99 protein-coding genes (2 of these 99 only partly in view) are annotated in these 115,343 nt (G+C 61.4%); 36 read left to right on the plus strand and 63 right to left on the minus strand.

Annotation, left to right across the window (positions count from 1 at the left end; genetic code table 11):
- From OOZ53_RS03855 to OOZ53_RS03885, 7 genes are all read left to right on the plus strand, one after another.
- Nucleotides 1-978, plus strand: partial view of a sarcosine oxidase subunit beta family protein gene (locus OOZ53_RS03855; protein WP_271087999.1) — the 3' portion only. 273 nt of this gene lie to the left of the window's left edge; the window shows 978 of its 1,251 coding nt (coding positions 274-1,251); the start codon falls outside the window, past its left edge; it ends in the stop codon at nucleotides 976-978.
- A 10-nt stretch (nucleotides 979-988) separates the two neighbouring features.
- Nucleotides 989-1,276, plus strand: coding sequence for a sarcosine oxidase subunit delta (locus tag OOZ53_RS03860; RefSeq protein WP_271088000.1), 288 nt, complete (start codon nucleotides 989-991; stop codon nucleotides 1,274-1,276).
- A complete protein-coding gene (locus OOZ53_RS03865) occupies nucleotides 1,273-4,221 on the plus strand; it encodes a sarcosine oxidase subunit alpha family protein (RefSeq protein WP_271088001.1) in 2,949 nt (982 codons plus the stop codon). Before OOZ53_RS03860 ends, OOZ53_RS03865 begins: the two co-directional genes overlap by 4 nt.
- On the plus strand, nucleotides 4,214-4,777 hold the full coding sequence (locus OOZ53_RS03870; RefSeq protein ID WP_271088002.1) for a sarcosine oxidase subunit gamma: 564 nt from the start codon (nucleotides 4,214-4,216) through the stop codon (nucleotides 4,775-4,777). The genes OOZ53_RS03865 and OOZ53_RS03870 overlap by 8 nt, the downstream gene beginning before the upstream one ends.
- A gap of 40 nt (nucleotides 4,778-4,817) precedes the next feature.
- Entirely contained in the window at nucleotides 4,818-6,494 is a 1,677-nt protein-coding gene (locus OOZ53_RS03875) for a formate--tetrahydrofolate ligase (protein WP_271088003.1), read from the plus strand.
- 121 nt (nucleotides 6,495-6,615) lie between these two features.
- Nucleotides 6,616-7,599, plus strand: a complete 984-nt coding sequence (locus tag OOZ53_RS03880; protein ID WP_271088004.1) for an ABC transporter ATP-binding protein — start codon at nucleotides 6,616-6,618, stop codon at nucleotides 7,597-7,599.
- Nucleotides 7,596-8,357 (plus strand): ABC transporter permease, encoded by a 762-nt coding sequence (locus tag OOZ53_RS03885; RefSeq protein WP_271088005.1) that lies wholly within the window; start codon nucleotides 7,596-7,598, stop codon nucleotides 8,355-8,357. Before OOZ53_RS03880 ends, OOZ53_RS03885 begins: the two co-directional genes overlap by 4 nt.
- Here the strand turns inward: OOZ53_RS03885 and OOZ53_RS03890 are convergent.
- The 6 genes from OOZ53_RS03890 to OOZ53_RS03915 all read right to left on the minus strand — a co-directional run bounded on the left by OOZ53_RS03890 (nucleotide 8,354) and on the right by OOZ53_RS03915 (nucleotide 14,917).
- A complete protein-coding gene (locus OOZ53_RS03890) occupies nucleotides 8,354-9,112 on the minus strand; it encodes an ATP-binding cassette domain-containing protein (RefSeq protein WP_271088006.1) in 759 nt (252 codons plus the stop codon). The genes OOZ53_RS03885 and OOZ53_RS03890 overlap by 4 nt on opposite strands.
- Entirely contained in the window at nucleotides 9,112-10,317 is a 1,206-nt protein-coding gene (locus tag OOZ53_RS03895) for an alanine racemase (RefSeq protein WP_271088007.1), read from the minus strand. The genes OOZ53_RS03890 and OOZ53_RS03895 overlap by 1 nt, the downstream gene beginning before the upstream one ends.
- Nucleotides 10,318-10,327: 10 nt before the next feature.
- Nucleotides 10,328-11,281: an ABC transporter permease gene (locus OOZ53_RS03900; RefSeq protein ID WP_271088008.1), complete on the minus strand. Its 954-nt coding sequence runs from the start codon at nucleotides 11,279-11,281 to the stop codon at nucleotides 10,328-10,330.
- Nucleotides 11,282-11,353: 72 nt separating this feature from the next.
- Entirely contained in the window at nucleotides 11,354-12,412 is a 1,059-nt protein-coding gene (locus OOZ53_RS03905; protein ID WP_271088009.1) for a substrate-binding domain-containing protein, read from the minus strand.
- A 34-nt stretch (nucleotides 12,413-12,446) separates the two neighbouring features.
- A complete protein-coding gene (locus tag OOZ53_RS03910) occupies nucleotides 12,447-13,706 on the minus strand; it encodes a M20 family metallopeptidase (protein ID WP_271088010.1) in 1,260 nt (419 codons plus the stop codon).
- A complete protein-coding gene (locus OOZ53_RS03915; RefSeq protein ID WP_271088011.1) occupies nucleotides 13,703-14,917 on the minus strand; it encodes an ROK family transcriptional regulator in 1,215 nt (404 codons plus the stop codon). Before OOZ53_RS03915 ends, OOZ53_RS03910 begins: the two co-directional genes overlap by 4 nt.
- Before the next feature lie 246 nt (nucleotides 14,918-15,163).
- Here OOZ53_RS03915 and OOZ53_RS03920 point away from each other — a divergent pair, with 246 nt between their 5' ends.
- On the plus strand, nucleotides 15,164-17,101 hold the full coding sequence (locus OOZ53_RS03920) for a calcineurin-like phosphoesterase family protein (RefSeq protein ID WP_271088012.1): 1,938 nt from the start codon (nucleotides 15,164-15,166) through the stop codon (nucleotides 17,099-17,101).
- A 40-nt stretch (nucleotides 17,102-17,141) separates the two neighbouring features.
- On the opposite strand, the gene OOZ53_RS03925 is transcribed toward OOZ53_RS03920, so the two are convergent.
- Entirely contained in the window at nucleotides 17,142-18,047 is a 906-nt protein-coding gene (locus OOZ53_RS03925) for a LysR family transcriptional regulator (protein WP_271088013.1), read from the minus strand.
- A gap of 153 nt (nucleotides 18,048-18,200) precedes the next feature.
- On the opposite strand from OOZ53_RS03925, the gene OOZ53_RS03930 reads away from it, so the two are divergent.
- The 10 genes from OOZ53_RS03930 to OOZ53_RS03975 all read left to right on the plus strand — a co-directional run bounded on the left by OOZ53_RS03930 (nucleotide 18,201) and on the right by OOZ53_RS03975 (nucleotide 27,508).
- Nucleotides 18,201-19,244, plus strand: a complete 1,044-nt coding sequence (locus tag OOZ53_RS03930) for an ABC transporter substrate-binding protein (RefSeq protein ID WP_425499102.1) — start codon at nucleotides 18,201-18,203, stop codon at nucleotides 19,242-19,244.
- A gap of 7 nt (nucleotides 19,245-19,251) precedes the next feature.
- The gene (locus OOZ53_RS03935; RefSeq protein WP_271088014.1) at nucleotides 19,252-20,055 is read left to right on the plus strand and encodes an ABC transporter ATP-binding protein; all 804 of its coding nucleotides are present in this window, start codon (nucleotides 19,252-19,254) and stop codon (nucleotides 20,053-20,055) included.
- The gene (locus OOZ53_RS03940) at nucleotides 20,055-20,891 is read left to right on the plus strand and encodes an ABC transporter permease (protein ID WP_271088015.1); all 837 of its coding nucleotides are present in this window, start codon (nucleotides 20,055-20,057) and stop codon (nucleotides 20,889-20,891) included. Before OOZ53_RS03935 ends, OOZ53_RS03940 begins: the two co-directional genes overlap by 1 nt.
- A gap of 111 nt (nucleotides 20,892-21,002) precedes the next feature.
- Nucleotides 21,003-22,367 (plus strand): FAD-dependent oxidoreductase, encoded by a 1,365-nt coding sequence (locus OOZ53_RS03945; RefSeq protein WP_271088016.1) that lies wholly within the window; start codon nucleotides 21,003-21,005, stop codon nucleotides 22,365-22,367.
- 9 nt (nucleotides 22,368-22,376) lie between these two features.
- Nucleotides 22,377-23,549, plus strand: a complete 1,173-nt coding sequence (locus OOZ53_RS03950) for a CaiB/BaiF CoA transferase family protein (RefSeq protein ID WP_271088017.1) — start codon at nucleotides 22,377-22,379, stop codon at nucleotides 23,547-23,549.
- A complete protein-coding gene (locus OOZ53_RS03955) occupies nucleotides 23,546-24,322 on the plus strand; it encodes an enoyl-CoA hydratase-related protein (RefSeq protein WP_271088018.1) in 777 nt (258 codons plus the stop codon). The genes OOZ53_RS03950 and OOZ53_RS03955 overlap by 4 nt, the downstream gene beginning before the upstream one ends.
- A gap of 6 nt (nucleotides 24,323-24,328) precedes the next feature.
- A complete protein-coding gene (locus OOZ53_RS03960) occupies nucleotides 24,329-24,691 on the plus strand; it encodes a ferredoxin family protein (RefSeq protein ID WP_271088019.1) in 363 nt (120 codons plus the stop codon).
- 3 nt (nucleotides 24,692-24,694) lie between these two features.
- Entirely contained in the window at nucleotides 24,695-25,573 is an 879-nt protein-coding gene (locus OOZ53_RS03965) for a dihydrodipicolinate synthase family protein (RefSeq protein WP_271088020.1), read from the plus strand.
- A gap of 35 nt (nucleotides 25,574-25,608) precedes the next feature.
- A complete protein-coding gene (locus OOZ53_RS03970; RefSeq protein WP_271088021.1) occupies nucleotides 25,609-27,045 on the plus strand; it encodes an aldehyde dehydrogenase family protein in 1,437 nt (478 codons plus the stop codon).
- Nucleotide 27,046: 1 nt separating this feature from the next.
- The gene (locus OOZ53_RS03975) at nucleotides 27,047-27,508 is read left to right on the plus strand and encodes a deoxycytidylate deaminase (protein WP_271088022.1); all 462 of its coding nucleotides are present in this window, start codon (nucleotides 27,047-27,049) and stop codon (nucleotides 27,506-27,508) included.
- A gap of 6 nt (nucleotides 27,509-27,514) precedes the next feature.
- On the opposite strand, the gene otnI is transcribed toward OOZ53_RS03975, so the two are convergent.
- From otnI to OOZ53_RS04015, 8 genes are all read right to left on the minus strand, one after another.
- Nucleotides 27,515-28,294, minus strand: a complete 780-nt coding sequence (gene otnI, locus OOZ53_RS03980; protein ID WP_271088024.1) for a 2-oxo-tetronate isomerase — start codon at nucleotides 28,292-28,294, stop codon at nucleotides 27,515-27,517.
- Between the two features lie 12 nt (nucleotides 28,295-28,306).
- Nucleotides 28,307-29,875, minus strand: a complete 1,569-nt coding sequence (locus tag OOZ53_RS03985) for a DUF427 domain-containing protein (protein ID WP_271088025.1) — start codon at nucleotides 29,873-29,875, stop codon at nucleotides 28,307-28,309.
- 123 nt (nucleotides 29,876-29,998) lie between these two features.
- Entirely contained in the window at nucleotides 29,999-32,161 is a 2,163-nt protein-coding gene (locus OOZ53_RS03990; protein ID WP_271088026.1) for a cation:dicarboxylate symporter family transporter, read from the minus strand.
- Between the two features lie 156 nt (nucleotides 32,162-32,317).
- Nucleotides 32,318-34,453, minus strand: coding sequence for a methylmalonyl-CoA mutase (scpA, locus tag OOZ53_RS03995; protein WP_271088027.1), 2,136 nt, complete (start codon nucleotides 34,451-34,453; stop codon nucleotides 32,318-32,320).
- Nucleotides 34,454-34,463: 10 nt separating this feature from the next.
- Nucleotides 34,464-35,372 (minus strand): aldo/keto reductase, encoded by a 909-nt coding sequence (locus OOZ53_RS04000; protein WP_271088028.1) that lies wholly within the window; start codon nucleotides 35,370-35,372, stop codon nucleotides 34,464-34,466.
- Nucleotides 35,369-37,378, minus strand: a complete 2,010-nt coding sequence (locus OOZ53_RS04005; protein ID WP_271088029.1) for an acetyl-CoA carboxylase biotin carboxylase subunit — start codon at nucleotides 37,376-37,378, stop codon at nucleotides 35,369-35,371. Before OOZ53_RS04005 ends, OOZ53_RS04000 begins: the two co-directional genes overlap by 4 nt.
- An 11-nt stretch (nucleotides 37,379-37,389) precedes the next feature.
- Complete coding sequence (locus OOZ53_RS04010) at nucleotides 37,390-38,922, minus strand: acyl-CoA carboxylase subunit beta (RefSeq protein WP_271088030.1); 1,533 nt, start codon at nucleotides 38,920-38,922, stop codon at nucleotides 37,390-37,392.
- The gene (locus OOZ53_RS04015) at nucleotides 38,922-39,500 is read right to left on the minus strand and encodes a biotin transporter BioY (protein ID WP_271088031.1); all 579 of its coding nucleotides are present in this window, start codon (nucleotides 39,498-39,500) and stop codon (nucleotides 38,922-38,924) included. The genes OOZ53_RS04010 and OOZ53_RS04015 overlap by 1 nt, the downstream gene beginning before the upstream one ends.
- A gap of 139 nt (nucleotides 39,501-39,639) precedes the next feature.
- Here OOZ53_RS04015 and OOZ53_RS04020 point away from each other — a divergent pair, with 139 nt between their 5' ends.
- Complete coding sequence (locus OOZ53_RS04020; RefSeq protein ID WP_271088032.1) at nucleotides 39,640-41,058, plus strand: helix-turn-helix domain-containing protein; 1,419 nt, start codon at nucleotides 39,640-39,642, stop codon at nucleotides 41,056-41,058.
- Between the two features lie 28 nt (nucleotides 41,059-41,086).
- Here the strand turns inward: OOZ53_RS04020 and OOZ53_RS04025 are convergent, their stop codons facing one another.
- From OOZ53_RS04025 to OOZ53_RS04035, 3 genes are all read right to left on the minus strand, one after another.
- Nucleotides 41,087-43,744: a TRAP transporter large permease gene (locus tag OOZ53_RS04025; RefSeq protein WP_271088033.1), complete on the minus strand. Its 2,658-nt coding sequence runs from the start codon at nucleotides 43,742-43,744 to the stop codon at nucleotides 41,087-41,089.
- Nucleotides 43,745-43,757: 13 nt separating this feature from the next.
- Nucleotides 43,758-44,750, minus strand: coding sequence for a TRAP transporter small permease subunit (locus OOZ53_RS04030; RefSeq protein WP_271088034.1), 993 nt, complete (start codon nucleotides 44,748-44,750; stop codon nucleotides 43,758-43,760).
- A 215-nt stretch (nucleotides 44,751-44,965) separates the two neighbouring features.
- Entirely contained in the window at nucleotides 44,966-46,048 is a 1,083-nt protein-coding gene (locus OOZ53_RS04035) for a TRAP transporter substrate-binding protein (protein ID WP_271088035.1), read from the minus strand.
- Nucleotides 46,049-46,263: 215 nt separating this feature from the next.
- Here OOZ53_RS04035 and OOZ53_RS04040 point away from each other — a divergent pair, with 215 nt between their 5' ends.
- The 4 genes from OOZ53_RS04040 (at nucleotide 46,264) to cysQ (ending at nucleotide 50,520) form a co-directional block, all read left to right on the plus strand.
- A complete protein-coding gene (locus OOZ53_RS04040) occupies nucleotides 46,264-47,625 on the plus strand; it encodes a cache domain-containing protein (RefSeq protein ID WP_271088036.1) in 1,362 nt (453 codons plus the stop codon).
- Nucleotides 47,626-47,654: 29 nt separating this feature from the next.
- Nucleotides 47,655-48,308, plus strand: coding sequence for a response regulator (locus OOZ53_RS04045; RefSeq protein WP_271088037.1), 654 nt, complete (start codon nucleotides 47,655-47,657; stop codon nucleotides 48,306-48,308).
- 143 nt (nucleotides 48,309-48,451) lie between these two features.
- Nucleotides 48,452-49,600, plus strand: a complete 1,149-nt coding sequence (locus tag OOZ53_RS04050; RefSeq protein ID WP_271088038.1) for an acyl-CoA dehydrogenase family protein — start codon at nucleotides 48,452-48,454, stop codon at nucleotides 49,598-49,600.
- Between the two features lie 140 nt (nucleotides 49,601-49,740).
- Nucleotides 49,741-50,520, plus strand: coding sequence for a 3'(2'),5'-bisphosphate nucleotidase CysQ (gene cysQ / locus OOZ53_RS04055; RefSeq protein WP_271088040.1), 780 nt, complete (start codon nucleotides 49,741-49,743; stop codon nucleotides 50,518-50,520).
- Here the strand turns inward: cysQ and OOZ53_RS04060 are convergent.
- Genes OOZ53_RS04060 through OOZ53_RS04070 form a run of 3 tightly spaced genes read right to left on the minus strand, consistent with a single transcriptional unit; the run spans nucleotide 50,517 to nucleotide 52,574 of the window.
- The gene (locus tag OOZ53_RS04060; protein WP_271088041.1) at nucleotides 50,517-50,933 is read right to left on the minus strand and encodes a Fur family transcriptional regulator; all 417 of its coding nucleotides are present in this window, start codon (nucleotides 50,931-50,933) and stop codon (nucleotides 50,517-50,519) included. The genes cysQ and OOZ53_RS04060 overlap by 4 nt on opposite strands.
- A complete protein-coding gene (locus OOZ53_RS04065) occupies nucleotides 50,930-51,772 on the minus strand; it encodes a metal ABC transporter permease (RefSeq protein WP_271088042.1) in 843 nt (280 codons plus the stop codon). The genes OOZ53_RS04060 and OOZ53_RS04065 overlap by 4 nt, the downstream gene beginning before the upstream one ends.
- Nucleotides 51,750-52,574, minus strand: coding sequence for an ATP-binding cassette domain-containing protein (locus OOZ53_RS04070; protein WP_425499104.1), 825 nt, complete (start codon nucleotides 52,572-52,574; stop codon nucleotides 51,750-51,752). The genes OOZ53_RS04065 and OOZ53_RS04070 overlap by 23 nt, the downstream gene beginning before the upstream one ends.
- Nucleotides 52,575-52,766: 192 nt before the next feature.
- On the opposite strand from OOZ53_RS04070, the gene OOZ53_RS04075 reads away from it, so the two are divergent.
- The gene (locus tag OOZ53_RS04075) at nucleotides 52,767-53,009 is read left to right on the plus strand and encodes a hypothetical protein (RefSeq protein WP_271088043.1); all 243 of its coding nucleotides are present in this window, start codon (nucleotides 52,767-52,769) and stop codon (nucleotides 53,007-53,009) included.
- Nucleotides 53,010-53,092: 83 nt separating this feature from the next.
- On the opposite strand, the gene OOZ53_RS04080 is transcribed toward OOZ53_RS04075, so the two are convergent.
- Entirely contained in the window at nucleotides 53,093-53,674 is a 582-nt protein-coding gene (locus OOZ53_RS04080) for a hypothetical protein (protein ID WP_271088044.1), read from the minus strand.
- A gap of 229 nt (nucleotides 53,675-53,903) precedes the next feature.
- Between OOZ53_RS04080 and OOZ53_RS04085 the strand changes: the two genes are divergently transcribed.
- Nucleotides 53,904-54,779 (plus strand): hypothetical protein, encoded by an 876-nt coding sequence (locus OOZ53_RS04085; protein ID WP_271088045.1) that lies wholly within the window; start codon nucleotides 53,904-53,906, stop codon nucleotides 54,777-54,779.
- A gap of 17 nt (nucleotides 54,780-54,796) precedes the next feature.
- On the opposite strand, the gene pcaF is transcribed toward OOZ53_RS04085, so the two are convergent.
- Genes pcaF through pcaC form a run of 6 tightly spaced genes read right to left on the minus strand, consistent with a single transcriptional unit; the run spans nucleotide 54,797 to nucleotide 59,422 of the window.
- Entirely contained in the window at nucleotides 54,797-55,999 is a 1,203-nt protein-coding gene (pcaF, locus tag OOZ53_RS04090; RefSeq protein ID WP_271088046.1) for a 3-oxoadipyl-CoA thiolase, read from the minus strand.
- Nucleotides 55,999-56,796 (minus strand): CoA-transferase subunit beta, encoded by a 798-nt coding sequence (locus OOZ53_RS04095; protein WP_271088047.1) that lies wholly within the window; start codon nucleotides 56,794-56,796, stop codon nucleotides 55,999-56,001. Before OOZ53_RS04095 ends, pcaF begins: the two co-directional genes overlap by 1 nt.
- A complete protein-coding gene (locus tag OOZ53_RS04100; RefSeq protein ID WP_271088048.1) occupies nucleotides 56,793-57,647 on the minus strand; it encodes a CoA transferase subunit A in 855 nt (284 codons plus the stop codon). The genes OOZ53_RS04095 and OOZ53_RS04100 overlap by 4 nt, the downstream gene beginning before the upstream one ends.
- 13 nt (nucleotides 57,648-57,660) lie before the next feature.
- Nucleotides 57,661-58,275, minus strand: a complete 615-nt coding sequence (gene pcaG / locus OOZ53_RS04105) for a protocatechuate 3,4-dioxygenase subunit alpha (protein ID WP_271088049.1) — start codon at nucleotides 58,273-58,275, stop codon at nucleotides 57,661-57,663.
- Entirely contained in the window at nucleotides 58,276-59,016 is a 741-nt protein-coding gene (pcaH, locus tag OOZ53_RS04110; RefSeq protein ID WP_271088050.1) for a protocatechuate 3,4-dioxygenase subunit beta, read from the minus strand.
- Nucleotides 59,009-59,422, minus strand: coding sequence for a 4-carboxymuconolactone decarboxylase (gene pcaC, locus OOZ53_RS04115; protein WP_271088051.1), 414 nt, complete (start codon nucleotides 59,420-59,422; stop codon nucleotides 59,009-59,011). The genes pcaH and pcaC overlap by 8 nt, the downstream gene beginning before the upstream one ends.
- Nucleotides 59,423-59,562: 140 nt before the next feature.
- Between pcaC and pcaQ the strand changes: the two genes are divergently transcribed.
- Nucleotides 59,563-60,483 carry a pca operon transcription factor PcaQ gene (gene pcaQ, locus OOZ53_RS04120; protein ID WP_271088052.1) on the plus strand — a complete coding sequence of 307 codons (921 nt, stop codon included), beginning with the start codon at nucleotides 59,563-59,565 and terminating at the stop codon, nucleotides 60,481-60,483.
- A 135-nt stretch (nucleotides 60,484-60,618) separates the two neighbouring features.
- A complete protein-coding gene (locus tag OOZ53_RS04125) occupies nucleotides 60,619-61,803 on the plus strand; it encodes an MFS transporter (RefSeq protein WP_271088053.1) in 1,185 nt (394 codons plus the stop codon).
- A 113-nt stretch (nucleotides 61,804-61,916) separates the two neighbouring features.
- Here OOZ53_RS04125 and OOZ53_RS04130 read toward each other — a convergent pair whose 3' ends face one another.
- The 9 genes from OOZ53_RS04130 to OOZ53_RS04170 all read right to left on the minus strand — a co-directional run bounded on the left by OOZ53_RS04130 (nucleotide 61,917) and on the right by OOZ53_RS04170 (nucleotide 74,140).
- On the minus strand, nucleotides 61,917-62,672 hold the full coding sequence (locus OOZ53_RS04130; RefSeq protein WP_271088054.1) for a nuclear transport factor 2 family protein: 756 nt from the start codon (nucleotides 62,670-62,672) through the stop codon (nucleotides 61,917-61,919).
- Between the two features lie 307 nt (nucleotides 62,673-62,979).
- A complete protein-coding gene (locus tag OOZ53_RS04135) occupies nucleotides 62,980-64,557 on the minus strand; it encodes an ABC transporter substrate-binding protein (protein WP_271088055.1) in 1,578 nt (525 codons plus the stop codon).
- A 38-nt stretch (nucleotides 64,558-64,595) separates the two neighbouring features.
- Complete coding sequence (locus tag OOZ53_RS04140) at nucleotides 64,596-65,684, minus strand: S-methyl thiohydantoin desulfurase family protein (protein WP_271088056.1); 1,089 nt, start codon at nucleotides 65,682-65,684, stop codon at nucleotides 64,596-64,598.
- Nucleotides 65,681-66,820 carry an S-methyl thiohydantoin desulfurase family protein gene (locus OOZ53_RS04145; protein ID WP_271088057.1) on the minus strand — a complete coding sequence of 380 codons (1,140 nt, stop codon included), beginning with the start codon at nucleotides 66,818-66,820 and terminating at the stop codon, nucleotides 65,681-65,683. The genes OOZ53_RS04140 and OOZ53_RS04145 overlap by 4 nt, the downstream gene beginning before the upstream one ends.
- A complete protein-coding gene (locus OOZ53_RS04150) occupies nucleotides 66,801-68,372 on the minus strand; it encodes a hydantoinase/oxoprolinase family protein (RefSeq protein WP_271088058.1) in 1,572 nt (523 codons plus the stop codon). The genes OOZ53_RS04145 and OOZ53_RS04150 overlap by 20 nt, the downstream gene beginning before the upstream one ends.
- 27 nt (nucleotides 68,373-68,399) lie before the next feature.
- Complete coding sequence (locus OOZ53_RS04155; RefSeq protein ID WP_271088059.1) at nucleotides 68,400-70,079, minus strand: dipeptide ABC transporter ATP-binding protein; 1,680 nt, start codon at nucleotides 70,077-70,079, stop codon at nucleotides 68,400-68,402.
- Nucleotides 70,080-70,081: 2 nt separating this feature from the next.
- On the minus strand, nucleotides 70,082-70,957 hold the full coding sequence (locus tag OOZ53_RS04160; RefSeq protein WP_271088060.1) for an ABC transporter permease: 876 nt from the start codon (nucleotides 70,955-70,957) through the stop codon (nucleotides 70,082-70,084).
- Nucleotides 70,957-71,985: an ABC transporter permease gene (locus OOZ53_RS04165; RefSeq protein WP_271088061.1), complete on the minus strand. Its 1,029-nt coding sequence runs from the start codon at nucleotides 71,983-71,985 to the stop codon at nucleotides 70,957-70,959. Before OOZ53_RS04165 ends, OOZ53_RS04160 begins: the two co-directional genes overlap by 1 nt.
- 250 nt (nucleotides 71,986-72,235) lie before the next feature.
- Nucleotides 72,236-74,140: a helix-turn-helix transcriptional regulator gene (locus OOZ53_RS04170; protein ID WP_271088062.1), complete on the minus strand. Its 1,905-nt coding sequence runs from the start codon at nucleotides 74,138-74,140 to the stop codon at nucleotides 72,236-72,238.
- Nucleotides 74,141-74,467: 327 nt separating this feature from the next.
- Here OOZ53_RS04170 and OOZ53_RS04175 point away from each other — a divergent pair, with 327 nt between their 5' ends.
- The gene (locus OOZ53_RS04175; protein ID WP_271088063.1) at nucleotides 74,468-75,472 is read left to right on the plus strand and encodes a LacI family DNA-binding transcriptional regulator; all 1,005 of its coding nucleotides are present in this window, start codon (nucleotides 74,468-74,470) and stop codon (nucleotides 75,470-75,472) included.
- Nucleotides 75,473-75,478: 6 nt separating this feature from the next.
- Here OOZ53_RS04175 and OOZ53_RS04180 read toward each other — a convergent pair whose 3' ends face one another.
- Genes OOZ53_RS04180 through OOZ53_RS04190 form a run of 3 tightly spaced genes read right to left on the minus strand, consistent with a single transcriptional unit; the run spans nucleotide 75,479 to nucleotide 78,684 of the window.
- A complete protein-coding gene (locus OOZ53_RS04180) occupies nucleotides 75,479-76,639 on the minus strand; it encodes a Gfo/Idh/MocA family protein (RefSeq protein ID WP_271088064.1) in 1,161 nt (386 codons plus the stop codon).
- Nucleotides 76,640-76,648: 9 nt separating this feature from the next.
- On the minus strand, nucleotides 76,649-77,542 hold the full coding sequence (locus OOZ53_RS04185; protein WP_271088065.1) for a TIM barrel protein: 894 nt from the start codon (nucleotides 77,540-77,542) through the stop codon (nucleotides 76,649-76,651).
- A 26-nt stretch (nucleotides 77,543-77,568) separates the two neighbouring features.
- The gene (locus OOZ53_RS04190; RefSeq protein WP_271088066.1) at nucleotides 77,569-78,684 is read right to left on the minus strand and encodes a Gfo/Idh/MocA family protein; all 1,116 of its coding nucleotides are present in this window, start codon (nucleotides 78,682-78,684) and stop codon (nucleotides 77,569-77,571) included.
- A gap of 231 nt (nucleotides 78,685-78,915) precedes the next feature.
- On the opposite strand from OOZ53_RS04190, the gene iolC reads away from it, so the two are divergent.
- The 3 genes from iolC to OOZ53_RS04205 are packed head-to-tail and all read left to right on the plus strand — an operon-like array spanning nucleotide 78,916 to nucleotide 81,567.
- Entirely contained in the window at nucleotides 78,916-79,920 is a 1,005-nt protein-coding gene (gene iolC, locus OOZ53_RS04195) for a 5-dehydro-2-deoxygluconokinase (protein WP_271088287.1), read from the plus strand.
- Nucleotides 79,901-80,743, plus strand: coding sequence for a 5-deoxy-glucuronate isomerase (locus tag OOZ53_RS04200; RefSeq protein WP_271088067.1), 843 nt, complete (start codon nucleotides 79,901-79,903; stop codon nucleotides 80,741-80,743). Before iolC ends, OOZ53_RS04200 begins: the two co-directional genes overlap by 20 nt.
- Nucleotides 80,740-81,567, plus strand: a complete 828-nt coding sequence (locus tag OOZ53_RS04205) for a class II fructose-bisphosphate aldolase (RefSeq protein WP_271088068.1) — start codon at nucleotides 80,740-80,742, stop codon at nucleotides 81,565-81,567. Before OOZ53_RS04200 ends, OOZ53_RS04205 begins: the two co-directional genes overlap by 4 nt.
- Nucleotides 81,568-81,600: 33 nt before the next feature.
- Here the strand turns inward: OOZ53_RS04205 and OOZ53_RS04210 are convergent, their stop codons facing one another.
- From OOZ53_RS04210 to amaB, 4 genes are read right to left on the minus strand one after another with little or no spacing between them, the layout of a single operon-like run.
- Nucleotides 81,601-82,446: a hypothetical protein gene (locus OOZ53_RS04210; RefSeq protein ID WP_271088069.1), complete on the minus strand. Its 846-nt coding sequence runs from the start codon at nucleotides 82,444-82,446 to the stop codon at nucleotides 81,601-81,603.
- A 52-nt stretch (nucleotides 82,447-82,498) separates the two neighbouring features.
- Entirely contained in the window at nucleotides 82,499-83,449 is a 951-nt protein-coding gene (locus OOZ53_RS04215; protein ID WP_271088070.1) for a LysR family transcriptional regulator, read from the minus strand.
- Nucleotides 83,449-84,507, minus strand: a complete 1,059-nt coding sequence (locus OOZ53_RS04220; RefSeq protein ID WP_271088071.1) for a saccharopine dehydrogenase family protein — start codon at nucleotides 84,505-84,507, stop codon at nucleotides 83,449-83,451. Before OOZ53_RS04220 ends, OOZ53_RS04215 begins: the two co-directional genes overlap by 1 nt.
- Nucleotides 84,508-84,544: 37 nt before the next feature.
- Entirely contained in the window at nucleotides 84,545-86,044 is a 1,500-nt protein-coding gene (amaB, locus tag OOZ53_RS04225) for an L-piperidine-6-carboxylate dehydrogenase (RefSeq protein ID WP_271088072.1), read from the minus strand.
- A gap of 144 nt (nucleotides 86,045-86,188) precedes the next feature.
- Between amaB and OOZ53_RS04230 the strand changes: the two genes are divergently transcribed.
- The gene (locus tag OOZ53_RS04230; RefSeq protein WP_271088073.1) at nucleotides 86,189-86,611 is read left to right on the plus strand and encodes an Lrp/AsnC family transcriptional regulator; all 423 of its coding nucleotides are present in this window, start codon (nucleotides 86,189-86,191) and stop codon (nucleotides 86,609-86,611) included.
- Here OOZ53_RS04230 and OOZ53_RS04235 read toward each other — a convergent pair.
- The 18 genes from OOZ53_RS04235 to xylF all read right to left on the minus strand — a co-directional run bounded on the left by OOZ53_RS04235 (nucleotide 86,601) and on the right by xylF (nucleotide 108,661).
- Nucleotides 86,601-87,638, minus strand: coding sequence for an ACP S-malonyltransferase (locus tag OOZ53_RS04235; protein ID WP_271088074.1), 1,038 nt, complete (start codon nucleotides 87,636-87,638; stop codon nucleotides 86,601-86,603). The genes OOZ53_RS04230 and OOZ53_RS04235 overlap by 11 nt on opposite strands.
- Nucleotides 87,635-89,851 carry a dehydrogenase E1 component subunit alpha/beta gene (locus OOZ53_RS04240; RefSeq protein ID WP_271088075.1) on the minus strand — a complete coding sequence of 739 codons (2,217 nt, stop codon included), beginning with the start codon at nucleotides 89,849-89,851 and terminating at the stop codon, nucleotides 87,635-87,637. The genes OOZ53_RS04235 and OOZ53_RS04240 overlap by 4 nt, the downstream gene beginning before the upstream one ends.
- A gap of 17 nt (nucleotides 89,852-89,868) precedes the next feature.
- Nucleotides 89,869-91,083 carry an acyl-CoA dehydrogenase gene (locus tag OOZ53_RS04245; protein ID WP_271088076.1) on the minus strand — a complete coding sequence of 405 codons (1,215 nt, stop codon included), beginning with the start codon at nucleotides 91,081-91,083 and terminating at the stop codon, nucleotides 89,869-89,871.
- Between the two features lie 183 nt (nucleotides 91,084-91,266).
- A complete protein-coding gene (locus OOZ53_RS04250; protein WP_271088077.1) occupies nucleotides 91,267-92,121 on the minus strand; it encodes a D-amino-acid transaminase in 855 nt (284 codons plus the stop codon).
- Nucleotides 92,122-92,123: 2 nt separating this feature from the next.
- Complete coding sequence (dgcA, locus tag OOZ53_RS04255) at nucleotides 92,124-93,113, minus strand: N-acetyl-D-Glu racemase DgcA (protein ID WP_271088078.1); 990 nt, start codon at nucleotides 93,111-93,113, stop codon at nucleotides 92,124-92,126.
- Nucleotides 93,114-94,109 (minus strand): N-acetyltransferase DgcN, encoded by a 996-nt coding sequence (gene dgcN, locus OOZ53_RS04260; RefSeq protein ID WP_271088079.1) that lies wholly within the window; start codon nucleotides 94,107-94,109, stop codon nucleotides 93,114-93,116.
- Between the two features lie 149 nt (nucleotides 94,110-94,258).
- Nucleotides 94,259-95,116, minus strand: a complete 858-nt coding sequence (locus OOZ53_RS04265; protein ID WP_271088080.1) for an NAD-dependent epimerase/dehydratase family protein — start codon at nucleotides 95,114-95,116, stop codon at nucleotides 94,259-94,261.
- A 24-nt stretch (nucleotides 95,117-95,140) separates the two neighbouring features.
- The gene (locus tag OOZ53_RS04270; protein WP_271088081.1) at nucleotides 95,141-96,142 is read right to left on the minus strand and encodes an ABC transporter ATP-binding protein; all 1,002 of its coding nucleotides are present in this window, start codon (nucleotides 96,140-96,142) and stop codon (nucleotides 95,141-95,143) included.
- A gap of 33 nt (nucleotides 96,143-96,175) precedes the next feature.
- Entirely contained in the window at nucleotides 96,176-97,807 is a 1,632-nt protein-coding gene (locus OOZ53_RS04275; protein ID WP_271088082.1) for a glycoside hydrolase family 43 protein, read from the minus strand.
- A 6-nt stretch (nucleotides 97,808-97,813) separates the two neighbouring features.
- Complete coding sequence (locus OOZ53_RS04280) at nucleotides 97,814-98,641, minus strand: carbohydrate ABC transporter permease (RefSeq protein ID WP_271088083.1); 828 nt, start codon at nucleotides 98,639-98,641, stop codon at nucleotides 97,814-97,816.
- Nucleotides 98,638-99,606, minus strand: coding sequence for a carbohydrate ABC transporter permease (locus tag OOZ53_RS04285; RefSeq protein ID WP_271088084.1), 969 nt, complete (start codon nucleotides 99,604-99,606; stop codon nucleotides 98,638-98,640). The genes OOZ53_RS04280 and OOZ53_RS04285 overlap by 4 nt, the downstream gene beginning before the upstream one ends.
- Nucleotides 99,607-99,672: 66 nt before the next feature.
- Nucleotides 99,673-100,926 (minus strand): ABC transporter substrate-binding protein, encoded by a 1,254-nt coding sequence (locus OOZ53_RS04290; protein ID WP_271088085.1) that lies wholly within the window; start codon nucleotides 100,924-100,926, stop codon nucleotides 99,673-99,675.
- A gap of 144 nt (nucleotides 100,927-101,070) precedes the next feature.
- On the minus strand, nucleotides 101,071-102,099 hold the full coding sequence (locus OOZ53_RS04295; RefSeq protein ID WP_271088086.1) for a LacI family DNA-binding transcriptional regulator: 1,029 nt from the start codon (nucleotides 102,097-102,099) through the stop codon (nucleotides 101,071-101,073).
- Between the two features lie 133 nt (nucleotides 102,100-102,232).
- The gene (gene xylA, locus OOZ53_RS04300; RefSeq protein ID WP_271088087.1) at nucleotides 102,233-103,543 is read right to left on the minus strand and encodes a xylose isomerase; all 1,311 of its coding nucleotides are present in this window, start codon (nucleotides 103,541-103,543) and stop codon (nucleotides 102,233-102,235) included.
- On the minus strand, nucleotides 103,543-104,988 hold the full coding sequence (gene xylB / locus OOZ53_RS04305; protein ID WP_271088088.1) for a xylulokinase: 1,446 nt from the start codon (nucleotides 104,986-104,988) through the stop codon (nucleotides 103,543-103,545). The genes xylA and xylB overlap by 1 nt, the downstream gene beginning before the upstream one ends.
- A 90-nt stretch (nucleotides 104,989-105,078) precedes the next feature.
- On the minus strand, nucleotides 105,079-105,861 hold the full coding sequence (locus OOZ53_RS04310) for an ATP-binding cassette domain-containing protein (protein ID WP_271088288.1): 783 nt from the start codon (nucleotides 105,859-105,861) through the stop codon (nucleotides 105,079-105,081).
- Between the two features lie 324 nt (nucleotides 105,862-106,185).
- Nucleotides 106,186-107,511, minus strand: coding sequence for a sugar ABC transporter permease (locus OOZ53_RS04315; RefSeq protein ID WP_271088089.1), 1,326 nt, complete (start codon nucleotides 107,509-107,511; stop codon nucleotides 106,186-106,188).
- A 109-nt stretch (nucleotides 107,512-107,620) separates the two neighbouring features.
- Nucleotides 107,621-108,661 (minus strand): D-xylose ABC transporter substrate-binding protein, encoded by a 1,041-nt coding sequence (gene xylF / locus OOZ53_RS04320; protein WP_271088090.1) that lies wholly within the window; start codon nucleotides 108,659-108,661, stop codon nucleotides 107,621-107,623.
- 215 nt (nucleotides 108,662-108,876) lie between these two features.
- Here xylF and OOZ53_RS04325 point away from each other — a divergent pair, with 215 nt between their 5' ends.
- The 4 genes from OOZ53_RS04325 (at nucleotide 108,877) to OOZ53_RS04340 (ending at nucleotide 115,176) form a co-directional block, all read left to right on the plus strand.
- The gene (locus OOZ53_RS04325; protein WP_271088091.1) at nucleotides 108,877-110,118 is read left to right on the plus strand and encodes an ROK family transcriptional regulator; all 1,242 of its coding nucleotides are present in this window, start codon (nucleotides 108,877-108,879) and stop codon (nucleotides 110,116-110,118) included.
- Entirely contained in the window at nucleotides 110,108-111,535 is a 1,428-nt protein-coding gene (locus OOZ53_RS04330) for a di-heme oxidoredictase family protein (RefSeq protein WP_271088092.1), read from the plus strand. The genes OOZ53_RS04325 and OOZ53_RS04330 overlap by 11 nt, the downstream gene beginning before the upstream one ends.
- The gene (locus tag OOZ53_RS04335) at nucleotides 111,532-113,157 is read left to right on the plus strand and encodes an FG-GAP repeat domain-containing protein (RefSeq protein ID WP_271088093.1); all 1,626 of its coding nucleotides are present in this window, start codon (nucleotides 111,532-111,534) and stop codon (nucleotides 113,155-113,157) included. Before OOZ53_RS04330 ends, OOZ53_RS04335 begins: the two co-directional genes overlap by 4 nt.
- Nucleotides 113,158-113,517: 360 nt before the next feature.
- On the plus strand, nucleotides 113,518-115,176 hold the full coding sequence (locus tag OOZ53_RS04340) for a right-handed parallel beta-helix repeat-containing protein (RefSeq protein ID WP_271088094.1): 1,659 nt from the start codon (nucleotides 113,518-113,520) through the stop codon (nucleotides 115,174-115,176).
- Here the strand turns inward: OOZ53_RS04340 and nagA are convergent.
- Nucleotides 115,173-115,343, minus strand: the 3' end of a protein-coding gene (gene nagA, locus OOZ53_RS04345; RefSeq protein WP_271088095.1) for an N-acetylglucosamine-6-phosphate deacetylase. 993 nt of this gene lie beyond the right edge of the window; only the last 171 of its 1,164 coding nucleotides appear in the window; the start codon falls outside the window, past its right edge — the gene reads right to left on this strand; its stop codon occupies nucleotides 115,173-115,175. The genes OOZ53_RS04340 and nagA overlap by 4 nt on opposite strands.

Raw genomic sequence — 115,343 nt, forward strand, 5'->3', positions numbered from 1 at the left:
TACGAGCTGTCCATGAAGCTCTGGGAAAACCTGGAGCAGGACTTCAACTACAATGCGATGGTCTCCCAGCGCGGCATCATCAATCTCTACCATTCGGATTCCCAGCGCGACGCCTTTGCGCGGCGCGGAAACGCCATGATCATGGCCGGCGCGGACGCCGTCCTGCTCGATCGTGCAGGCCTTGAGAAACAGTGTCCGTTTCTCGATTTCGACAATGCGCGCTTTCCGATCCAGGGCGGCCTGTGGCAGCCGCGCGCCGGAACCGCCCGCCACGATGCCGTGGCCTGGGGCTATGCGCGCGGTGCAGACATGCATGGCGTCGATCTGATCCAGAACTGCGAGGTCACCGGTTTCCTGATCGAGGATGGCGTATGCAAAGGCGTCGAGACCTCGCGCGGCGCGATCCTGGCAAGGAAGACGGCCGTGTGCGTCGCCGGATCTTCCGGCCGCGTCATGTCGAAGGCGGGTATGCGCCTGCCCATCGAAAGCCATGCACTCCAGGCATTTGTCTCGGAAGGCCTGAAGCCGGTCATTCCCGGCGTGATCACTTTCGGCGCGGGGCATTTCTACATCTCCCAGTCCGACAAGGGCGGTCTCGTCTTTGGCGGCGACATCGACGGCTACAACACCTATGCCCAGCGCGGCAATCTTCCGGTCGTGGAGGATGTCTGCGAGGGCGGCATGGCCATCATGCCCATGATCGGCCGCGCCCGGCTGCTGCGCATGTGGGGCGGCGTCATGGACATGTCCATGGATGGATCGCCCTTCATCGACCGCACCCATATTGACGGTCTCTATTTCAATGGCGGTTGGTGTTATGGCGGCTTCAAGGCAACGCCGGCATCGGGCTTCTGCTATGCGCATCTGCTGGCACGGGACGAGCCGCATCCGACCGCTGCCGAATACCGCCTCGACCGCTTCATCAGCGGCCGCATGATTGATGAGCGCGGCGCCGGCGCCCAGCCGAACCTTCATTGAGGACTGGCCAATGATCATCAATCATCCCCTGCTCGGCCCGCGTGATGCTTCAGAATTCGTCTATCTTGGCGATGCGTCACTGATCGACCGGCCCGACTGGCAGGCCAAGGACGCGCAGCAGCAGTTCCATGACTATCTCTATCTGCGCGACAACCCGGCGGGTGCGCACCGGGAACTGTGGTTCCATGAACAGGGCGACCGGTCCTGGCTCGTCGTCACCCGCGATACGATCACCCACGAGATAACGAACGTCGAACTGGCAAGGGACGTCGCTTTGCAGAGGGGGCGCGGACGATGAGCCAGACTCATCGCATCGACGGCGGCCTTCTCGACCGGTCCAGGGCGCTCCGGTTCACCTTCAACGGCACCAGCCTGGAAGGCTACGCGGGCGACACGCTCGCCTCCGCACTGATCGCCAATGGCGTGAAGCTTGTCGGCAGGTCATTCAAATACCACCGCCCGCGCGGCATCTTCACGGCGGGCTCCGAGGAGCCCAACGCGCTCGTCACACTGCGACGCGACGGCCATGGCGAGCCGAACACACGGGCCACGGTCACCGAGCTCTTCGACGGGCTTGTCGCAAGCAGCCAGAACCACCGCGGGCCATTGCGCTACGATCTCATGGCCGTCAACGACTATCTCGCGCCCTTCCTATCCGCCGGCTTCTACTACAAGACATTCATGTGGCCGAAGGCCTTCTGGGAAAAGCTCTACGAGCCTGTCATCCGTTCCTCCGCCGGCCTCGGACGGCTGTCGGGCAAGGCCGACCCGGACATCTACGACAAGGGCTTCCTGCACTGCGATATCCTGATTATCGGCGCCGGGCCAGCCGGGCTTTGCGCCGCATTGTCGGCGGCCCGCTCCGGCGCGCGCGTTATCCTCGCCGACGAGGATTTCCGCTTCGGCGGCCGGCTCAACACCGAGACCATGGCGGTCGCCGGCACCAGCGGCGCGGACTGGGCACAACAGGCGGTCGCGGAACTGGCCTCCATGGACAATGTGCGCCTGATGCCGCGCACGACAATCTATGGCGCCTACGATCATGGCATTTACGGCGCGCTGGAGCGCAGGACGGATCACCTCGCGGAAAGCGCCGGCAAACCGCGACAGGTTCTGTGGCGCATCTATTCGAAACGCGCGATCCTGTGCGCCGGAGCAACGGAGCGGTCGATCGCCTTCGGCAACAATGACCGCCCCGGCATCATGCTCGCAGGCAGCGTGCGCGCCTACGCCAACCGCTGGGCAGCCCTGCCCGGCAAGCGCATCGCGGTCTTCACCAACAATGACGATGGCTGGCGCACCGCCTCCGATCTTGCCGCGCATGGCGCCGATATTGCTGCTATTGTCGACACGCGCGACCGCGCGCCGCTTGAGGCGCCGGCCGGCGCGACGGTTGCGATGGGGGCATACGTAACGGACACGAAGGGCCGTCACGGCCTCAAGAGCATCACCCTTTCCAACGGCACGACAATCGAATGCGACTGCCTCGCCGTTTCCGGCGGCTGGAGCCCCAATGTGCACCTGACCTGCCACCAGCGCGACAAGCCGCAATGGCGGGATGACATCGCCGGTTTCGTGCCGGGCCCGGACCTGCCGGTCGGAATGCGCGTGGCCGGGGCCGCCAATGGCGCCCTGACACTCGCGGCTGCCCTGCGCGAAGGACATGAGCAGGCCCATGCAGCGGCCGAGGAGCTCGGCTTCAAACCGGCATCCATCGCCCTCCCCGCAGCGGAGGACGAAGCCGTCGAAACCAGTGCTTTCTTCCATGTAAAGGCGGATGGCCCGCGCGCCTGGATCGATCTGCAGAACGACGTGACGGCAAAGGACGTCAAGCTTTCCCATCAGGAAGGCTTCCGCTCCGTCGAACACCTTAAACGTTACACCACGCTCGGCATGGCGACGGATCAGGGAAAGACCGCCAATCTTCTCGGTCTCTCCGTCATGGCTGAATGCAACGGCCGCTCAATTCCCGAAACCGGGACGACCATTTTCAGACCGCCCTACACGCCCGTCGCGATCGGCGCCCTCGCCGGCCGTTCGCGCGGCAAGGCGTTTCGCCCCACAAGGCTGACGACGAGCCACAAATCGGCAGAGGAACGCGACGCGGTCTTCGTGGAGGCCGGCCAGTGGCTGCGCGCGCAATGGTTTCCCGAAAAGGGAGAGACACACTGGCGCGAAAGTGTCGACCGCGAAGCTGTCAGGGTACGGGAATCGGTCGGCATCTGCGACGTGACGACACTCGGCAAGATCGACATCCAGGGACGCGATGCGGCCGAATTCCTCAATCGCGTCTATTCCAACGGCTTTGCCAAACTACCCGTTGGCAAGGTGCGCTACGGTCTGATGCTGCGCGAAGACGGCATGGTCATGGATGACGGGACGACCGCGCGGCTCGGCGAGAACCATTTCGTCATGACAACGACCACGGCCAACGCGGTCAGCGTATTCCGTCACCTGGAGTTCTGCCGCCAGTGCCTTTGGCCGGGTCTCGACGTGCATCTGATATCGGCGACGGAACAGTGGGCTCAGTTCGCTGTTGCCGGCCCCCATTCGCGCGATCTTCTGCGCAAGGTGGTCGATCCGGAGTTCGATTTATCCAACGAAGCCTTTCCATTCATGGCCTGCGGCGAAGTCACGGTCTTCGACGGAACCCCGTCGCGGCTGTTCCGCATCTCCTTTTCCGGCGAACTGGCCTACGAGATCGCGGTTCCGGCCCGTTATGGCGATGCGATGATCCGCGCATTGATGGATGTCGGCGAGGAATTCGGTGTCGTTCCTTACGGCACCGAGGCGCTCAGCGTGCTGCGCATCGAGAAAGGCCATCCGGTGGCCAATGAACTGTGCGGACAGACAACGGCGCGCGACCTCGGTCTGGAGCGCATGGTTTCGAAGAAAAAAGACTGTATCGGCAACACCTTGTCGGAGCGATCGCATCTCAATCGTGAAGACGGGCTGGCACTGATGGGTTTCGCTCCGGTCATGCGCAATGAGCATCTCTCGGCCGGCGCGCATTTCACCAGCCGCGACAAGCCGGCAACAACCGAGAACGACGAAGGCTGGATGACTTCCGTCGCCTATTCCCCGACGCTCGGCCATTCCATCGGACTGGGATTCATCGCCCGTGGCCGGGACCGTGTGGGAGAGATCGTTCAGGCGGCCGATCCGCTGCGCGGCAAAACCATCGAGGTCAGGATCGTATCGCCGCATTTCGTCGATCCGGAAGGAGAACGCCAGCGTGCCTAGACTTGCACCAAGCTCGCCGCTCAACGGCTTCCGGCAGGAATTCGACAGGCTTGAAATCACCGAAATAACAGACCTTGCCCTTGTCTCCATCGCCTCACCGCAGGGCCGCGAGGCTGAACTGGCGAGCGCGGTTTCCGGTGCCTACGGGATCGCGCTCCCGCCGGTGGGTTCCTCGGTCGAAGCCGACGCCGGTGAACCGCGCTTTCTGGGGCTCCAGCCGGGCCAGTGTTTCGCACTGTTCGAGCGACAGGACGAAGGGCCGGTGGACATAATAGCCCGCAAGCTCAGCGACGCCGGCTATTACACCGATCAGTCCGACAGCTGGGCGGTGCTGCGGGTTTCCGGAACCCGGTGCCGCGAAGCGCTGGAGCGCATCTGTCCACTGGACCTGCATCCCCAGACATTCGTGACCGGCGCCGTCGCGCGCACGGTCATGGAACATCTCGGTGTCATCATTTTTCGCGACGGCGAAGACTCTTTCCTGCTGCTTTCGGCGCGCTCGTCCGCGCCATCATTCCTGCACGCCGTCGTGACGTCGGCAAAGAACATTCAATGACAAGATCCCGGGCATGACCGGGCAATTGGAGAAGACAGATATGGCACACAAGTCCGATATTGAAATCGCCCGAGAAGCGAACAAGAAGCCAATCCAGGAGATTGGCGGGAAGCTCGGCATCCCGAATGAAAGCCTGCTTCCCTATGGCCATGACAAGGCAAAAGTCTCGGCTGAATTCATCGCGGCGCAGAAGGGCAGGAATGACGGCAAGCTGATCCTCGTCACCGCCATCAATCCGACACCGGCAGGCGAAGGCAAGACGACCACCACCGTCGGTCTCGGCGACGGCCTCAACCGCATCGGCAGGAAAGCTGCTATCTGTATCCGCGAGGCCTCGCTCGGCCCCTGCTTTGGCATGAAGGGCGGCGCCGCCGGCGGTGGCTATGCGCAGGTCGTGCCCATGGAAGACATGAACCTGCATTTCACCGGCGACTTCCACGCCATCACCTCGGCGCACAATCTTCTGTCGGCGATGATCGACAATCACATCTATTGGGGCAACGCGGAAGACATCGACATCCGCCGTGTGACGTGGCGCCGAGTCATGGACATGAACGATCGGGCATTGCGCGAGATCGTTTGCTCATTGGGCGGCGTTGCCAACGGTTTCCCCCGCGAGGCCGGCTTCGACATCACCGTTGCGTCCGAGGTCATGGCGATCCTTTGCCTGGCAAACGATCTCGAAGATCTGGAAAAGCGGCTCGGCGACATTATCGTTGCCTATCGCCGCGACCGCTCGCCGGTCACCTGCCGTGACATCAAGGCCGATGGCGCCATGGCGGTTCTGTTGAAGGACGCGATGCAGCCCAACCTCGTTCAGACGCTGGAGAACAATCCGGCCTTCGTGCATGGCGGCCCATTCGCCAATATCGCCCATGGCTGCAATTCCGTGGTTGCCACCAAAACCGCATTGAAGCTTGCCGACTACGTCGTGACGGAAGCCGGTTTCGGCGCAGACCTCGGCGCCGAGAAGTTCATGGACATCAAATGCCGAAAGGCCGGCATTGCGCCCGACGCCGTCGTCATCGTCGCCACGGTGCGCGCCATGAAGATGAATGGCGGGGTAAAGAAGGAAGATCTCGGCACGGAGGATGTCGAAGCCGTGCAGCGCGGTTGCGCCAATCTCGGCCGCCATATCGAGAACGTCAAATCCTTCGGTGTACCGGCGGTCGTCGCCATCAACCACTTCGTCACCGACACCGATGCGGAAATCGCCGCCGTCAAGGATTATGTGGCAAGCCTCGGCTCCGAGGCGGTTTTGTGCAAGCACTGGGCGCAGGGCTCGGAAGGCATCACGGAACTCGCGGAACGCATCGCCGAAATCGCCGACAGCGGCATGGCGCAGTTTTCAACACTCTATCCCGACGACATGCCGCTGTTCGAAAAGATCGAGACCATTGCCAAGCGGATCTACCGGGCCGACGAGGTTCTGGCGGACAAGAAGATCCGCGACCAGCTTCGCCAGTGGGAAGACGCCGGTTTCGGAGACCTGCCGGTCTGCATGGCAAAGACGCAATACTCGTTTTCGACCGATCCGAACCTGCGCGGCGCGCCGACCGGCCACAGCGTACCGGTCCGCGAGGTGCGCCTGTCGGCGGGCGCCGGCTTCATCGTCGTCATCTGCGGCCAGATCATGACCATGCCGGGTCTGCCGAAAACGCCATCGGCGGAAGCGATCCGCCTCAATGATGACGGCCTGATTGAAGGCCTGTTCTGATTGCTGCCGCGAGACCGGGATGCGGAACTTCCGGCATCCCGGCATTCACGGAAGCTGTGTTTGAAATCCGGGTGGTTTGAAATAAAGTCCGGGCCGAATCCAACTCGGGGCCGCGCACCGGATGAATACGACAATACTGAAACAACACACGAGCGCCGCAGATCAGCCGCCAGCCGGCAATGAAATCATCTGCGCAATCGACAATGTGTCGAAAACCTATACCGGCGGCTCCGTCGCGCTTGATGCGGTGTCTCTCGATATACGAAAGGGCGAGATACTTGCCCTGCTCGGCCCCAACGGCGCCGGCAAGACAACGCTTATCTCCATCATCTGCGGTATCGTCAATGCAAGCGGCGGCAAGGTCACCGTGGGCGGTTACGATGTCGTGGACAATTACCGCCAGAGCCGCGGCCTGATCGGCCTGGTACCCCAGGAAGTCAATCTGGAGCCCTTCGAGACGGTCAACAACACCGTCACCTTCTCGCGCGGCCTGTTCGGAAAGCCCCGTAATCCGGGCACCATCGAGCAGGTCCTGCGCAAACTGTCGCTCTGGGACAAGCGCGACAGCCAGATCGTCACCCTGTCTGGCGGCATGAAACGGCGCGTGCTGATTGCCAAGGCGCTGTCGCACGAGCCGCGTGTCCTGTTCCTTGACGAGCCGACGGCGGGTGTCGATGTCGAATTGCGCAAGGATATGTGGGAGACCGTGCGCGCACTGCAGGCCGACGGGGTCACCATCATTCTGACGACCCATTATATCGAGGAGGCCGAGGCGATCGCCGACCGCATCGGTGTCATCGACAAGGGCAGGTTGATGCTGGTCGAGGACAAGGCGACGCTGATGCAACGCCTCGGCACCAAGCAGATCCGCATCGAACTTCAGGACCCGCTGGGCCGCATCCCGGACGCGCTGTCCAAATACGAGCTGGAAATCGCGACAAGCGGCAACGCGCTCATCTACACCTATGACCCGACCGGTGGGCGCACCGGCATCACATCGCTCTTTTCGGATCTCAAATCCGCCGGCCTCGTCCTGTGCGACGTGCAGACACACGAAAGCTCGCTGGAAGAGATCTTCGTCAATCTGATCAAGGGTGAGGCATGAACTTTCACGCGATAAAGGCGATCTACCTGTTCGAGATGTCGCGGACATTCCGCACGCTTCTGCAAAGCGTCGTCTCGCCCGTGCTTTCGACCGCCCTCTATTTCGTCGTTTTCGGCGCCGCGATCGGCTCGCGTTTCGCCGATGTCGAGGGCGTCAGCTACGGCACCTTCATCGTGCCCGGCCTCATCATGCTCACCGTGCTGACCCAGAGCGTTTCCAACGCCTCCTTCGGCATCTACTTCCCGCGCTTCATCGGCACCATCCAGGAAATCCTCTCCGCGCCGATCTCCAGCATCGAAATCGTTGTCGGCTATGTCGGAGCGGCGGCCACCAAATCATTCGCCATCGGCATCATCATCCTGCTCACCGCCACGCTGTTCGTTCCGCTGCGCATCGATCATCCTGTCTGGATGCTCGGATTCCTGGTGCTGACCTGCGTTTCCTTCAGCCTGTTCGGCTTCATCATCGGCATCTGGGCGAAGAATTTCGAGCAGTTGCAGCTGGTGCCGTTGCTGGTGATCACGCCGCTGGTGTTTCTCGGCGGCAGTTTCTATTCGATCAACATGCTGCCGCCGCTGTGGCAGAACATCACGCTCTTCAACCCGGTGGTCTATCTGATCTCCGGCTTCCGCTGGAGCTTCTTCAGCCAGGGTGACGTCGCGGTCGGCCTCAGCCTTGCCATGATCACCCTGTTCCTGGCGATCTGCCTCGGCACCATCATGTGGATCTTCAAGACAGGCTACCGGATCAGGAACTAGCCAACGCCGGTAATCATCGAGACGATCTCGTTCTTGTCCGTCTTTGCGGTTTCGCGCACGCCGATCTGTATGCCCCGCCGCAGCACGCAGATGCGGTCGGACAGACGGAAAACCTGATCGAGACTGTGGCTGATGATCAGGATGGCGATATTGCGTTCGCGCAGCGTCCTGACGATATCCTCGACCTTTGCCGTTTCAGCCACCCCCAGAGCAGCCGTCGGCTCGTCCAGCAGAATGAGCTTCCTGGCCCAATGGGTCGCGCGGGCGATTGCCACACCCTGCCGCTGCCCGCCCGAAAGGTCGCGGATGATCGCTTTCGCCGAGGGAATGCGCACATCCAGTTCATCGACAAGGGCCTGGGTCTCGCGCATCATTGCCTTGCGGTCGAGCAAATTCAGCGGGCCGCGCACCGTTTCCCGGCCCAGGAACATATTCATGTAAACCGGTTGCTGGTCTGCCAGGGCCAGATCCTGGTAGACGACTTCGATACCGTGTGCCCGCGCGACGCTGGCGTCCGAGAAGGAAACCGCCTCGCCGTCGAGGCGGATCGTGCCTGAACTCGGCGCATGCACGCCGGATATCATCTTCACCAGCGTTGATTTCCCGGCGCCGTTGTCGCCCACCAGCGCAACGATTTCACCGGCTCGAAGCTCCAGCGAAAAATCCTCCACGGCAACAACGCCGCCGAACGCCTTGTGAATATTATCCAGCGCGAGCACGGGCGCGTCGGAGCCGCCATGGACGGTCGTTTTCATCAGCGCAGCTCCGGCCAGGTTTCGGTGCCGCCGAAAATATTCTCGATTGATGCCACCTGCGGATCCCCGGTCGATATCCCCGAAATACCGACGGTGAAAGCCCGGGTGACGAAGGCCTGTCCACGGAAACCGAATACGACACTGTCGCCAGGACGCGGGCTGGCCGGGCCGGAGGTGTCGATCATGCCGTAATAGTCGATGGCCGAGGGCGGCGGGATCTCGACACGCGCCAGTGCCGTTTCCTCCGTCGTCGGCTCACGTGCGACAACCGCCTTCACATCGTAATCCGGAAACACGGGATCGATATACAGCCCACCGCCGAAGCAATAGGCCCGCCAGCCATGCATGTGCGAAACCTCGCTGAGATAAACCACCGCGGGACGTTCCGGAAGATCCTCAAGCGCATGCAGCGGCGTTGTCCCGTGCAACCCGTTCCCGGGCTCGCACTGTGTCGCACCGGCATCGGCAAGCGCGTCGAGCACCACGGAGGAGGTCGTGCCGGGCGCATTGATCTCGATCCCCGACCGCCCCGCTGCGGCCAGTTTTTCCGCCGCCTTTGTAAGCGTCGCAAGGTTCGGCGTCGGCTTTACCTTGCGCGTCTCGTTGTCAAACAGCAGCGCAGGAAATGTCGTGATTCCGGCAAAGCGCCCGCCGGAAAGCCCGTCGATCATATCCGCCGCCGCGACAACATCCTCCGCCGGAAAACCGCCTTCATGGCCGCGATAGAAGATGTCGCCCTGTGTCTGGATCCGGGCCATGAGCCCTTGCTCGCGGCCCGCTGCATCCGATGCCTCGGCGGCCTCCCGCGCCTTTTCTTCGCTGAAGACCGTCCAGTAATCCGGCCTTATGTTCCTCGCCGCCGGCGCCGCCTCGAAGCGCGGCACCTGAACGAGGTGCCCCAGGTGACCGATGCTCATGCCGGCGCGCGCGCAGGCCACGGCACAGGCCATGTCCACCGCGACGGCACGATCGACACCGCCCCGCACAAGCGCGTGACAGAAGGCGCTGTTGCGCCCCACCTGCTTGGTCATGGCGAAGACCTTGAGGCCGCGCTTGTCGGCCTCGGCCTTGAAAAGGCGCGCATTATCCTCGACCGCGTCGAGATCCAGCACATAGGCGTTGGCCGGAATGCGGCCCTGCTGATGCAGCGCGATCGCCGCTTCGATCAGCTTCGGATTGCGTCGTCTCAAAACATCCAGAAACATGTGTGCCTCCTTACCGGGCCGGATCGCGCAGCGATATCGCCACGGCGATCAATATGATCAGCCCCCGCACGATCATCTGATCGGATACCGAAAGGCCCATCAGAATGAGCCCGTTATTGAGCATGCCCATCAGCAAGGACCCGACCAGGGCGCCGATGACGGAGCCCTTGCCGCCATTGAGCGCGGTGCCGCCGACGATCACGGCGGCGATGACCGTCATCAGATCGCTCTCGCCGAGCGTGTAGCGCGCCGCCTGCAACCGGCCCGCATAGAGCAGCCCGGCCAGCCCGGCACAGCCGCCGCTGATCATCAGGACGGCAAGCCGGATGCGCGGCACCTTGATGCCTGAGACCTGCGCGGCGCCGGCATTGTCGCCGGTCGCAATCACATGGGCACCGAAACGTGTCTCCCGATAGACCACATGCCCGACAACAACCGCGCCGATGGTCCACAAAATAAGGGAAGGAATGCCGAACAACGACCCGGACCCGAAAAAACCGGTAAAGGCGTCATTGATCACCGGAATGGAGCGCAGATCGGTCATTGACCTGGCAACGCCTGCAAACAGGCCGAGCGTCGCCAGCGTGACCAGGAATGACGGCAGGCGCAAATAGGCGACCAAGAAGCCGTTGAACCAGCCGATCGCGAGACCAACGCCCAGGCCGGCGGCAATGCCAGCCACCATCGGATAATCCTGCATCACCACGGCGCCCGAAAGCGCTGAAACCGCAACGATCGAGCCGAATGAAAGATCGATCTCACCCGCCGACAGCACGAAGACGAAGCCGATCGCCATGATCGTCGCCGGCGCCGTCTGCAGGACGATGTTTGAAAGATTGCGGGTCGTCAGGAAGCCGTCATCGCTCAGCGTAATGGCGAAGAACAGGAAGATGGCAAGAAAGCCGAGATAAACGACATATTGCTGCAGATCGAAAGTCTGCCTGGCGGATCTCAGCCAATCCATGGCCTGCGGCTCCCCTGAGAACGGTTGATTGAAAACCGGCCGGCTGAACGCCGGCCGGAAGTGGAAGGAAGATTACTTCCCGGCGTTCTTGACGCTGTCGGGCGCTTCGCGGTGCAGGGATTGCTTCCACCCGGCCTCGACATTGTCCGGCGTCACCGTGACCGCCGGCGCAACAACGAAGGGCGGCGTTTCCTCGCCCGCCAGTGCGCGGGCGCCGGCCGCGGCCATTGCACGGCCCAGCTCATAGGCCTCATCGGCAACGATCGCCGTCACATTGCCGCCCTTGACCATGTCGAGCGCCACCGGCTCTGACAGATCGAGCGTCACCACTTTCGTCGTCTTGTTTCCATTGGCGCGAAGCGCGGCAAGAACACCTTCCGCCGGCCCTGCCCAGGTCACGTAGATGCCGCCAAGATCGGGATTCTTGAGCAGCATCGCATTGGCGATGTCCTCGGCCCGGGCCGGATCGCTGATGCCCTGCTCGGCGACGATCTCGATATCCGGATAGTCGTTCTCGATGGTCGTCTTGAAGGCGTTGTCGCGCTGGTTGGTGACATAGTAATTGGCATCGTGGAAGATCCAGCCGACCGTACCCTTGCCGCCCATGCCCTTGGCCAGCGCATCGGCGGCCTGCTTTCCCATCTGGAAGAGGTCATCGGTCACGATCGCCGCATAGTCCGTCGGATGCTGATAGTCCTGCGGCAGGTTGGACAGGAACACCAATTTCACGCCCTCGGCCTTGGCTTCCTTGAAGGCGGCAGCCGATGTGACCGGATCGAGCGGCAAAGACAGGATGATGTTCGGCTTTTTCGCCAGTGCCGTTTCGATATCGCTGCGCTGTTTCGCGGCATCGAAGCCGGCGCTTGTGGTGGCAACCACTTCAATACCGAGCCGGTTGAATTCGTCCGTGGCTCCGGCCGTCACCGCGTTCACGAAATCGGACTGATCGTGCCAAAGCAGCGCCGCGCGATAATTGCCCTCCTTGAGCATCGATACCTTGTCATCGTCCACCTTCACCGTCTTTGAAGGTGTCGCGGTTTCGCCCTGGGGACCGACAGTCTCGGCCTGGGCAAGTCCACCCAACAGCATCAGCGCCACCGAAGCTGTGGTCATCATTCTGGTAAATCGCATAACGGGTTCCTCCCTTGCTTTTTGCTGCGGCGGGTCACTGACCGACGACGCCGCACTGGTTTGCAATGAACGCGGCAAACGCAACGACGCCGGCCACGTATTCTTCGACATTCACGCGTTCTTCGAGCGTGTGGCAGTTGGTGATGTCTCCCGGAGCGCAATAGACTGCCGGGCATCCGATCTGATCGATCAGGAACGGGATCTCCGACCAGTAGGGCGCGCCTTCGATGCGGCCGCGGCCGGGCAACGCGGCCCCAAGAATTTCAGCGAGATCATGGATCTGCGGAAGATCCTCGCTGACTTCGGATGGCGAACCGCCAAAACGATGATCCCGCCCGGCCGGGTAGTCGATTTCAATGGAAATGCCATCCTGCACCTGCGCGCCCCGCACGGCCGCCTCGAATTCGGCAACGGCATCATCCAGCGCTTCGCCGGGAAGCAGCTTGCGGATCAGCGACAGGCGGCATTCCCCCGGAACGGCGATATAGCCGCCGCCGCTCATCTCCGTCACCAGCGCGAAGGCGCGGCCCACGAGGCTGTGGCTGTCACGCGCGGAAATCGCGTCCGAGTGCGCCCATATGGCGGAAGCCACGGCATGCGCGGCTTTCAGAGCATCCACGCCCTGTTCCGGCACGCCGAAATAGGCGGATTTTCCGGCAATCGCGAGGTCGGCGATAAAAAAGCCCATCTGCGCCGGAAACACGGAAAGCCGCGTCGGCTCCACATAGATTGCAAAATCCGGCTTCTCGATCTCTCCGGAAAGCACGCGCTGGGTATAGTCCTTGATGCCGGCACTGACGCCGGTGCCCGGTTCGCCGCTCTCTTCGTCCCCGACAAAGGCGAATGCGACGTCGCCCTTCAGTTCCACGCCGGCCCTGTCCAGCAATTGCACGGCGGCAAGCGCCGAACAGATGCCGGCCTTGAGGTCTCCGGCGCCGCGCGCCCAGATCTCGCCGTCGATCTCCGGCGCTGCGAACGGGTCCTCGCGCTCAGTGCCCCGCCAGCGCTCCTTCCAGCCCCGGACATGCACGGTGTCGGTGTGGCCCACGAACAGCAGTCGCGGGCCATCGCCCCTTCCCTTGCGCGCGCCCCAGATATTGGGCCGCCCGGGCAGGAAATCCGCCTGCTGCGGATCGAGGCCCAGATCGGCCATCTGCCGGTTCAGGAAGGCGACGAAGTTGGCTTCGTTGCCTGTGATGCTTTCATGCGAGACCGCGGCCTTAAGCAGTGCGACGACCGCATCGCGGTCAACCAACCGCGCAAACCGTTCGACTATGGGCGCGTGCGCCGTCATGCCCTCGCCCCGCCGAATTTCACAACATCCCTTGGCGGCAGCGCGATGGCAGCGCCGGGTACGCCACCGGAAAACAGCGTTGCGTGCAGATGGCTGAGCCCAACCGCTGCCGCACCGACAATCGCGGCTTGCGTTCCAAGCGATGACACGGCGATATCGATCTCGCGCGGGAAGCACAGCCTGGCGAATTCCCGAACGCGATCGGCGATCTCGTCGCGGCTGCCGATCGATCCGCCGAGCACAACCCGGCCCGGACCCGTCACGGCACAGATCGCGGCGACCGCCCGCGCGACAAGCTTTGCCGTCTCATCGAGAACGGTCAGCGCTGCGGCGTCGCCACTGGCGGCGGCATCGAAAATACCGGGTACGTCTTCATCTTTTCCGGTCAGTTGCCTGTATCGGTCGCGCATACCGAACGTGGCTGTGACACGCTCAAGTGCGCCGACACGCAACGATTCCGGTTCGAACGGATCGGCGCCGAAGGGCAGGAAACCGAGCTCGCCCGCCGCATGCGCGCTGCCGCGAACGAGTTCTCCGCCGACCATGATGCCGGCGCCGATGCCGGTTCCGAGCGCGACATAGGCGAGGTCATCGACCCCGGAACCGGTTCCGATCCAATGCTCACCGAGAACGGCCAGATTGACGTCGTTCTCGACGAACACATCCCGGCCCAGCTCCTGCCTGAGCTTATCGACGACATCGAATGTCTCGATATCCGCGATATTGGGTGCCATCAATACGCGACCGGTATCGGGGTCCGGCACGCCCGGCACACCGATGACAGCAAGGCGCACCTTTTCAAAGTCGATGTCATTGTGCCGCGCCACATCGCGACACATGCGGGCGATCTGCCGGACGACGTGAACGCCGCCCTTCTCGTCCGTCGGCTCGACAAGCTCGGCAAGAACGTTGCACGACAGATCGGCGATCGCGGCGCGGGCCTTGGTCCCGCCAAGGTCCACCGCCGCGATGCAAGCCGCGTCTGGCACGATTTCGTAGGTGACGGCGCTGCGCCCGACATGGCCGCTGGTCCGGCCGGTCTCGCGGATCCAGCCGTCATTTTCCAGCAGGCGGGCGATCTCGGAGATCGTCTGTTTGGAAAGGCCCGTCTGCTTCGCCACGCTGGCTCGCGAGATCGGGCCGGAATGCACGATCGTTTCCATGACAGCGCAAAGCGAAAGTTGTCGTGATATGCGCGAGGCGTCGCTCAAGGTGCATCCTATTAGTTCGTTCTGTTACCGAACTAATTACATGGAACCCGCCCATCCGTCAACCTGTCCAGCCGGGCCGTGCGGACCGGACGGCCATGCGCTGCCGCGCAACCGTGTGAAAATGCGATTATTGCGCCTGACCACAACGCGCCAACAAACTGCAAGAAAACTATCACAGAACTGCAACTCCCGGGTCACAGCGGTCGTCGAATCTGGCACCCTCACCCCAATTGAAGGAGCGGTCTGATGCTATCTCGGAAATTATTGACGACCCTTGCCGTGCTGCTCGCCGGCACGGCCATGGCCCACGCCAAGGATGCGACCTATGTCGGGTCCGTCGAAACCATAAGCGGCGATGCGGGCGGAAAGGCGCGCGGCACCGTCTTTCTCGACGCGAACCGCAATTCCAGGCTTGATAATGGCGAGTCCGGCATTGAGGGCGTCATGGTTTCCAACGGTCGCGAGGTCGTCCTCACCGGCGCCGACGGCAAATATGAATTGCCCGCCTATGATGACATGAACCTGTTCGTCACCAAGCCGGCGGGCCATGCCACACCGGTCGACAAGGACATGATCCCCCAGTTCAACTACATCCACAAAGTCGCCGGCTCCCCCGATCTGCGCTTCGGCGGCATCAAGCCGACCGGCCCCCTGCCCGCACAAATCAACTTCCCGCTGATTGCCGACGGCTCCGGCTCCAGCTTCGATTGCCTGATTTTCGGCGATGTCCAGGCCTACACGAACCGGGAGCTCGGCTATGTACGCGAGACGGTCGGAAAGATGCTGGCCAACCGGGACAACCAGAAGACCGAATGCCTGATCTACGCAGGCGACGTTGCCGGTGACGACCTGTCGCTGTATCCGCGCATCAAGGCCATCGGCGCGGTCGGCCGCGTGCCGCAATACTGGGTCGGCGGAAACCACGATCTCGATTTCGACGCAAAAAGCGATGCCGATTCCTTCGACACGTTCCGCACCGAATGGGGACCCGAATATTATTCCTTCGATATTGGCAACGTGCATTTCGTGACGCTCGACAATGTGCGCTATCCCTGCAACGGCGTCGATCCGCACCCCTTCTGTTCGCCCGACAAGAAGTCGACCTATAACGGCGTCATCTCGGACAGGCAGCTTGAATGGCTCGCCAACGATCTCGCCAATGTTCCGCAGGACAAGCTGATCGTCATCAGCGCCCATATCCCTTTCCAGACTTTCACGGACAATACGGCCGCCAAGCACCAGACGGACAATTTCGACAAACTCGCCGCGCTGCTCGAAGGCCGGCCCGCGCTTGGCCTGTCGGGCCACACGCACACGACCGAGAACATCCTGCCCGGCGAAGATTACGAAGGATGGGAGAAGAACACCAAGGTGCCGTCAGCACCCTTCCACCAGATCGTTACCGGCGCGGTGTCCGGCTCCTGGTGGGCCGGCGACGTAAACGACGACGGCGTTCCGCGCTCCACACAGCGTCTCGGCTCGCCGCGCGGTTATTACCAGATCGCTTTTGACGGCTCCGATTATGTCGACACCTACCTCAAATTCGGCGGCGAAGAAAACGAGCAGATGCATGCCTCCTTCAATTCGCCGCGGTTCCGCGATTGGGCCAAGGACCTGCTCGCCTATGTCGACCTTTACGGCGCGCCCTCGGATGTGCTTCCGCCGGTCACCGTCAACGACCTTTTCGACCAGAACATGCTGACGCGGGCCGATCTTCAGGGCGGCACATGGGTCGCGGTCAATGTCTGGAACGGCTCGAAGGAAAGCAAGGTCAGCATCTCGATCAACGGCAGCGAACCCATTGCCGCCAAACGCACCCAGGACGGAACCGGCGAAGCCAAGCGGTCAGGCGTCGAATATGCCGATCCGCTGGCGCTCGCTCAACAGTCCACGAACGGCAGCATGGCTTTCAAATCGGCGAAGAATGGAGAGGCAACGGACGGTTTCAACACCTGGACCGGCGTCGAGTGGCGCGGCGTTCCCGGCCCGCTCCAAAGCTGGATGCTGACGAAGAACTCCCAACACCTATGGCGCGCCGACCTGCCCGCGGACCTTCCAGCCGGCGTGCACACACTGACGGCACAGACCACGGACCGCTACGGTCGCACCTTTGATCACACCATCACCTTCGAGGTGGTCGAACAAATGCCACAGATGACCTGGCAGAAAGATTTGTGGGATTAGTCCAAACCGGCCCTTCCCGGAAACGGGAGGGGCCAACGCATCACGTATCGAAGTTCAGCCGCTTGAACTGCCGCTCCACGACGCTCAGGAACAGGTGCTTGACCGGATCGATGGCGGTCGTGCCGGATATGATCAGACCGATCTTGTATTCGCTCAACGCCTTGTGCGACAGTTTGACGAACTTCAGCTCGCCACGCGCGATCTCATCCATGAAACCCATCTTGGTATAGATGCCGACCACCTGCTTGGACAGGATCGCCTGCTTGGCGATCACCAGCGCATTGGTGAAGATGTGCGTTGAAAGATGCACCGATAGCGATGCCATCTCCTGGTCGAGCAGGGAATGCCCGGCCCGCGCGTCGATGGTCCTGACCAGCGGATAACCCTCGATATCGTCGACGGTGACGCTGTTTCTTTCAGCCAGCGGATGATCGGGACGCAGGATCACCCCGAACGGCGCGGCCTTCTCCGCAAAGACCCGCACGTCCGGGTGCACATAATTGCTGAAGCTGATGCCGATATCGGTATCGCCGGAAACGACAGAATTGACGATCGATTCCGGCTGGTCGGTGGTGACCGAAAGGGAGATGCCGGGATAGCGCTCGCCATATTCGGCAAGTACATGCGGCAGGATGCCGAAGGTCACTGAATCCAGCGTCTGAATGTTGAGATGTCCGGTCCGCAGGTCCCGGATGTCGTCGATCATCGCCTTGATCCGGTCGAAATCGTAGAGGGTCTTGCGGCAGTGCTCGAGCACCAGCTTGCCTGCCGGCGTGATCTCGACACCCTCCGGTGAGCGGTCGAGCAGCCGGATCCCGAGCATTTCCTCGATATTGATGATCTTGCGGTTGACGGATGTCGAAGACACATTGAGCAGGTTCGCCGCCTTGCGGATCGACCCTTGCCTTGCGACCTCGTCCAGATAGCGCAGAAAGACCGTATGCATTGTGCCCTCTCGAGGTGGTGCATTTTTTGCACCACTGTTGGCTAATTTTGCTCCTTCTTGCCTCACCTGAATCATGGCTAAAGTCAAGTCGGGAGGAACGGGTCCTGCCGTTCGCGCTGCGATCGGCCCATGACCCCAAATTTGGAGACACGAATGACAAACAGGGTGAACACGAACATTCAACGCCGCACGCTTCTGAAGGGAATGGGCGTTGCCGCCGGAGCGGCCTTTACCGGCACGATGATCAGCATCGACAAGGCGGCCGCCGCGGACGAATTCAAGGTGACCATGCAGCTCGGCTGGCTGGCCTCGAACGGTATCCTCGGCGAAGTCGCCGCCGACAAGCTCGGCTATTACAAGGAAGAGGGCCTGAGCCTCGAGATCGTTCCGGGCGGCCCGAATATCGACGGCGTTGCCTCCGTCGCCTCAGGCCGTGCCAATCTCGGCTCAATCTCGTCGAGCCCGTCGCTGATGCTGGCCCGCGCTGCCGGTATTCCGATCAAATGTATTGCCGCCGGCTACCAGCAGCACCCCTTCACCTATTTCTCGCTGACCGACAATCCGGTCAGGGCTCCGAAGGATCTCGTCGGCAAGAAGGTCGCGACGCAGGGAACGGCCCGTATCCTGCTTCGGGCTCTGCTCGCCAAAAACGACATCAGCGAAGACGACGTGGAAGTTCTAACCAGCGGTAGCGACATGGCTGTGCTGATGACCGGACAGGCGGACGTCGTCACCGGCTGGACCACGAACGTCAATGCCCTTTCAGTGCTCGGCGACAAGCGTGTCGACATGAGTCTTTGGGATGCCGGCATCCAGCTTTACGCCAACCCGTATTATGTGACCGACGAGACACTCGCCGAGCACAAGGACAAGGTCGAGGCCATGATCCGCGTCAGCGCAAAAGGCTGGGGCTGGGTCCACGAGAACCAGGAACAGGCCTGCGAATTCCTCGTCGAGCGCTATCCGAATCTTGATCTCGAAAGCGAGCTTAAGGCAGTGCCTTTGGTCGACGGTTACTCGTTCAACGCCGTGACGGCAAAGAACGGCTGGGGCACGATGACTCGCGAAAACTGGCAGGCGCAAATTGACGCCTACGCCGCACTCGGTCAGTTTGATGGCGACCCGCCCAAGGTCGATGACATGATGACCCTGTCGATCCTCGAGGCAACTGCCGCGGACCGGCCTAAATACGGATAAGCAAAAAATGCCTTCTGGAGTTACAGTCCAGGCAGCGGCAACCGGATCACCCCCGGTTGCCGCATCCCTGAAGAACGCCTCCGTGCGGTTTGGATCCTTTACCGCGATCGAGAACCTGACGCTCGATGTGGAGGACGGTGCCTTCTACACAATTCTTGGCCCTTCGGGCTGCGGCAAGTCAACCATGCTCCGGCTTGTATCGGACCTGATCCCGGCCGCGACGGGAGAGGTCAGCATCTTCGGAAAATCCACGGAGGAAGCGCGTCTTGCCCGCGAATTCGCCTTCGTCTTCCAGGACGCGACGCTTCTGCCGTGGCGCACGGCAATTCAGAACGTGCAATTGCCGCTGGAGATCGGCCGCAAGCGCGGCGTGAAGATTCCGGTCAGTGACAAGAGCCCATCGGAGCTTCTGGATCTCGTCGGCCTCTCCGGCCGCGAGGACGCGCTGCCACATGAACTTTCCGGCGGCATGCGCCAGCGCGTCGCAATTGCCAGGGCACTGGTCTGCAAACCGAAGCTGCTCCTGATGGACGAACCCTTCGGTGCACTCGACGAAATGACCCGCGATCATCTGAATATGCAATTGCTGAAGATCTGGCAGGAAACCGGCGTCACCATCCTCTTTGTGACTCATTCAATACCGGAGGCCGTCTTCCTCGGCCAAAAGGTGCTGATGCTGGCCGCGCATCCCGGAAGACTGCGCGAAGTGGTTGAGATCGACCTGCCCTATCCGCGCGAGATCAAGCTGCGCGACACACCCGAATTCACCCGCCACGCGGCCCATCTGCGTGAGCTTCTGGAGACCTGCTGATGACCATGGTGGACAAGGCAAATCCCGGAAGCGTCGAAACCGACGAATCCAAACTGCAGGCGCTCGAGGAAGAGCGCCGGTTCGAACGGCGGCGCAAATTCGAAGCCGTAGCCATTCCGATCACAACCGTAATCGGCCTGCTGATCATCTGGCAGGTCGGTGTCCGGTTGTTCGAAGTACCGACCTATATCGCACCCGCACCCAGTGAAGTCGCCGACAAGCTTGTCACCGAGTTCCCCATCTTGCTGGCGAATTTCTGGCCGACGCTTTTTGAGGCGGCGCTGGGTTTTGTCACGGGCAACGTGGCGGCCGTTTTGATTGCAATCGCCTTTGTTCACTCCAAAACGGTAGAGAAGGCGTTTTTTCCGATTGCCGTGTTTATCAACACGATCCCGATCCTGGCGATAGCGCCGATTCTGGCGCTGATTTTCGGCCTCGGCATGACCACCAAGGTTGTGATTGCGGCCCTGATCTGCTTCTTCCCGACGCTTGTGAACATGGTGCGTGGCCTGCAGTCCGTCAGTCCGCAAACAATGGAATTGGCGCGGATATTGTCGGCATCCAAATCGGAGATTTTCTGGAAGATCCGGCTGCCCTCGTCCCTGCCGTTCCTGTTTTCCGCTCTTAAGATCGCTGCGACCACATGTGTGATCGGGGCCATCGTCGGAGAGTGGATCGGGGCAGATCTCGGCCTCGGCGCGCTCATACTGGAATCGATGTACAATTATCGCTCGCCCATGCTCTACGCGACGGTGTTCATGTCCTCGGGTCTTTCCGTCCTGCTGTTCGCAATCGTATCGATCGCGGAGCGAAGCATCATCCGTTGGCACACATAGCGGCCATTGAATCAAGATCATCGCAAGTCCGCATAAGATACTGAGAATAAAGAATTTAACTGCAACAAAGCTGCTGATCGGCATGCTGGTTGCGCCCAAGGAGACAGATAGATGGCCGAACAGACAAGGGACCACATCCTTTCAAAGAGCGAGCAGATACCCGTGGTCGCAGCCACCGACGTCGTTGTCATCGGCGCCGGTCCGGCCGGATTGTCCGCCGCGGTCTCCGCGGCCCGCAATGGCTGCTCCGTCACGCTGGTCGAACGTTACCACCACCTCGGCGGCATGGCGTCCGGCGGCATGGTTCTCGTGCTCGACGACATGGTCAATGAGGGTAACGAGATCGTCACCACCGGCATCGTGACGGAATTCGTCGACCGGATGGAAAGCCAGGACGGCGCCGTCTATCCGCCGCGCGAAGATTGCCTGACCAACTGGGAGATGTGGCAGAAATGGTCGCGCTGGGGCTGCATCGACTTCCACAAGACCGGTATGCCCCAGCCGATCATCCATGCGGTCGCCTTCGATCCGGATTGCTGGAAGCGCGTCAGCCTCGATCTGGTGCGCGAAGCCGGCGTCAATCTGCGTCTGCACAGCTGGTTCTCCGAAGCCCTGATCGAAGACAACCGCGTCACCGGCATTATCGTCCAGACCAAGCTCGGCCGCCAGGCGATCAAGGCCGGCATGGTCATCGACGCATCCGGCGACCTTGATGTCGCGGCATCCGCCGGCGCATCCTTCATCAACGGCCAGTATATCGTCACCACGGTTTTCCGCCTGATGGATGTCGATACGGACCGAGCGGAAGCCTTCGAATACAGCGAGCCGGAGGCCTACAAGAAACTCGACCGCGAGGCGCGCCGGCGCATCGGCGGCGCTTGGGGAATGTGGTGGCTGAAAACCCCGCTGCCCGGTGTCGTGTGGTGCAATTGCCCGCATATGCCGGGCTATGACGGCATTTCGCCGGAGGACATGGTCGCAGCCGAGTTCGAGGGCCGCGAGCGCATGATGAACCTGCTTCATTTCGCCCGCGAAAACCTTCCCGGCTTCGAAAGCGCCAAGATGCTCGGCGCCGCCGAGCAGATGGGCATCCGCCAGACCCGGCTCCTGCAGGGCGAATATGTGGTGACCAAGAAAGATGTCGCCAGCCGGCGCTACTTCGCCGACAGCGTGTGCCGCGGCCGCGACTACTACACGCCTTACCGGGCATTGCTGCCGAAGGGCATCGACAATCTGATCGTCGCCGGCCGGCACTACTCGGTCGACAGCGACGCACAGAAACTGTCGCGCGAGATACCGCCATGCATGTCACAGGGCGAAGCCGCCGGTGTCGCCGTTTCACTGGCCCTGAATGCCGGCACGGCACTGCGCGATGTCGATGCGAAGCTGATCCAGAAACAGATGCGGGCGCAGGGAGCCGATCCGGGCGATGTTCCGTCCGCCAACGCCCTCATCGAAGACACAGTCACGGCCTGAGGACAAAAAATGACCGATACGAACGCAAAGCCCCTCGACGGTGTGCGCATTCTCGATTTCACGCAGGTGATGCTTGGCCCCTGCGCCACGCAGATGCTTGCCGATTTCGGCGCCGACGTGATCAAGATCGAGCGGCCCGGCGCCGGCGACCTGTCGCGCAATTTCTTCGGCGAAACCTCGGAAGCCGCCATGAACAATGCCGTGTTCTCCTCGCTCAACCGCAACAAGCGGTCCGTCGAGATCGACACCAAGTCCGAAGACGGCAAAAACGCCGTCTACGAGATGGTGAAGCATTGCGATGTGGTGGTCGACAATTTCCGCGCCGGCGTCATGGATCGGCTGGGCTTCGGCTATGAGGATCTGAAGAAGATCAACCCGCGCATCATCTGCGCCTCCGGCACCGGCTTCGGCGAAAAGGGCCCCTATGCCCACAAGGGCGGCCAGGACGTACTGGCCCAGGCCATGAGCGGTGTCATGGAAAAGACCGCCGACCCGTCCATCCCGCGTTCCATCTATCCCACGACCCTGTGCGACTATACCGCCGGGATGCACCTGGTTCAGGGCGTCCTGGCGGCCCTTTTGATGCGGGAAAAGACCGGCGTCGGGCAGAAGGTGGGCGTATCGCTCTACGATTCCATGATCGCCATGCAGATGCAGGAGGCGGCCCAGTGGAGCAAGCACCGCGAGGTCCTCAACTGGGCGGCCATGCCGCTGACGGGCGTGTTCGACACGACGGACGGCGCGATTGTTCTCGTCGGTGCGTTCAAGGCCAATCCCCTGCAGGACATCTGCAACGCGCTCGGCATCGACGATATCTCGCCGCAATATCCGGACCTTGCAACACAGCGCAAGAACAAGCCCTATCTGCAGGAGCTTTTCCGCAAGCATTTTGCGACGAACACCACGGCCCATTGGCTCGCACGTCTCGAGGAGCAGGATCTTCTTTGCGCGCCGGTGCGCGCCCTCGGCGACGCGCTGGACGATCCGCAGACGGCCATCAACGACATGCTGGTCGATATCGAGCATCCGGTGATCGGACCGCTCCGGCTTGTCGGATCCCCGGTCCATCTGAGCGACGCGCCGCTGACGGTCCGCCACACCCCGCCAAGGCTTGGCGAGCATACCGATGAAGTGCTTTCCGAATTCGGGCTGCAGGGCGCCAAGGACAAGGTGGCGATATGAGCGTCGATTTCCGCATCGAGGACGGCGTTGCGCGCGTTACCCTGAACCGGCCGGATCGCATGAACGCCGTCGACGAGCCGACCGAGATCGAGCTGGAGCGCATCTGGACCGAGATCGAGGGCAATGCGGATATTCGCTGCGTTGTATTGACCGGCGCGGGTGATCGCGCCTTTTGCGCCGGAGCGGATCTCAAATCGGATGATGGCAAGACCGGCATTGAATACTGGACCTCGCTCAACCCGAATGGTTTCGGCGGCATTGCGCTGCGTCAGAGCCTAAAGGTTCCGGTCATCGGCAGGGTCAACGGCGTGGCGCTGGGCGGCGGCATGGAAATGGTGCTTGGCTGCGATATCGTGATCGCCTCGGACAGTGCACGCTTCGGACTGCCGGAAGCCAAGGTCGGACGCCTCCCCGTCGCCGGCGGCATCGTCATGCTGCCACGGCTGATCCCGCAGAAGATAGCTGCGGGTCTGATGATGACCGGCCGGTTGATGCCGGCCGCCGAGGCACAATCACACGGCCTCCTCAACGCTGTCGTCCCGGCTGTGGAACTGGATGAGGAGGTCGAGCGCTGGGTTGCCGATGTCCTGTCCTGCGCGCCGCTTGCCCTTGCTGCCATCAAGGCCACCATCAAGCAAACCGCCCACCTGCCGGCCATGGATGCGAGCCAGCTCAAACTGCCGGAACTTCTGGCTGCCCTTGGCAGTGAAGACGGCGAAGAAGGTGTCGCCGCCTTCCGCGAAAAGCGCCCGCCGCAGTGGAAGGGTCGCTAGCGAAAGATGACGCTGATCATCAAAAGCGAGTGCATTGACGTCAAGGACGGCGAATGCACCAAAGTGTGCCCCGTGGACTGCATCTATGAGGGCGCGCGCATGTATTACATCCATCCGGTCGAATGCATCGAGTGCGGGCTGTGCGAAACCGTCTGCCCGGTCGATGCCATTCGCTGGGACGACGAAGTCGCCGCGGAAGAAGAGATTTATGTTGCCATCAACCGCGAGTATTTCGAAGATGCGATAACCGGGCTGGGCAGTCCGGGCGGTTGGAGTTCCGACATGTCGGCCGACAAGGATCACCCGCTCGTTGCCGCAGCTCCGCACAATCCGCTAGCCGACGCGCAGGCGCAAAAGGAAAGTTCATAATCGATGCAAGGTATCATTGCCGCCGTCCCCACCCCGATCGACACCGGCGGAGAGCCGATCCGCGAGCTGTTTTCCGCCCATTGCCGTTGGGCATTGGACAATGGCTGCGACGGGCTGAACGTGCTCGGCTCGACGGGCGAAGCCAACTCCTTCGCAACGCCTGCGCGAAAGACGGTCATGACCTGGGCGGCCGAGGATCTCGACAGCTCCCGTCTGATGGTCGGCACCGGCACGCCGTCGCTCTCCGAAACGGTCGATCTCACGGAAACCGCCGATGATCTCGGGTTCAAGGTCGCGCTGGTGCTGCCGCCCTACTACTATAAACCGGCATCCGAAGACGGCCTGTTCGACTGGCACGGGCGCCTCCACGAAACGCTCGGCTCGCGCCCGGTCGCCATCTATTTCTACAATTTTCCACAGATGACCGGGATAAACCTGCCGGTCTCCCTGATCGAACGGCTGCACGGCATGTGGCCCGAGCGATTTGCCGGCATCAAGGATTCTTCCGGCGATCTTGCCTATTGCCGCGACCTGACGGCGCGCATGCCGGGGCTCAAGGTCTTCCCGAGTTCGGAAGTGGCGCTTGGCGAGGCAGCGCGAAGCGGATTTGCCGGCTGTATCTCCGCGACCGTCAATGAAGCGCCGCAGCTTTCCGAACGGCTCTGGACAAATCGCCAGGACCCTGACCCGGCGCTCGTGACCAAGATCTCCGATGTCCGCTCCGCCATCTCGGCCCAGCCTCTGGTCCCATCGGTCAAATACCTGGTCTCCCGCCGCACCCGCGATCCGCGATGGCAGCACGTTCTCCCACCGTTCCGCGAACTGGACGATGCGCAACACACCGTCCTGTCAGAGGCAATTGAGAGGCTCGAAGCGGCATGACAGGCTTTGAAGAAACATCACTCTAGAGGATCAAAATGACCAAGCACGACAATCTGATCGGCGCTGACTGGATCAGTTTCGGCAACTACCAGGACAACATCAATCCGTCGGATGTGTCGGATGTCATCGGCGCCTATTCCTATGGAACGGCCGAAAGCGTCGATGCTGCCGTCGATGCCGCCAGGGCCGCCTTTCCCGCCTGGCGGGATGCAACGCCGCAGGCGCGCCACGATGTGCTGGACGCGGTCGGCAACACCATTGCCGCGCGCAAGGACGAGATCGGACGGCTGCTTTCGCGCGAGGAAGGCAAAACGCTTGCCGAAGGCATCGGCGAGACCATGCGCGCCGCGCAGGTCTTCAAGTTCTTCGCCGGCGAGGCGCTGCGCCAGTCCGGCGACCTGCAGGCCTCGGTGCGGCCCGATATCGATATCGAAGTAACGCGCGAACCGGTCGGCATCGTCGGCCTGATCACGCCCTGGAACTTCCCCATCGCCATCCCCGCCTGGAAGATCGCCCCGGCCCTTGCCTACGGAAACTGCGTCGTCATCAAGCCGGCCGACCTGACGCCCGGCTGCGCCCATGTGATTGCCGGCATCCTGCACGACTGCGGCTGCCCGGCCGGTGTCTTCAACCTGGTGATGGGCCGTGGCTCGGTCGTCGGCGAGGCATTGATCAACCACCCGGATATCGCGGCCATTTCCTTCACCGGATCGGTCGCGACAGGCCAGCGCATCGCCGAGACCTGCGGGCGGCTGCGCAAGAAGGTGCAGCTGGAAATGGGCGGCAAGAACCCGATGGTCGTGCTCAACGATGCCGACCTGTCCGTGGCGGTTCCGGCCTGTATCAACGGCACCTTCTTTTCCACCGGGCAGCGCTGCACCGCTTCGTCCCGGCTCATCGTCGAAGCGGGCATCCACGACGCCTTCGTCGACGAAATGACCCGGGCGATTAAGGAACTCAAGATCGGCAACGCGCTCGATCAGGCGACCCAGATCGGCCCCGTGGTCGACGCCAGGCAGCTCAATTCGAACCTTGAATATGTCGAGATCGCCAAGGGCGAGGCCGAGGAAGTGATCGGCGGAGAGCGGCTTGAGCTTTCCGACAACGGCTTCTACCAGGCCCCTGCCCTGTTCGTCGGCACGCGCAACGATATGCGCATCAACCGCGAGGAAATATTCGGCCCCTGCGGTTCGATCATCAAGGTCGGCGATTTCGACGAAGCGATCGCGGTGGCCAATGACACGGATTTCGGCTTGTCGGCCGGGATCTGCACGCAGAGCCTGAAACATGCCCGCAATTTCAAGCGCAAGGTGGAAGCCGGCATGGTGATGGTCAATCTGCCGACCGCCGGTGTCGATTACCACGTGCCCTTCGGCGGGCGCAAAGGCTCCTCCTTCGGCGCCCGCGAACAGGGCCGCTACGCGGTCGAGTTCTACACGACCGTCAAGACGTCCTACGTCTACGCGGGCTGACATGTGCGGCGACAAAAAGCAAAAGTGGGATCGGCGATTCATGGAGCTCGCCGATCACATCGCGTCCTGGACGGAGGACCGGGACTTTTCCGTCGGCGCCGTCATCGTCGGCGATGATCTCGAAATCCGCTCCACCGGCTATAACGGCCTGCCGCGCGGCGTGAAGGCAAATGACGACGCGCGCTTCGACCGGGCATCGGGCGAGAAATTCTTCTGGTTCGAGCATGCCGAGCGCAATGCCATCTACAATGCCGCACGCATGGGCACGCCACTCGACGGCTGCACGATCTACGTTAACCGGTTCCCCTGCGCCGATTGCGCGCGCGCCATCATCCAGAGTGGCATCACGACAGTTATCTGCCCGCCGAAACCCGCGCATGACGGCGCGCTGGATCACAGTTTCGACGTGTCAGAGATTCTGTTGGCCGAAGCCGGCGTCACGCTGACGACCCACGGCGAATAGCGGCGACTATACGCCCGTCAGTGCCCGCATCCAGCCGAGCCCCTCGACCGTTCCGGCCTTGGGGCGATACTCGCACCCGACCCAACCATCATAGCCCAGCGCGTCGATTTCCTTGAAGACGCTGACGTAATCCAGTTCGCCGCTGTCGGGTTCGTGCCGTTCGGGCACGCCGGCGATCTGTATGTGCCGGATCAGCGGCATGTAGCGCTCGAGGCTGTGCAGGATATCGCCATGCATGATCTGGTGATGATAGACATCGAATTGCAGGCCGACATTGGCAAGACCCAGTTCGCGAAGGATCTCGGCGGCCAGTTCGGTCGACGACAGGAAATAGCCCGGCATGTCGCGCCCGTTGATCGGCTCGATGGTCATTTCGAGCCCGGCTTCGCCCAGACGCTCAGCAGCAAACCGCAGATTTTCCAGGTAAGTCGCGCGCGCCGTTGCAAACGGAAGCGCTCCGGGGATTCCGGCCAATGCGTGGAGCCGCCTGGCGCCGGTCGCCTCGGCATAAGCGATCGCCGTCTCGACGAACTCCCTGAACTCCGCTTCGCGGCCGGGAATACAGGCCAGACCGCGCTCGCCCCGTTCCCAGTCGCCCGGCGAGAGGTTGAATATACTGATGGAATGACCGCTGTCCCCAACGGCACGCGCCAGTGAATCAACCGGCCATTCATAGGGGAACAGAAACTCCACGGCCTCGAAACCCGCATCGCGCGCCGCCCCGAAGCGCTCCAGGAACGGGTGTTCATGGAACATCATAGAGATGTTGGCTGAAAATCGCGGCATGGGCGCTATCCGTCAGCCGGAATTGACATGAATGTCTGCGGCCGGCGCGAAGGCTTCCACCGGACTGGACACGTTGCGCAGTTCAAACGCACCGAGCGACTGCATTCGGGCATCATGTCCGTCGGTAATCGTTTTTGTGGTGACCACGCGGTGCCCGAGCTGCTTTCCGAGATCGCCGAGCCGCGCGGCGACATTTGCGGCTGAACCGATCACGGTGAAATCGAGCCGCCCTTCCGATCCGACATTGCCATAGGTGACATTGCCGAAGGCGAGACCGATAGCGCAGCGTATCCTGTCGTCCGACTCGCCCAGTCCCATATTGACGTCGCGGTCGATCATCAGTGCCGCCGAGAGCGCCTGCCGGCAAGCCTTGGCCTGATCCTCACCTGCGGGAAAGATCGCCAGCACCGCATCGCCGATGAACTTCAGCACCTCGCCGCCATTTTCATGCACGATATCTGTGGTTACCTCGAAAAACTGGTTGAGAAGGTCCAGATAATCCTGCCGTCCCATCTCCCCTTCCAGCCGCGACGAACCGCGCAGATCGCAGAATAGAATAGCCGCATCGATCTCGTCACCGTCGCCGCGGCGGATTTCGCCGCCAAGCACCCGCGCACCCGTGCCCTTGCCCAGATAGGTTTCGAGCAGCGCCGAGGCATTATCGCGAAGCGTGAACACTTCATAGAGCCGGCTGATGACGGAAGCACATTCGAAGACAAGCCCGAGATTGGCCGTGGTGAAACCATCCGGGTGATCGCAGGTCAATGTCATGACGTTGATCTGGCCATTCGAAAAAGGCAGCGGCATCGCCACATAATCCGTCCCGCCTTCCGCCTTCAAATCTTCCATGATCGGAAAGCTGAACTCGACTTCGTCGCTGAGAAGATTTTGGCGCACGCCGCCAAGACCGTTCGCCACATGCCGCAAAGGGCTGTTCACATAGTTCGGATGGTTGAAGATGTCATAGGATGGTGTGTTGATATGGACCTTCCCGTCTTTCTTGGACCAGACATAGTTGCGTCCGGCGATCATCGGGTGCAGCGACCAGATCAGGACGCTCATGCGATAGATGGCGATACCGTCCTCGTTGAACTTGCGGGCAATGGCCGCCGTCAGTTCCTCGGGTGATCCGCAAAGCCATGCTTCCCGCATGATCCAGTCAATGGTCGGCCCGGAGATATTGCCGTATTCCGTCGCATCGGCACCCGCATCCGCAATGTCCACCGAACCGAGCACATTGGGCATGAAACTGACCATGCCCTCGATGTCGCGGGCTTCCGGGATCGCATTCTTGTAGGACCAGGCGCCGTTCTCGTAGATGCGCCCGCCGATCTCGACGTCCCAATAGGTGGCCGTGCCCTTGAACGGGCAGAAAGTTCGGTGGTCGCTTGTCTGCAGCAGCTTGGCCTTGACGTCCCTCTGCGGGAAGTAAACGACGGATGGCAGCCGTGTCTCGTGCATCAGCTTGGCGCCGTGGCTGGCGGCCAGGATTTCGTCACCGCACTTCGCAACGGTTTCGCCGGAAAGCGGCGAAACGGCAAGCCGGTAGCCAAGCGATTTGGAATCTGGATGAACTGTCATGGCTTATAGATGGTCGTCCTTTGCCGAAAATCCAATGGCCGGATGGCAGCAGGCGGGCGGCATTGGACCGCCCGGGCGTGCCCTGCCCCACCAACGGATGAATCAATTTCTCCACAAATGCCGCTAACGCTCTGAATCCGTTGCCGCCGGATCGATCCACCGCTTGGTCATATCGGCAAGCACGCCGTTGTCTTTCTGCAACCGCATCCAGTAGTTCAGATAGTCGGAGAGACCGGGCGCATCCGGCGGCATCAGATAGGCGAACAGGAACCGGGTCGCAATGTCCCGCGGCACCGCCGTGGAGTAACCGCCGTGGGAAATCGCCCAGGCGCGCGCCTGTTCCAGCGTCCAGATCGCAGCATCGACGCCTTCCTCGTTCTCCAGATTGTCGTAGTTGGGCAGGACCCTGATATTTGCCGAGGGAAAGCTGCGCCGCGCGGCCGGAATGAGCACCGGATCGTCGAAGACGGCGATCGTCAGGTTCTCGATCGCATTGATCTTCCCGCGTGACGCGAAATCGTTGATCTGGTCCGTGCGCACGATCAGGGCCAGCGGGTTTTCATAATAGGGATCACTGACCGTGACGGCCTCCAGCCTGTCCTTGGTAATGTAAATCCCGCCGATGGCGATATCGAACTCGTACTCGGTCAGGTTCTTGATGAGCGACTGCCAGTCATAGGGGACGAACACGATCTCGACACTCATGCTCTGCGCGAAACGGTACATCAGCTCCACGTCATAGCCGACGAGCCGCCCCTTATTGTTCTCATAGGTGAAGGGCATGACATTCGGATTGATCCCGACGCGCAACACGCCATTTGACTGGATACGTCCCAGCACATTCACGGCTTCGCCCCTTTTCGCAGCTTCGGGCGCGCTGCCCGTCTCTTGCGCATCGCCCTTGGACAGCCTGGAGACAAGATTCTCGTCGCTAAGCGCCTGCACCTCCGCCGGCAAACCCATTTCCAGATAGTTCGTTTCCGAATGCAGCTGGATATGCGTTCCGCCCAGGCGGCCGAGGGACAGGATCGCCGTCATGCAAATGGCGGCAACGGCAATGGTGACCACGAACCGCCTGATATCGAAACGCAGCCGCCCGTAAAAGGCGAAAGTGACAAGTATGGTCACGAATGCGAAGCCGGCAACGGAGGCGAGCACCTGGGCATAGCGCGTGATTGCCATCGTCTCGACATAGAGATTGGTCGTCTCCGAAGGCATGTTCAGCCAGTTCGCCATGAAGGCGACAGCCCCGATTGAAGACGTCGGGGAGCCGAAGCCCGAAAGCAGGGTAACCACCGGCAACTCGATGAGCTGCCAACCGGTCAGCGGGATGAAGAAATAGAAGGATGCGTAAAGCAGAAACGCCAGGATGAAGAAATTGCCGATCTGAGCCAGCGGATAGCTCACCGAAAGCGTCGTCTGAATGATTTCCCTCTGCTCCGTTTCTTTTTCGGCTTCGCAGTATTTTTCCGCCATGTTCTGCGTTGCCCGCTGGATCATCGGCAGCGACGCAACAGACAACGACGTGACGACGGCAATCAGGAACGCCTCCTTCAGCTCCGACATCAGCTCCCAGTATTTCATGGGCAGGAAAGCCGTCAGCATCATCGGCAGGATCCACAGGCTCAGCAGCAGCGCCGACAACATGACAACGACGATGTAGATGGACATCGCCGCGTAGCCTTCCGGATCCATCGAGCTGATGGAACTGGCGAAAAGCGCGCACACGCCGATCGGCGCCAGCAGGACAACCCATTCCCAGATGCGGATACAGGCCTGCCGGACCACCGACAGCATGTCCAGCAACTCCGTCGGTTTGTTGCTCCGCTGGACCGCGATGCCGAAGATAAGCCCCATGAGGACGATCGAAGGAATGTAGTTGTTGCTCAACGCCTGAAACAAATTGTCGGGAACCAGCAGGTCGATCAGTGACGCGCCCTGGCTCGTGAGTGCGCTGAGAGCACCGGAGAAATCCACGACGGCCGCCTGCCTGACCAGAGGCACCGTCAGGGATGCAAACAGAAGGACCGTAAACGTCATGGCCCACAGCGCCAGGTAAATGGCCCAGCTTTTGCGGAAGAGTTTGCGCGCCGTTTCAGGCGCCAATTGTCCCAGACCGAGGATCAGCGAAGAGATGAGATAGGGAAGCACCACGACTTCCATCAGACGGACGTAAATGTCCCCGACCGGCGCCACGATCGCGGCCAGCAGCGGGCTGAAAAGGCCGATGAGTATCCCGGCCGCGCCGCCGAAGAGCACGTATAGCGGTAAGCGCTTGCTCTGCAATGGTCCGCTCTCCTGCCGCTGAAATTTCAGGCAGCACGCGCCGCGCTGCCTCCAGTCGCAACTGTAGGATGGAATACAAGTATGATTCTACAACAAAATCAAAACAGGTCGCGGACCGCGCAAACGGTCTTTCTCATGCCCCCGGTCGCCTGACGGTCAGCGGTTGCGCCGCATGCCCGCCACTTCGGCCAGAACGACATTGGCAGCGTCGAGAACGTTGGAGCCGGGGCCGAAGATCGCTGTCACACCGGCATTCTGCAGGAAATCGTAATCCTGCTCGGGGATCACGCCGCCGCAGATGACGATGATGTCGTCTCGGCCGGCCGCCTTCAACGCACCGATCAGTTCGGGCACCAGCGTGCGGTGACCGGCAGCAAGCGACGAGACGCCGATCACGTCGACATCGCCCGCGACCGCCTTGGACGCAACCTCGGGCGGCGTCTCGAACATATCGGACAATTCGACATCGAAACCCATATCGGCAAAGGCCGTGGCGATCACCTTCGCCCCGCGGTCATGCCCGTCCTGCCCCATCTTTGCCACCAGGATGCGCGGCTCGCGCTGCCTGTCGTTCCGGTAGTCGGCGATTTTCTTCTGGATCAGCTCGTATTGCGCATCGCCCTTATAGGCATCGCCGTAAACGCCGGAAATAACCCTCGTGGTCGCCTTGTGACGGTTGAACGCCCGCTCCATGGCATCGGAGATTTCACCGAGGCTCGCCCGTGCGCGCGCCGCCTCGACCGCGGCGTCCAGCAGGTTGCCCGTACCGGACGCCGCCACCTCCTCCAAGGTTCCGATTGCGGCTTCATATGCCTTCTTGTCGCGCGCCTGGCGCATCTTGTTCAGCCGCGCGATCTGCGCATTGCGCACCTTGTCATTGTCGATCTCCAGTATATCGACCTTCGGTTCGTCTTCGAGACGGTAGCGATTGACGCCGACAATGACATCCTCGCCCTTGTCGATGCGTGCCTGCCTGCGGGCCGCGGCCTCCTCGATCCGCATCTTCGGCAGACCTTGTTCGACAGCCTTGGTCATGCCGCCGAGGCTCTCGACCTCCTCGATCATTCGCCAGGCCTCGTCCACCAGTTCCTTGGTCAGCGCCTCGACATAGTAGGAGCCGCCGAGCGGGTCGACGACATTCGTCACGCCCGTCTCGTGCTGCAGGATCAGCTGCGTGTTGCGGGCGATGCGCGCCGAGAACTCGGTCGGCAGTGCGATCGCCTCGTCAAAGGAATTGGTATGCAGGGACTGCGTGCCCCCCAGAGCGGCAGCCATGGCCTCGAAGGCGGTGCGCACGATGTTGTTGTAGGGATCCTGCTCGGTAAGCGACACACCCGACGTCTGGCAATGGGTGCGCAGCATCTTCGAGCGCTCCGACTTGGCGCCGAAATCGGTCATGATCTTCGACCAGATCTGCCGCGCGGCCCTGAGTTTGGCGGCTTCCATGAAGAAATTCATGCCGATGCAGAAGAAGAAGGACAGCCGCCCGGCGAACGCATCGACGTCGAGACCCTTGCTCATCGCCGCGCGGACATATTCCATGCCGTCGGCCAGCGTGTAGGCAAGCTCCTGGGCGAGCGTCGAGCCCGCCTCCTGCATGTGGTAGCCGGAGATCGAGATCGAGTTGAATTTCGGCATTTCGCGCGCCGTGTACTCGATAATATCGGCCACGATGCGCATCGAGGATTCCGGCGGGTAGATATAGGTGTTGCGGACCATGAACTCCTTGAGGATATCGTTCTGGATCGTGCCGGAAAGCGCGGACCGGTCGACGCCCTGCTCCTCACCTGCGACAATGAACATCGCCAGAACGGGAATGACGGCGCCGTTCATGGTCATCGAAACAGACATCTGATCGAGCGGAATGCCGTCGAACAGGATCTTCATATCCTCGACGGAATCGATCGCCACACCGGCCTTGCCGACATCGCCGACGACGCGCGGATGATCGGAATCATAGCCACGGTGGGTGGCCAGATCGAAGGCGACCGAAAGGCCCTTCTGCCCACCGGCGAGGTTCTTGCGATAAAAGGCGTTGGATTCCTCGGCGGTGGAGAAACCGGCATATTGACGGATCGTCCACGGACGCCCGGCATACATTGTGCCTCGGATACCGCGGGTAAAAGGGGCAAAGCCGGGAAGTTCGCCTGCCACCGCGGCAGGCAGGTCATCGGCACCGTAGAACGGCTTGATGGTGATACCCTCCGGCGTTTCCCAGTTCAGATCCGAGGGCGGATTGCCCTTCAGCTCCTTGGTTGCCAGTTCGATCCAGTCGCGTTCCGTTTTCGTCATGGGTTCGTCCTCACGGCATCCGCTCACCGCGACTGGCTTCCAGGATTTCGTACCAGTCGCGACGGCTCATCTTGATTTCAAAGGCGCCCGCGGCCGCCCGGATGCGCTCCGGGGACTGGGTGCCGATAATGGGAACGACGCCCGCCGGATGCGCCAGCAGCCAGGCAAGGGCCACGCATTCACGCGTCGATCCATTGTCATTCGCAATTCTGTCCAGAACGGCGACCAGCCCGGCGGCGCGGAGATCCGCCCTATCCGGCGCCCGACCGGTCGCCAATGACCCGCCCGCCAGGGGCGACCAGGCCAGGGGTATGACGGAAGCGCTCTGAGCATGGTCGAGCGTGCCGTCAAAAAGCGGTTGCGTGTGCAGGGCCGAAAATTCCGGCTGTGTCACAGCAAGCGGAACATCGAGGAAAGACTGCAGGGCGCGCGTCTGTTCCGGTGAATAGTTCGAAACGCCGACCGCGTGCGTCTTGCCGCTCCAGATCAGTTCGTTCAGCGCTTCGGCCACTTCCGCCGGGCTCGTCAGGAAATCCGGGCGATGGACGAGAAAGACATCGACCGCGTCGCTTTTGAGACGCCGCAGCGAGGCTTCGCAGGAAGCGATCAGTTCCTGCCTGGACGAATTGTAAGGAACCGGCGGTGTGATGCCGCCCTTCGTGACAAGCACGATCTCGTCGCGAAACGATGGGCGCTCGGACAAAAGCACACCAAGCATTTCCTCGGCGGCGCCAGCGCCATAGACGGCGGCGGTATCGATGATGTTGGCGCCGATTTCAAGCGCCGCGTCGATCTTTCCGCGCAGGGCATCCTGCGGCGTTCCCGGCAGGCGCCAGCATCCATAGGCCAGCCGTCCGACCTCGCGGCCGACCAGTCTGCCACGCGGCTTCACCGTCAGGAATGTCTCCGGGTCGCTCAAGCCTCGAACTCCATGATCACCTCATCGACCGCCAGGCTGTCGCCCACCGAGACCGGTATTTTCGCGACCTTGCCCGGTCGCTCCGCCCTCAGGACATTCTCCATTTTCATGGCTTCGACGATCGCCAGCGACTGGCCTTCCTCGACCTCGGCGCCCTCCTCCACATGCAGCGCGACCACCAACCCCGGCATCGGGCAAAGCAGCATCTTCGACGTATCCGGCGGCAGTTTTTCCGGCATCAGCGCCGCAAGCTCTGCCACCCGGGTGGAAAGGACCTGAACCGTCTGGTCGATGCCGCGATGCCGCAGGCGATAACCGCCCGGAGCGGGATCGACCTTGAAGGCGGCGGAAGCGCCATCGATCTCCAGCAAAGCCAATGTTTCTCCGGGCTGCCAGGATGTCGTCAGCCGCATCGGCTCCTTTTCGCCGACGGTCACCGAATAGCCGTCATCGTCACGCGATACACGCACCTTGGTGTTCTCACGATCCATGCGCACGGTCTTTTCGCCCGCATCCGGGCCGCCATTGTCCGAAAAGCGTTTGCTCGCGGTAACGTCGCGACGCTCGCCCTCGATTGCATCGAGAACAGCGGCAACCGCAGAAAGGTCTCTGGCGGTCTGGCTGTCCGCTTCGACGCCCACGAACCCGTCAGGATATTCCTCGGCGATAAAGGCGGTGGTGATGTCGCCCGAACGGAACCGGCCATGATCCATGACCGCCGACAGGAATGGAATGTTGTGGCCGATTCCCTCGACCTCGAAATGATCGAGGGCATCGGCCATGCTTTCCACCGCCCCGCTGCGGTCCGGCGCCCAAGTGCACAGCTTGGCGATCATCGGATCGTAGAACATCGAAATCTCGCCGCCTTCGAAGACGCCGGTATCGTTGCGCACGATATGACCGTTTTCGCCGGTGCCTTCCTGCGGCGGGCGGTACCGCGTCAGCCGCCCGATGGACGGCAGGAAATTGCGGTAGGGATCTTCCGCATAGAGCCGGCTTTCGACCGCCCAGCCATTGAGCTTGATATCGTCCTGGCCGATGCCGAGTTCCTCGCCGGAGGCGACCCGGATCATCTGCTCGACAAGATCGACGCCGGTGATCAGTTCGGTGACCGGGTGTTCCACCTGCAGGCGCGTGTTCATTTCCAGGAAGTAGAAATTGCGGTCCTTGTCGACGATGAACTCGACCGTCCCGGCGCTGGCGTAGTCGACAGCCTTGGCAAGCGCCACGGCCTGTTCGCCCATCGCCTTGCGCGTTTCCGCATCGAGGAATGGCGACGGCGCCTCCTCGATAACCTTCTGGTTGCGCCGCTGGATCGAACATTCACGCTCGCCCAGATAGATGCAGTTGCCCTTCGTGTCGGCAAGGACCTGGATCTCGATGTGACGCGGCTCTGTGACGAATTTCTCGATAAAAATGCGGTCGTCGCCGAAGCTGGAAGCAGCCTCGGATTTGGAACGCTCGAAACCCTCGCGCGCCTCTTCGTCGTTCCAGGCAATGCGCATGCCCTTGCCGCCGCCGCCGGCACTCGCCTTGATCATCACCGGATAGCCGATATCGGTGGCGATGCGCACCGCATGCTCGGCATCGTCGATCAGCCCCATGACGCCCGGAACTGTCGAAACGCCCGCCTCGGCTGCAATCTTCTTGGATGTGATCTTGTCGCCCATCGCCTCGATCGCGCCCCTTGGCGGCCCGATGAAGGCGATGCCTTCGGCGGCCAGCCGCTCGGCGAACTCGGCGCGTTCGGAAAGAAATCCGTAGCCCGGATGCACCGCTTCGGCGCCGGTCTGCTTGCACGCTTCGACGATCCTGTCGATCACCAGATAGCTCTCCGCGGCGGCCGGCGGGCCGATGAAGACCGCCTCGTCGGCCATCTCCACATGCAGCGCGTTGCGGTCCGCCTCCGAGTAGACGGCGACCGTGGCAATGCCCATCCGCTTGGCGGTCTTGAACACGCGGCAGGCGATTTCGCCGCGATTGGCGACCAGGATTTTCTTGAACATCTGCCTGTCCCCTAAAGCGGAATGTTGTCGTGTTTCTTGTCAGGCGCTGCGGCCTGCTTGGTCTTCAGAAGCTCGAAGGCCCTGAGCACCCGCCGGCGCGTCGAATGCGGCATAATCACCTCGTCGATGAAGCCGCGCTGGGCTGCCACGAACGGATTGGCGAAGCGGTCTTCGTAGTCCTTGGTGCGCTGGGCGATCTTGTCCGGATCGTCCAGTTCCGAGCGATACAGGATCTCGGTCGCCCCCTTGGCACCCATCACCGCAATCTCAGCCGTCGGCCAGGCATAGTTGACGTCGGCGCGGATGTGCTTGGAAGCCATGACGTCATAGGCGCCGCCATAGGCCTTGCGGGTAATCACCGTGACTTTCGGCACCGTTGCCTCGGCATAGGCGAAAAGCAGCTTGGCGCCGTGCTTGATGATGCCGCCATATTCCTGCGCCGTTCCGGGCAGGAAGCCCGGCACATCGACAAGCGTCAGGATCGGGATGTTGAAGGCATCGCAAAAGCGCACGAACCGGCCCGCCTTCTTGGCGCTGTCGATGTCGAGACAGCCGGCCAGCACCATCGGCTGGTTGGCAACGACACCGACGGTCGAACCGTTCAGGCGGATGAAGCCGCACAGAATATTGCCGGCGAAATCCCGCTGGATCTCGTAGAACTCGCCCTCATCGGCGACCTTCACGATCACCTCGTGCATGTCATATGGCTTGTTGGGATTGTCCGGCACCAGCGTGTCGAGGCTTTTCTCCATGCGGTCGTCCGCATCGGGCGTATGCCTGACAGGCGGTTTTTCGCGGTTCGACAGCGGCAGGAAGTCGAACATGCGCCGCACTTCGAGCAGCGCCTCGACATCGTTCTCGAAAGCGCCGTCCGCGACCGAGGACTTTTTCGTATGGGTCGACGCGCCGCCCAGCTCCTCGGCTGTCACCACCTCATTGGTGACGGTCTTCACCACATCGGGGCCGGTCACGAACATGTAGCTCGTGTCCTTCACCATGAAGATGAAGTCCGTCATTGCCGGCGAATAGACAGCGCCGCCGGCGCACGGCCCCATGATCACGGAGATCTGGGGAATGACGCCGGAGGCCTGGACATTGCGCCAGAAGACCTCCGCATAGCCGCCGAGCGAAGCGACGCCTTCCTGGATGCGCGCGCCGCCCGAATCGTTAAGGCCGATCAGCGGAACGCCGTTCTGCATGGCAAGGTCCATCACCTTGCAGATCTTCTCCGCATGGGTTTCGGACAGCGATCCTCCGAAGACGGTGAAGTCCTGGCTGAACACATAGGTCGGCCGACCGTTGATGGTACCCCAGCCGGTGACGACCCCGTCCCCGGCGACCTGCTGGCTTTCCATGCCGAAATCCGAGCAGCGATGCGCCTTGTACATGTCGTACTCTTCGAAGGAGCCTTCATCGAGCAGCACTTCAAGCCGCTCACGGGCGGTCAGCTTGCCCTTGGCGTGCTGAGCATCGATGCGGCGCTGGCCGCCGCCGAGATGGGCCTCCCGGCGTTTTTCCTCCAGTTGCTCGAGAACTTCCAGCATCACACCGCACCGCGCGATTTCAGGAACTTCCAGGCGGTCGGGAAGATGAGCGCAGCGAGCGCGGCCTTGGTCAGATCACCGAGAATGAACGGGTAAAGACCCCAGGCCAGAACCGGCTTGTCCCAGCCGACAAGGCCGCCCAGCCACAACAGTCCGGGAACATAGAGGATCACCGTTCCGGCGAGCGCCGCTAGAAAGGCCATGACGATATTGCGGTCCCATCCGCGCTCGGCCAGCCAGCCGGTCAGACCAGCGGCAAGCACGAAGCCGATGAGGAAGCCGCCCGTCGGACCCATCATATAGGCGATCCCGATGCCCTTTTCGGGCGTTCCGGAAAAGACCGGAAGGCCGGCTGCCCCTTCCACCAGATAGAGCAACACGGAAAGCACCGCGAGCCTGGAGCCAAGCGCCAGACCAAGACCGAGAACGACAAGCGTCTGCATGGTCATCGGCACCGGAAAGAACGGAACGGCGGCTTTCGCCGACAATGCGAGCAGGATCGAGGCGGAAACGACAATGAGTGAATCGCGCAGCAATGAATGGCTGCGTCCGGCGGTCAAGGTGGCGTAAAGCGTCACGGGATCCCTCCATGAAATACAGTGATGGTCCTTAAGGATGGATCAGGTGTAGCGCGCCACGGGATCGCGCAAAAGGGTTGAAATAGCAACAAAGTTGATTTAGCTAATTTTGCAAACTTAATTTTGCAAAGTTGTGAAAATGCGCGCACGAAAACTCTTCATCGGCCGCAACATCCGCCGGATCCGCGAGGAAAACGGCCAGACACAAGCTGTCTTCGCCAAACAGCTTGGCATTTCAACGAGTTACCTCAACCAGATCGAAAACAACCAGCGCCATGTCACGGCACCGGTGCTGCTGGCGCTCGCCGAGAATTTTTCCGTGGACATTGCCAGCCTGTCGGAAAACGACAGTGACCGGCTGCTCGCCGATATGGCCGAGGCAATCGCCGATCCGCTGTTCAAGGGCCAGCAGCCATCGGCGCAGGATCTCAAGCTTGTCACGCAAAACACGCCATCGGTGGCGCGCGCCTTTCTCGCCATGCATCAGGCCCTGCGGCGCGCCGGCGAGCAACTCGCCGAACTGGATGACACGCTTGAGCGCTCCGGCGGACTGAACGAACCGACGCCCTATGAAGAGGTTCGCGACTTCTTCCACTATCTCGACAATTACATCCACGAGCTTGATATCGCAGCCGAAAAGCTGGCCGAGGATTTGCGCGGCACGACCAGAAACCGGGTCCGCACGCTGGCCGATCATCTGGAGCGCAACCACCGGGTCCGGGTTTCCATCGGCGGCGCGGCAACGGGCGCCGAGGCGATCAGACGTTACGACCCGGTCTCGCGGGTCCTGTCGGTCAATCCGAAGGCACCGCCTTCAACCCACGCATTCCAGCTGGCTCATCAGATCGGGCTGCTGGAACATGCCGACACAATGACCGCGATCATCGACAAGGCCGGTTTCCGCACCGAGGACGCAGCATCCGTGTGCCGTATCGGCCTTGCCAACTATTTCGCCGGCAGCGCCCTGCTTCCCTATGGTGAATTTCTGGCCTCTTCCGGCGAACTGCGCCACGACCTTGAACTGCTCGCGGACCGCTTCGGCGCCAGCATCGAGCAGGTCGCGCATCGCCTGAGCACGCTGCAAAGGCCCGGCAACAAGGGCATTCCGTTCTTCTTTGCCCGGGTCGATCAGGCCGGCAACATCACCAAGCGCCACAGCGCCACCAAGCTGCAATTCGCGCGTTTCGGCTCCGCCTGTCCGCTGTGGAACGTGCATAACGCCTTCTCGACCTCGGCGCGGATCTTAAGACAACTCGCGGAAACGCCGGACGGCATGCGCTATTTGTGCCTGGCAACGGCGGTGACCAAGCCGAATGGCGGCTTCCGCGATCCGGTGCAGCGCTACGCGCTCGCCTTCGGCTGCGAGATCAAGCATGCCGGAGCGCTGGTCTACGCTGATGATCTGGATCTTGAAAGCGATACGGCTTTCGAGCCGATCGGCATATCCTGCCGGATCTGCGAGCGCTCGGACTGCCACCAGCGCGCCGTGCCGCCGCTCAAGCGCCGGCTTTCGGTCGACCCGAACAGCCGGGACACGATCCCCTACTCCTTCGACTGACCGGGGCCGCCACGGCCCCGGCTGCGCCTTAGAAGTTCAGCGAGATATCCCGGTGATCGGACGTGCAGGCCGCCACGTAAAGCGCCTGTTCGCGCGTAAGACGCCGCTGCTGGCGTATGCCGATCGTCGGGCCGAGCGTTGTGACATATTCATCGATCCCGGCCTTCAGCGCTTCATTCGCCTTCTCACGCCAGGCAAGCTGCGTCTGGTATTCGGCAACAGCCTTGTCGATTTCCGCAAGCGCTTTTTCCTTGCTCGGATTTCGCGAACGCAAAGCCCGGCGCGCCTTGGAAAGGTCCGACTTGATGTCGTCCGCACCTTCGATCTCGCCGAATTGCTTCGAAAGCACATTGAGCGGTTCGGTCATGTCCTCCGGTTCATTGTCCATGACCTGCTGGCCGATGCCCTCAAGCTCCGGGCCGAGTGCCGTGAACGCATCATAGGCGTTGAGGCTTGCAAGCAGGGACGCCGCCGGCGCATAGGCCTTCTCGGCTGTCTGGAAATATTCGCGATTGAGTTTCGACTGATTGTCGTTCAGCTTGTCGAAATCGCTGTAGACCTGCTCCCATTCCTCCGGAATGGAGGCTGCCAGCGCTTCCTTGTCCGCCTGCAGCGTGGCGACGCGATTCTCATATCGCTCTTTCTGCGCGGCCTGCGAAGGATCGCGCGCCCGTTCGATCAGCACCTCGAAATGCTCGATCCGCTCGTCGATATCGCGGATGTCCTGCTCGATGGCACGGACCTGTTTGTGAAGCGGCCGATAGTCCGCTGATGCGGCGTCGATATCGCCCCGGGCCGCCTGACCGTCATCCAGCAGCGCGATCGCCTTGGAGACATTTTCGAAACTGCCTGTGACCGACTTCGAGAGCTTTTCGGGCAAGACACCGAAATCAAGTTGGCGAACCTTGTCGACGGCACTTATCAGCTCGCCGCGCGTCTCGCCCAGTTCCTCGGCCAGATATTGTTCGACACAATAGGCCAGCCGCGGATTGCGCGGCGGCGGCGCGGTCTCCGACAGAAGCGCGACGCGGTTCGGCAGATAGTTCACCAGTTGCGGCGCCATGCCGACAATCACCAGCGCAAGGAGCTGGATGCAGATAAACGGAACGACGCCCTTGTAGATCGACAGGGTCTTGACCGTCGAATCTGCAACACCGCGCAGATAAAACAGCGCAAAGCCGAAAGGCGGTGTCAGGAACGACGTCTGGATATTGAGACCGATCATGACGCCGAGCCAGACCGCCGTCACATTGGCTTCCGGATCGGCAAGCAGGATCGGCGCGACGATCGGAACGACCACCACCGCGATCTCGATGAAATCGAGAAAGAAGCCCAGCACGAAGATCACCGCCATCACGATGACGAATTTCGTCCAGAACCCCCCGCCGAGACCTTCCAGGAACTCCTTGACGAGGTGTTCGCCGCCGAAGGCGCGGAAGGCTGCCGTCAGGATTGCAGCGCCCAGCAGGATGATGAAGACCAGCGATGTCGTCTTGGCCGTCTCGATCATCACGCCCTTGAGCGTGTCCTCGATCTTGAAGGACCGCCATCCGCTCCACACAAGCGCAATGATCAGGCCGACAACGCAGGCAATCGCAAGGGTGACGCCCAGAACGTCCGAGCTCGTCTTGATGTTCTTGATGTTCGTGTTGAAGGTCGACAGGACAAAGGCCAGTCCGACCAGCGAGATGATCGCGATGATGGCCGGATAATAGGCATCCTTGTGCCCGTCCCTGAGGCGGTAACCCGCCATGATCAGCGCGCCGGCCGCGCCGATCGCGCCGGCCTGGTTGACGGTGGCAACGCCGGCGATGATCGAACCGAGCACCAGGAAGATCAGGATCAGCGGCGGAAACAGCGACAGGCAGACCTTCAGCAGGAACCTGGCGTCGTATTTGCCATCATAGGGAACCGGCGGCGCGGACTTCGGGCGCAGCGCCGCGAAGATCAGGATGTAGACCATGTAGAGGCCGACAAGCACCAGGCCCGGGATAATAGCGCCGAGGAACATTTCACCGGCGCTGGTCGAGCCGACATCGAAGATGCTCGGCATGGTCAGCTCACCGGTCGAGTCCTTGAACAGCGCCTTGCGCGCGGTGCCGGCCTGATCGGCCGCGCTGGTCAACTGGTCGGCCAGGATAATCAGAACGATCGACGGCGGGATGATCTGCCCGAGCGTTCCGGAAGCGGCGATGGTGCCTGTCGCCAGTTGCTGTGAATAGTTGTTCCGCAGCATGGCAGGCAGCGAGATCAGCCCCATCGCGACCACCGTGGCGCCGACAATACCGGTGGTTGCGGCCAGCAGTGCGCCAACGAAGACGACCGAAATGCCGAGACCACCCGGGATCGGCCCGAAAAGCTGAGCCATGGTGATCAGCAGATCCTCTGCGATCTTCGAGCGCTGCAGCATGATTCCCATGAAGATGAACAGCGGAATCGCGATCAGCGTGTCGCGTTCCGGTTCCCAATAGACCCCTCGAAGGTTGGTCACCCCGGCACTGAGCCATTGCGACGGGCCGCCTTGCGCGAAGAAGACGTCCGTGTCGCCGGCAAACAGATAGCCGGCGATTGCGGCGATCAGGATGGTGACGATGGACGAGCCCGGCAGGGCGAATGCGACCGGATAGCCCGAACCGAGGGCCAGCGCCATCAGCAGGACCAGGAGGGCGAGAAAATACAGTTCCATGATCGTTTCGCCCCTACGTTACCGACGGCTCGTGATCCACGTGCCCGGGCTCGCCGCGGTAATCGGCGATAGCCTCCAGCAGGTAGCTGACAAACTGGATCATCATTGAAATGGCGAATACGCCGAGGAACCCGGCCATCATGTATTTCACATACATGCCGAAACCGGCCTGGGTGACTTCGAAGTTGAGCACCGGACTGTTGATGATCGATGCCTTCTGTCCCATGCCGACGATCAGGATCGTCCAGCAGAAAACCAGCCCCATCAACAGCGTGCCGACCGCGTTGACCACCGCCTTGGTCTTGTTGGTGAAGGTTGCATAGAAGACGTCGACGCGCACATGGCCCTCTTCCTGGAGCGTATAGGCGCTGGCGAACAGGAACAGCGCGCCGTACCAGAACCGCACCAGATCGGCCATGAAGGCCTGCTCGTAGGAAAAGATGAAGCGCAGGAAGACAATGCCGAGCTCGGCAATCACGATCAGCAGCGCCAGCCACGGAAATCCGAGCGTGCGCGTGAAACAGGCCAGAACGATACCGAGAACCATAAGCGGAACATGGACAAACATGCCGCGAAACTGGGAGCGGCCGAGATCGGAGGCCAGATCCTCGCCAAAGATGCCTTCCAGCATGCCCTCGACGCGCATGAAGGAGATGGCAACGTCAACGACACCGACGATCAGGACGCACCAGAATGCGGCGCGGATGAAGAATGTGTTGATACCGGCAATGCGCCGGCCATCGGAACGCAGCGCGGTCTCGCGGCTGCGCAATACAAAGGCCAGCGCCGCCACCACACCAAGCGGGTAGAGCAACAGCTGCAGGAAACCGGCAAAACCGGCCTCGCCTGTGAAGGGTGAGTTCGCGCCGGGAAATCCGGCACCGAATGACAGGAAATTGTTGATCAGGAACGCGACCATGATGGCCAGAACCGACCATCCGAAAAATCGCACGAAAAGTGAAAACGGCGTGCTCGGCACCGTATCGGCCGTTGGCGATTCCGCCATCTTTGTTCCCCCAGCCTGGGTCCGTAAGATCCAGGACATCCAATTCGCCGGATTGGGCGGACAACCACAGCCGCCAACCTCCCGGGGTCACCAACCGCTACGTTTCTGCGCCGCAGCCTGCCATTGAGCCCGTCCGCCTCATGCCCTGTCGATGCTTCCAAATATGCGGGACGGGGGCAACCCCGTCCCGCAAGCCTTGCGCATTGTCTGCGCTTTTATTGATTGATAACGGCGTTGCGCTTCTGGACATAGGCCGTGTCGGACAGAGCCGTCCAGGCACCCAGTTCAGCGCGCTTTTCGAGCACTGCGTCGTAGATCTTCTTCGACAGGTCGTCGAATTCGCGTGCCTCTTCGATGACTTCGGCCGAAGCTTCGCCGAATGCATCGTAGACATCGTCGTTGAACTCGCGCAGCTGAACGCCGTGATCGTTGATCAGCCGGTTCAGATACTCACCGTTGAAGGCGTTGGTTTCAGCCATGGTGCGGGCGTTTTCTTCGTTACACGCAGCCTGGATGATGTTCTGCTCGTTCTTCGTCAGACCTTCCCACCAGCTCTTGTTCATGCCGAAGGCGATCTGCGCGCCCGGCTCGTGCATGCCCGGCCAGTAGTAGTACTTCGCTGCTTCATAAAACTTCATGAAGTAGTCATTGTACGGACCGACCCACTCGGTGGCGTCGATGGCGCCCGAAACGAGGTTCTCGTAGATCTGGCCGCCCGGAAGCGAGACCGGCGATGCGCCAAGCTTGGCCATGACGTCGCCGCCAAGACCCGGAATACGCATCTTCAGACCCTTCAGGTCGTCGGCGCTTTCGATTTCCTTGTTGAACCAGCCGCCCATCTGCACGCCGGTATTGCCGCATGCAAGGTTCTTCAGGCCGAACTGGTCTGCGAGTTCATCCCACAGTTCCTGACCGCCGCCATATTTGATCCAGGCGTCGATCTCCGTGTAGGTCATGCCGAACGGAATGGCGGTAAACGGCGCCCAGCCCGGGTGCTTGCCCTTCCAGTAATAGTCGGCCGCGATGTAGGCCTGGGCATTGCCCGAAGCAACTTCGTCAAACGAGTCGAAGGCGCCAACGCGTTCCCCAGCAGCAAAATACTGCACGTCGAGGCGGCCATCGGTCAGTTCGCCGATACGCGCTGCCAGACGCTGCGCCGGCAATCCAAGCCCAGGAAAGTCACGTGGCCATGTGGACACGATAACCATCTCCTTCTTTCCCTGCGCGAGCGCAGGAGCAGCGAGCGTGGAAGCGGCGCCTGCAACTGCAGCACCTCTCAAGAATGTACGACGTTCCATAAATTTCCTCCCAAAAAAGGCCTTTTGCAACGAGGGTTTGTCGAACCGTTGCGCGGCCTGCATAGGCATTTGACAACAGTTTCTCAATTCGTGCAAATACCAGTCTTATCAGCACTACTACTGAGTTGACCACTGTCTGCGTGCATTCGCCGCACACATGTGCCATTTTCCTGCCCCTGCCGGCCAACGGTGGCGGAAAACGTGGAATTGTGCCCATGAAATTCAAGACCAAGCTGTTCTTCATCACGCTTCTGCCGGTGATCCTGATTTCAGCGGCGATGATCTTCGTCATCGATTTTCAGTCCGGACGACTGTCGCGTTCGCAAGGCGAAACCGTCGAGAATCTCTATCTCGATCTGAAGCACACGGAACTCAAGAACTACGTCATGCTGGCGCGAAACGCCCTGACGCCGATCTATGCGTCCAACCTCAAGACCAAACGCCAGGCGCAGCGGCAGGTCACGGAGATTGTCCGCAAGATGACCTTCGGCGAGGACAGCTATTTCTTCATCTATGACGAGGACGGCACCAATATCGTCAACCCGCGCCTGACCTATCTGGTCGGCAGCAACTGGATCGGTCTGGAGGACGAGGACGGCCGGCAAGTCGTCCGGGATCTGATCGATCGCGCCAAAAAAGGCGGTGAATTCTATTCCTTCGTCTGGAAGAAACCCTCCAGCGGCGAATATGTGGAAAAGCTCGGATATTCGGTCTACCTCGACAAATGGAACTGGATGCTCGGCACCGGCATTTATCTTGACGAGGTTTCACGGCAGGTGGCCGCCGTTCAGTCGGAACTTCAGAACAATGTCGGCGAAACGCGGCTGGTCCTGTTTGTCCTCATGCTCGGCGCGGTCATGCTCACCGCAGCGACCATCGCGGCGGCACGCCTTTCGGAACAGCGGTTTGCCGATGCAAGGCTCAAGGAGCTTTCCGCCCGCCAGGTGAATTTTCAGGAAGAGGAGCGCAAGCGCGTATCGCGCGAGCTCCACGACAGCATCAGCCAACTCCTTGTGTCGGCGCGCTACGGCCTTGAAAACGCTCTCAACGTTTCACGCAAGGAAGACGACATATCCGAACCGATCGAAAAATCGATGAACGCGCTCGACAACGCGATCTCCGAGGTGCGCCGTATATCCATGGCGCTGCGGCCATCCGTGCTAGACGATATGGGCCTTTCCGCCGCCGTAAAAAGCCTCGGCAACGACTTCTCGCGCCAAAGCGGCATCGCCGTCGAGGTCGAGGCGGAGCAGACCAAGGACCTTTTGTCGGACGAAGCGAAGACCGCGCTGTACCGTGTGATCCAGGAGGCCCTGACGAATGTTGCCCGGCATTCGCACGCCGGCAACGTCAAGATCCGTCTTTGCAGGCGCGGCAGCAAGATCAAACTGCATCTGGAGGACGATGGTGTCGGCATGCCGCGCGGTGCCGCAAAGCGTAAAAGGGGCGACGGGCTCGGCATTCGCAACATGCAGGAGCGCATCGACACGTTCGGCGGTTCGATCCGCTTTTCCAAAGGCCGCGCCGGCGGACTTGCAATCGCCGTGACTTTGCCGATAGTAGGCAAAAAAAAGTGAGCACAGAATAACAAAGGGGAACGGAACGAATGCGGTCTGCACGATCAGACGGCACTCGGATTCGGCTGGTCATCGTCGACGATCACGATCTGTTGCGCGAAGGGATTCGCTCACGGCTCGCGGGCGAGGATTCGGTCGACATTGTCGGCGAAGGCAGCAATGGCCGGCAGGCGGTCGAGCTGTGCCGGTCTCTGGAGCCGGACCTGGTGCTTCTGGATATCTCCATGCCCGAGATGAACGGCCTCGAGGCAGCGCAAAAGATAAAACACACACATCCGGAAACGAAAATCCTGTTTCTGTCGATCTACGACAATGAGGAATATGTGCAGGAAGCCCTGCGCATCGGCGCAAATGGATTCGTGCTCAAGGACGTATCCAAGGACGAAATGATCAACGCGATTCGTTCCGTCGCCCAGGGCGCCACCTATCTCGGACCCCAGGCGGCGGCCTCCCTTGCCGGCCGAACCGTCGACAAGCTGGTGCCGGCCAATGATTACGGCCTGACCGAACGCGAAAAGCAGGTCCTGGCTGCGGTCTCAAGAGGCATGACAAACCGCCAGATTGCCGAGCAGTTGCACATCAGCGTGCGCACGGTCGAGAGCCACCGACTTTCGATCCGGGAGAAGACGGGCGGCGGCAATGCGGTCGCGCTTTCGAAAATCGCCAACCGGCTCGGCCTGTGAGCGATGACCGCCCACAGGCTCAGCCAATCGAATCTTGAAAACAGACAGAACGTTCGTCTTGTTTTGATTGGGTGACCGGCTAAACTGCGCATCGAAAAACGATCGTCAGGCGGCAAACTGGCCAATTCAACAGGAACCTGATCATGAAGAATCCCTTCGAGACCGAAGAGCAGCGCGCCTTCAGGGACAGTTTCGCCAAATTCGTCGATACCGAGATACGGCCCTTCGCGGACGAATGGGATGAAGCGGGTGCGATTCCCTGGGAACTGCACAGGAAGGCCGGTGCGCTCGGCATGTTCGGTTTCGGCATAGACGAAGCCTATGGCGGCCTCGGCTTCGACGACTGCTTCATGCGCGCGGCGGTCGCGGAGGAACTCGGCAGATGCGGCGCGACCGGCGTGGGCGCGGCCCTTGGCGCGCGCAACATCTCGACCGGGCCCATCGCGTTGCTCGGATCGGAGGAACTCAAGCGGCGGGTTCTGCCGCAGATCCTGTCCGGCGAAGTCGGCTCTTCGCTCGGCATCACCGAACCGTCCGGCGGCTCGGATGTCGCGAACCTCCAGACCACCGCCCGTCAGGACGGCAATGAGTGGGTGCTGAACGGCAACAAGACGTTCATTACCGGCGGGATGACCAGCCGTTACTTCATCATCGGCGCGCGCACGGGCGGGCCCGGCATTGCCGGCATCTCGCTGTTTTTCGTCGAGGCCGACACGCCCGGCTTCACCCGCACGCCGCTTGAGCGCAAGATGGGATGGTGGTGTTCCGACCAGGCCACGCTTTTCTTCGACGATTGCCGCCTCCCCGCTGACAGCCTGATCGGCCCGGAGAACAAGGGCTTCATCGCCATCATGAACAATTTCAACTATGAGCGCCTGGCGCTGATCGCCCAGAGCCTCGGCATGGCCAGGACATGCCTGTCGGAATCGATCGCCTATGCCAATGAGCGCAAGACCTTCGGCAAGCGCCTCGTCGAGCATCAGGTGATCGCCCACAAGATCGCCGACATGTCCGCCCGCATCGATTCCCTCGAAGCCTATCTGAACCAGATATGCTGGATGGCGAATGAAGGCCCGACACCGGTCGCCGAAATCAGCAAGGCAAAGTTCCTGTCGACAAAGATCCTGGAATATTGCGCCTCTGAAGCCATGCAGGTGTTCGGCGGCGCAGGCTATCTGCGCGGCAACCCGGTGGAGCGCATCTACCGGGAAGTGAAGGTCATGGCGATCGGCGGCGGTTCGGAGGAAATCATGAAGGATCTGGCGGTGCGCCAGATGGGAGTCGTCCACTGACGCAAATTGCAGAGTCTGGGGACCCGAAGGAACCGGGGATCGCGCAAGATAGATGTCGACAGCAGTCGGAAAATCTGCCACCTGCGAGACGAGCGACACGGCGAACAGTGCCGCCGGACAACAGATGAGCACACGGGCACATGGAACTGAACCACCGGGCACTCACGGAACAACTGGCGGACATCGCCCTGTCTGCCGGCAAGGCGGTCACGCATGTCTACAACGACATGCCCGAGGCCGAATTCAAGACGGACGGCACACCGGTAACGGCGGCAGACAAGGCAGCCGAGGTGATCATCCTTACAGGCCTCCAACGGCTCGCGCCGGAAATCACGGTCATCTCCGAGGAAAGCGAGGACAGCCATCGCCTGAACGCTCCGCAACGGTTCTTCCTGGTCGATCCGCTTGACGGCACCAAGGAATTTCTGAGGCGCGACGGCAAGGGTTCCTTCACCGTCAATATCGCACTGGTCGAGGCTGGCGAACCCGTGCTCGGCGTGGTCTATGCCCCTGCCCTCGATCGCCTGTTTGCCGGTGCACACGGCAATGGCGCAACGGAAACCGTCGAAGGCAAGACCAGGTCAATCGCCGTGCGCTCAGTCCCTGCATCAGGTCCCGTTGCCGTCGCCAGCCGATCGCATCGCGACGCGCAGACCGACGCCTGGCTGAACGAACAGGGCATCACCGAGACGGTTTCGATCGGTTCCTCGCTGAAATTCTGCCTGCTGGCCTGCGGTGAGGCGGATGTCTATCCGCGCTTCGGACCGACTATGGAATGGGATACCGCCGCCGGACACGCGGTCCTTGCGGCCGCCGGGGGCACGGTAACCACACCGGAGCGCGGGCCGTTTCGCTACGGCAAGGCGGAATTCCGCAACGGCCCGTTTATCGCCTGGGCTCTGCGACCGCGCACGCTTTAGGCATCCGACCTGCATTGGCCGCAAATGCCGCGCAGCTCGACGGTGGCTGCGTGCACTGTAAAATGATCGGCCGCGGCCAGCGCGCCCAGATGTGCTTCAAGCCGGTCGTCGGCAAGTTCGGAAACCTTGTTGCACTTCACGCAGATGGCAAACACCATCGTCTCGCGTGCTCCGCACTCCGAATTGCTGCAGGCGACGAAGGAGTTGAGGCTCTCGAGACGGTGCACCAGCCCGAGCTCAAGGAGCTTGTCCAGCGCGCGATAGACCTGTAGGGGCGCGCGGATTCCGTGTTCGCGCAGACCGTCAAGGATGGCGTATGCGCTCAATGGCGCCTTGGCATCGGTCAGCGCGTCGTAGACCAGGCTCTGGTTCTTTGTCAGAGCCGGCTGGTCGGTGTGGCTATGGGCAGTCATGGCTTTGCTCCCTGTGCCGGTCGATGGCGACGCGAAACGAGTGCGGCGATGGGCGACACGCTGATAAGGAAAAACACCAGCGCCGCGACCACGATCGACGGTCCCGACGGCGTATCCCATGTCAGCGAGCCGTAGAGGCCGCAAATGATCGACGCGATACCGATGACACCGGCGATGACCGCCATCTGCTCCGGCCCGCTCGAAAACCGCCGCGCCGCCGCCGCCGGAATGATCAAAAGCGCCGTTATCAGCAGGACGCCGACGATCTTCATCGATATGGCGATCACCGTCGCCATCAGCAGCATGAACACGAGGTTTGACCGTTCCGGGTGCATGCCTTCCGCCTCGGCGAGTTCCCGATTGACGGTCGCGGCAAACAGAGACCGCCAGATCAGGACGATGACACTAAGGACCACGGCGCCGCCGGCATAGATCGTTGCAATATCCGATTTCGAGACGGCCAGGATATCGCCGAAGAGGAAACCCATCAGGTCCATGCGTATCCACGTCATGAAGGCAAGCACGACAAGGCCAAGCGCCAGGGAAGAATGCGCAAGCAGCCCGAGCAGCGAATCCGACGACAGCGTCGCGCGGCGCTGCAGCAGCAGCAACGCAACGGCAACGGCTGCACAGACAACGAATACCGCCAGCGTGATATTGAGTTCAAACAGGAAGGCAAGCGCCACGCCGAGCAGAGCCGCATGCGCAAGCGTGTCGCCGAAATAGGCAAGCCTGCGCCAGACGACAAAGCAGCCCAGCGGCGCCGCGATAATCGCAACGCCGATTCCGGCGACCATCGCCCGCGTGAAAAAATCGTCAAGCACGGCGGTCTCCCCCATCGCTGTCGCCTTCGGTACCAGCTTTCTCTTCCACGGTGTGGTGGTGTCCATCGTCCGGATGGCAGTGATCGGTGATCGAGCCATCGGCATGACGCACCCGCCCGTCAGGCAGATGCGTGTGATCGTGGTCGTGCCGGTAGATGGCCAGCGCCGCCGAAGCCCGGTCTCCGAAAAGCTTACGGTATTCCGCGCTCTGCGCCACGGTCTCGGGCGACCCCTTGCAGCAGACATGACCGTTGAGGCAGATCACCTGGTCGGTGGCAGCCATCACGACATGCAGGTCGTGGGAGATCATGAGAATCCCGCAGCCAAGACCGTCGCGGATGGTGGATATAAGCTCGTAAAGCGCGATTTCACCCGAAAAATCGACACCCTGAACCGGCTCGTCCAGGACCATGAAGTCGGGCCGGCCGGCAATGGCCCGCGCCAGCATCACCCGTTGGAACTCGCCGCCGGAGAGCGTACGCACCTCCGCTCCGGCAAGATGTAATATGCCGGTGGAATCCAGCGCCGCATCGATTTGCCGATCGTCGATACGCTGAGTCAGGCGCATGAAGCGACGCACACTCAGCGGCAGCGTCCAGTCGATGGAGACCTTCTGCGGAACATATCCGACTTTCAGGCCGGCGGTCCGATGCGCGGTTCCCTCGCTCGGCTTGTGGATTCCGAGCGCCAGTTTCGCGGTCGTCGATTTCCCGGAACCGTTCGGGCCGATCAGTGTCACGATCTCGCCCCGGCGCACCGACAGGTCGACGCCGCGCACAAGCCAGCGCCCGCCCCTTTCAAGGCCCGCGTTTTCCAACGAAATGAGAGGTTCCGATACCTTCAACACAGCTTGCTACCCTGCCGGATTGATTTCCGGCTGTATTGCATATGTTATGGTGTTACACAATAAAAGTTAAGCGGCTGTGGAGGGAGCTGAAACCGACAATTTTTGAATTTCCGGAAATTGAATTTTTAGGAGGATACTATTTTGAAACGCATATTTTCTGCATTGACCATCGCCGCCTTGTCGCTCGCATTCGTTGGACCGATTATGGCCACACCGGCTGAGGCCGCGTCCTGGAAATGCACGGCGAAAAAGCTGAAAAACGCCAGCTATCGTGGCGGCAGAACCGCGATGATCCATCTAAGCCCCTACAAGAGCGGCGGAAGATACCCGGTCACCAAGGTCAGTGATAAAAAAGTGGTCGGAAAAACCAAGGACGGAACACCTTTCACCTGCACCTTGCAGTAGGAAACGCACCGACCTGGCCGCATCCAACCAAACAAAGATTGCGGCCAGGAAACTGTGCCACCAACGTGAGGCCGGTTCTGCGGTTAAGGTTGCTGTGACCGGTCTTCGCCTCCGAGAAAATCATCGGAAAGCACGACATCGCGGTCCGCGATCAACTTTCCAATCGGTATCGTTACCGGACGCTTCCGCGACTGCAGTTGGAATTCCACCAGATGGTCACCGACAAGAACATTGAGCACATTGATGCGCGAGCGGCCGATCACCGCCGATATTCTCGGTGTCAGCACGACTTCCCGGCTGATGCTCGCGCAAGGGTAACGCAGCTTGACTGTCAAATGCCCGTTCGAGCGCTCCGTGCGAACGGATGCGGCATCGGCTTTACAGGCCTTGCCATCCCCTTCCACAACCCAGATCCCTGCAATACCGTCCGAGCCAGGCCCGCTCCGCGACAAGCCGATTTGTGCCGCTTGCGCCAATCGCTCGCTGAAGAAGGTGATCCGCAATTCAACACCGGGCCGGGCGATATGTACCCATGTTTCGGTGCCTGAAAGCGAATGCGCCGGTAACGGGTTTGCGCCTGCGAAGAGCGCCGATAAACACGCCGCGAACAGACAACAGGACCTTGCGATGAAACCCGGTTTTGCTTTTACCGATCGCCAACCCATTTTCCGCGGACCTTTCATCATAACCGGACGGCTTTGCATACAACACTGGCCGGAACGAACATGTGCTGTCACGTTAAACGCCCAAAATGACCTGCCAACAACAATCAAATGAAGATTTGGCGAGGTTGTGCAGATCAAGTCGCCCTTGACCTTTGATCCGCCGGATTAGCGACTATATCGTGGCCAGGGCGACACGGACAACGAACCTGATATGCATGAGGAAAACACCTTGGGAAAAAAACGTCGCACGATCCTGAAAGCCGGCGCAGCTGTCGCCGCAGCCGCTCTTTTGCCGATGAAAGCCCTGGCTCGAAATCCACGCCGCGACGGGCTCTCCCTGGATCTGCCCACGCACATGCTGCATGAATCCATGATCGATTTTTTCGAGGGCAAAGGTTTTACCCTCGTCGATCACCAGCCGCTTGTCACCGGAAACGAGGGCTTCAATGGCGGGCTGCGATACGACGACACCGAAACGGAAACGCTGAGGGGCCAAATGGCCGTTCAGCCCTGTGCGCGGATCGAGGATATCGAGAACAAGGACGATCGCGCTGTGCTGCCGCTGTTCCATATCTTCTATGTTCGCTCATCCGAGGGCATGACGCCCGCCGATTCACTTTCGATGCTGCTTGAATATCTGGTGAATGATGCCGGGCTGGCGCGCGGCAGGTTCGCCTTCGTGACAACGAGGGAATTCGAAGGTCTTCTCCCCGTCCTTGAGAAGCACGGGTTCGATCCGGAAAATCAGGTTCATTACAGGGACACGGACGAGGCCCTGGCCGCCGGGGACGGTTCCGGCTATTTCCGCTATCCCGGCAACCCGGATGCCACGCCCTTTCCGACGGTCGGGCTGTACTACAAGACACGCATCGACGCTGCGGCGCCGGACACATATCCGCTGCCGCCCGGCTGGACGGAAATCGGCGAAGCTTCGATCGACGATAGCGTCAGCCTTGGCTTCGGCCTTGGAACCGAAAGGGTCGGCTATGCCCAGTCCGGCGAGATACCGGGATGGCGCGAGCGTCTGTTTCTGCTGTACGAGCAGGTCGACCGTCACAGTCCTGACAACCCGCCATCCGGCAGGGAACTGTTCTCAAAAGGCTGAATTTCAGCGGATGGCGGCTACGCCCGTTCCAGCGCGATGGCAATGCCCTGTCCGACGCCGACGCACATGGTGGCAAGCGCCAGGCGCGCATTGCGCTCGTGAAGCTCAAGGGCCGCGGTGCCCGTGATCCGCGCTCCGGACATGCCGAGCGGATGGCCGAGCGCAATTGCCCCGCCATTGGGATTGATGAATGGCGCATCCTCGGCAACGCCCAGATCGCGCAATACCGCAATGCCCTGGCTGGCGAAGGCTTCATTCAGTTCGATGACACCGAAATCCTCGACCGCAATGCCGAGCCGCGCGGTCAGTTTCTTGGTTGCAGGCGCTGGCCCGATACCCATGATGCGCGGCGGAACGCCAGCCGTCGCACCGCCAAGAATGCGCGCTATCGGGCGAAGCCCGTGCTTCTCGACGGCCGCCTCCGACGCAACGATCAGCGCCGCCGCGCCGTCATTGACGCCCGAGGCATTGCCGGCCGTCACGGTGCCGCCCTGGCGGAACGGCGTCGGCAGGGAACCGAGCTTTTCAATGGATGTCTCACGCGGATGTTCGTCGCGGTCGACAATCACCGGCTCGCCCTTGCGCTGAGGAATGGTGACCGGCGTGATCTCCCTGGCGAGGCGGCCATTGGCCAGCGCGGCCGCCGCCTTTTGCTGCGAGCGCAATGCAAAGGCATCCTGGTCGGCACGCGAGACCTCAAAATCCTCCGCGACGTTTTCCCCCGTTTCCGGCATGGAATCGACACCATACTGCGCCTTGAGAAGCGGATTGACGAAACGCCAGCCGATCGTGGTGTCGTAAATCTCGGCACGCCGCGAAAAGGCGGCATCGGCCTTGGGCATCACGAAAGGCGCGCGGGACATCGATTCCACACCGCCGGAGATGATCAGCTCGGCCTCGCCGGACTTGATGGCACGGGCCGCTGCTATTGTCGCGTCCATGCCCGAGCCGCACAGGCGGTTAATGGTGTTCGCCGGAACCGAGACCGGATAGCCGGCCAGCAGCACGCTCATGCGCCCGACATTGCGGTTGTCCTCGCCGGCCTGGTTGGCGCAGCCGTAAATCACCTCGTCAACCGCCTCCAGGTCGAGCTGCGTGTTGCGCTCGATAAGGGCCTTCAGTGGAACCGCGCCCAGATCGTCAGCACGCACGGAAGACAGGCTTCCACCGAACCGCCCGATGGGTGTGCGGATGTAATCGCAGATGAACGCTTCGGCCATTATGCCGCCTTTCCTGGGTCCGGCCGGCCTTCATGGGCGGCCTTTGTGCGCGCCTTGAGATCGCGGAGCGTGGTCAACTCCAGATCGGTCGGCGGCGGTGTTTCTTCTATATGGTCCGCGAATTTGACTGTCCATCCGCAGGTCGCCTGAACCTCGTCTTTCGTCACGCCCGGATGGAGCGACACGACGGTGAACTCCTTCGTCTGCGGATCCGGCCGCCATATGGCAAGATCCGTGATCAGCAAAGTCGGCCCCTTGGTCTCGATGCCGAGCCGCTGGCGATGATCGCCGCCCTCGCCATGTCCGAAGGACGTAAAGAAATCGATCCTTTCGACCATGCCGCGCAGCGACTGTTTCATGGTAATGAAGATCTCGCCGGACGAGCCGGCAATCTCCGGCGCACCGCCCCCGCCCGGCAGCCGGGTCCTGGGATGCGCATAGTCGCCGATCACCGTCGTATTGATGTTGCCGAACCGGTCGAGTTGCGCCGCGCCGAGAAATCCAATCGTTACGCGCCCGCCCTGCAGCCAGTAGCGGAACATCTCGGGCACGCCGACCGTGGTGACGGCCGTGTCACAAAGCTCCCCGTCGCCGATCGACAGCGGCAGCACGTCCGGCGCCGTGCCGATCGTGCCGCTCTCATAGATGAGCGTGATGTCGGGCGCATGGGTGAGCCGTGCCACATTGCAGGCCGCCGACGGTGCGCCGATCCCGACAAAGCAGACATCATCGTTCTTCAACGCGCGCGAAGCGGCAACCGTCATCATTTCATCGGGTGTAAAGGCCGGTCCGCTCATGCCGCGCTCCTCAGTTTGCCGACCCGGTCGGCAAAAACCTCGGGCCCGGCGTTCAGAACGTTTTCCTCCATCCAGGATGAGAAGGTTTCCCGGTCGGCCGCGATCTTGTCCCATGCGATGTAATAGGCATTGTCACGCCCGTAATAGCCATGCGCATAGGAAGGATGCGCACCGCCCGGAACCTGACAGATCGAGCCGACGGTCCAGTTCGGCAGCAGGCAGGCATTCGGATGCGCGTCGAGATCCTCGACAACCTCCTCGACCGTGACAACCGACCGCTTGGCGGCCAGCACGGCCTCCTTCTGTACGCCGAGGATACCCTCGATCAGCACATTGCCTTTCCGGTCCGCCTTCTGGGCATGGATGAAGGCCACGTCCGGGCGCACGGCGGGAACCGCTGCCAGCACCTCGCCGGTAAAGGGACAGGTCACCGAGCGGACATTGTGATTGACTTGCGCCAGTTCGGCGCCGCGGTAGCCGCGAAACACCGCGCAGGGCAGTCCCGCCGCACCGGCCTCGTAGGCATTCGCCATGGCGGCATGGCTGTGTTCTTCCAGTTCAAGCGGCTGCGGCCAGCCGTTTTCCACCGCATCGCGCATGCGCCGCAGGAGCCCGACACCCGGATTGCCGGCGTAGGAGAAGATCATCTTCTTGACCATGCCCATGCCGATGAGCTGATCGTAGATCAGGTCGGGCGTCATGCGAATGACGGTCAGGCCCTTGCGCCCCTGCCGGATCGCTTCATGCGCCGCGGCATGGGGAATGAGATGCGTAAAGCCCTCAAAGGCGACCACATCGCCATCATTGAGATTGTCGCGCACGGCATCGGCCAGCGGCTGGAACTTCGCCATAATGGTTCCCGAGTCAGATATCGAAAAAGATCGTTTCGTTGTCGCCCTGCAGGTGGATGTCGAAGCGATAACCGTCGTCGGTCGGCTCGGCGAGCAGCGTCTGCACCCGCACGCGATGCTCGATTCGCGCCAGCACCGGATCCTCCGCATTCGCCTCGGCCTCGTCGGCAAAATACATGCGCGTATTAAGACCCAAATTGATGCCGCGCGCGACGATCCAGAAGTTGACATGCGGCGCCTGCATCCGCCCGTCGGTAAACGGCACGCGCCCGGGCTTGATCGTATCGAAGCGGAAGACGCCTGATTTCAGATCGGTCGGCTGACGGCCCCAGCCCGCAAAATTCGGATCGGCGCCGCCGCGTGTCTCGGACGGGCTGTTGTAGAGCCCGTTGCTGTCGGCCTGCCAGATCTCCAGCAGCGCGTCCTTGAGCGGCGTTCCGGTGCCGTCGATCACCCGGCCGGTGATCGCAATCCGCTGCCCTCGCGTCTCGTCATTGACCATGGTCTTGCCGAGATCGCTGTCGAAGACCCCTTCTATGCCGAGAAAGTTCGGCACGCAGCCGATATGCACGTAAGGGCCTGCTGTCTGGGAAGGGCTTTCCTTCAAACGGTTAAGCGGCTGGACCATCTAGTTGCCCTCCATGCGGTTCTCGAACATGGTTGAACGCCGGCCGCGCAGCACGATGTCGAACTTGTAGGCCCGCGCATCCATCGGAACGGTGCTGGCCATGTCGAGCGGCGCGACGAGTTGCTCGATGGCCGCCTCATCCGCGATCGTCCGGACAATCGGGCACAGCGGAATCAGCGGATCGCCCTCGAAATACATCTGGGTGATCAGCCGCTGCGCGAAGCCATAGCCGAAGATCGAGAAATGGATATGCGCCGGCCGCCAGTCATTGACGCCGTTCGGCCACGGATAGGGTCCGGGCTTGACCGTGCGGAAAGCGTAACCCCCGTCATCATCCGTGATCGTCCGCCCGCAGCCGCCGAAATTCGGGTCGAGCGGCGCCATGTAGCCCTCGTTCTTGTGGCGATAGCGCCCGGCGGCGTTGGCCTGCCAGAATTCGACCAGCACGCCGGGAACGCCCCTGCCCCGTTCGTCCAGCACCTTGCCATGCACGATGATGCGCTCGCCGATGGCGCTCTCGCCGGGCCTGGCGAAATTGTAGATGAGGTCATTGTCCTTTTCGCCGAGAATATCGTGACCGAAAACCGGCCCCGTAATCTCGCTGACCGTATTTTCAAGCGACAGCAGTGCCTTCTGCGGCGATCGCGTCACGCTTGTCTTGTAGTCCGGCGTATAGGCCTTCGGATGCCATGACCGGTCCCGCACGAAAAAGGCGCCCGTTTCATAAGTCGCGTTACGCATCGCCGGCCTCCCTGCCCGCTTCCATTTCCGCAAATGTCCGTTTGACGAGCTTGATGGCGTGATTGGCCGCCGGCACACCGGCATAGATGGCCACATGCAGAAGCGCTTCGGTGATGTCTTCCCTCGTCGCCCCGGTATTGGCGGTTGCCCTTACATGCATCGCCACCTCGTCATCGTGACCCAGCGCCGCAAGCAGCGCGATCGTCACGATGGACCGCATGCGCGGCGTCCATTGCGGCCGCGACCAGACATGCCCCCATGCGGCCTCGACGATCAGTTCCTGGAACGGACCGTCGAACGCCGTTTTCTGCGCTTCGGCGCCGTTGACATAGGCGTCGCCCAAGACGCTGCGACGGGTCTGCATGCCCTGTGCATGCCTTTCGGACTCTGGCTTGGCTTCCGACATGAGTGGCTCCGTCAACAAACACGTCCGAGCGGAAGTAAGAGGCATCGTTTTCGTGCTTCAACTTCCCCACAGGCGCATGTTTACATGTTTCAATAGGGATGAATAATGATAACTGAGGCAATTCAAATAGCGAAACGGATATGAATTCACTGCGCAGGATAAAATTGCGGCATCTGGAGACCTTTGTCGAGGTCGCCCGCCAGAAGAGCGTCAGCCGGGCCGCCGAAAATCTGCACCTTACCCAACCGGCGGTGACCCGCACGATCCGCGAGTTGGAGGACATTTGCGGCAAGCCGCTTGTCGAGCGCGAGGGGCGCGGCATCCGCATCTCCCACCACGGCGAGGTTTTCCTGCGTCATGCCGGCAGTTCGCTCGCGGCCGCCCGCAACGGCATCAACGCCCTTGCGGAACTCGACGTGGCGGACGGACCCAAGATCCGGCTCGGCGCCCTGCCGACCGTTTCAACGACGATTGTGCCGCAGGCCGTCGCCAAATATCTGAAATCGGGCATGCGCAACCGTCTCAAGATCATTACGGGTGAAAACCGCGCCCTGCTCGATCAGCTGCGCAACGGCGAACTCGATCTCGTCATGGGCCGGTTGCCGGGACCGGATGTCATGCAGGGCCTGATCTTCGAACCCCTCTACCGCGACAAGGTCATCTTCGCCGTCCACGCCAGCCACCCGCTGGCATCGCGCAGACAGTTCGCCGTCGAAGCGCTCAACAACTATCCGGTTCTCATCCCGACGCTTCAGTCGATCATCCGACCTTTCGTCGACCGGCTTTTCATCGAGCAAGGTATTACCGAACCGCTGCAGGTCATTGAAACCGTTTCGGATTCCTTCGGCCGAACCTTTGTCAGCCAGCACCAGGCGATCTGGATCATCTCGCGCGGCGTAGTCCTGTCGCAGCTTGAAAGCGGCGAATACACGACACTGCCCATCGATACGGAATCGACCATGGGATCGGTAGGGCTCTGCACCCGCGCCGACACGAAGCTGAGCCCTGCCTGCGCGCATTTTGCCGACATGCTCCGCCGGCAGGTAGCGGAAAGGGGCTAAACCCGGGATTCACAAACGCACCGCTTGCGCGTGCGAGACGGTATCAATGATTGTAAGTGGAAATAACTCTATTTAACCGGGACGGCTTGCGGAGCTGAACTCCTTTTGGAGAACCGATTTCGTGTACAGATCCCCATGACCTGGCTGAGAGTGACCATTCTGATCGGCGCAGGCGCCGCCGTTGCGATGCTGGTCGGCAAGGTGCCGGCGGCGTTGCCGGACCTGCAGGCCGAGCTCGGACTGAGCCTCGTGCAGTCGGGCTGGGTCATCGCCATTTTCAATCTGGTGGCCGCCGCGACAGCGGTGTTCCTTGGAACCGTGTCGGACCAGTTCGGACGGCTCAGGGTGGCCATCTCCGGCATGGTACTGGCGGCGTTCTCGGGGATCGCGGGCGGGTTCGCCGACAGCGGCACGGCGCTGCTGGCGACACGGGTGTTCGAGGGTCTCGGCTTCCTGCTGACCACCACTTCCATGCCCGGCCTCATCCTGCACGCCGTCTCCGAACGGCACATGAAGACATCGTTTGCGCTGTGGGGCATGTACATGCCGGTGGGTTCCGGTTTCATGCTGGCGCTTTCGGGACTGATCCTGGCCCATTTCGACTGGCGGGTCCTGTGGTGGCTGACCTCGGTCCTGATCCTTGTCGCAGCGTTTCCGGTCTATCGGGTGGGGCGCGGCCTTGGAGAGGGCGCGCGGCGACCCGGGGCAAAACCGCGCCTGCGGCAAAGCCTGCGGCAGGCTCTCGGCCGGGGCCCGATCCTGCTCAGCACGGTCTTCGCCTTCTATGCCGGCCAGTACCTGATCGTCGCAGGATTTCTTCCGCTGATCCTCATTGAACTGAACGGTTTCACAGCGTCGGGCGCGGCGGCGGTCGGTGCATTTGCTGTCTTCTGCAACGCCGCCGGAAACATACTCTCCGGCTGGCTGCACGACCGTGGTGTCCGATCCACGACACTGATCCTCGCAGGCTGCGCGGCCATGGTGATCGGCGGGTCGATCGTGCTGCTAGAGGGTATCTCAGGCCTCTTGCGAACCGCTGCGGCGGGCGGATTGTTCATTTTCACGGGACTGATCCCGAGTTCGCTGTTTGCGCTGATCCCCGACCATGCGCCGGATCGCTCCGTCATCGCGACGGTCAGCGGCATTGTCATGCAGGGCGCAGCCATCGGCCAGTTGGTCGGACCGCCGATCGGGGCCGCTATCGTCGCCTGGAGCGGCGCCTGGCATGGCGCGATCCCGGTGGTGCTGGTGTGTGCGGCGATCTGCACGAGCTGTGCACTGCTGCTGCGCCGGACAGGGCCGCGCGGTCAGACCGGCTGATCGGATATCGACCGCACCGCCCAAGACCTCCGAATTGGCGCGATTGAACCAAAGCTGCAATCTGCGCTCAAATAATTTGGCGGCTCATTTCCCGATTGCCGCTGCCAAGCCGGTCAGAACTTCCCGTTTTCATTCTTCCATTCGCTGCGCGGAGCGATTGGGGAAACCGTATTCCAGTGTTCCACGATCTTGCCATCCGCCATTCGAAAGAGGTCATACAAACCTGAGTGCAGTCCGTTTCTCTGGCCTTCGATCATGCAGAGCGCGAAGTTTCCCTCCGCAAGCACACGGTGGACCTGCTGATGCTCGATCCACGGCGCGCCGTTCTTCCCGGCGTCAAGCGCCGTTCGCAATGCCGCGATCCCATCGGCTATTTCCGCATCGTGCTGGATCAGATTATCGGCCACATAGGTTTGCAGAAGGTCCAGCCTTTTTCCAACCAGCACCTGCTTGGCAAACCCCTCGGCCAATTCCCGATTGGCCTCGGTCTTGTCCCGATCCGTTATTGCGGTTTCACCATCCAGCATCGTTCGACCTGACGGATTTGGCGGCTGCCTCATCTGGATATTGTCCCAATGTTCCACCGCCTTGCCATCCTCGAACCGAAACACCTCGAACGCCACTTCCAGCCCGCTGAAGTCATATTCATTATGGGCGAAAGCGAAGTCGCCATCCTCAAATACCCGCACAAATGTCACGCGAGGGTTTGTCTTCGCCAATCGAGCGAACAGCTCCGCCAGGCCTGGGCTGCCCTCGCCGGTGCGCGGATTGTGCTGGATGTACCTGTCTTCGTTGACAACCGCCGCCGCCTCCGGATCACCGGTTTCAATGCCCTTGAGGAGTTTCATCAGAAGTTTTTTCTTGGACATGAGGTGGATACTTCTCCCGTCTGTGGCCGGACTTTCGATCCGGTCGATCATACAATTCGCTGTACAGGCGCCACTCCGCCGCCTGCGGCGAAGAAGTCCGTTTACCGAGGCCTCGGCTTTCCCTGGTGCTCCTCCGAAAATACGTCATGTCGACCAGCGCAAGCGGAAGCAGCAACCCCGCCGATAGCGGCCGTCGATGATCCATCGTTTGAGTGCATGGTACGTAGCGGTCCCAAAAATTAAAACACCCCCGGACGTTTCCGTCCGGGGGCGCCGGTGCTGGCTGTGCTTGGGAGCAACACGGCACCTATTCGTCGCAGTTCCACCAGTAGCGCGAGAAATCGGTATCCCAGCTCTGCATGGGAACCCACTCATAACCCTGCAGGCATTTGTTGGCGGCGAACCGTTTATTCTGCGTCAGCAGGAAGACATCCGACTGCATGTCATGCAGCTTTTGCTGGATGGTCTTGTAGAGTTCGTTCTGCTTGGCCGGGTCGGTCGTGCTGCGCGATTCATCGATCAGCGCATCGATTTCATCGCTCAGAACCCACTCCATCGAGGCCCAGGTGCCCTTCGCATTCGAGTGATACTGCACATAGAAGACCGAATCCGGCGACGGGTAGGTCGGACCGTAGAAGACCTGCGTGGCATTCGGCGAGGTTTCGATCGTCGTTGCCAGCTCGGTAATCCGGTTCCAGGGCTCCGGCTGCAGGTCCACCTCGAAACCGATGGATTCCAGCGCCGACTTGAACAGGAGGCCGATTTCTTCCTCGAACGCCGTCTTGGCGACATAGCCGTGGCTGATCTTGATCGGCTCCTGGCCCGCATATTTCGACTTGGCGACTTCCGCCTTGGCCTTCTCCAGATTGTACTCTGGCGCCGGAAGCGTATCGAGATAGGCATCGGCAAAGACCGGCGCCAACGGCCCGTTCAACTGCCCACCCGGGAAGATCACCTCACGGATTGTCTCGTAATCCATGGCATAGGCGATGGCCCTGCGGATGTGGACATCGTCCGTCGGCGGGAGCTGGTTGTTGAGCTTCAAGTAGAAGCCCGTCGCCGTGTCCGCCGAGATGATCTTGTAGTCGGGCAGCTTCGAGATCGCCTCATAGGTCTCGACGCCCTGATATTGCGAGGACATGCCGAGCTCGCCCTTCTGGGCAAGCGCCTTGATGGTTGCTTCGTCGCGGGTCACCACGAAACGCAGCTCGTCGATCGGCTTCTGGTTGGGCCAGCCGGCGTGATAGTCGGCATAGCGGCTCATCATCATCTGCGCGCCGCGGGTCCAGCCGTCGAGCTTGTAAGGCCCGGCGCCGGCGGAATTGTCGGCGAGATAGGTTTCGCCCCATTCGCCGTCATTCTGCTCGGTGACCAGGTCCGAATTGACCGCCAGGATGAGCGGCGTGTTGGACAGGAACGGCGAATAGACGCGGTTGAGCCCGATCTCCACCGTCTGGCTGTCGACCGCCTTGACGTTTTCGGGACTGATCAGGTCCGCGAACAGATAGGACGGCCCTTCATTGATCGAAAGCAGCCGCTTCATAGAATAGACGATATCCTTGGCCTCGACCGGACTTCCGTCCTGGAACGTGGCGCCGGCTTTCAGCTTGAATGTATAGGTCTTGTTGTCTTCCGAGACCGTCCAGCTCTCAGCAAGCTGCGGCACGACCTGCCCGGCGCCGTTGACCGTGGTCAGGCCGTCATAAAGGTTCACGGCGGCCATATATTCCGTGTAGTCGTTGATCTTGGCCGGATCGATGGTGCCGAAAATCTGCACGGTGTTGACGACGAGCGTTACCTTGTCGTCCGCGATCGACGGCGAACCCAATGCCGTCGAGGCGACCAAAGCGGCCGCAAATGCCATTCCCTTCCTTAAGTTTCTCATTTTTTCCTTCTCCATTTCATTGTTGGATTTTTCGAAAGTCACGAGGGCAAATCCTCCAGAGGCGTGTAGGCCTGCGGGTAGCCGAAATAGGCGGGGCCGACGAGTTCGATCCCGGCTTCCGAGCGCCATTGCGCATCGCATGGAAGGCCGATCATCGTGATGGCCAGGCCGAAGCGCAGTTGCTCTGTCGTCACCGGCAGGCCACCATCCGCGTCGAGCGCGCAGATGAGATCCGGCGTCAGGGCCAGCGGCTGATCCTTTTCGTCCAGTGCGATCAGAAACTCGTTCTGGAAATCGACCCGGAACGTTCGGCCGTGATCGTCGTCCATGCCTTTGAGCACCGCCGTGCCGCGGGCAAAGCCGCCCTCGGTCCTGCGCTCGATATCGACCACGCGGCCCGTGAACAGGCGCTTGCCGTTGAGTTTTTCGATGAGCGCTTGCGCGGGATTGCGGTTGTTCGCCCGCTCTCCGGTGATCACCTTGCCGATCTCGAAGATGAGCGACATCGTGTTGCGCAGGATGCCCTTCTTCACCTCGGCGCCGCTCATCGGATAGAGCGCCACCAGCGCCGATCCCCCCATTTCGATGGTCTGGGAGCGCGCAAGGCGTTCGGTCCACTGATTGGAGATGGCCTTGATGACGGAGCTGTTGCCCTTCTCATCGGCAATCACCATCGGCGTTGCCGCAACATTCTGCATGGTAAAGCTCACCATCTGCAACTCGGGAAAGGCGCGCCCCATTCCGTCGCCATCGATGAGCGGCAGACCGGTTGCGGCGGCGACGGCAAACGGAATTGTCGAATTCAGCCCGCCCGCCTCGATGCAGATCAGCGCATCCGCCTTGCGGCCGAGGAACGCTTCGAGCTGCTCGAGCGCGCTGCGCGCCTCGCCGCCATTGGGCAGCTTCTCCAGCATGACCGTCGGCGCGCCCATCATGCACACGGGCACACACAGCCAATCATCCTCCACATCTTCCGGCGAGATCACCGTAACCGGCCCGTGCTCGGCAATGGCCGACTGCGCCATCAGCTTTCCGATATAGGGGTCGCCGCCGCCGCCGGTGCCGAGGAAAGCGCCGCCCGTGGCGATCGCCTCCATCTCGTTTTCAGTAATCGTGTAGGCGCTCATTTGCCTGCATCCTCCAATACGCGTTGCCGGTCTGCGACCGCATCCTCAAGCGGCAGGTAATTCAGATTGCCGAGACCGAAACCCGCCGGTCCGACCACCGCCAACGCTTCGGGCGTGCGCAGCAACGGATGGCACGGCAGTGCCAGCACGCTGATACGCTGGCCGTAGCGCAGCATCTCCGTGGTGATCGCCTCGCCGGTATCGATGTCGAGGATCACGATGAGATCCGGCACGATGACTTCCGTCTCGCCGTTGCGCTGGAAAACGAGATTCTCGTTCTGGATAATGATGTTGGCGACATCGCCTTCGTGATCGTCGAAGCCCTCGATCGCCGCCTCGCCGGCAACGAAGCCGCCGCGCAATTCCCGTTTGACGTCGCTGATCTTGCCGGTGAAGACCAACTGGCCGTTCTCGAAATCGCAGATTGCCGCGACCGGGTCCTCGTTGCGCGCCTGCGCATTGCGCACCGCCCGCCCAAGCGCGATGGCGCGGCTGTAGGAATCGGGAATGCCGAAACGCTTGACGAAGACGCCCTGCATCGGGGCGCTGGCGAGTGTCGAGGCGCCGCCCTGGGAAATCACGCAGGCCCGCGCCAGACGCTCATGCCAAAGCTCGGATGCCGCGTGATCGAAGATCACCACATTGCCATGCAGGTCGCACATGACGCTCGGCGTGCTGCGATGGCCGTAGATCGAAAAAGTCGTCATCTGCATCTCGGGAAATGCCCGGCCCATCCCGTCGCAATCGACGACCGGAAGATCGGCCAGCGCCGCCACGATCAGCGGCTCCATGGCGTTCTGCCCGCCAATTTCCTCGCAGGCGATGGCGTCGACCTTGATGCCGAGCCGCTGTTCCAGCGCCCGCACGCAGCGCAGCCCCTCGCGGCCTTCCTTGATGCGTTCATGGGAAATCAACGGCGCGCCGATACCGCCGAGCGATACGACCTTGGCGTCGTCCGGCAGCGCCTGCAGCGGCAATACCCGCATCTTGCGGCCCTCGCGCAGCACCTGCAAGGCGCGCAGCTTGCCGATATAGGGATTGCCGCCTCCGCCGGTGCCGAGGATCGCGGCGCCGATTTCAAGCGCCTCGATTTCCTCTTCCCCGATCGAGATGAGGTCAGCCTGCCGCGACAGCATTGGCGCCCTCCATTTCGCCGACGACCTTGACGTGGATCCGCGTCGCATTGCCCGGCAGATAGGCGAGCGGCACATCCTCGCGCTCGATCGTCTCGATCGTTGCCGGCGCGGCACCGGATGCGATGGCCTTTTCCGTCGCCTCTTCTTCGGCCTGCTTCAGGCAGGCTTCGCGCGTCAGCCCGTTCTCCAGCGAGAAGATGCGGTCCACCTCGCCGCTGATCTGCGCGATCGCGGCGCCGACGGCGTTGGCAACGGCAAAATTCTCCGGCCGGATGACTTCGAGATCGGCGAGCCGGTCGGGCATCAGGATCGAGCCGCCGCCCACCGCGATCACCGGGATCGGTTCAGGCGAAATACGGCTGCGCTCCACGGCCCGCTGCAGCAGCGTCGTGATTGCCGCGCGCGCCTTCTCTGTCGTATCGGCATCGAGGCCAGCCACGCGGGAGGCGTCGCCGATATCCGCTTCGCCCCGCGCCACGGCGATATCCGTCGCCGTCAGGGTATCGCCCCCGAAGACCAGCGCCTCTTCGGTGATGCGGAAGCCGACCGACTGCGGCCCGACGGTCACCTCTCCCTGATCGTTGGTGCGGACCAGCGATCCGCCGCCGAGGCCGACGGAAAAGACGTCCGGCATGCGGAAATTGGTGCGCACGCCGCCGATATCGACGACCGTTGCGGCCTGCCTCGGAAAGCCCTGCTGCAGGGCGCCCACATCCGTCGTCGTGCCGCCGATATCCACCACGATACCGCTGCGCTCGCCGGTCAGGAACGCCGCGCCGCGCATGGAGTTCGTGGGGCCGGAGGCAAAGGTCAGGACAGGAAACCGCTTGACCATTTCGGCGCCCATCAGCGTGCCGTCATTCTGGGTGATGAAGAACGCGCAATCGAGGCCGGCGGACGTCAGCGCCTCGGCAAAGGCATCCACCGTACGCTCGCTGAGCGCCAGCAGGCTTGCATTCATGATCGCCGCGCTCTCGCGCTCAAGCAGGCCGATGCGCCCGATATCGCTGGAAAGCACCACCGAAACGTCCGGGCAGCGGCGCAGGATGTGTTCGCGCGCCGTCTTTTCCATTTCCTGGTTGATCGGGCTGAAGACCGAGCTGACGGAGGCCACCTTGATCTTGCGCGCATTGATGTCGTCGCAGATGCGGTCGAGTTCCTCCTCGTCGAGCGGCGCGATCTCCCGCCCGTCGAATTCGTAGCCGCCCCGCACGAGATAGCCGCTGTCGCCGGCGGCGACACGCAGATCCGCGGGCCAGTCGACCATCGGCGGCAGGCAGGCGGTCGCCGGCAGACCGAGCCGGATCGCGGCGACCGGATTGATGTGCTTGCGCTCGATCACCGCGTTGGTGAAATGCGTCGTGCCGATCATCACCTTGTCGATCTTGCTTCGGTCGACGCCCGACTTGCCGATCGCGCCTTCCAGTGCCTCCACGACGCCGCTGGTGACATCCTGTGTCGTGGATGCCTTGAAGCCGGCCAGCACGTCGCGTTCATGCATGATGACCGCGTCCGTGTTGGTTCCGCCTACGTCAATGCCCAGTCGATACACCGTACTCTCCTTGGTTCTCGCATGCGGTCAGACGGCGGTATCGGCAAGATACCGGCGTCGCTCCTCGATGCTGGTTTGTGGTTTCAGACGGTCTTCCTCGTCGCTCATCACCGGCACGGCCGCGATCAGCGCACGGGTATAGGGATGTTGCGGGTCCGCAAAGACCTGGCGCGGCTCGCCGCTCTCGACGACCTCGCCGCGCAGCATGATGGCGATGTGGCTGCAGAAATTGCGCATCAGCGACAAGTCGTGGGAGATGAACAGGAAGGTCAGACCCAGATCGTCGCGCAGCTTCTGCAACAGATCGATGACATTCTTCTGCACCGACACGTCGAGCGCCGATGTCGGCTCGTCAAGCACGATGATCTTCGGGTTCGCCGCCAGCGCCCGGGCGATCGCCACGCGCTGCTTCTGGCCGCCCGACAGCTCGTGCGGATATTTCGAGATGTAATGCGGCTGCAGCTCGACATGCGCCAGCAATTCGTGAATGCGCTTTTCGACCGCATCGGCCCTGAGGCCGGCGAAACGCAGCGGCACGGAGAGAGTCTGGCCCACCGTCCGTTTCGGATTGAGCGAGGTTCCGGGGTTCTGGTAGACGATCTGGATCAGTTCCCGGAAATCGGGCCCCCGCCCCTTTTCGCCGACCGTGTCGCCATCAACGGTGATCGAGCCGGCCGTCGGCCGGATCAGCCCCATGATCATGCGCGCGACCGTTGTCTTGCCCGATCCGGACTCCCCCGCCAAGCCGAAGATTTCCCCCTTCGAGACCTGCAGCGATACGTCCTTGACCGCCAGATGCGACCGGCCGCGGCCGAACAGGAGTTTCTCGTCGAAGGATTTCGAGACGTTCGACAGGCTGACGATGGGTTCGGCATCGACCGCCTTCTGATCCTCGACACCCGGGCCGTAGAGCGGCGGGATCGCCGCGATCAGCGCCTTGGTATAGGCCTGTTGCGGTGTGCGGAAGATGGTCTTGAGCGGGCCATGCTCGACGATCTCGCCATGGCGCATGACGTAGATGTCGTCCGCCATCTTGCGCACCACGCCGAGATTGTGGGTGATCATCAAAAGCGACAGGCCATTGTCCGAGACCAGGCTGTTGATCAGCTTCATGATCTCGTCCTGGGTGGTCACGTCCAGCGCCGTGCCCGGCTCGTCGGCGATCAGCAGGCGCGGCTGGTGCAGCAGCGCCAGCGCGATCAGCACGCGCTGGCGCATGCCGCCGGAAAGCTGCGACGGATATGCATCGAAGATGCGTGCCGGATCGGAAAGCTGGACCTGCCGCAGCACCTGTTCGATGCGCCGGCGCCGGTCACGGGAATTGGACGTCTCGCCGAGCCTGCGGTCGGAGAAACGCAGGACATCGTCGAGATGACGGCCGATGCGGAACACCGGATTGAAGGAGCTCAGCGGGTCCTGCATGATGATCGAGAAGGCCGTCCCCTTCATCGCTTCGCGTTTGCCCTGCGAAAGCGTCAGCACGTCCTCGCCGTCGAAACGGATCGTCCCGCTCTCCACGACGGCATTGTCCGGCAGCGTGCCGAGGATCGTCTTGCTGGTGACCGACTTTCCGGACCCCGTCTCGCCGATCAGCGCGACCCGACCGCCCTCGGGGATTTTCAGACCGACATCCTTCAACACATTGTTGCGAATGCCGTAGGTCCGGAACGAGACGTTGAGGTTCTGGATATCCAACAGGTTGGTCACGCTCACACCTCCACGTCGAACATGTCGCGAAGGCCGTCGCCGAGCAGGTTGAAGCCGAGCGTCGCATAGAAGATCGCGAAACCGGGCGCCAGCACTTCCCACCACATTTCCGGCAGGAACTGGCGTCCGTCGGCAACCATCGAGCCGAGATCCGGCGTCGGCGGCTTGACGCCGAGACCGAGGAAGGACAGCGTCGCGCCGAACAGGATCACGAAGGCCGCGTCCAGCGTCGTCTTGACCGAGATGACCGATACGCAATTGGGCAGGATCTCCCGCGTCAGGACATGCCAGTGGCTGGCGCCGGCAAGCCGCGCCGCCTCGACGAAGTCTTCCGTGGCAATGGATTTCGACACCCGGTAGATCAGCCGCGCATGCCAGGTCCACCAAAGCAGCGTGATCGCCAGCATTGCGTTGACGAGGTTGGGCTCCAGCACATTGCCGATGGCCAGCGCCATGACCAGCGGCGGAATGGCGAGCATCACATTGGTGAAGCCGGTGATGATCCGCTCCGTCATGCCGCTGAAATAGCCGGCTAGCATGCCGAGCGCCGTGCCGACCGGCACGGCCACGCCAAGAACGCCGATGACGAGAAGCAGCGAGATGCGGAAACCGAAGATAACGCGCGTCAGGATATCCCGCCCGACCTTGTCCGTTCCCATCCAGTGGGCCGCGTCCGGGGGCATGTGCCGGTTGCGGAAATCGACCGTCGCCCCGACATCTTCCGGATAGGGTGCGATCAGCGGCGCGAAAATCGCCACCAGGATCACTGAGAGCACCATCAGCCCGCCGATCACCGCCGAGGGATTGCGCGAGAAGCGGTACCACGCCATGTAGCGGGCGGACAGGATCGTCGGCTGGTCGTTGGAGACGGCTGACATCACTTCGCCTCCTTGAAGCGCAGCCGCGGGTCGATCGCCATCAGGACGATGTCGATCACCAGGTTGGCGACAACGAAGAAGAAGCCGGAGACGAGCACCACGGCCATGACCGCATTGAGATCCTTCTGCAGGATCGATTCCAGCCCGTAGGAAGCAAAGCCGCCCCAGGAAAAGACGAGCTCGACGACGAAGGCGTTGCCGATCAGCGAGGCAAATTCCAGGCCCATGATCGTCAGCGGTGCGATGGACGACAGCTTGAGCAGGTAGCGGAAGACGATCACCCGGTCCGGCACGCCGAAGGATTTGAGCGTCAGCACATGATCGCGCCGCTGGTGCTCGATCATCGCCGAACGGGTGATCCTGGTAATCTGGCCGATGCCGGCCATTGCGAGCGCCATTGAAGGAAAGATCAGGTGCTGTAACGCGCTCCAGAATACCCGCCAATCGCCATGGACGACCGAGTCGACCAGGAGCAGGCCCGTCGGCCCGTCCGGCAGGTCCAGTGAATAATTGACCCGCCCGAGCACCGGCCAGTCGGATAGGAAATTGGCGGCAATCAACTGCAGCAATATGGCGAACAGGAAGCTCGGCATCGTCACGCCGACGATGGAGAAGAAACGCCCGACATTGTCGATCCAACTGTTGCGGTAGCGCGCCGTCATGACGCCGAGCGGTATGGAGACCGCGACGATCAGAAGAACGGTGACAATGACCAGCTCGAGCGTCGCCGGCAGCAGGGCGGCGATTTCATCGCTCACCTGCCGGCCCGAAATCAGCGATTTGCCGAAATCGCCCTGAATGCCGCGCCACACATAGTCCGTGTATTGCTGCCAGAGCGGCGCATCGAGCCCCATCTCCAGCCGCATCTCGTCAACCTGCTGCTGGGTCGCGCTGGGACCGAGCGCAATGCGCGCCGGATCGCCCGGAACGATCCGCGCCAGGATGAAGATCATCGCCGAGAGCACGAACATGACGCCGGCAAAGCCGACAAGGCGCTTGAGCATCAATTGGGCAGGATTTGTCTGCATGGCGGGCCCGGTTGAAATGGTGCCCCACAGAGTGAAACGCCGCATCCGCCGCCACAATCGCCGAAAGGTATAGGTTTTTCAAAAATAGGTATAGGTTTTGTTCGCGTGCCGGGTGCCCGACGCAGTATTCGGGTCCAGGTTCGAAGGCAGACTTATCCGTTGCAGAAGGTGCAGATTCAGTTGGCCAACCGTCCTGGGTAACCCCCAGGCGGGCAGGTATTCTTTCGCCGGACCTGACGCTGGTGGCAGCCTATGCGACCCAGTTGAGCGCCCTTGCAGCGGCAATCGCCTCGGACCGCTTGGCGCACCCCATCTTCCGGTAGATGTTGCCCAGGTGGAATTTCACGGTGACCTCGGAGAGCTGCATCTGACGCGCCACAAATTTGTTCGACGCGCCTTCCGCCACCAGCGTCAACACACGCAGTTCCTGCCGGGTGAGCCCCGGAACGGCCTTCGTGCCCGCACCCGCATGGAAACCGTCAAGACGCCTCAGGATCTCCACGGCACCGGGCGCCGCCTTGACGAACGGGCCGATGCGCTTGTCTGCCATCAGCTTTTGAAGGATTTCCTTCTCGCCGATCAGATGGGTCAGAACACCCATGCGGGCAGCGCCTTCAAGAACCTTCGTGAGCTGCGCCCGCGCCCGCGTCGTGTCGCGTTGCAGACGGGAAAGATAGGCCTCCCAAAGCCATAAAGTGCTTCTTTGCCTGTCATTGATGTGCGGATTGGCCTGAAACTGCTCCACCTGCCGCAAACGCATCGCATTGCGCGGCGCGTGCCGGATCAGGTGCCGCAGCCATGCAAACGCGATGGCGATCTCACGGGTGTTGTCGATCAGCCCAAGCGCTTCCTCGGCGCTCTCGACCCATGTCGCATTGATGCGGGACTGGACGCTGGTCAACAATTCCGCTGCTTCATGCCAGCGGTTGTGGTTCTGCAGCACATCGACCTGCCGGATGGTGATGACGAAGTTGAAACGGCGCGAGCGCCATTCCTGTATGCGCCACTTGTCGAGGAACGACCGCGCCGCGGCAACACCCAGTTCGCCGCTGATCGCCAGGCTTCCATAGTAGAGCGCAAGTTCTGTGATGGTCGGCCAGAGTTCACCATAGGCGAATTTGTCGAACTCATCATTCAGGTAATCCACCAGTTGCTGCGCGTCGCCCTTTTCGAACGCCAGAACCGCTTTAAGAAGGCCGAGCAATCGATGGTCCGTCGGCGTTTCGAAGGTGACCCGCGACAGCGCCGCATCGGCGGCATCCACGGCCGCCGCCACCTCCGGAAGCACGCCGCGATTGAGCGAAAACACAGCCCGGTGCAGCTCGATATAGAACTCGAGAAGCGGCACCTTTGCCTTCTGGTAGTGGTGGCGCGCCCGGTTGGCCATCTCCTCCGCCGCGTCCATCTGCTGGCGCTGGATACAGACTTCCAGCATCGTATTGTAGATGCCGCCACGGTTCAGGTGATCGTCCAGGTCCAGCTCGCCAAGCAGTTCGAACATGTGATCGCGCACCGTGTTGCCGATGGCGTAATCCTCGTAGATCGACATCACCAGCCGAAACATACGGAAATCGCGCGAATAGTGCTCGGGATTTCCGACCACACGCTGAAGATCGAGCGCCTCCGGTCCGAAATGCTCGCGCAGGATATGGCGGGCCCGGTTGACGCTCCCGGATTTCAGCGCATGCATGGCGAGCGCCACCACAAGCGTTGCATTGTTGCGCTGCATATCAGGCGGAAAGTTCGAAATGACCCTGAAACAGGCATCGAGCCCGTGCAGATGCATGAAGAACTGGTTGCCCTGCTCTCGGAACCACTCAAGCGCCTGGGCATGATCGCCGCTTGCCTGCGCAAGCTCGATGGCCGCGACCGCCTCACCCCGGGAGTAAAGAGCCTGCGCCTGCTTTCCTTCAATCTCGCCGGACAGCGCCGATCCAACCGCATCGCGAAGCAAGGGCGTGCGGAAAGCCAGATGCCCGCTTTCCCGATCCAGCTCAAGACATGCCGGCAGTTTTTCACAGAGCGCCACGGCAATCGGATTCGATCCGGCGGAGACCCCGTCCCGCGATTCAGCGAGAACCGCAAGGTAAGCCCTCTCCTTGTCGCTGAGTTGCAGGACCAGATCCCTGGCAATGTCCCTGACAGTGGTATCCATGTCCGTTTCGTGGCATCCCGCTCGGCGATTGTCGATGGTCGTATCTGAGAGCAGAACCCGCACGGGCGCAAGCGGACCAGGTGAAGCGCAGCAATCCGGAGCAGAACCCTTGTTCATTTCCCATATGAGTTTCCAGCTATAAGTAACTGAAAAAATTATGGTAAATTAAAAATTGATGCTTGCATTTTTGAGTCGTTTTCTGCTCGATATCGGCTTTGTTCGTCGAGCCGATCTTCTCGAATTGTTGCAACCGGTTGCAAGATTCAATGTGATTTTCTAGGTTTGACCGAACTGATTGCGCATTGAGAAACGGAGTACGCAAGTCCATTGACGGTTACCCTGAAGGAGGTCGCCGAGCGCGCCGGTGTATCGCGTTCGGCCGTTTCGCGCACCTTTACCGAAGGCGCCAGCGTGTCGGCCAAGACGCGGGAGAAAGTCCAAAAGGCCGCCGATGAACTCGGCTATCGGCCGAGCCTGATCGCACGCAGCCTGGCGACCAACCGCACCAGGCTGATCGGCCTTGTCGCCAACAACTTCCGAAACCCCGTCTTCCTGGAAGTTTTCGACCTCTTCACGCGCGTGCTGCAGGAACGCGGATTCCGCCCCCTGCTGGTCAACCTCAGCACCGAGACCGATCCGCAAAAATCACTTGAAATGCTCAAGCAGTACCGCGTCGACGGTATTATTATCGCGACATCCACCCTTCCCCCGACCTTTCCCCATGCCTTCAGCAAGGCCGGCGTTCCGGTGGTCCACGCCTTCGGACGTTTCGGTTCGGAAGCCGGCGTGCATGTCGTCGGCATCGATAATGTCCGCTGCGGTGAAATGGCGGCGCAAACGCTGTTCGACCGGGGCTATCGCAGCATCGCCCTGCTTGGCGGTCCGCAGTCGGCCACATCCACGCAGGACCGCCTTGCAGGCTTCCTCAGTCGCCTGAAGGAACTCGGACTGGAGCCGGCCGATATCCGCTTTGCCGACAACTATTCCTATTCGGCCGGCAAGGAGGCCATGAAGGCGCTGCTCGCCGAAAAATCCGTCGAAGCGCTGTTCTGCGGCGACGACCTGATCTGCATGGGCGCCATGGACGCGGCCCGCGGCTCGGGCATGAAGATCCCGCAGGATATCGGCTTCCTCGGCTTCAATGACATGAACATGGCGGGCTGGTCCGCCTATGACCTGACGACCATCCGCCAACCGGTCCGCGACATAATCCTGAAATCCGTGACCTTGGTCATCGAGATGGTCGACGATACCGAACAGGATGCCGATACGCAGCCCTTCGACTGCTCCATCGTCGAGCGCGGCACGCTCAGGCCACTGCCGGCAAGCTGACTGATTTCAGCCACGGAAGGATGGCGGCCTCGCATCGGTCCAGTTGCCGCTCTTGTTCGCCGATTCCACCGCGGCGCTGATCGCCGCCATGGACCGCAGACCATCGAGCGCCGTCGGATAGTGCGTTGCCGCGGGATCCGGCGATCGCGATTCCTTCTCCGCCATGATGACCTCGGCAAGGTCCGCATAGATATTGGCAAAGGCGAGCGGCATGCCTTCGGCATGGCCGATCGTCACCCGCGAAGCCCTTTGCGCTGCCGCAGAAAGATCCGGGGCGCCGCGTTCGATGATCTGCGTCCTGCCGTCGACCGGCGTCCAGTAGAGCTGGTTCGGATGTTCCTGCTCCCAGCTCAGTCCGCCCTTCTCGCCGAAAACCTGCAGCGTCAGCCCGTGCATGCGGCCAACGGCAACCGAACTCGTCCACAACCGCAGCACCGCGCCCCCGGACATGCGGAAACTGACCATCGCGTCGTCCTCGAGCGTTCGCGACGCGATGCAGGAGACGAAATCGGCAGACAGTTCTTCGGCCTCCTGGCCGGAAACGAAACTCGCCATGTGCAAAGCGTGGATGCCGCAATCGGCGAATTGGGCCGACGGTCCGATCTGCTGCGGGTCGTAGCGCCAGCGGATGCGCGGATTGTCGGCATCGGCGGCATTTGCGTGGAAACCATGCGCGAACTCCGCCTTGATCAGCCGCACGCGCCCCAGTTCGCCGCCCGCCACCATCGCCCGCATATGGCGCACCATGGGATAGCCGGAATAACCGTAATTGACGGCGCAGATGCGGCCGGATTTCCGCGCCGTTGCGACGATGTCTTCAGCCTCCGCGACCGTCATCGTCATCGGCTTCTCGCACAGCACGTTGAAGCCGTTTTCCAGGAATGCCTTGGTAATCTCGTAATGGGTCGCGTTGGGCGTTGCCACGGTAACGAGATCGACACGGTCATCGCGCGCCGTTTCGCCCTCCAGCATCGCCCGCCAGTCGCCATAGGCGCGATCCTCGGCAACGCCAAGGGTACCGGCGAATTCGACGCCCTTTGCCGGGTCGACATCGAAAGCGCCGGCGGCAAGGGTGAAATGTCCGTCAAGACCGGCCCCGATCCGGTGTGCCGGTCCGATCTGGCTGCCCTCGCCGCCGCCGATCATTCCCCAATTCAGTCTGGCCATGTCGGCTCCTCAATGAAATCCGATTGAACGAAGATAGGCGCGATTGGCCTTTGCGTCACCGAGCGGCGACGTCGCCCCTTCCGGATCGCAATCCTGCTCAACGGTGCACCAGCCGGCAAAGCCGGCATCGGTCAGCCTTTGCCGCACTGTGGGAAAGTCCGTCTCGCCATCGCCGAGATTGCAGAAGATCCCCTGCCCGCAGGCCTTGTAGAAATCGGTCCGCTCCGCAATCACACTTTGCTTGACCGCTGGATCGATATCCTTGAAGTGCATGTAGGAAATACGGTCCATATGCGTCTCCATGAAGGTCACCGGATCGAAGCCAGCGTAGTGTGTATGCCCGGTATCGAGGCACAGTTTGAGTTCCGCCGGGTCGGTTTCGGCAAGCAGCCGCTCGGTCTCGGTTTTGAAGTCGATGAAACCGCCGGCATGCGGGTGGATCGCGACGGTCAGCCCGTATTCCTGCGTTCCGATCTTCGCGATCTGGCGGATCCTGTCGCGATAGGCGGACCATTCATCCTCACCCATCTGCACGGCCTCATGCGGCCGCCCGGCCGTCGGCGCGCGGCGCGCAGAGATCGAATCGATCAGCACCAGGTGCTCGGCCCCGTGCGCTGCAAGGGCCTTGCAGGTGCGCAGCGAGCCATCCAGCACCTCATCCCATTTGCCCGCATCGTGGAACGGACGAAACACCACGCCGCCGATCAGTTCGAGTTCCAGTTCCGCAAGCGCATCGCCGAGCTCGGCGGGATCCTCGGGCATGAAACCGACCGGCCCGAGTTCGATACCGTGATAGCCCGCTTGCTTGCATTCGCCGAGCACCGTGCGCCAGTGGGGGTTGCGCGGATCATCCGCGAATTCGACGCCCCAGCTGCAGGGCGCGTTGCCTATTCTTATTGTCATTGACGATCCCTCCTGCCGGCGCGTCCTCAGGCCTCGTCCACCGAGACCCAGCGCCGCTCCTCATGCGATCGCCACACGGCTTCGATGATCTCGGAAACCGCCAGCCCGTCCCGGAAGGTCGGCCAGACCGGCTCACCCGTTTCAATGGCCTTGAGGAAATCATGCGCCTCGATGATGATCTGGTCCTGGTATCCGGTGCCGTGTCCCGGCCCCTGACAGAAGGGCCTGTAATCGGGATGCTCGGGCCCGGTCAGGATCTTGGTGAACCCCTCGCGTCCCGGCGCGGCGTCGCCCTTGTAGAGCCAAAGAGCGTTCTGGTCTTCCTGATCGAACCGCAGCGCGCCCCTGGTGCCGAAGACCTCGTAGATGTAGCCCATCTTGCGCCCCGTTGCGACGCGGCTGGCGAAAAGCATTCCCATCGCACCGCTTTCGAATCGGCAAAGCAACTGGCACTGATCGTCATTCGTCACGCGCTCCGGTCCATTCGGACCGGGGCGGGTCTTGTGGACGGTTTCGACATCGGCAACAAGCGATTTGATCGGACCGGCAAGAGCGAGCGCCGCATTGACGATATGCGGGGCAAGGTCGCCGAGATTGCCGTTGGCACGGCCGTGCGAACGCCACGTCGCCGGTGCGTCGGGATCGGCAAAGAAGTCCTCCGTGTGCTCGGCCCGGACATAGGTGATGTCGCCGATTTCACCGGCACCGATGATTTGTCGTGCGAGCTGCGTGGCCGGTGTGCGCACATAATTGAACGCCGCCATATTGACGACCCCCGCCGCCTCGGCGGCCTCGGTAATCTCTCGGGCTTCCTCCACCGATGCACCCATCGGTTTTTCACACATCACGGCCTTGCCGTTTGCAATCGCGGCAAGCGCGATGTCACGATGGGTATCCTGGGTGGACGCGATGACCACCGCATCGATCTTCGGATCGGTTACGAGTTCGCGCCAGTCATGAGTCGAGCGGGCAAATCCGAAAAGCCGCGCCTTTTCCGCGGCCCCTTCCTGCGTCGTCGTGCAGATCATCTCGCAACGCGGCCGCAAGCGCGTCTCGAACACGGCACCGACTGCGTTCATGGCAACGGAATGGGCCTTGCCCATATAACCGCCGCCGATGATTCCGATGCCAATCTCCGTCATTGGCGCGCTCCTCGCTGAATTTTTGCAACCGGTTGCAAAAACCATAAACTCGATTTAGGCTCTTGCGTCAAGCGAACATCTCGCATCGTGCAAACCAACCTCGGATTCTGCCGGCGGAGGACCGATGACGGCAAGTCAAACAGACAGTGTGATCAACAACAGTCAACGCCCTGACTTGGCGGCAATGGATCCGCAAGCAGTGCGAGAAAAGCTGAAAACGACTTGGGTAGAATGCTGGATTCCTTGAAGAAAAACAGCTTTGTCATCCTCGGCCGCGCCGGCATGGACTTCTATGCCGATCCGCCCGGCACGCGCACGGAAAAGGCCACGTCCTTCTTTGCGGCACTTGGAGGCTCATCCGCCAATATCGCCGTCGCAATTGCGCGACACGGCGGCGCGGCAGCACTCGTCACGGCGGTGTCGGATGACGCGGTTGGCCGTTTCGTGCGCAACCAGCTTGAAGGCTATGGCGTCAATGCGGACGGCGTGCGCACCACAGGCGGACAAAGCCGGACATCCCTCGCTGTCGTCGAAACCCGCATTCAGGACTGTCAGTCGGTGATATACCGCAACGGCGCTGCGGATTTCGAATTCAGCACTGACGATCTGGCCGGGATCGAATTCAGGCGGTATGGCGGCCTGATCGCGACCGGAACCTGTTTCGCGGCGGAGCCTTCACGCAGCGCAACATTCACAGCTTTCGAAGCGGCAAAGGACGCGGGTATTCCTGTCATTCTCGACCTCGACTACCGGCCCTATACCTGGCCGAGCCCGGCGGATGCCGGCGCCGTATGTCTCAAGGCGGCGGAGATGGCGGATATAGTTGTCGGCAATGACGAGGAGTTTGCGACGCTGGCAGGTGACATGAGCGCCGGCCGAAGTCTCGCACAGGACCTTGCCCGCAATGGAAACAGGCTTGTCGTCTACAAGATGGGCGCGCAAGGCTCGGTCACATTTCAAGGCACGCAAGTCATCGAAGCAGGCATCTATCGCGTCGAAGCCTTGAAGCCGACCGGTTCGGGCGATGCGTTCCTGGGCAGCTTCATCAGCGCGCTGGCGCAAGGTCATCCCCTGGAAGTGAGCCTCGAGCGCGGCTCCGCCGCAGCCGCCATGGTTGTCTCCAAAGTCGGTTGCGCACCGGCCATGCCCGACACCGCACAACTCGACGAATTCATCAGAACCCATCCCGGTCCGACCAGAACAATGGAGGCGGATCATGCACATCCCGCCCTTTGACAACGCCAACAAAGCCATTATCGACGCGGACGACTGCCGCGTGCCGCTCAACTATTTCAACATTGTGAAGCTCACGAGCGGCCAGGCCTTCGATTACCGCGTTCCGGGTTATGAGACCTGCGTCGTGCCGGCGACGGGCACGGTGGATGTCGTCGTGGAAGGGGCAGAATTCGCCGGGATCGGCAACCGGACAGTTGATGTCTGGGACGGGGAGCCGGAGGGTGTCTATGTCCCGTCCGGCGCCCGCGCGACAATCGTTGCCATGAGCGACGCGGCCGAGGTGTTCATTGCCGGCGCACGCTATAGCAAGACGCTGGAGCCCTTCGCCGTGCGCAAGGATGAAATCGATCTGGTCCAGTACGGTTCGGACGAGACCAAGACACACCGCAAGATCAAGCACATCCTCGGCACCAAATATCACGACAAGGTCGGGCGCCTTCTTGTTTCCGAACTCTTCACAGTCGGCCAGGGCGGCTGGTCCGGCTTTCCGCCGCACAAGCACGACACCGACCGGCAACCGAACGAAACGCGCCACGACGAAACCTACAATTTCCGCTTCAAGCCCGCGCACGGCTTCGGTATGCAACTTGTGCAGCGCGAGGACGGTCAGGTCGGCGATGCCTATCACATCGTCGACGGCTCGACGATCATCCTCGACAAGGGCTATCACCCCTGCGTCGTCGCGCCGGGCTACGAGATGTACTATTTCACGATCCTGGGCGGTCTGTTCCAGCGCTCGCTCGTGCAGTATTTCCAGCCGGACCACGCCTGGCAGATCGAGACAATACCCGGCATCAAAGACATGATCGCGAAATTCAAATGACGCTTGCGACATTGCGTGAAGTCCTGCAGCCGGCGGCTGCCGGAAACTACGCGGTCGCCGGCCTCGTCGTGCTGGGATGGGAGGATGCGCTGGCCTTTGTACAGGCGGCGGAAGAGACCGGGCGACCGATCATCCTTCAGGCCGGCCCGGGCAGCCGCAAACACACACCGGTTTCCGTTCTTGGAGCGATGTTCCGTGCACTGGCGGAACAGGTCTCCGTCCCCGTCGTCTGCCATATCGACCACGCCCGCAGCATCGAAGAATGCCGCGAGGGCATCGATTGCGGCTTTACATCCGTCATGTTCGACGGTTCCGAACTTCCCATCGAAGAAAACATCGCGCTGACCGCGCGGATCTGCGAGGACGCACACAGCGCCGGCGTTTCGGTTGAGGGCGAAGTGGGTTTCGTCGGCTATGCGAAGGGCAAGGCGTCGGCCATGACCAGCGTTGAAGAAGCCGCCCGGTTCGACCGGGAAAGCGGCGCGGACGCCATGGCCATCTCGGTCGGCAATGTCCACCTGCAGACCGAAGCCGGTACGCAAATAGACATGGACCGGTTTCGTCAGATCGAGGCCGCAACGAACTTGCCTCTCGTGCTGCATGGTGGCAGCGGCGTTGCGCCAGAAACACGCCGCGAACTCGCGACAACCAGCCGCGTGTGCAAGTTCAATATCGGCACGGAACTGCGCCAGGCCTTCGGCCGGGCTCTGCGTCAGTCGCTCAAGGACAACGCACAGTCCTTCGACCGTATCGAACTTCTGAAGCCCGTCATCCCCGCTATTCGCGAAGAAGCCGTGAAAGTGATTTCCGGCCTGTCCGTGTAACGGTTTGTGCCTGGATTAAAGGCGAAATTGGCCTCACTCGAAAACCGAAACCACACCTTTCAAGCCAACGCCTTCCTTGATCTGCCGGAGGCGATCATAAATCAGAACCATCAAAATTCCGAAGATGCCGTACGTAATGCCGTACAAAACCGAGAGCAGGATCAGTTCGACAATCACGCCTCCCGGAACAAATTCAATCACGATGGACCCGACCATATTGATCACTATTGAGATGATGCCGGTAATGATCATCACCAAAACGATGGGCCAACGGTATTGTTTGGTCAGGGAAATACTGCGACCCAGAGCGCCGAATCCCGTCCGTTCGATGACAACCGACGGTATTGTTACGGAAAAAACGGCATAGACCCACAATCCGGGAACGATGAAGAGCGCAAATGGAATGATCGACAGAATGGAGATAATGAATGTCAGCACGACGACGTGAAACGCGCTTGCAAGTGCAGGCTGAACATAACGCGCGGGCTGTATTGCCTGCCCGGCCTTGGAATCGTAAGCCAATTGCACAATAAGGGCCATGGCCACGGCGGTAATCGCCAACGAAATCACGAAGACGAAAGCGAAACTCAGGCCGAAATTCGCCGGAAGACCGGTCGGATCCTCGGCAAAATTTCCGGTCACAAAAGCCGCACCGAACAGCAGCCATGTCAAAATCAACGAGACCACGGACGGTATTCCGCCCAGGATCAGAACAGCCGTGATGTTGCCGGTCAGTATCGAGAACGTCTCGCTGACGATATTGCCGATGCCAAGCGGTTCATGCTGTTGTTCCATGGAAGTATCTGACATATCCTGAAAATTCCCCTCGAAGTTAGACTGGGTTGCCGCCCCGATCGCCCCATCCAAACAGGCGATCACGCCTTCTCCACCAATGCGAGAATCGCCTAGCAAAACGCAATTCTTAATAACCTTACCGCGAATTGCCGTCTATCCCCTGCCCCACCGCGGTCTCCAGCCACTCCCGGAAGCGCAGCAGCGGCGGGTGATTGCGGCGCGATTTCGGCCAGATCAGCGCATAACTGCCAATGCTCTTATTCGCCTTGTCCCACGCGGCGACCAGCTTGCCGCTGCGCAACTCGTCCTCGATAAGGAACTCGGGCAACAACGCAAGACCCAACCCGTGTGCGGCGGCCTGGGCCATCGTCGCAAACTGATCGAAGGTCGTGCCCGGTTGCACATCCGTCTCCAGGCCGTTCATTTCGAACCAGCGCTGCCAAGCCATGGGCCGTGTCGCCAGATGCAGCAGCGGCCCCTTGGCAACATCTTCCACAGTCTCGATGTTGAGCTGCGGCAACAGCGTCGGCGAACAGGCGAGCACCACCGTTTCCTCGGCGAGAAACAGATGCTCGGTGCCCGGCCATTCATCGGCACCGAAATGGATCGCTGCATCGAGCATTTCACTGCCGAAATCGAATGGCCGCAGCTTGGTCGTGAGGTTAACGGTAATGCCAGGATGCCGCCTGAAGAAATCCGGCAGTCGCGGTGCCAGCCAGCGCGTTCCGAAGGTCGGCAGAATGCCCAGATTGAGCACCCCGCCATCCGGATTGACCTTCATCGCGGTCGAGGCCATGCGGATGATCGACAGCGCCCTGGAGATCTCTTCGAGATAGGCCGCGCCGGCCGGAGACAGCGTGATGCGCTGACGCTCCCGGATGAAAAGCTCGGTCCCAAGCTGCTCCTCCAGCGCACGGATCTGGCGGCTGACCGCCCCTTGTGTCATGTTGAGATCGGCGGCGGCGAGCGTGAAGCTGCCACGCCGCGCGGCGGCTTCGAATGTCTCCAGCAGGCTGGTCTGGGGGAGTCTGCGGGCCAAGATCTGCACTTGCGAATTGAGCGGTTGTCGACCCGACCACTGTGCCATTATTGGCCGTAAAATGCACCCGTGCGCGTGCCCAAAAACGCAGCCAGCGGAATGTCTTCCTGTTTCAGGAAACCGCTCTGCGGCAACAGCCCGTGGCGAACCATTTCGATCACGGCGACGACGGACCCCGCCGTGGTCCAGGCTATGGCCGTGCGTTCCTTGCCGGCAATTTCGATCGGCCGATAGGCACGAACGAATTCCTTGCGCGACAAACGATCGTCGATCGTGCCTTCGGCGGCGACATGCACATAGACCACATCGTGATCGACCGGCGGCTTGGCATGAACAAGGATCTCGCCGGCCAGCTCGCGCCGCTCGCGCAACAGCAACTCGTGGAAAAAGAAGTTCATCAGCTCCATGTGACCGGGATAGCGCATGGTCTTGTAGTCGATATTGTCGACCACCCCGTGATAGGTATCGCACATCGTGCCGAGACCGCCCGATGTCGTGAAAGCCTCTAGCTTGACGCCGTCGATATAGAGCGTTTCATGCCACTCCATCGGCGAGACCCATTTGCGCTCGCCGTCCTCGATCACCTCGCAATCATTGAGATATTCATTGACCACGCCCTCCGGCGACCAGTTGAAACTGTAGCCCATCAGCCCGGTCGGGTTCTGCGGCAGCGCGCCGACGCGCATGCGCACCGAGCGGCAATTGTCGAAAGCGCCGATCAGCGATGCACCGACAATGCCGACAAAGCCCGGCGCAAGGCCGCATTGCGGCGCCATCAGACCTTTGGATGTTTCCGACAGCCCGATGATGTGCTGCGTCGTCGGAACGTCCTCGGTCAGATCGAAATAGTGAATACCGGCCGCATGGGCAGCGTCCGCCACCGCGATATTGAGATGGTAGGGCAGGCAGGAAAGAACCGCGTCGAATTGCGCAAATTTCTCCTGCATGGCCTGCCTGTCGGAAACATCCGCGCTTTCCACGTCAAACGGATGCGAGCCGCGCGGTGCATGGAGATCGAAGCCGGTTACTGAAAATCCGGACTCGTGAAGCAGCAGGGCGGCAAGGTCACCGACCTTGCCGAGCCCGAGAACGGCGATCTTTTTCATGGTTGCCCTCGATTGCGCCCTTCGCGGCGCGGTTCCGTCAGATGTCGAATTTGATCCCCTGCGCCAACGGCAGCTCGCGCGAATAATTCACCGTGTTGGTCTGCCGGCGCATATAGCCCTTCCAGGCGTCGGAGCCCGATTCGCGGCCCCCGCCCGTCTCCTTCTCGCCGCCGAAAGCACCACCGATCTCGGCGCCGGACGGGCCGATATTCACATTGGCGATACCGCAGTCGGAACCGACATCGGATAAGAACTCCTCAGCCTCGCGCACGTCGGTGGTGAAGATGCAGGAGCTCAAGCCCTGCGGTACGGCATTCTGGATACCGATCGCCTCCTCCAGCTCCGAATATTTCATGACGTAGAGGATCGGCGCGAAGGTCTCGTGTTTGACGATATCGCTCTGACCGGGCATTTCGACGATGGCCGGTGCCGCATAGGCGGCATCCGGATAGGTGTCGGCGAGTGTGCCGCCGCCGTGAAGCGTTCCGCCCTCGGACTGGGCCTGATCGAGCGCCGACTGCATGGCTGCGCGCGCACCCGCATCGATCAGCGGACCGACGAGAACGCCCTCTTCCAGCGGGTTGCCGATCGGAAGACCCGAATAGACGTCCTTCAGGCGCGGGACCAGCGTATCGTAAATGCTCTCATGGACAATCAGCCGCCGCAGGCTCGTGCAGCGCTGCCCGGCGGTTCCGACTGCCGAAAAGACAATGGCGCGCACGGCCATTTCGAGATCCGCGCTGCCGGTGACGATCATGGCGTTGTTGCCGCCAAGTTCGAGAATACAACGGCCGAAACGCTCGGCAACCTTCGCCCCGACCGCGCGCCCCATGCGGGTCGAGCCGGTCGCCGAGACGATGGCGACATCGGGCGACGAAACCAGCGTATCGCCGACCTCGCGCCCGCCGACGAGAACCTGGAGAAGATCGTCCGGTGCGTCATCGCCGAAACGGGCCACGGCCCGGTCGAAGATCTTCTTGCACGAAAGCGCCGTCAAAGGCGTCTTTTCCGACGGTTTCCAGATCACCGGATTGCCGCAGACAAGAGCAATGGCGGTGTTCCAGCTCCACACGGCAACGGGAAAATTGAAGGCTGAAATCACGCCGCACACGCCCATCGGATGCCATGTCTCGCGCATCGCGTGGCCGGGACGCTCCGAGGCAATCGTCAGCCCGTAGAGCTGGCGCGACAGGCCGACGGCAAAATCGCAGATGTCGATCATCTCCTGCACTTCGCCCAGCCCCTCCTGGTAGATCTTGCCGCATTCCAGCGTGACCAGCCGGCCGAGATTTTCCTTCTCCGCCCGCAATTCCTCGCCGAGAAGCCGGACCAGCTCACCGCGCCGTGGCGCCGGTACCTTCCGCCAGGTCTCGAAGGCCGTTCCGCCGCGGACGATCATGTCCAGAACCTGCGAATCCGAATGGGTCTGCAGCGACGCGATGCGGCTGCCGTCGATCGGTGTATGGACGTCGAGTGCACCGCCTTCCAATTCGCTCTGCGTGAAGCCGGACGCGGTCAGGATGTCTTGAAATGTCATGTTCGGTTCTCCTCGACGAAAGCCCACGACACAGGGTGTGGGTGATTAGACAGCAAAAGCGCGCCAGCAAAAAGCAACATCCTTTTGCCAATTTGTTGAATTTTTGTCATTTTGAATATCATCAGTAGCAAAACGGGGAATTCCATGGACGACACAGACCGCGGCCTTTTGCGCATTCTCATGCGAGACGGAAGGCGGTCCGTATCGGATCTGGCGTCCGATCTTGGCGTGTCGCGCGCCACGGTGCAGAACCGGATCGCCCGGATGACAGATCGCGGCACAATCGCCAAATTCACGGTGGAACTCGGACCCGATGATGAAGAAGCGGTCATCAGCGCATTCTGCCTTTTAAAACTCATTGCCAATGATACGCGACCGACCGCAGCCGCGCTACGCAAGATCGAGGGCACCGGTGACATCCATTCGCTCAGCGGCAGCTTCGACTTGATTGTTGAAATCCGTACCCACTCCCTCAAGAAACTTGATGAAATCCTCGATGACATCCGTCGCGTGCCCGATGTTGCCGAAACGGTCAGCAGCCTGCGGCTTGCCAAGGTCAGCCGCTAGCCTGCACCCGCTGTTCATCAAGGCCCATCGAGATCAGGAACGGGTCCTGTTTCTGCCGGTCCGCGAAGTCGGATTTCGAACGAAGCCCGTCCCATCCGCAGGCGATCAGCGCCTGTGCCACCGCGCCGCCCAGCGTGTTGCCGGGCCCGAGCACGATAACGCAATCGGGCGCGAATTCCTGCACCGATGACTGGACGGCGCGCGTAAAGTCATAAGGTTGGACCACCTGATGATCGAGCGTATAGCGCCAGAGCGCCGAAACGTCGGTCGCATGCGGATACCAGGCGCTGCCCTGCCCGTCGACCAGCGGAATTTGCGGCTGGCCGAAGATCTCAGCCGGTAACAACGCCCTGCCCTTATCCGCGATCGGCTGCTGCAGCGGTGTATGGAAGGCCGCGTGGTTCGGGAGCCGCATGGGAAAGCGGTCATTGACCCGCGGCAGCGCGGCTTCCAACGCGGCCAGGCCGGCCTCATTGCCGGCAAGAACCAGCATGCCGCCGAGTTCAATGGAGACAAAAAGGCTGCACTCGGCGCGGTTTCCGATATCGTCCACATGGGCAAGGATCTCGGCCCGCTTTCCGGGTATCACGTTCCATTCCTCATCGACAAACGGGTAGACCGTCTGGCCCCCGATCAGGCTTTCCTGCATCAGCGTGCCCATCGTGTTGACAACGTGCATGCCGTTCTCGGCGCTGAGCGCACCGGCGCAGGCAAGCGCGATATACCAGCCCATTGAATTGCCGGTCACCGCGACGATCTCGATGTCGTCGCGGTCGATCGCCATGAAATCGGCATAGGCGCAGCCATAGATCAGCGGCGATGCATTGTCGCCGCGCGAATAGCTGGCAACCGAATAGCGCTCCGCGCCATCGAGCGCGCTGATCGTGGTCTGGCCTTGTTCCGCGCGATAACGGTCCAGCATGGCGATGAAATCGGCCCTGTCGCCATGGTGGCGTCCAAGATAGCCGAGTTCCGGCTTGTTGTAGGTCCCGCGCCCGGGGCAGATGACGACGGCGGTCTTTTTCATCGCGCCTTCCCCGCCAGCTTGAGCGCCGCCGCGACAATGCCGTCGCGGCTGGGCAGTGTTGCCGTCGCAGCCCGTCCGAGGGGAATGAAACTGTCATCCGCGGCAATGCGCGCAATGTTCTTGTCCGGCCCCGCCCGCTCGGCAAGCAGGGCCATCAACGCTTCGGACTGCGAACCGGTCACCCGGCACTCGTCGACAACCAGCACATTCGTGCAGGGACCGACCGCTTCAAGGATCGCATCTTCGCTCAGCGGCGCAAGCCAGCGAAGATCGATGACACGAAGTTTCAGCCCATGATCCTCGGACAGGATCTTCTCGGCCTGCCGGGACAGGTAATAGCCATTGCCGTAGGTCAGGATCGCAAGATCGGTGCCATCGCCATATTGGCCGATATCGCCGAGACGGATCGGGCTGCCGCTGCCGGGCGGTTCGTAGGCAAACGTCCACAACCCGTCCTTCTCGCTATGCAGGTCCCGGGTCATGTAGCGCGCAATCGGCTCGACAAAGGCAACCACCCGCTGTTCCTCGCGCGCCAGCCGCACGCATTCGCGCAGCATGTGCACGCCATCCGCGCCGTTCGAGGGGCATGCAATGATCACGCCCGGAACATCGCGCAAGACCGCCAGGCTGTTGTCGTTGTGGAAATGACCGCCGAAACCCCTCTGATAGCCAAGCCCGGCAATGCGCATCACCATCGGATTGGTGAACTGGCCGTTTGAGAAGAAACTCAGCGTCGCCGCCTCGCCCCGGACCTGATCCTCGGCATTGTGCAGATAGGCCAGGAACTGGATCTCCGGGATCGGCACGAAACCATTGTGCGCAAGACCGATGGCAAGGCCGAGGATCGACTGCTCATCGAGCAGCGTATTGATCACCCGGTGTGCGCCGAAGCGCTGATGCAGCTTGGCCGTGACATTATAGACGCCGCCCTTGGGACCGATATCCTCGCCGGCAAGGACAATCTCGTCATGCTCCATCATCAGATCGGTCAGCGCCCAGTTGAGCAGCCGCGCCATGTGCTGGGGGCTGTCGAGCGTTTTTGCATCGGAACCGAAGACCGCCTGCCGCCTGTCGGCCGATGGCCCGTTGCCCTTGCGGCACTCGCGCTTTGGCGGAACGAGGCTTGCCATGACCGCTTGCGGCGTCTCCAGTTTCGGCCGCGCAATGACCTTCTCGCCGATACGGGCGCAGCGCTCCCCGGTCTCGTTGTAGATCGACAGAACTTCGTCAAAGCCAAGCACGCCCTCTTGGATAAGGATCCGCGCCGAATGAAGCAGCGGGTCGTTGGCTTCGTCCGCCTCGACCTCGTTCTTCGTCATATAGGCCGTCTGCATGTCCGAGCCGGCATGACCGTAAAGCCGCACCGTCGTCATGTGCAGGAAGGCCGGCTTCTTGCGCCGCCGCACATAGTCGGCGGCCGCAAGCGCAGTCTGGTACGTCTCGACCATGTCGAGCCCGGAACAGCGGAAATATCTCAGCGCCGGGCGCTGCGCCATCGTCGCCTCGATCCAGCCGCCCGGTGTTTTCGTTGAAATGCCGATTCCGTTGTCTTCGCACACGAAGAGCAGCGGCAGCGGTATGCCCTGATAGGCCGTCCAGCAGGCCGTGTTGAAGGCGCCCTGCGCGGTCGAATGGTTGGCCGAGGCATCACCGAAGCTGCAGTGGACAATGGCATCCTCGGCAAGCTTGCGGTGCTCCGGCTTCACCCGCTTGGCAAGGCCGACGGAATAGGCCGCACCCACCGCCTTGGGCAGGTGGCTTGCAATGGTCGATGTCTGCGGCGGGATCGACAGCGCCCTGGAGCCCAGCACCTTGTGCCGGCCGCCGGATATCGGATCGTCGCTCGAGGCGACGAAGCTCAACAGCATATCCCAGGTCGGTGTCTGCCCGGGCAACTGCGTCGAGCGATGGATCTGGAACGCCGCGTCACGATAGTGCAGAAAGGCCATGTCGCCGGGGCGCAGCGCCGCCGCCACCGCTGCATTGCCTTCATGGCCGGAGGATCCGATCGTGTAGAAGCCCTCGCCACGTGCCTGCAGCTTGCGCGACGTGCGGTCAAGCTGCCGCGACAGAACCTGGCTACGGAACATTGCGACAAGCTGCGGCGGCGTCAGCCCCGCATCGGCGGGCCGCACATGTGCGACGGGCGACGGAAGGTCGCCTCCCGAAACGCGTGTCAGGAAGTTCTCGTGGACAATCTCCGCACGGTCCATTGTGGTGCCTCAGAAGATCAGAAGAAGGCCTGCAATCCGGTCTGCGCGCGCCCGAGGATCAACGCGTGCACATCATGCGCACCCTCATAGGTATTGACGGTCTCAAGGTTGCACATGTGGCGCATCACCTGGAATTCTTCCGATATGCCGTTGCCGCCGTGCATGTCCCGCGCCATGCGGGCAATATCCAGCGCCTTGCCGCAATTATTCCGCTTGACGATGGAGATCATCTCCGGCGCCGCGTTGGCCTCGTCCATCAGACGACCGACGCGCAAGGCACCCTGGAGACCGAGCGCGATCTCGGTCTGCATGTCGGCAAGTTTCTTCTGGAAGAGCTGGGTCTGCGCAAGCGGGCGGCCGAACTGCTTGCGGTCGAGCCCGTATTGACGCGCCGCGTGCCAGCAGAACTCCGCCGCACCCATCGAGCCCCAGGCAATGCCGTAACGGGCCCGGTTAAGACATCCGAACGGACCCTTCAGGCCCTCGATATTGGGCAAAAGCGCATCCTCCGCGACATCGACGCCGTCAAGCACGATCTCGCCGGTGATCGAGGCGCGCAATGACAGCTTGCCGCCGATCTTCGGTGCCGAGAGGCCGGCGGCTCCCTTTTCCAGCACGAAACCGCGGATCTGTCCGTCATGCGCGTCGGATTTCGCCCACACGACGAAAACGTCGGCAATCGGCGCATTCGAGATCCACATCTTGCTGCCGGTCAGCCGGTAACCGCCCTGCACCTTTTCGGCGCGGGTCTTCATGCCGCCGGGGTCGCTGCCGGCATCCGGCTCGGTCAGGCCGAAACAGCCGATCAGTTCGCCGCTGGCAAGACCCGGCAGATATTTCTGCCGCTGCTCCTCGGAGCCATAGGCATAGATCGGATACATGACCAGCGAAGACTGCACCGACATCATCGACCGGTAGCCGGAATCGACGCGTTCGACTTCCCGTGCGACCAGCCCGTAAGTTACATAGCCCGCACCGATGCCGCCATAGGCTTCCGGGATCGTCGTTCCGAGCAGCCCCATCTCGCCCATTTCTCGGAAGATCGACGGGTCGGTGACCTCGTCGCGATAGGCCTCGATGACACGCGGCTGCAGCTTTTCCTGCGCATAAGCGCGCGCCGCATCCCGGATCATGCGCTCGTCTTCCTCAAGCTGGTCATCCAGCCGGAACGGATCTTCCCAGTCGAAGGTCGACAAGGACGGCATTTCTTTCGGCTTGAGGCTGATATTCATTGTGGTGCTCTCCCTGGGCGAACGGTGACCGGATCATATCCGATCCGCACTTCGATTTCAGTGCAGTCATGATATTTCAAAAAATCATGACTATTTAAAGCTTTCCGGAAAATGCTTTAAAAATTTCGGCTCGTAAATCGAGTTTTCGATATGTGATCATTCCAAAATGGAATGAAATGGCGATCAGATCGCCGATTTACGCATTTCAGCGATATAGACTTCGCGCAGTTTGCCCGCAACCGGCCCGGGCTCACCCGTGCCGATCCGGTTGTCGTCAATCGCGATCACAGGACAGACGAAACCGGACGCGGATGTCGAAAACGCCTCGACAGCCCCGATCGCCTCATCCACGGTGAATGGTCTCTCCACGACCTTCATTTGCAGATGTCGGGCGCATTCCAGAACCGCGCGCCGCGTGATGCCGTGCAGGATAAGGTTCGACAGATCCCGTGTTACGATGGTCCCGTCACCGAGCACGATATAGGCATTGTTGGACGATCCTTCCGTAACCAGACCGTCACGCACAAGCCACGCATCGTCGCCGCCCCGGGATTTCGCCTCCATCTTGGCAAGCGACGGATAGAGCAGTTGAACGGTCTTGATGTCGCAACGTGTCCAGCGCTGGTCCTCGACCGTGAAAATCTTCTGGCCGCGATTGGCGAGGTCGCTGTCGATCAGAGACTTGGCCTGTGTGAAAAGGACGAGTGTCGCGGGCGTATCCTCGGGCGGAAAAACAAAATCCCGATCCGCCGCGCCGCGTGTCACTTGGAGATAAACCAGCCCTTCCTCGATGGCGTTTTCCGACACCAGCTTCCGGTGGATCGCGAGCAGTTCCTCATCCGTGGTCTCCAGCGTCATCTGAAGTTCGCCGAGCGAACGCCGCAGACGTCCGCAATGACCGGCGAAATCGACGAGCTTGCCGTCAAGAACCGAGGTCACCTCGTAAACACCATCGGCAAACAGGAAACCGCGGTCGAACACGGATACCGTCGCCTCGTCTTCCGGCACGAAACTGCCGTTCACATAAACTGTCCGCATGATCAGCCCCACAGTTCGCTGGTGGATGGATGGACGCCTTCGGCATCATATAAAAGCGGGTGTTGCCTGTCTTCGGCAAGCAGCAAAGGCCCGTCCAGATCAACGATCTGCGCGCCCTGCGCGACGAGCACAGCGGGCGCCATGGCCAGAGATGACGCCACCATGCAGCCGACCATGATTTGGAGGCCGGCGGCTTGTGCATTCTGTTTCAGCGCGAGCGCTTCGGTCAGGCCGCCAGTCTTGTCGAGCTTGATGTTGACCATGTCGTACTTGCCGACGAGCGACGCGAGAGACGCCCGGTCGTGGCAGCTCTCATCGGCGCAAACCGGCAGGGGTCGCTCCATGGCCGCCAATGCACCGTCATCATTCGCAGGCAAGGGCTGCTCGACCATGGTCACACCGAGACGCAGCATTTCCGGCGCCAGCGCCGCATAGGATTCCGGGCTCCAGCCCTCATTTGCGTCGACAATGATCGCGGCATCCGGCGCACCGGATCGCACGGCTTCCAGCCGCTCCAGGTCGCCCTCCCCGCCGAGCTTGATCTTCAGAAGCGGCCGGTGTGCATTCTCCCGCGCTTTTTCGCGCATTATTTCAGGCGCTTCCAGGGACAATGTGAAGGCTGTTATGACCGGACCGGGCCTCTTCAGGTCTGCAATCTCAAAAACGCGTTTTCCCGCTTGTTTCGCCTGCAGATCCCAGAAGGCGCAATCCAGCGCGTTGCGCGCTGCACCTGCCGGCAGACGCGTCTGCAATGCCCGCCGGTCCAGTCCCGAGGCGAGCTCACCGGCCAGAGACGAAATGGTTTCAATGACGCTCTCCACCGTTTCCCCATAGCGCGCATAGGGAACGCACTCGCCCATGCCCGTATGGCCGTCCTGTCGTAGCGTTACGGTGACGGTTCGCGCCTCGGTCTTGGAGCCGCGCGAAATGGTGAAGACCTCGGCCAGCGGAAAAACGGTCTCGGCAACCGAGAGTGCGATACCCTTCGCCATCTATTCGAGCGCGTCGACGAGGCGCGCGGCGCCGTGACGGAAGGGGTCGACCGTCGCAATGCCCATGCGCTCTTCGATCTTCTCAGCGTATTCTGCAGCTTCTACCTCATCCATGGCCGAGGTATTGAGTGCGATGCCGGTTACGCGGCAGTCGGGATTGACGATGCGTGCGAGAAGCAATGCCGTATCACGCAGAAGTTCGAGGCTCTGGGCCTTGTAGTGCGGGAGTCCGCGCATATGCGGCCGGTTCGGCTCGTCGCACAGGATCAGGGCATCGGGCTGGCCGCCATGGATCAGCGCCAGCGAAACACCCGAGTAGGATGGATGGAAGATGCTGCCCTGCCCTTCGATCAGGTCCCAATGGTCGGCGTCGTTGTCCGGCGTCAGATATTCGACCGCGCCGGCCATGAAATCGGCAACCACCGCATCGAGCGGAACACCCGATCCGGTCACCAGGATACCCGTCTGTCCCGTCGCCCGAAATGTCGCCTTCATGCCGCGGTTGCGCATTTCGCGCTCCATGCACAAGGCCGTGTACATCTTTCCGCAGGAGCAGTCGCTGCCGACGGCCAGCAGGCGCTTGCCGCTGCGTTTCTTGCCATTGGCAATCGGATAGGCCACGCTTGGAATGCGCACATCGTGCAGTGCACGCCCTTCCCGTTGCGCGATCGCCACCAGTTCCGGTTCGTCATTGAGGTGATTGTGCAATCCCGATGCAAGATCGAGGCCGTGCCTCAACGCCGCTTTCAGCACGTCCAGCCAATTGCCCGAGATGACGCCGCCGCGATTGGCGACACCGATGACAAGGGTCTTGGCACCCTTGGCGACCGCCTCTTCGATGGTCATGTCGGCAAGGCCCATATCGGCATTGCAGCCATCGAGGCGAAGCTGGCCGACGGCAAGTTCCGGCCGCCAGTCCTTGATACCCTGGGCGACCTTGGCCGCGAGCGCATCCGGCGCATCGCCGAGAAACAGGAGATAAGGGGTTTGAATCACGTAATGCTCCGCCGTTTTCACGCATCGACAACGCAGATTTATGGAATGTTCACACGCGAAATTCCAGCGCCAACCACAAATAATTCAGCGGCCAGATAAATTGACCATCCACTGAACAGGGCAGCGTTGCCGCTCGATGGGCGGGATGGTCAGACTTCGATCACGTCGGACCAGCCATGCTCCGGCGCAAATCCCAGCAGGCGTTCCGCCTTTGAAATGTCGAGGAAAGAGGCGCGCGGAAAGGCAAAGTCCTGCGGAACCGGTTCGCCAAAGGCCATTTCAAGAAGCGCCTCATTTTCAATCCGCATGAGCGTATCGCGCGCGGCGATGTTGAACACCTCGGCGCCGTCAATTTCAGCATTGAGCGCCAGCCAGGTCGCTTTCGCGACGTCGCGGCAGTCGACATAGCTCCACAGGTTGAACTTGCGGCTGAGCGGATCGTTCCAATAGCTCGGGATCAGGAAGTAGCTCGCATGGTGATCCCGGACCGGATAAAGAACATTGGAAAGCCGCAGGCCGATAAAGCTGATACCGTAAAGCTTGTGCATTTCGGCGGCGATGAATTCAGAAGCCGCCTTCGAGATTGCATAGGCGTTCTGCGGCCTGATCCCGTCGCTCTCGCGGCATGGCACGCTCAGGGGCACATTGTTCTCGAACGGAAATCCGTAAACGGTCTCGCTCGATGCCCACACGATCTTCTTTATGCCCGCATCGGCGGCCGCGTTGAAGACGTTGAAGCAGGACAGCGTATTGTTCTCGAACCGCTCCGCGCCGTCGGCAAAGTTGAAATCGGGCTGCGGATTGCCGGCGAAATGCGCGATCATATCCGCGCCCTCGACCGCTTGCCTGACGGCGCCGTAATCCAGAAGGTCCGCCTCGATATGCGGACAGATCCCGTGCCCCGGCTTTCTCAGGTCGATGTTGATGACGTCAACGCCACGCGCGATCAGGTCTTCGACAACGGCACCGCCCGCGCCGCCGCTTCCGCCCGTAACACATATCTTCATGGTTCAACTCCCGTGAATCGGTACTCAGGCCGCAAGCCGTCTGTCGCCGGCAAATTTGTGCAGTCGCATTTCATTCGGCGTCAGAAAAACGCGGTCGCCCGCGCGCACCGGCACCTCGCCGCTCACTCGCACCGTGACGGAGCCGATTTTATCGACATCCACATAGGCAACGGTGTCGGAACCGAGATGTTCGGCATAGCGCACCCGGCCTTGCCAGCTCCCGGCATCGCTGGACAGAGCGAAGTGCTCCGGCCGCACGCCCAGAAGCTCGGCGCCGTTCTCGGCGGCGACCTCGCCCTCGAGCAGGTTCATCCTGGGCGATCCGATAAATCCGGCGACGAACGGATTGGCCGGCCGGTCGTACAAGGTCATGGGCGATCCCGATTGCTGAATGACCCCTCCATTCATGATGACGATCTGGTCGGCCATGGTCATGGCCTCGACCTGATCATGGGTCACATAGATCATGGTGGCGTCGAGCTTGGCATGCAGTTCGGCAAGCTCGACGCGCATCTGCGTGCGCAGCGCGGCATCGAGGTTTGAGAGCGGTTCGTCGAACAGGAACACTTTCGGTTTGCGCACGATCGCGCGGCCGATGGCAACGCGCTGGCGTTGCCCGCCGGACAATTGCCGCGGTTTGCGGTCGAGCAGCGCCTCAAGCTGAAGGATCTCCGCCGCTTCCTCGACCCGCGCGCGGATTTCCTTCTTCGGCTTTCGCGCAAGCCGCAATCCGAAACCGATATTCTGTGCAACCGTCATATGCGGATAAAGCGCGTAGGACTGGAAGACCATGGCGATGCTGCGGTCGGACGGCTCACGTTCCGTCACGTCCACCCCGTCGATCAGCACCTGCCCGGCCGACACATCCTCGAGACCGGCAATCAACCGCAGCAGGGTCGACTTGCCGCAGCCCGACGGGCCGACCAGCACCGTGAAGGAGCCGTCCGCAATCGTCAGCTCCAGTTTCGGAATGACATTGACGGAACCGAAGGACTTTTCAACGCGCTCCAGCCTGACTTCAGCCATAGCCTGTCTCCCTTGCGGCGTTAGCAGCGGCGCTCAATGCGCCTGCTCCCCACCGTTTTCCTCGTAATGAAAAAATGAAAAATCGGCCGGCAGCGCCCTGCCTGTCAGATCCTGCGCGGCCATTCCGACAAACGCGCCCGTGAAATTGGCATGTTCGCCCCGGCCGCCCTCATCGGAAAGCACTGAGGCGTCGAGCTCCGGGCCGATCGGCTGCCATTGCCCCTCCTGGAGCGCGTAGCGGAACCGCAGTGTGGCGCCGTCGACATCGATCCCAAGCCAGACCGTTCCTTCATCGGGAAGCGGCACCGGCTGGTCCAGCGGAAAGGTCAGATGCGCCTCAGGCCAGTTTCCCGGACAGCCCTGTATATCAAGGACACGCTTGCCGGCGCCGTCCACCGAGACGAAGAGATAGTAGAACTGCGCCCGGTTGTAGTAGGCCGTCAGGCCGGCCATCTGCTGGCTGCTCTGCGGCCGGAACTCCAGACATGTCTCGGCCGAATAGGCGGATGTCGTCTGACGCCGCGCAACCAGGGACTGCTCGAACCAGGAGCCGATGGATTCCCGTCCGAACAGCCGAAGGAAACCGGGATGTTCCCTCAATGAAAAGAGCCGCTCGGCATAAGGTGAGCGAAGCCACTGGAAATCCATCGGCAAGGTGTCGCCGTCGAACCTGTAAGTCACATTCTCAGGCTGCGCGGGCACATCCGCCGGCATCGGCGGTGCGATCACCTGGTCCGGCGTCGCGGCGTTGCCCTCGGCGTAGAACCAGCCATCATCCCGCAATTCGAGCCGGGCTATGCCGGTTTCCCGGCCACGCGGCGATTTGCGCGTTCCCGGAAGCGGCCGCGAACAAAGAAATGTGTGGTAGTAGGAGCCGTCGGGCGTTGCAACAAGCTGACCGTGGCCGACGCGCTGCAGGCCGGTCCCGGCCGAATCCTTCGCCGTCAGCAGATGCACATTCGGATGAATCTCGTAGGGCCCATCGATGGTCCGGGAGCGTGCATGCGTTACGGCATGCTGATAGCCGGTACCGCCCTCAGCGGTGATGAGATAATACCAGTCGTTCTGCCGGTAGAGATGCGGCCCTTCGGTCAGCCCATGCGCGCTTCCGCGAAAGATATTCCTGACCGGCCCCATGAGGCGGCGTTCCGCCACATCATATTCCTGCAACAGGATGCCGCCGAAGAAACCGGGTTTTCCGCCAGTGACGGGGTCGCGGTTGCCCTGGTGATCCCAGACCATGTTGACCAGCCATTTTCGGCCGTCCTCGTCATGAAAGAGCGACGGGTCGAAACCCGAAGAGTTGAGATAGACCGGATCCGACCACGGCCCTTCGATCGACGGTGCGGTCACAAGGTAGTTATGTGTGTCCTTGTAATTGCCGTCGTAGCGCTTCACGTCGGTATAGACGAGCCAGAAAAGCCCGTCCGCATGGGACAGACAGGGAGCCCAGATGCCGCAGGAATCCGGGTTGCCCCGCATGTCGAGCTGGCTCGCGCGGTCAAGCGGCCGGCAGACCAGCGTCCAGTTGGTCAGATCCCTCGAATGGTGGATCTGAACACCGGGATACCATTCGAATGTCGACGTCGCGATGTAGTAATCCTCGCCGACCCGCCAGATCGACGGGTCGGGATTGAAGCCGGGGAGGATCGGATTGCGTATCATGAATGGTTATCCCTTGACCGAGCCGCCGGTCAGTCCGGCGACGATGTATTTTTGAGCGGCGATGAAGAAAACGACGGCGGGCGTCAGCGTCATGGTCATGAAGGCGAGTGTACGGTTCCACGACGAGATGTATTCGCCGCGATAATCCATCGCGCCCAGCGTCCAGGTGTAGCCGGCCCGATCATTGAGCATGATCAGCGGCAGCAGGTAGTTGTTCCAGCTTTGCACGAACACGAAGACAGCGATGGTCGCCAGGATCGGCGTCGACAGCGGCAGCGTGAAGTAGAAATAGAAGCGGATGTAACCGCAACCGTCTACGCGGGCCGCCTCGAACAATTCCGGCGGCATCTGCTTGAAAAACGTGCGGAAGAACATGATCGAGAAGGCAAGGCCGAAGGCGACCTGCGGCAGGATCACACCCCAGGGCGTATCGAGGATGCCGAGATCGCGCACGGTCAGAAAAAGCGGCATGATGGCCGCCGCAAAGGGAAACATCAGGCCGAGCAGCAGATAGCTGAACAGAAAACGCGAGCCGAAGAACGTCGCCTGCGCGAAGGCATAGGCCGCCATCGAACCGAGGATGAGCGTCAGCGCGACGGTCAGCAGCGAGATTACCAGCGAGTTCCACAGATAGCGCCAGAACTGCGGATCGATGAGGATCTCGCCATAGAACTGCGTGCGCCAAACCTCCGGCAACCCGAACGGCTCCGCGCGCAGCTCTCCATCCGTCTTGAATCCGCCGAGGATCGTCGCCGCCAGCGGAACGAGAATGAGGCTCGAAACCAGCAGAAGGACACAGATGCGCAACGCGCTTCGCCAGGTAAAGCTGCTCATCGGGCGGCCTCCCTTTGTACCGTGTTGCGGTAGACGAAGGCGAAGATGACACCGACCGCGAAGAGGAAGACGCCCACGGCGCTTCCGTAACCGACATTCAGCCGGATGAAGCCGAAATTGTAGAGATAGCTGACGAGCGTGTGGCTGCTGTTGGACGGCCCGCCCGCCGTCATCGGCATGACCAGGTCGAAGACCTGCAGGGCGCCGAGCACCGAATAGAAGATCGATATGGTGATCGCCGGCCATAGCATCGGCAGCTTGACGAAGAAGATGATCTGCAGCGGGCGGGCGCCGTCGATGCGCGCCGCCTCGATCAGGTCCTTCGGGATGCTCTGCAGTCCGGCGATATAGATCATCATGTGGAAGCCGAAATACTTCCACACGATCACCGCGAGGATAGTGTTGAAGGCCCACTGTTTCTCGGCCAGCGGAAAGAAGGCTTTTTGCAGTTCGAACGTGTCGGTAATGACGCGCGACAGACCGAAATTGCCATCGAAGACGAAGCTCCAGATCAAACCGGTCGCAACTTCCGCCAGGATATAGGGCACGAAGAAGATCAGCCGGAAAACTGTATTCGCATAGCTTTTCCGATAGATCATCAGGGCCAGCATCAACGCCAGCGGCAACTGGACCAGCAGCGAGACCGAGATAACCTTGAAAGTATTGGACAGCGCGGTCTGGAAAGCGCTGTGACCGAACATGCGCTCGAAATTGGCCCCTCCGGTCCAGGTGCCGAAACTCTTGCCCGTCGCCTCGTTGAACGCCCAGGGCGCAGGCCCGTAGCCGCTCCACTTGTATGGCGAAAAGAATGCCGCCTCGGCCATCGGGAGCATGACGAAAACGGTAAAGAGCAGGATGGCCGGCGGTAGGAAGATCAGCAGCATCGTGGTCTGACTGCTGAGATCGAACCCCTTTCGTCGGCGTTTGGCGGATCCGACCGTGCTCTGTGTGGAAACCAGTGTCATGGCCCTCGTCTCATTTGGCTGACGGGACGCCCGGCCGACAGCCGGACGTCCCTCCCCGCGGCCCGCCTACTGGAACTGCCGTGTTTCCTCGAGAAGCTTCGCGGCCTCTTCCGGTGTGATGTCGCCCGTCGCCATCTGCGCCGACACATCGTTGATGGCACCGCCCAGGGTGCTGCCGAAGAACTGGTCAAGGAACAGCTGGTGATAGGTCGATGCCCCGCCGATGGCGGCGAACTGCTTGAGGATCGAATCCTTCACCAGACCGCCGGCGGATGGCGCGGTTGGAATGTAGACGCCTTCCGCTGCGGCGCGTTTTTGCGCGTCAGGCCCCATGAAGACCTTGAGGAAATCGATGGCTGCATCCGGCGCATTGCGCGTCAGCACAAAGCCGGAGGCGCCGCCCAGCGTATCGCTGGCCTTGCCCTTGCCGCCTTCGACCATCGGGAACGGAACGACGCCAAGCTGCTCGTTGGAGAGCCCGCCATTGGAGGAAGCGGCGCGCTGCGCGCCGAGATCCCAGTCGCCCATCAGGGTAAAGACCGCGCCGCCATCGCCCCAAAGACCCGTGGCGGCATCATATTTGACGCCCATGAAGCCTTCCTGGAACGGCTCCAGTTCGATCAGGCGCATATATTCCTTGCCGGCGCGCACCCAGTCCTCATTGTCGAAGCCGCCATTCTCGCCGGCGGCCGAGGCGCGAAGGCCGTCCTCGCCCATGATGCGCATGGCGAGCAGCGAATAGTAGAAATGCAACGGCCATTTGTCCTGCCCGCCGACAATGATCGGCGTCACGCCGGCCTCCTTGGCGGTCTTGACCTGGCCGAGGAAATCATCCCAGGTCTTGATCTTTGTCGGATCGACGCCCGCTTTCTTCGCATTGTCCTTGTTGTACCAGATGGCGACGTTCTGGGACGCCTCGGGCGCACCGTAGAACTTGCCGTTATAGGACAGCGCGGCCATACCGCCCGCCGAAAGGTCCTTCTTCCATTCAGCGGCAATGTCGTCGGGAATGGGCCTCAGAAAGCCCTGATCGGCCTGCTCGTAAAATACGCCGCCGCTCCATGAGAAAAACAGGTCCGGCGCGGCGTCGGATTGCAGCAGCGTCGGCAGTTTCTGCTTGAAGGCCTCGTCCTCCATGAATTCGACTTCGACGTTAACCCCCGGATTGGCCTTGTTGTATTCCGCCACCACGTCCAGATAGAGCTGTTTCCACGGCTCTACATCCCGGTTGATGGACAGAACCTTGACCGTTTCCTCGGCGAGCGCGGAGCCGGTCAGAAGACCGCCGGCGATCAGGCATGTTGTGAGCAGTTTCTTCATGAGATCCTCCTGTTTCTCATTTTGCCCGCGCCGGTTTCGGCGCAGAGTTCTTCCTGGTTCGGACAAAGGAAGCCCCTGCCGATCCGGTCGCTGTGACCGTCGTGCCGTCTTCCTGCCGTCGATTTGGGATGGATCGCTTCTAGCTCATGGCAGATTGTCCGCCAGGTAGATATCGATCCTGATTTTTTCCTGTGCTTCGATGATCGGCCGACCGCTGCAGAACGCCGTCAATACGCGCACCGCGCTGCGCGCAATGTGGCCTGTGTCCTGGTTGATGACCGCATCGACCGTTCCGTCGGCCAGTCCTCGTCGCGTATGCTCGGACAATTCGTGCATGAGCACCACAAGCCCGTCGGATTTGCCGAGGTCTGCAAGCACTTCAAGGATGCCGACATTTCCCGCGGCGGCGGAATAAAGGCCGACAAGATCGTCATGCTTTTCCAGAAGACGCCGCGTGATGACTGCATTGTGCGTGTGCAAGCTGTCTCCCTCCTCGATCGGAAGGATGCGCAATCCCGGAAACCGGGCGCGCAGGATCTGCTCGAATCCGAAGTAGCGGTCGACATGATCGCGCATGCGCAAGGAACCTGCGATGACACCGACGGTGCCCTTTTTCTTGCCCGCGAACCGACCCATCAGCGTGCCGGCGACCCGGCCGGCTGCGACATTGTCGATACCGACGAAATGATGCCGCTTCGAAGTGGGTATGTCGGAAACAAGCGTGACGACCTTGACACCGCGTTCGACGACCCGGTCGATCGCCTGCCGCACGCCGGGCGCGTCGACGGCAAAAAGCGCAAGGCCGTCATATTTCTCGGCGGTCACCGCGTCGATCTCGCGAATGAGCGCCAAATTGTCACGCAGGTCGATACGCTGCGTATCGTTGATCACATTGATCTCGTCGCTCACACGGGCAGCGGTCCGCACCGATGTACAGATCGCCTTGGCGAAACTCGTATTGACCTTGGGAAGCAGGAACAGGAAGCGCAGCGTACGCTTGGGCGCTTCCATGAGGTCGCCTGGCAACTGTCCGAAACCGAGCTCATGAATGGCCGCCCTGACCCGTTCGCGAGCCTTTTCGCTAACGCCGGAACGATTGTGCAGAACACGGTCGACGGTCGCGGTGCTCATGCCTGCCAGCGCTGCCGGATCCTGAACGGTTGCTTTTCGCATTGTTCCTCCCGATCCGAAATTACGGGAGTGGGAACCGGGCAACAATGGCTGCTTCATGAAAAAACATCATGATTTTGATTGATTACAATCAAAATCATGATGGGAATCCTTGGCAACCTAAAGGCGTGTTTTCTCAGACGTAGCGGTTGACGACGTTTTCCAGGAATTCCTGGCGGCCGGAACGCGGCGACGGGTTGATGTTCTCGGCCTCGACCCGCGCCGCGATCGCCTCAAGACCCATATTTCCGGCCAGCATCTGTTGCGCGGCTTCCCCGTTCCAACCCTCGTAACGCGCGTCGACAAACTCCGAAAGAACCCCGTCCTCGATCATCGCCGCTGCGGCTTTCAGGCCGCGAGCACAGCAATCCATGCCGCCGATATGGGCCATCAGCAGATCTTCCGGATCGAGCGACTGGCGCCGCAGCTTGGCGTCGAAATTCGTGCCGCCTGTGGTAAATCCACCGCCCCTGAGGACATGGTAATAGGCCAGCGCCATTTCCGGTACATTGTTGGGGAACTGGTCGGTATCCCAGCCCGACTGGTAGTCGTTGCGGTTCATGTCGATGGAGCCGAAGATGCCCAGCGCATTGGCCGTCGCCAGCTCATGCTCGAAGGAATGCCCGGCAAGGATCGCGTGGCCCTGCTCGATATTGACGCGCACCTCGTTTTCCAGCCCGTAACGCTTCAGGAAGCCGTAGACCGTCGCGACGTCATAGTCGTACTGGTGCTTGGTCGGCTCCTGCGGTTTCGGCTCGATCAGGATCGTGCCGGAAAAGCCGATGTTGTGCTTGTATTCGACCACCAGGTTGAGAAAGCGGCCAAGCTGGTCGAGTTCCCGGCCCATATCGGTGTTGAGCAGCGTCTCGTAGCCCTCGCGCCCGCCCCACAGCACGTAGTTCTCGCCGCCGAGGCGGTGTGTCGCATCGATGCAGGTCTTCACCGTTGCCGCCGCGAAGGCGAACACATCGGGATCCGGATTGGTGGCCGCGCCGGCCATGTAGCGGCGGTTGGAAAAGAGATTTGCAGTGCCCCAGAGCAGCTTGACGCCGGTCTGCGTCTGCTTTTCGGCGAAATAGTCGACGATCGTATTCAGATTGCGGGTGTTTTCAGCGAAATCGGCGCCCTCCGGACGCACATCGGCGTCATGGAAGCAGTAATACGGAACGCCGAGAATGCTGAACATGTCGAACGCCACGTCGGCTTTCAGATAGGCATTCTCCATCGTGTCGCCGAACCACGGACGTTCGAATGTCTGACCGCCGAACGGATCGCCGCCGGGCCAGCAGAAATTGTGCCAGTAACAGGCGGCGAAGCGCAGATGGTCTTCCATGCGCTTGCCCATGACCTCTTCGTTCGGATCGTAGTGACGAAACGCCAGCGGGTTGATGCTGTCCGGCCCTTCATGGGCGACACGCTCGATATTGCCGAAAAAATCCGTCTTCATCACATGGTGCTCCGTATGGCCGGATAGGTCTTCCGGTATTGCTGATAGGCTTCCTCATAGGCCGGGCGCAGCGCCTTATCCGGCTCGATCGATCGGTCGATATCCGGCGGCATGCAGGCGGCCAGCGATGCCGTTCCGCCCGCCAGCATGCCGAGCCGAGCCGCGCCGAACGCCGCGCCGACATCGCCGGCAACCGGCACGTCGACGGGGATGTCGAGCGCGGTGGCAATGGTGCGCAGCCAGTATTGCGAGCGCGAACCGCCGCCGCTCGCCGTCAGACGCCGAATGTCGGTGCCGGCGGCGGACAAGGCCTCGATACTATCGCGAAAAGCGAACGCGACGCCCTGCAGGATGGACGCGGTGATCGCCGCCCGGTCGGTCCCGTGGGAAATCCCGGTCAGCGCGCCGCGAATCGCAGCATCGTTGTGCGGCGTTCGCTCTCCGGATAAAAACGGCAGGAACAATCCCTGCGGCGCGCGCAATTCGTCGCCGAGTTCATCCGTCAGCGCGGCGGCCGATTGGCCGACGAGAACCGCAAACCAGTTGAGGCTGTCCGTCGCCGACAGGATGACACCCATCTGGTGCCAGCTTCCCGGAGCCGCATGGCAGAATGTGTGCACGGCGCTTTCCGCATTGGGCCGATAGGAGTCATTCGCCGCGAACACGACACCGGAAGTTCCAAGAGACACGAACGCCGCGCCCTCGCCAACCGTGCCCATGCCGATCGCGGTTGCGGCATTGTCTCCGGCGCCGCCAGCTACAACGGTCCCGGGCTTGATGTCCCATTCGGCGGCAAGGTCTGCCCGCAAACCGCCACTCGCCTGCATGCCTTCCACCAGCCGCGGCATCTGGCGCATATCCATCTGCGAAGCCGCCAGCAGGTCCGGCGACCAGCGCCGCTGACCCACATCGAGCCAGCTCGTTCCCGACGCATCGGACATCTCCGATACCTTTTCGCCCGTCAGCCAGAGGCGCAGATAGTCCTTCGGCAGCAGGACCGAGGCGACTTTCGCAAAGATATCCGGCTCGTTGTTGCGCACCCACATGAGTTTGGGCGCCGTAAAGCCGGGAAAGACGATGTTTCCGGAGATCGCGCGGAATTGCGGATCGGCATCGAGCAAAGCGGCTTCTTCATGGGCCCGCGTATCGTTCCACAAAATGCAGGGTCGCAGGACCCGGTCGGCCGGATCCAGAAGGGTGGCCCCGTGCATCTGCCCGGAGAGCCCGATGCCCTTGACCTCGGCAATTTCGGCAGGATGCTTTTGCCTCAACTTTCCGACAGCCGCGCCCGTCGCCGAAATCCAGTCGGCGGGGTCCTGTTCCGACCAGCCGGGGGCCGGCCGGGAAACCTTCAGATCCGCCGTCGCCGAGGCAACGATCTTCTGCGCCCCGTCAATGATCAGCGCCTTGACGCCTGACGTGCCGAGGTCGATTCCGAGATACATTCTTCCTCCCATGGACGGACCGGATCAGCCATCGCGTTGCAACGGCCGCGCGTCCTGCCTTGCGTTTGTCCCGGATGGCGCCGGGACGGATCAGCTCGAAAGCGCCCCGGGGCCCGGCGTCGCGCCGGGCGGGCACTTTCCGAGAATGATCATGCCGAGCACCTCGTCCTTGTCGACATCCTCGGTCCGCGCCGTGCCGACAACCTGACCGTTCTTCATCACCGCCACGCGGTCGGCGAGATCGAACACGTCGTGAATGTCGTGACTGATCAGGAAGATGCCGATGCCTTCCGATTTGAGCTGCAGGATCAGCTCGGACACCTGTGCGGTCTCCTCCGGTCCCAGCGCCGCGGTCGGCTCGTCCATGATCAGGATGCGGGCGTTGAACAGGATCGCCCGGGCGATGGCAACCGACTGCCGCTGACCGCCGGACAACGCCTTGACCGGGTCCTTGAAACGCTGGAAGCGCGGGTTGAGACGCCCCATCACCTCCCGCGCCTTCGCCTCCATCGCCACATCGTCCAGCGTTCCCCAGGGCGTGAGCAGCTCGCGCCCGAGATAGAGATTGGCGGCGGTGTCGACATTATCGGCAAGCGCCAGCGTCTGGTAGATCGTCTCGATGCCGTAGCCCTTGGCGTCGCGCGGATTGTTGATCGTCGCCAGTTTGCCGTCGATATGGATCTCGCCATTGTCGCGCTGATAGGCGCCCGAAAGGATCTTGATCAGCGTCGACTTGCCGGCGCCGTTGTGGCCGAGCAGACCGACCACCTCGCCCGGATGCAGATCCACCGACGCATCGTCGACAGCGTGGATGCCGCCAAACGAGATCGACATGTTGCGCATTTCGACCAGGGGCTGTGTTGCTGTTTCCATGCTCATGATTTCCTCCCCTGACCTAGAGCGAGTTGTGATTAGATTGAAGCATTTGACCGTGGCGATTTTGGTCACTGGCTAGGCGGGTTGCGCGCCGTGGTGCTTCCCCACCACAAGCGCGAGCCAACGACGCCAGGGGCCAAAATCGCCCGGCCCATTCCATATTCGTTTCCAACATCTTCTCCCCTTTCAAGGGTGGGGAAAATCGGCCCATCGGACGTCGTTGCGCCGCTCGCCCGATGCGCTGCATCGCGCTGCGCGACGCGCCTCGCCGAATGAACCGATTTTCCGCCATCAAATGCATCAATCTAATCACAACTCGCTCTAATGCTGAGACCGGCGGTAAAGCGAGTCGAGCCAGACCGCGATCACCAGAACGACGCCGACAACGATGTTCTGCAGCGGCGTATCGAGACCCATCAGCACCATGCCCGACTGCAACGATTGCATGACCAGAGCACCGATCATGGCGCCGGCGATGGTCCCCACGCCGCCGGCAAGCGACGTGCCGCCGATAACGGCTGCCGCGATGGTCAGCAATTCGTCGAGCGTTCCCTGCGCGTTGGTCGCCGCATTGAGGCGGGCCGTGGAGATGGCCGCGGCGATGGCGCACAATATGCCCATGATGATGAAGATCTTCATCGTCACCCAGCGCGTGTTGATGCCGGCCAGATCGGTCGCCTCCGGATTGCCGCCAAGGGCGAACACGTAACGGCCGAAGCGCGTGCGCGTTGCCAGGAATGTCATGACGATGCCGACGCAGATGGCGACGAGAACCGGGATTGCGACACCGTGACCGATGAGGATCTCGGTCGCTTCGCCCTCAAGCAGCCCGGCCTGGATATGCCGGCGCACAATACCGATCGGCCAGTAATAGATATTGGCGATGAAGACGGCGCCGAGCACCAGGAAACATCCGAGCGCGGCGAGAAATGTCTCGGCCCAGACCGGCCGCAGCGGAAACTGGAAACGCTTGCGCTGGCGGCGGGCAATGACGATCATCGCGACGATCGCCACGCAGGCGATCAGCCCGACGATCCAGCTCGCGATCTCGCCGACCGAGCCCGCCGGTCCACCGCCCAGAAGGCGGAAATTCGAATCCATGGGCGCGACCGTGCGTCCGGACGTCACCCACCAGGCCGCGCCGCGCCAGACCAGCAGGCCGCCGAGCGTGACGATGAAGGCCGGCACGCCCATATAGGCAATGACATAACCGTGCAGCGCGCCGATGGCCGCACCGACGGCGATGCCGACGGCCAATGCGATAACCCACGTGAACGGATTGTCGAAACCGATATAAGCGGGCAGGATCTCGGCCTGCGTCACCGCCATGATCATGCCGACAAATCCGAGAATGGAACCGACGGACAGGTCGATATTGCGCGTCACGATGATCAGCACCATGCCGGTCGCCATGACCGCAACAGACGCCGTCTGTACAGACAGGTTCCACAGGTTTCGCGGCGTCAGGAACAGACCGCCGGAGAAGATGTCGAACAGGATCCAGATAATCAGCAAAGCGCCGATCATGCCCAGCATGCGCGTGTCGAGTTCAGTCGCCTTGATGAAACGACCGACAATCGATAGTTCGGAATGGCGTGCGGTATCAGTTGCTGTTGCGGTCGTTTGAGGTTCCGATTGGTCCGTCATGACGGCTCCCCCCAATGGAATTAGTGCGATCTGTGATCGCTCAAGTTCAGAAAAAGCGCCGCGACCGGCACGGATCGCGGCGCTTTTCTATTCGCCGAGGCTGTGCGGTTTAGTTACAGGCTGCGACCGTACCCGATGCAACACCCTGGCAAACCACGTCCTTGCCGATCCATCCGGCATCGATCACCACGTCGAGATTATCCTTGGTGATCGGCACAGGCGCAAGGAAGATGGCGTTCATTTCGACACCATTCGGCCCACCGGACCATTTGACGGCACCAGGAACGTCCGCCATGGCCGTGCCATCGGCCAGCACAGATGCGACAACGGCGGCGTTCTTGCCGAGCTCGCGGGCATCCTTCCACACCGATACGGTCTGGGTTCCGAGTGCGACGCGGTTCAGCGCGGCATGGTCGCCGTCCTGGCCGGAAACCGGAACGCTGCCGTCGAGCCCCTGCGCGGAAAGCGCGGCAACGACACCGCCGGCTGTTCCGTCATTGGAGGCAACGACCGCGTCGACATTGTTATTGTTGGCCGTCAGGATCTGTTCCATGTTCTTCTGGGCGTTTTCAGGCTTCCACCCGTCCGTGTAGGCTTCGCCGACATTCTTGACCTTGCCGGCATCCATGGCTTCCTTCAGCACTTCCATCTGCCCGGAAAACAGGAAATCCGCATTCGGGTCCGCGGACGAGCCCTTGATGAAGGCGTAGTTGCCTTCCGGCATGGCAGCGAAGACGGCGCGGGCCTGCATGCGGCCGACTTCCTTGTTGTCGAAGGTGATGTAGAAGGCTTCCGGATTTTCGATCAGCCGGTCATAGCCGACGACCGGAATGCCCTCCGCCGAGGCCTTCTCGACAGCCGGCCCGATGGCGCCAGCGTCCTGCGCCAGGATGATCAGCGCGTCGGCACCCTGTGAGATCAGCGATTCGACATCGGTGAGCTGCTTGGCGGCGGATGACTGGGCATCGGCCGAAATATACTTGTTGCCGGCGGCCTCGATAGCGGCCTTCATGGCGGCTTCATCCGTCTTCCAGCGTTCTTCCTGGAAGTTCGACCAGGATACGCCGATCGTCTTGCCATCGGCGAACGCGGCGCCTGCGGATGTAGCAGCAAACACCGCACCGATGAGTGCGGCCTTGAGAATTTTCATTTTTCAGTACCTCCCGGTGAGTGGATCACCGCCCCGACGGATCGAAGCAACGAGCCACGCTTCAAATGAGCCATTTAATTCGAGGCTCGAAAAAAATAGTGACTTAATCGCAAAGCTGTGTCAACTTGAAAATTGAAGCGCCTTAAGTTGTTGTATTGCAGCAATATTTTTTTGCAATGCAGCAAAATATGCGCCAATGGGAGGAATTGGAAGCCGTGGTCGAATTGGGACGATCGGACGACGTGCGAAAGCGCAACCGCAGCCGCATCCTGGCTGCCTTGCGCCGCAACGGCCCGATGTCCAGAAAGAGCATTTGCGCCAAGACCGGGCTCAGCGCCTCGACGGTTTCGGCGATCACGTCGGAACTGATCGACGAGGCCATCCTGGTCGTACCCGGCAAGGAAGGCTCGGCAAGCCTCGGCCGCGGCCGCCCGCAGGTCCGGCTGGCGCTCAATCCCGGGGCGGCGCTGGTCGCTTCCGCGGTCGTCCAGCTCGACCGGGTGTCCGCGACCATTTCCGACTATGCCGGTCGGCGCATCGCAGAAATCGACCAGCCTTTCCGTGCGCGGCGCGCCTCACCCGAGGAATTTCAGATCATGCTGATCGATACAATTCGCCGGGCAATGTCGGAACTTCCCGCAGACGCGGGCAAACTCAAGCGCATCCGGCTAGGCGTTCAGGGCGTCACCGATGTCGAGGGAACGGCCATGTTGTGGTCGCCGATCACACAGCACCGCAATCTCGGCTTCAAGGCCATGCTGGAACCGGAATTTGATGCGCATGTGAAGCTGTCCAACGACTGCTCCATGATTGCCCGGGCTCTGCACTGGCGCGATCCGGTCCGCTTCAATCGCAACTATGCCGCTGTACTGTTGTCCCATGGCATCGGTATGGGCCTGATTCTGAATGGCGAACCGGTCAGCGGCATACGCTCGTCGGGCACCGAATTCGGACACCTGTCGCACGTTCCCGACGGTGCGCTTTGCCGCTGCGGCCGCCACGGGTGCATTGAAGCCTATGCGGGCGATTACGCCATCTATCGCCGCGCCAGGGCAGCCAGCGAAAAAGACAGGCCGCGAAACGATATCGGCCCCGCCGAGATGAGCGCAGTGCATGAGGCCGCCATTGCCGGCGACCGCGACGCACTGAAGGCCTATGAGGACGCCGGCCGGGCGCTCGGCACCGGTCTGGCGGACATGTATGCCCTGGTGGATTCCTTTCCGGTCGCCTTTGTCGGAAAGGGAACCGAGGCCTTCGAGTTCATCGAAAGGTCCCTGCGCGAGGCCATCGGCGCGACCAAGCTCGATGTGGTTGCCGAGAAGATCGAGATCCACTGCTTTCCGGACGAAAAACCCCTGATCGTCGAGGGCTGCACGATGACCGCCCTGCTGGAACTGGATGAATTGTTCGCCCGGGCAACGGAACGGGCAATCGAGGTGGAAGACAATGCCGTATAGAGTACTGCTTGTCGCGGGCGCCGCTGTTTTAGCGCTCCTTGCCGGCGCCGCGCTTGCCGAAAACAACCCATCGCCATGGGATGAGCGGACCATCGGTGAGCAAACAAGGCAGGCGGATTACTCAGGCCGGCTTTCCGATGAAGAACTGAAGGCTCTGATTGAGCGGGGCGAACACCTCTTTACCGCCAAGTTCACGACCATGGACGGCGTCGGCCGTCCCATGGCGACGCAGGCCATTATCCCTACAAAACGCAAGCGGCCGGTTCCGCAAGCATTTCAACGGCTTCCGGGGATGGATTCAAACGCCTGTTCATCCTGCCACAATGATCCGATTGTCGGCGGCGCCGGCGATTTCGTCACCAATGTGTTCGTATCGGAAGGCTTTACCAATGCCGATTTCGACAGCACCGATCCGCAATTTTCCAACGAGCGCAACACCAACCACGTCTTGGGCGCAGGCCTGATCGAGCTTCTGGCCCGGGAAATGACGGCAGACCTGCAGGCACAGCGCACCGAGGCGCTTGTTCGGGCGCGGTCCACGGGCGAGCCTCAAACCGTCCGGCTGACGACCAAGGGCGTCGAATTCGGCAAGATCACCGCGGAGCCGGACGGCATTGTCGATCTGTCCGGCATCGACGGCGTCGACACCGATCTCGTCATCCGCCCGTTCAGTCAGAAGGGCGTCATCGGCTCTCTGCGTCAGTTCACCGTCAATGCACTGAACCACCACCACGGCATACAGGCCGTCGAACGTTTCGGACCGCGCTGGACCGGGCAGGACGATTTCGACGAGGACGGCATCGCCGCCGAAATGGGCGCCGGCGACGTCTCGGCGCTGGTTGCCTGGCAGGCGAGCCGCCCCCCGCCGACGCAGATCACGCCCGATCAAACGCAATGGCAGCGGATGTCGGAGCGCGGCAGCACCATATTCGAGGATATCGGCTGCAGTGACTGCCACCGCCCCGCCCTGCCGTTAAACAGCCTCGAATTCGCCGATCCGGGCCCCGTCGACGGCGCCGGAACCTTGCGGCAGACCGAGATTGCGGACGGCGCTGTCTATGATCTCGCTTTGCTGGACTGGGCGGAAACGCTGCCGCGCGACGAGAGCGGCGCGGTTCTGGTGCCGCTTTTCGGCGACCTGAAGCGCCATAAGATCGCCGACCAGCAGGTCTCCGCGCTCGGCAATGAACTGCTCGGCCAGCGCTTCGTCGATCGCGATGTCTTCATGACCGGTGAATTATGGGGCATCGCCTCGACAGACCCCTACGGCCACCGGGGCGACCTCACCACGCTCGACGAGGTGATCCGGGTACATGGCGGCGCCGGCCGCGCTGCCCGCGACCGCTATATCGCACTCGGCGACGACGACCGGGAAGCACTGATCGCGTTTTTGAAAACACTGGTAATCACGCCATGAAGAATTCACCGCTTTTCGCCGCACTGCTTGCACTTTGCCCGGCGGCCGCAACGGCGGCGGAACCGGCGATGGACATCCCGGTTCTCGCCGAGCAGGCCCGCGAAGCCGGTATCGCACATGTCTATGGCGGGCCCTGGGAGTATTTCGTCGGCGGCGGGGCGGCGTCCTTCGACTGCAATGGCGACCGCTATCCGGACCTGATGCTTGCCGGCGGAACCGGCCAGACACGCCTTTTCGTCAACCGTAGCGCCAGAGCAGCAGCCCTGAAGTTCGAGGCCAGGGATCTGGACCTTGCCGAAAGCGACCTGCGGAACGTCACCGGCCTCTACCCGATCGATTTCGACAATGACGGCTATCGCGACGTGGTCCTGCTGCGGGTGGGACGCAACATTCTTCTGAAAGGCGGCGAGGACTGCAGCTTCACAAACGCCAACCGCGAATTCGCTTTCGATGGCGGCCGCGCCTGGACCACCGCCTTCGCCGCCACATTCGAAGGCGACGCCCCCTACCCGACCCTTGCATTCGGCAACTATGTCGACCGTTCCGCGCCGGGTTCGCCCTGGGGCACTTGCCATGACAATATGCTGCACAGGCCGCAGCCCGGTGAACGGCTTTCCTATGCCGAGCCGAACGCGCTGTCGCCCGGCTTTTGCGCCCTGTCGATGATCTTCACCGACTGGAACCGGTCAGGCACACCGTCGCTGCGCGTGACCAATGACCGGCACTACTATCGTGACGGCGAGGAACAGTTATGGCGCATCGATCCCGGCAAGCTGCCGCGCCTTTACCGCCGCTCCGATGGCTGGAAGCGCATCAACATCTGGGGCATGGGCATAGCCGAAGGCGATATCGATGCCGACGGCTTTCCCGAATATGCGCTGACATCAATGGGCGATACAAAGCTGCAGACGCTTGACGAGGAAGCCGAGGAAGGGCGGCCCGCCTATCGCGACATCGCCTATGAGCGCGGCGCAACGGCCCACCGCCCCTATACCGGCGACGATCTGCGCCCCTCCACCGGCTGGCATTCGGAATTCGCCGACTTTAACAATGACGGCCTGCTGGACCTCTACATCGCCAAGGGCAATGTCGAGGAAATGCCCGATTTCGCCGCCTTCGATCCGGACAATCTCCTGCTCGGGCAGCACGACGGCACTTTCTTTGAAGCCGGGCACCTGTCGGGCATCAATCTCGACCGGCGCGGACGCGGCGCCGTCATTGCCGATTTCGATCTCGACGGCCATCTCGACCTGCTGGTCGTCAACCGGGAAGCACCGGTCAGCCTGTTCCGCAATCGCGGCGGCAAGACCGGCTGGGGAACGAGGCCGATGGGCAACTGGCTTCAAATCGAACTGCGACAGAGTGGCGCCAACAGAAACGCCGTCGGCGCGACGATCCTAGTGAAATCCGGCAATGAAACACGGCTGCGCAAGATCCAGGCCGGTGGCGGCCATGCTTCCGGACACGCCGGTTTCATCCATGTCGGAACGGGTGTCGCCGAAAGAGCCCAGATCCGCATTCAATGGCCCGATGGGGAGTGGAGCCCCGCCTATCGCGTGTTTGCCAACAATTTCGTGGTGATCGAACGCGGAAGCAGTGAAGCGCGCTACTGGTACCCTTGAGCGGGACAAAAAAATGGGGTGATCCGGCGCGATGGACCACCCCATTTCAGAGCTCTCAAGCAGTGACAAGCACTGCCAGATCGCCAAATACAATATGTACACTTTTTCGATGTACACGCGATAAGTAAACGCCTGTTAACGACATCAAATGGTCTGAAAACGACAAATTGACAGGATTCTGACCAAAAACCCGAAATTCTTTCATATATGACGTAGGCAGTGCGCTTTTCCGAAGCGGGTTTGAAGGCCGTCCGGCACCACCAAAGCCGTTAACGCAAAGCAGCAGGTTTGCTTGTAAACGCGGATGACCGGTGCGACATTGCCGCCTTGTGCTGTAAACCGGGCCGGACACACGCAGGCATGCGCGTCAAAAGAGCAAAACCATCGAACATCGCCAGGCGTTGCGCGAAATTGCGCGCCGGCGACACGCTGGTGCTCGAGGAAGGGTTATACCGCCACCCTCTCGTACTGAACGGCGTTCGCGGAACGGCAAACCATCCGATCATCATCCGGGCGGAGGAAGGCGCGGTCTTCACGAGCGGCATGTCGCTCGAGAAGTACGGCCGGATAGCCAACCTCACGGCCATGCGCCGCCAGGCCGCCGGGTATTATCCGAGCGTCGGCCAGACGGCCGACGAGGCGGCATTGGCATTCATACACTGCCAGCACATCGTTCTGCGGGGTCTGAGCTTCCTGCGTTGCTGGCCGACGGCCGTTTATCTGGACGAATGCCAGCACGTGACACTCGATCGGCTTTCGTTCCGGGAAGGCACAATCGCCATCGGGGCCAACGGCCTGACCACGCGGGACATCACCGTCAGCAACTGCGACTGGAAGCAGGATGTCAGCGCCGACAATGACATGTGGAACCGGATCCCGTGGCGGCTGATACACGGTTCGAAGAAGAACACCAATGGTATCGCGGTCGATCCGAAGGGTGATTACCGCGCCTGGGACGGGGACTTTTTCCGTGCCTGGGACGTGGCCGGCAACATCATCATCCGCAACAACCGGATATGCGACGCATTCAACGGCATCCATTTCTTCAACCGCGCCGACCGTCTGGCGCCGGGCATCGACGCCATCGGACTGGAATTCAACAACGGAAGGCGGGCTTCGGCCAACGTTCTGATCGAAGGCAATAGCTTCACGCGTATCCGCGACAACGTCATCGAGCCGGAAGACTATGCCTGGAACTGGGTTATCCGGCACAACACATTTGCCGACTGCTACCGGCCGTTCTCCTTCGAATTGCAACGGGCCGGCTGGTTCTACGTCTACGGCAATTACGGCTGGGTCAACAACCCGCCGAGCATGCTGCCGGAGCCCGGCGAGCGCACCAAATGCTCGCATTTCAAACTCGGTGGTGATCAGGAAAACGAAGGCGGCATCCACGTCTTCTTCAATTCCTGGTACTACCGGAAGGGCAAAGGCATCTTTCCCAAGGGCGCGCTCGGAAAGCTGCGTCACCACAACAACGCCATCGGTTTCGGCGATCCGGCCAATGCAAGAATGTTTGGCAAGACCGGCAAGCTGCATAATGTTTCAACGACGACCGCATCCGCAGCCGAATTCAGCGATAATCTCGAAACGCACTTCACCCGCGAGTGGAGCGAGGAGGATTACGGCATCATCTTTGACGGCGACATCGTCGAGGATCTGGATTTTCCGCAAGCGCTGCGAGACCGGGGGTTTGCACTTGGTGACCGCTCACGGGGCTGCTCGCCCGAATTCGCCCACCCGGAAGCGGCCCGGCCGGATTTGAGCATATCGGAGGGCTCGCCGGCCCATGGCAGTTCGATCGCCATGACGATCATCCTGCCCGATGGCGTGTGGTTCGAAATTCCCGAGGGCCTGAATGTCGGCGCATTCCAGAAATCCGGTGCATACGAGGCGATTGACGACAATTTCGGCTTCCTTCCGGACGCCACCGGCGTGCCGATCACCCAACAGGTGCGGGAAGAACAAGATGATGAGGAGGAGGACGCCGGCCAGAAGCCGTCATTGCTGCTTTTCTAGTCAGCGTTGAAGACGTCCTCGCCGCCGATCCAGACCCGCTCGACCGCCAGATCGTCCGACAGATGCACGAAGTCGGCGCGCGCATCCTCGCCGATATGGCCGTGGCCGGCAGCAACGCCCATGGCACGCGCGGGATAGAGCGAGGCCATGCGCAATGCCTCGCCCAA

It is taken from the genome of Allohoeflea poritis (assembly GCF_027889715.1).
GTDB classification, from domain to species: domain Bacteria; phylum Pseudomonadota; class Alphaproteobacteria; order Rhizobiales; family Rhizobiaceae; genus Hoeflea_A; species Hoeflea_A poritis.

Coding starts and splice junctions, on each gene's coding strand:
- OOZ53_RS03860 (WP_271088000.1), top strand. CDS start 989: ATGATCATCAATCATCCCCTGCTCGGCCCGCGTGATGCTTCAGAATTC.
- OOZ53_RS03865 (WP_271088001.1), top strand. CDS start 1,273: ATGAGCCAGACTCATCGCATCGACGGCGGCCTTCTCGACCGGTCCAGG.
- OOZ53_RS03875 (WP_271088003.1), top strand. CDS start 4,818: ATGGCACACAAGTCCGATATTGAAATCGCCCGAGAAGCGAACAAGAAG.
- OOZ53_RS03880 (WP_271088004.1), top strand. CDS start 6,616: ATGAATACGACAATACTGAAACAACACACGAGCGCCGCAGATCAGCCG.
- OOZ53_RS03885 (WP_271088005.1), top strand. CDS start 7,596: ATGAACTTTCACGCGATAAAGGCGATCTACCTGTTCGAGATGTCGCGG.
- OOZ53_RS03890 (WP_271088006.1), bottom strand. CDS start 9,112: ATGAAAACGACCGTCCATGGCGGCTCCGACGCGCCCGTGCTCGCGCTG.
- OOZ53_RS03895 (WP_271088007.1), bottom strand. CDS start 10,317: ATGTTTCTGGATGTTTTGAGACGACGCAATCCGAAGCTGATCGAAGCG.
- OOZ53_RS03900 (WP_271088008.1), bottom strand. CDS start 11,281: ATGGATTGGCTGAGATCCGCCAGGCAGACTTTCGATCTGCAGCAATAT.
- OOZ53_RS03905 (WP_271088009.1), bottom strand. CDS start 12,412: ATGCGATTTACCAGAATGATGACCACAGCTTCGGTGGCGCTGATGCTG.
- OOZ53_RS03910 (WP_271088010.1), bottom strand. CDS start 13,706: ATGACGGCGCACGCGCCCATAGTCGAACGGTTTGCGCGGTTGGTTGAC.
- OOZ53_RS03920 (WP_271088012.1), top strand. CDS start 15,164: ATGCTATCTCGGAAATTATTGACGACCCTTGCCGTGCTGCTCGCCGGC.
- OOZ53_RS03925 (WP_271088013.1), bottom strand. CDS start 18,047: ATGCATACGGTCTTTCTGCGCTATCTGGACGAGGTCGCAAGGCAAGGG.
- OOZ53_RS03930 (WP_425499102.1), top strand. CDS start 18,201: ATGACAAACAGGGTGAACACGAACATTCAACGCCGCACGCTTCTGAAG.
- OOZ53_RS03935 (WP_271088014.1), top strand. CDS start 19,252: ATGCCTTCTGGAGTTACAGTCCAGGCAGCGGCAACCGGATCACCCCCG.
- OOZ53_RS03940 (WP_271088015.1), top strand. CDS start 20,055: ATGACCATGGTGGACAAGGCAAATCCCGGAAGCGTCGAAACCGACGAA.
- OOZ53_RS03945 (WP_271088016.1), top strand. CDS start 21,003: ATGGCCGAACAGACAAGGGACCACATCCTTTCAAAGAGCGAGCAGATA.
- OOZ53_RS03950 (WP_271088017.1), top strand. CDS start 22,377: ATGACCGATACGAACGCAAAGCCCCTCGACGGTGTGCGCATTCTCGAT.
- OOZ53_RS03955 (WP_271088018.1), top strand. CDS start 23,546: ATGAGCGTCGATTTCCGCATCGAGGACGGCGTTGCGCGCGTTACCCTG.
- OOZ53_RS03960 (WP_271088019.1), top strand. CDS start 24,329: ATGACGCTGATCATCAAAAGCGAGTGCATTGACGTCAAGGACGGCGAA.
- OOZ53_RS03965 (WP_271088020.1), top strand. CDS start 24,695: ATGCAAGGTATCATTGCCGCCGTCCCCACCCCGATCGACACCGGCGGA.
- OOZ53_RS03970 (WP_271088021.1), top strand. CDS start 25,609: ATGACCAAGCACGACAATCTGATCGGCGCTGACTGGATCAGTTTCGGC.
- OOZ53_RS03975 (WP_271088022.1), top strand. CDS start 27,047: ATGTGCGGCGACAAAAAGCAAAAGTGGGATCGGCGATTCATGGAGCTC.
- otnI (WP_271088024.1), bottom strand. CDS start 28,294: ATGCCGCGATTTTCAGCCAACATCTCTATGATGTTCCATGAACACCCG.
- OOZ53_RS03985 (WP_271088025.1), bottom strand. CDS start 29,875: ATGACAGTTCATCCAGATTCCAAATCGCTTGGCTACCGGCTTGCCGTT.
- scpA (WP_271088027.1), bottom strand. CDS start 34,453: ATGACGAAAACGGAACGCGACTGGATCGAACTGGCAACCAAGGAGCTG.
- OOZ53_RS04005 (WP_271088029.1), bottom strand. CDS start 37,378: ATGTTCAAGAAAATCCTGGTCGCCAATCGCGGCGAAATCGCCTGCCGC.
- OOZ53_RS04010 (WP_271088030.1), bottom strand. CDS start 38,922: ATGCTGGAAGTTCTCGAGCAACTGGAGGAAAAACGCCGGGAGGCCCAT.
- OOZ53_RS04020 (WP_271088032.1), top strand. CDS start 39,640: ATGCGCGCACGAAAACTCTTCATCGGCCGCAACATCCGCCGGATCCGC.
- OOZ53_RS04025 (WP_271088033.1), bottom strand. CDS start 43,744: ATGGAACTGTATTTTCTCGCCCTCCTGGTCCTGCTGATGGCGCTGGCC.
- OOZ53_RS04030 (WP_271088034.1), bottom strand. CDS start 44,750: ATGGCGGAATCGCCAACGGCCGATACGGTGCCGAGCACGCCGTTTTCA.
- OOZ53_RS04035 (WP_271088035.1), bottom strand. CDS start 46,048: ATGGAACGTCGTACATTCTTGAGAGGTGCTGCAGTTGCAGGCGCCGCT.
- OOZ53_RS04040 (WP_271088036.1), top strand. CDS start 46,264: ATGAAATTCAAGACCAAGCTGTTCTTCATCACGCTTCTGCCGGTGATC.
- OOZ53_RS04045 (WP_271088037.1), top strand. CDS start 47,655: ATGCGGTCTGCACGATCAGACGGCACTCGGATTCGGCTGGTCATCGTC.
- OOZ53_RS04050 (WP_271088038.1), top strand. CDS start 48,452: ATGAAGAATCCCTTCGAGACCGAAGAGCAGCGCGCCTTCAGGGACAGT.
- cysQ (WP_271088040.1), top strand. CDS start 49,741: ATGGAACTGAACCACCGGGCACTCACGGAACAACTGGCGGACATCGCC.
- OOZ53_RS04060 (WP_271088041.1), bottom strand. CDS start 50,933: ATGACTGCCCATAGCCACACCGACCAGCCGGCTCTGACAAAGAACCAG.
- OOZ53_RS04065 (WP_271088042.1), bottom strand. CDS start 51,772: ATGGGGGAGACCGCCGTGCTTGACGATTTTTTCACGCGGGCGATGGTC.
- OOZ53_RS04080 (WP_271088044.1), bottom strand. CDS start 53,674: ATGGGTTGGCGATCGGTAAAAGCAAAACCGGGTTTCATCGCAAGGTCC.
- pcaF (WP_271088046.1), bottom strand. CDS start 55,999: ATGGCCGAAGCGTTCATCTGCGATTACATCCGCACACCCATCGGGCGG.
- OOZ53_RS04095 (WP_271088047.1), bottom strand. CDS start 56,796: ATGAGCGGACCGGCCTTTACACCCGATGAAATGATGACGGTTGCCGCT.
- OOZ53_RS04100 (WP_271088048.1), bottom strand. CDS start 57,647: ATGGCGAAGTTCCAGCCGCTGGCCGATGCCGTGCGCGACAATCTCAAT.
- pcaG (WP_271088049.1), bottom strand. CDS start 58,275: ATGGTCCAGCCGCTTAACCGTTTGAAGGAAAGCCCTTCCCAGACAGCA.
- pcaH (WP_271088050.1), bottom strand. CDS start 59,016: ATGCGTAACGCGACTTATGAAACGGGCGCCTTTTTCGTGCGGGACCGG.
- pcaC (WP_271088051.1), bottom strand. CDS start 59,422: ATGTCGGAAGCCAAGCCAGAGTCCGAAAGGCATGCACAGGGCATGCAG.
- pcaQ (WP_271088052.1), top strand. CDS start 59,563: ATGAATTCACTGCGCAGGATAAAATTGCGGCATCTGGAGACCTTTGTC.
- OOZ53_RS04125 (WP_271088053.1), top strand. CDS start 60,619: ATGACCTGGCTGAGAGTGACCATTCTGATCGGCGCAGGCGCCGCCGTT.
- OOZ53_RS04130 (WP_271088054.1), bottom strand. CDS start 62,672: ATGTCCAAGAAAAAACTTCTGATGAAACTCCTCAAGGGCATTGAAACC.
- OOZ53_RS04135 (WP_271088055.1), bottom strand. CDS start 64,557: ATGAGAAACTTAAGGAAGGGAATGGCATTTGCGGCCGCTTTGGTCGCC.
- OOZ53_RS04140 (WP_271088056.1), bottom strand. CDS start 65,684: ATGAGCGCCTACACGATTACTGAAAACGAGATGGAGGCGATCGCCACG.
- OOZ53_RS04145 (WP_271088057.1), bottom strand. CDS start 66,820: ATGCTGTCGCGGCAGGCTGACCTCATCTCGATCGGGGAAGAGGAAATC.
- OOZ53_RS04160 (WP_271088060.1), bottom strand. CDS start 70,957: ATGTCAGCCGTCTCCAACGACCAGCCGACGATCCTGTCCGCCCGCTAC.
- OOZ53_RS04165 (WP_271088061.1), bottom strand. CDS start 71,985: ATGCAGACAAATCCTGCCCAATTGATGCTCAAGCGCCTTGTCGGCTTT.
- OOZ53_RS04170 (WP_271088062.1), bottom strand. CDS start 74,140: ATGGATACCACTGTCAGGGACATTGCCAGGGATCTGGTCCTGCAACTC.
- OOZ53_RS04180 (WP_271088064.1), bottom strand. CDS start 76,639: ATGGCCAGACTGAATTGGGGAATGATCGGCGGCGGCGAGGGCAGCCAG.
- OOZ53_RS04185 (WP_271088065.1), bottom strand. CDS start 77,542: ATGACAATAAGAATAGGCAACGCGCCCTGCAGCTGGGGCGTCGAATTC.
- OOZ53_RS04190 (WP_271088066.1), bottom strand. CDS start 78,684: ATGACGGAGATTGGCATCGGAATCATCGGCGGCGGTTATATGGGCAAG.
- iolC (WP_271088287.1), top strand. CDS start 78,916: ATGCTGGATTCCTTGAAGAAAAACAGCTTTGTCATCCTCGGCCGCGCC.
- OOZ53_RS04200 (WP_271088067.1), top strand. CDS start 79,901: ATGCACATCCCGCCCTTTGACAACGCCAACAAAGCCATTATCGACGCG.
- OOZ53_RS04205 (WP_271088068.1), top strand. CDS start 80,740: ATGACGCTTGCGACATTGCGTGAAGTCCTGCAGCCGGCGGCTGCCGGA.
- OOZ53_RS04215 (WP_271088070.1), bottom strand. CDS start 83,449: ATGGCACAGTGGTCGGGTCGACAACCGCTCAATTCGCAAGTGCAGATC.
- OOZ53_RS04220 (WP_271088071.1), bottom strand. CDS start 84,507: ATGAAAAAGATCGCCGTTCTCGGGCTCGGCAAGGTCGGTGACCTTGCC.
- amaB (WP_271088072.1), bottom strand. CDS start 86,044: ATGACATTTCAAGACATCCTGACCGCGTCCGGCTTCACGCAGAGCGAA.
- OOZ53_RS04230 (WP_271088073.1), top strand. CDS start 86,189: ATGGACGACACAGACCGCGGCCTTTTGCGCATTCTCATGCGAGACGGA.
- OOZ53_RS04235 (WP_271088074.1), bottom strand. CDS start 87,638: ATGAAAAAGACCGCCGTCGTCATCTGCCCCGGGCGCGGGACCTACAAC.
- OOZ53_RS04240 (WP_271088075.1), bottom strand. CDS start 89,851: ATGGACCGTGCGGAGATTGTCCACGAGAACTTCCTGACACGCGTTTCG.
- OOZ53_RS04245 (WP_271088076.1), bottom strand. CDS start 91,083: ATGAATATCAGCCTCAAGCCGAAAGAAATGCCGTCCTTGTCGACCTTC.
- OOZ53_RS04250 (WP_271088077.1), bottom strand. CDS start 92,121: ATGCGGACAGTTTATGTGAACGGCAGTTTCGTGCCGGAAGACGAGGCG.
- dgcA (WP_271088078.1), bottom strand. CDS start 93,113: ATGGCGAAGGGTATCGCACTCTCGGTTGCCGAGACCGTTTTTCCGCTG.
- OOZ53_RS04265 (WP_271088080.1), bottom strand. CDS start 95,116: ATGAAGATATGTGTTACGGGCGGAAGCGGCGGCGCGGGCGGTGCCGTT.
- OOZ53_RS04270 (WP_271088081.1), bottom strand. CDS start 96,142: ATGGCTGAAGTCAGGCTGGAGCGCGTTGAAAAGTCCTTCGGTTCCGTC.
- OOZ53_RS04275 (WP_271088082.1), bottom strand. CDS start 97,807: ATGATACGCAATCCGATCCTCCCCGGCTTCAATCCCGACCCGTCGATC.
- OOZ53_RS04280 (WP_271088083.1), bottom strand. CDS start 98,641: ATGAGCAGCTTTACCTGGCGAAGCGCGTTGCGCATCTGTGTCCTTCTG.
- OOZ53_RS04285 (WP_271088084.1), bottom strand. CDS start 99,606: ATGACACTGGTTTCCACACAGAGCACGGTCGGATCCGCCAAACGCCGA.
- OOZ53_RS04290 (WP_271088085.1), bottom strand. CDS start 100,926: ATGAAGAAACTGCTCACAACATGCCTGATCGCCGGCGGTCTTCTGACC.
- OOZ53_RS04295 (WP_271088086.1), bottom strand. CDS start 102,099: ATGCGAAAAGCAACCGTTCAGGATCCGGCAGCGCTGGCAGGCATGAGC.
- xylA (WP_271088087.1), bottom strand. CDS start 103,543: ATGAAGACGGATTTTTTCGGCAATATCGAGCGTGTCGCCCATGAAGGG.
- xylB (WP_271088088.1), bottom strand. CDS start 104,988: ATGTATCTCGGAATCGACCTCGGCACGTCAGGCGTCAAGGCGCTGATC.
- OOZ53_RS04310 (WP_271088288.1), bottom strand. CDS start 105,861: ATGGAAACAGCAACACAGCCCCTGGTCGAAATGCGCAACATGTCGATC.
- OOZ53_RS04315 (WP_271088089.1), bottom strand. CDS start 107,511: ATGACGGACCAATCGGAACCTCAAACGACCGCAACAGCAACTGATACC.
- xylF (WP_271088090.1), bottom strand. CDS start 108,661: ATGAAAATTCTCAAGGCCGCACTCATCGGTGCGGTGTTTGCTGCTACA.
- OOZ53_RS04330 (WP_271088092.1), top strand. CDS start 110,108: ATGCCGTATAGAGTACTGCTTGTCGCGGGCGCCGCTGTTTTAGCGCTC.
- OOZ53_RS04335 (WP_271088093.1), top strand. CDS start 111,532: ATGAAGAATTCACCGCTTTTCGCCGCACTGCTTGCACTTTGCCCGGCG.
- OOZ53_RS04340 (WP_271088094.1), top strand. CDS start 113,518: ATGCGCGTCAAAAGAGCAAAACCATCGAACATCGCCAGGCGTTGCGCG.